The sequence below is a fragment of the Spirosoma jeollabukense genome, from assembly GCF_054777855.1.
On sequence record NZ_BAAHAD010000001.1, the window covers coordinates 1,124,421 to 1,239,763 of the forward strand.

General features: G+C 47.6%; 97 protein-coding genes and 1 tRNA gene (2 of these 98 cut by a window edge). 51 read left to right on the forward strand and 47 right to left on the reverse strand.

The features are described 5' to 3' along the window. The 4 genes from ACYVEA_RS04550 to ACYVEA_RS04565 all read left to right on the forward strand — a co-directional run. On the forward strand, positions 1-964 hold the 3' portion of the coding sequence (locus ACYVEA_RS04550; RefSeq protein WP_461112148.1) for a T9SS type B sorting domain-containing protein. It extends 893 nt beyond the left edge of the window; only the last 964 of its 1,857 coding nucleotides appear in the window; its start codon lies off the left edge, out of view; its stop codon occupies positions 962-964. 3 nt (positions 965-967) lie between these two features. Then, the gene (gene pth / locus ACYVEA_RS04555; RefSeq protein ID WP_461112150.1) at positions 968-1,528 is read left to right on the forward strand and encodes an aminoacyl-tRNA hydrolase; all 561 of its coding nucleotides are present in this window, start codon (positions 968-970) and stop codon (positions 1,526-1,528) included. Positions 1,529-1,768: 240 nt separating this feature from the next. After that, positions 1,769-2,227 carry a hypothetical protein gene (locus ACYVEA_RS04560; RefSeq protein ID WP_461112151.1) on the forward strand — a complete coding sequence of 153 codons (459 nt, stop codon included), beginning with the start codon at positions 1,769-1,771 and terminating at the stop codon, positions 2,225-2,227. A gap of 222 nt (positions 2,228-2,449) precedes the next feature. Further along, positions 2,450-3,520 carry a nucleotidyltransferase domain-containing protein gene (locus ACYVEA_RS04565; RefSeq protein ID WP_461112152.1) on the forward strand — a complete coding sequence of 357 codons (1,071 nt, stop codon included), beginning with the start codon at positions 2,450-2,452 and terminating at the stop codon, positions 3,518-3,520. 471 nt (positions 3,521-3,991) lie between these two features. Here the strand turns inward: ACYVEA_RS04565 and ACYVEA_RS04570 are convergent, their stop codons facing one another. The 6 genes from ACYVEA_RS04570 to ACYVEA_RS04595 form a co-directional block, all read right to left on the reverse strand. Then, positions 3,992-4,384, reverse strand: a complete 393-nt coding sequence (locus ACYVEA_RS04570) for a hypothetical protein (RefSeq protein WP_461112153.1) — start codon at positions 4,382-4,384, stop codon at positions 3,992-3,994. A gap of 444 nt (positions 4,385-4,828) precedes the next feature. After that, positions 4,829-7,336 (reverse strand): outer membrane beta-barrel protein, encoded by a 2,508-nt coding sequence (locus ACYVEA_RS04575; RefSeq protein WP_461112154.1) that lies wholly within the window; start codon positions 7,334-7,336, stop codon positions 4,829-4,831. A 310-nt stretch (positions 7,337-7,646) separates the two neighbouring features. Next, positions 7,647-8,381 carry an outer membrane beta-barrel protein gene (locus ACYVEA_RS04580; protein WP_461112156.1) on the reverse strand — a complete coding sequence of 245 codons (735 nt, stop codon included), beginning with the start codon at positions 8,379-8,381 and terminating at the stop codon, positions 7,647-7,649. A 213-nt stretch (positions 8,382-8,594) separates the two neighbouring features. Then, on the reverse strand, positions 8,595-12,461 hold the full coding sequence (locus ACYVEA_RS04585; RefSeq protein WP_461112157.1) for a PAS domain S-box protein: 3,867 nt from the start codon (positions 12,459-12,461) through the stop codon (positions 8,595-8,597). 152 nt (positions 12,462-12,613) lie between these two features. Then, entirely contained in the window at positions 12,614-12,970 is a 357-nt protein-coding gene (locus tag ACYVEA_RS04590; RefSeq protein WP_461112158.1) for a VOC family protein, read from the reverse strand. Between the two features lie 104 nt (positions 12,971-13,074). Then, complete coding sequence (locus ACYVEA_RS04595) at positions 13,075-14,112, reverse strand: aldo/keto reductase (RefSeq protein WP_461112159.1); 1,038 nt, start codon at positions 14,110-14,112, stop codon at positions 13,075-13,077. Between the two features lie 1,114 nt (positions 14,113-15,226). On the opposite strand from ACYVEA_RS04595, the gene ACYVEA_RS04600 reads away from it, so the two are divergent. Together ACYVEA_RS04600 and ACYVEA_RS04605 are read left to right on the forward strand one after the other, a co-directional pair. Beyond that, entirely contained in the window at positions 15,227-15,544 is a 318-nt protein-coding gene (locus ACYVEA_RS04600; RefSeq protein WP_461112160.1) for a hypothetical protein, read from the forward strand. 39 nt (positions 15,545-15,583) lie between these two features. Further along, entirely contained in the window at positions 15,584-16,234 is a 651-nt protein-coding gene (locus tag ACYVEA_RS04605) for a mannitol dehydrogenase family protein (RefSeq protein WP_461112161.1), read from the forward strand. A gap of 116 nt (positions 16,235-16,350) precedes the next feature. On the opposite strand, the gene ACYVEA_RS04610 is transcribed toward ACYVEA_RS04605, so the two are convergent. Beyond that, complete coding sequence (locus tag ACYVEA_RS04610; RefSeq protein WP_461112947.1) at positions 16,351-16,983, reverse strand: hypothetical protein; 633 nt, start codon at positions 16,981-16,983, stop codon at positions 16,351-16,353. 432 nt (positions 16,984-17,415) lie between these two features. On the opposite strand from ACYVEA_RS04610, the gene ACYVEA_RS04615 reads away from it, so the two are divergent. The 6 genes from ACYVEA_RS04615 to ACYVEA_RS04640 all read left to right on the forward strand — a co-directional run bounded on the left by ACYVEA_RS04615 (position 17,416) and on the right by ACYVEA_RS04640 (position 29,270). After that, positions 17,416-20,127, forward strand: coding sequence for a substrate-binding domain-containing protein (locus ACYVEA_RS04615; RefSeq protein ID WP_461112948.1), 2,712 nt, complete (start codon positions 17,416-17,418; stop codon positions 20,125-20,127). Between the two features lie 265 nt (positions 20,128-20,392). After that, positions 20,393-21,700 (forward strand): sugar porter family MFS transporter, encoded by a 1,308-nt coding sequence (locus ACYVEA_RS04620; protein ID WP_461112163.1) that lies wholly within the window; start codon positions 20,393-20,395, stop codon positions 21,698-21,700. A 13-nt stretch (positions 21,701-21,713) separates the two neighbouring features. Continuing rightward, positions 21,714-22,601: a carbohydrate kinase family protein gene (locus ACYVEA_RS04625; RefSeq protein WP_461112164.1), complete on the forward strand. Its 888-nt coding sequence runs from the start codon at positions 21,714-21,716 to the stop codon at positions 22,599-22,601. A gap of 62 nt (positions 22,602-22,663) precedes the next feature. Continuing rightward, positions 22,664-25,819: a SusC/RagA family TonB-linked outer membrane protein gene (locus tag ACYVEA_RS04630; protein WP_461112165.1), complete on the forward strand. Its 3,156-nt coding sequence runs from the start codon at positions 22,664-22,666 to the stop codon at positions 25,817-25,819. 97 nt (positions 25,820-25,916) lie between these two features. Then, positions 25,917-27,635 (forward strand): RagB/SusD family nutrient uptake outer membrane protein, encoded by a 1,719-nt coding sequence (locus ACYVEA_RS04635; protein WP_461112166.1) that lies wholly within the window; start codon positions 25,917-25,919, stop codon positions 27,633-27,635. Positions 27,636-27,755: 120 nt separating this feature from the next. Then, positions 27,756-29,270, forward strand: coding sequence for a glycoside hydrolase family 32 protein (locus ACYVEA_RS04640; protein WP_461112167.1), 1,515 nt, complete (start codon positions 27,756-27,758; stop codon positions 29,268-29,270). 277 nt (positions 29,271-29,547) lie between these two features. On the opposite strand, the gene ACYVEA_RS04645 is transcribed toward ACYVEA_RS04640, so the two are convergent. The 4 genes from ACYVEA_RS04645 to ACYVEA_RS04660 all read right to left on the reverse strand — a co-directional run bounded on the left by ACYVEA_RS04645 (position 29,548) and on the right by ACYVEA_RS04660 (position 33,360). Beyond that, positions 29,548-30,537, reverse strand: a complete 990-nt coding sequence (locus ACYVEA_RS04645; protein ID WP_461112168.1) for a c-type cytochrome — start codon at positions 30,535-30,537, stop codon at positions 29,548-29,550. A gap of 202 nt (positions 30,538-30,739) precedes the next feature. Further along, the gene (locus ACYVEA_RS04650) at positions 30,740-31,327 is read right to left on the reverse strand and encodes a carboxymuconolactone decarboxylase family protein (RefSeq protein ID WP_461112169.1); all 588 of its coding nucleotides are present in this window, start codon (positions 31,325-31,327) and stop codon (positions 30,740-30,742) included. Between the two features lie 94 nt (positions 31,328-31,421). Then, positions 31,422-31,976, reverse strand: a complete 555-nt coding sequence (locus ACYVEA_RS04655; RefSeq protein WP_461112170.1) for a peroxiredoxin — start codon at positions 31,974-31,976, stop codon at positions 31,422-31,424. A gap of 301 nt (positions 31,977-32,277) precedes the next feature. Continuing rightward, positions 32,278-33,360: a hypothetical protein gene (locus ACYVEA_RS04660; RefSeq protein ID WP_461112171.1), complete on the reverse strand. Its 1,083-nt coding sequence runs from the start codon at positions 33,358-33,360 to the stop codon at positions 32,278-32,280. A 204-nt stretch (positions 33,361-33,564) separates the two neighbouring features. Between ACYVEA_RS04660 and ACYVEA_RS04665 the strand changes: the two genes are divergently transcribed. Together ACYVEA_RS04665 and ACYVEA_RS04670 are read left to right on the forward strand one after the other, a co-directional pair. Further along, positions 33,565-34,479 (forward strand): OmpA family protein, encoded by a 915-nt coding sequence (locus ACYVEA_RS04665; RefSeq protein ID WP_461112173.1) that lies wholly within the window; start codon positions 33,565-33,567, stop codon positions 34,477-34,479. 97 nt (positions 34,480-34,576) lie between these two features. Then, complete coding sequence (locus ACYVEA_RS04670; RefSeq protein WP_461112174.1) at positions 34,577-35,107, forward strand: hypothetical protein; 531 nt, start codon at positions 34,577-34,579, stop codon at positions 35,105-35,107. A gap of 12 nt (positions 35,108-35,119) precedes the next feature. Here the strand turns inward: ACYVEA_RS04670 and ACYVEA_RS04675 are convergent, their stop codons facing one another. From ACYVEA_RS04675 to ACYVEA_RS04685, 3 genes are all read right to left on the reverse strand, one after another. Beyond that, positions 35,120-36,001, reverse strand: a complete 882-nt coding sequence (locus ACYVEA_RS04675) for a DMT family transporter (RefSeq protein WP_461112175.1) — start codon at positions 35,999-36,001, stop codon at positions 35,120-35,122. A gap of 120 nt (positions 36,002-36,121) precedes the next feature. Beyond that, positions 36,122-38,236, reverse strand: a complete 2,115-nt coding sequence (gene nadE / locus ACYVEA_RS04680) for an NAD(+) synthase (protein ID WP_461112176.1) — start codon at positions 38,234-38,236, stop codon at positions 36,122-36,124. A gap of 123 nt (positions 38,237-38,359) precedes the next feature. Then, positions 38,360-39,301 (reverse strand): phosphatase domain-containing protein, encoded by a 942-nt coding sequence (locus ACYVEA_RS04685; protein WP_461112177.1) that lies wholly within the window; start codon positions 39,299-39,301, stop codon positions 38,360-38,362. Positions 39,302-39,510: 209 nt separating this feature from the next. Here ACYVEA_RS04685 and ACYVEA_RS04690 point away from each other — a divergent pair, with 209 nt between their 5' ends. From ACYVEA_RS04690 to ACYVEA_RS04700, 3 genes are all read left to right on the forward strand, one after another. Continuing rightward, the gene (locus ACYVEA_RS04690; protein ID WP_461112178.1) at positions 39,511-40,377 is read left to right on the forward strand and encodes a YybH family protein; all 867 of its coding nucleotides are present in this window, start codon (positions 39,511-39,513) and stop codon (positions 40,375-40,377) included. Between the two features lie 187 nt (positions 40,378-40,564). Then, positions 40,565-41,332: a M15 family metallopeptidase gene (locus ACYVEA_RS04695; RefSeq protein ID WP_461112179.1), complete on the forward strand. Its 768-nt coding sequence runs from the start codon at positions 40,565-40,567 to the stop codon at positions 41,330-41,332. Between the two features lie 49 nt (positions 41,333-41,381). Next, on the forward strand, positions 41,382-42,530 hold the full coding sequence (locus tag ACYVEA_RS04700) for a glycoside hydrolase family 5 protein (protein WP_461112180.1): 1,149 nt from the start codon (positions 41,382-41,384) through the stop codon (positions 42,528-42,530). A gap of 55 nt (positions 42,531-42,585) precedes the next feature. Here ACYVEA_RS04700 and ACYVEA_RS04705 read toward each other — a convergent pair whose 3' ends face one another. Further along, the gene (locus ACYVEA_RS04705) at positions 42,586-42,915 is read right to left on the reverse strand and encodes a hypothetical protein (RefSeq protein ID WP_461112181.1); all 330 of its coding nucleotides are present in this window, start codon (positions 42,913-42,915) and stop codon (positions 42,586-42,588) included. Between the two features lie 313 nt (positions 42,916-43,228). On the opposite strand from ACYVEA_RS04705, the gene ACYVEA_RS04710 reads away from it, so the two are divergent. Further along, positions 43,229-43,867 carry a YciE/YciF ferroxidase family protein gene (locus ACYVEA_RS04710; protein ID WP_461112182.1) on the forward strand — a complete coding sequence of 213 codons (639 nt, stop codon included), beginning with the start codon at positions 43,229-43,231 and terminating at the stop codon, positions 43,865-43,867. A 77-nt stretch (positions 43,868-43,944) separates the two neighbouring features. On the opposite strand, the gene ACYVEA_RS04715 is transcribed toward ACYVEA_RS04710, so the two are convergent. Beyond that, on the reverse strand, positions 43,945-44,805 hold the full coding sequence (locus tag ACYVEA_RS04715) for a sugar phosphate isomerase/epimerase family protein (RefSeq protein ID WP_461112183.1): 861 nt from the start codon (positions 44,803-44,805) through the stop codon (positions 43,945-43,947). Positions 44,806-45,123: 318 nt separating this feature from the next. Continuing rightward, on the reverse strand, positions 45,124-48,234 hold the full coding sequence (locus ACYVEA_RS04720; RefSeq protein WP_461112184.1) for a sensor histidine kinase: 3,111 nt from the start codon (positions 48,232-48,234) through the stop codon (positions 45,124-45,126). A gap of 597 nt (positions 48,235-48,831) precedes the next feature. Between ACYVEA_RS04720 and ACYVEA_RS04725 the strand changes: the two genes are divergently transcribed. Further along, on the forward strand, positions 48,832-49,638 hold the full coding sequence (locus tag ACYVEA_RS04725) for a hypothetical protein (RefSeq protein ID WP_461112185.1): 807 nt from the start codon (positions 48,832-48,834) through the stop codon (positions 49,636-49,638). Here ACYVEA_RS04725 and ACYVEA_RS04730 read toward each other — a convergent pair whose 3' ends face one another. After that, positions 49,639-49,968: a tetratricopeptide repeat protein gene (locus tag ACYVEA_RS04730; protein WP_461112186.1), complete on the reverse strand. Its 330-nt coding sequence runs from the start codon at positions 49,966-49,968 to the stop codon at positions 49,639-49,641. It abuts the gene before it with no gap. Between the two features lie 167 nt (positions 49,969-50,135). Between ACYVEA_RS04730 and ACYVEA_RS04735 the strand changes: the two genes are divergently transcribed. The 3 genes from ACYVEA_RS04735 to ACYVEA_RS04745 all read left to right on the forward strand — a co-directional run bounded on the left by ACYVEA_RS04735 (position 50,136) and on the right by ACYVEA_RS04745 (position 52,625). Beyond that, positions 50,136-50,873 carry an electron transfer flavoprotein subunit beta/FixA family protein gene (locus ACYVEA_RS04735; RefSeq protein ID WP_093828746.1) on the forward strand — a complete coding sequence of 246 codons (738 nt, stop codon included), beginning with the start codon at positions 50,136-50,138 and terminating at the stop codon, positions 50,871-50,873. A gap of 86 nt (positions 50,874-50,959) precedes the next feature. Further along, positions 50,960-51,922: an electron transfer flavoprotein subunit alpha/FixB family protein gene (locus ACYVEA_RS04740; RefSeq protein WP_461112187.1), complete on the forward strand. Its 963-nt coding sequence runs from the start codon at positions 50,960-50,962 to the stop codon at positions 51,920-51,922. A gap of 106 nt (positions 51,923-52,028) precedes the next feature. Continuing rightward, positions 52,029-52,625 carry a bifunctional nuclease family protein gene (locus tag ACYVEA_RS04745; RefSeq protein ID WP_093828371.1) on the forward strand — a complete coding sequence of 199 codons (597 nt, stop codon included), beginning with the start codon at positions 52,029-52,031 and terminating at the stop codon, positions 52,623-52,625. A gap of 90 nt (positions 52,626-52,715) precedes the next feature. On the opposite strand, the gene ACYVEA_RS04750 is transcribed toward ACYVEA_RS04745, so the two are convergent. Both ACYVEA_RS04750 and ACYVEA_RS04755 read right to left on the reverse strand, forming a co-directional pair. After that, positions 52,716-53,180: a PPC domain-containing DNA-binding protein gene (locus tag ACYVEA_RS04750; protein ID WP_461112949.1), complete on the reverse strand. Its 465-nt coding sequence runs from the start codon at positions 53,178-53,180 to the stop codon at positions 52,716-52,718. A gap of 139 nt (positions 53,181-53,319) precedes the next feature. After that, entirely contained in the window at positions 53,320-55,341 is a 2,022-nt protein-coding gene (locus tag ACYVEA_RS04755; protein WP_461112950.1) for a hypothetical protein, read from the reverse strand. Between the two features lie 1,294 nt (positions 55,342-56,635). Here ACYVEA_RS04755 and ACYVEA_RS04760 point away from each other — a divergent pair. The 4 genes from ACYVEA_RS04760 (at position 56,636) to ACYVEA_RS04775 (ending at position 59,284) form a co-directional block, all read left to right on the forward strand. Beyond that, on the forward strand, positions 56,636-57,397 hold the full coding sequence (locus ACYVEA_RS04760; protein WP_461112188.1) for a phosphosulfolactate synthase: 762 nt from the start codon (positions 56,636-56,638) through the stop codon (positions 57,395-57,397). 87 nt (positions 57,398-57,484) lie between these two features. Next, a complete protein-coding gene (locus ACYVEA_RS04765; protein ID WP_461112189.1) occupies positions 57,485-58,129 on the forward strand; it encodes a DedA family protein in 645 nt (214 codons plus the stop codon). Between the two features lie 87 nt (positions 58,130-58,216). Further along, a complete protein-coding gene (locus tag ACYVEA_RS04770; RefSeq protein WP_461112190.1) occupies positions 58,217-58,960 on the forward strand; it encodes a shikimate dehydrogenase family protein in 744 nt (247 codons plus the stop codon). A gap of 39 nt (positions 58,961-58,999) precedes the next feature. Further along, positions 59,000-59,284 (forward strand): putative quinol monooxygenase, encoded by a 285-nt coding sequence (locus ACYVEA_RS04775; RefSeq protein ID WP_461112191.1) that lies wholly within the window; start codon positions 59,000-59,002, stop codon positions 59,282-59,284. Positions 59,285-59,328: 44 nt separating this feature from the next. On the opposite strand, the gene ACYVEA_RS04780 is transcribed toward ACYVEA_RS04775, so the two are convergent. The 5 genes from ACYVEA_RS04780 to ACYVEA_RS04800 all read right to left on the reverse strand — a co-directional run bounded on the left by ACYVEA_RS04780 (position 59,329) and on the right by ACYVEA_RS04800 (position 63,681). Next, on the reverse strand, positions 59,329-60,102 hold the full coding sequence (locus ACYVEA_RS04780) for a glycoside hydrolase family 25 protein (RefSeq protein ID WP_461112192.1): 774 nt from the start codon (positions 60,100-60,102) through the stop codon (positions 59,329-59,331). A gap of 111 nt (positions 60,103-60,213) precedes the next feature. Then, positions 60,214-60,459, reverse strand: coding sequence for a hypothetical protein (locus tag ACYVEA_RS04785; RefSeq protein WP_461112193.1), 246 nt, complete (start codon positions 60,457-60,459; stop codon positions 60,214-60,216). A 130-nt stretch (positions 60,460-60,589) separates the two neighbouring features. After that, on the reverse strand, positions 60,590-61,225 hold the full coding sequence (locus ACYVEA_RS04790; RefSeq protein ID WP_461112194.1) for a peroxiredoxin: 636 nt from the start codon (positions 61,223-61,225) through the stop codon (positions 60,590-60,592). A 217-nt stretch (positions 61,226-61,442) separates the two neighbouring features. Continuing rightward, complete coding sequence (locus ACYVEA_RS04795; RefSeq protein ID WP_461112951.1) at positions 61,443-62,099, reverse strand: response regulator transcription factor; 657 nt, start codon at positions 62,097-62,099, stop codon at positions 61,443-61,445. 4 nt (positions 62,100-62,103) lie between these two features. Further along, positions 62,104-63,681, reverse strand: a complete 1,578-nt coding sequence (locus ACYVEA_RS04800) for a sensor histidine kinase (protein ID WP_461112195.1) — start codon at positions 63,679-63,681, stop codon at positions 62,104-62,106. 89 nt (positions 63,682-63,770) lie between these two features. Between ACYVEA_RS04800 and ACYVEA_RS04805 the strand changes: the two genes are divergently transcribed. Beyond that, complete coding sequence (locus ACYVEA_RS04805; protein ID WP_461112196.1) at positions 63,771-64,268, forward strand: DUF3299 domain-containing protein; 498 nt, start codon at positions 63,771-63,773, stop codon at positions 64,266-64,268. 181 nt (positions 64,269-64,449) lie between these two features. On the opposite strand, the gene ACYVEA_RS04810 is transcribed toward ACYVEA_RS04805, so the two are convergent. Beyond that, positions 64,450-64,523, reverse strand: a tRNA-Ala gene (locus ACYVEA_RS04810). A gap of 168 nt (positions 64,524-64,691) precedes the next feature. On the opposite strand from ACYVEA_RS04810, the gene ACYVEA_RS04815 reads away from it, so the two are divergent. Beyond that, positions 64,692-64,946, forward strand: a complete 255-nt coding sequence (locus ACYVEA_RS04815; protein WP_461112197.1) for a GIY-YIG nuclease family protein — start codon at positions 64,692-64,694, stop codon at positions 64,944-64,946. Between the two features lie 183 nt (positions 64,947-65,129). Here ACYVEA_RS04815 and ACYVEA_RS04820 read toward each other — a convergent pair whose 3' ends face one another. The 3 genes from ACYVEA_RS04820 to ACYVEA_RS04830 all read right to left on the reverse strand — a co-directional run bounded on the left by ACYVEA_RS04820 (position 65,130) and on the right by ACYVEA_RS04830 (position 68,261). Then, entirely contained in the window at positions 65,130-65,747 is a 618-nt protein-coding gene (locus ACYVEA_RS04820) for a C40 family peptidase (protein WP_461112198.1), read from the reverse strand. A gap of 71 nt (positions 65,748-65,818) precedes the next feature. Continuing rightward, entirely contained in the window at positions 65,819-67,960 is a 2,142-nt protein-coding gene (locus ACYVEA_RS04825; protein WP_461112199.1) for a Tex family protein, read from the reverse strand. Positions 67,961-68,069: 109 nt separating this feature from the next. Then, the gene (locus ACYVEA_RS04830) at positions 68,070-68,261 is read right to left on the reverse strand and encodes a cold-shock protein (RefSeq protein ID WP_018620078.1); all 192 of its coding nucleotides are present in this window, start codon (positions 68,259-68,261) and stop codon (positions 68,070-68,072) included. A gap of 381 nt (positions 68,262-68,642) precedes the next feature. Here ACYVEA_RS04830 and ACYVEA_RS04835 point away from each other — a divergent pair, with 381 nt between their 5' ends. Then, on the forward strand, positions 68,643-69,434 hold the full coding sequence (locus ACYVEA_RS04835; RefSeq protein ID WP_461112952.1) for a M23 family metallopeptidase: 792 nt from the start codon (positions 68,643-68,645) through the stop codon (positions 69,432-69,434). An 84-nt stretch (positions 69,435-69,518) separates the two neighbouring features. On the opposite strand, the gene ACYVEA_RS04840 is transcribed toward ACYVEA_RS04835, so the two are convergent. The 3 genes from ACYVEA_RS04840 to ACYVEA_RS04850 all read right to left on the reverse strand — a co-directional run bounded on the left by ACYVEA_RS04840 (position 69,519) and on the right by ACYVEA_RS04850 (position 71,934). Next, positions 69,519-69,728, reverse strand: a complete 210-nt coding sequence (locus ACYVEA_RS04840; protein ID WP_093828453.1) for a hypothetical protein — start codon at positions 69,726-69,728, stop codon at positions 69,519-69,521. Positions 69,729-69,781: 53 nt separating this feature from the next. Next, complete coding sequence (locus tag ACYVEA_RS04845; protein WP_461112200.1) at positions 69,782-71,272, reverse strand: CCA tRNA nucleotidyltransferase; 1,491 nt, start codon at positions 71,270-71,272, stop codon at positions 69,782-69,784. Positions 71,273-71,346: 74 nt separating this feature from the next. Beyond that, positions 71,347-71,934 carry a hypothetical protein gene (locus ACYVEA_RS04850; RefSeq protein ID WP_461112201.1) on the reverse strand — a complete coding sequence of 196 codons (588 nt, stop codon included), beginning with the start codon at positions 71,932-71,934 and terminating at the stop codon, positions 71,347-71,349. Between the two features lie 147 nt (positions 71,935-72,081). Here ACYVEA_RS04850 and ACYVEA_RS04855 point away from each other — a divergent pair, with 147 nt between their 5' ends. Next, positions 72,082-73,203 (forward strand): AI-2E family transporter, encoded by a 1,122-nt coding sequence (locus tag ACYVEA_RS04855; protein ID WP_461112202.1) that lies wholly within the window; start codon positions 72,082-72,084, stop codon positions 73,201-73,203. A gap of 96 nt (positions 73,204-73,299) precedes the next feature. Then, positions 73,300-74,019 (forward strand): bacillithiol biosynthesis deacetylase BshB1, encoded by a 720-nt coding sequence (gene bshB1 / locus ACYVEA_RS04860; protein WP_461112203.1) that lies wholly within the window; start codon positions 73,300-73,302, stop codon positions 74,017-74,019. 29 nt (positions 74,020-74,048) lie between these two features. Here the strand turns inward: bshB1 and ACYVEA_RS04865 are convergent, their stop codons facing one another. Further along, a complete protein-coding gene (locus ACYVEA_RS04865) occupies positions 74,049-77,156 on the reverse strand; it encodes a ligand-binding sensor domain-containing protein (protein ID WP_461112204.1) in 3,108 nt (1,035 codons plus the stop codon). A 465-nt stretch (positions 77,157-77,621) separates the two neighbouring features. Between ACYVEA_RS04865 and ACYVEA_RS04870 the strand changes: the two genes are divergently transcribed. The 5 genes from ACYVEA_RS04870 to ACYVEA_RS04890 all read left to right on the forward strand — a co-directional run bounded on the left by ACYVEA_RS04870 (position 77,622) and on the right by ACYVEA_RS04890 (position 83,243). Then, positions 77,622-78,335: a sensor histidine kinase gene (locus tag ACYVEA_RS04870; RefSeq protein ID WP_461112206.1), complete on the forward strand. Its 714-nt coding sequence runs from the start codon at positions 77,622-77,624 to the stop codon at positions 78,333-78,335. Beyond that, on the forward strand, positions 78,335-79,075 hold the full coding sequence (locus ACYVEA_RS04875; RefSeq protein ID WP_461112207.1) for a LytR/AlgR family response regulator transcription factor: 741 nt from the start codon (positions 78,335-78,337) through the stop codon (positions 79,073-79,075). The genes ACYVEA_RS04870 and ACYVEA_RS04875 overlap by 1 nt, the downstream gene beginning before the upstream one ends. A 147-nt stretch (positions 79,076-79,222) precedes the next feature. Next, positions 79,223-79,642: a hypothetical protein gene (locus tag ACYVEA_RS04880; RefSeq protein WP_461112208.1), complete on the forward strand. Its 420-nt coding sequence runs from the start codon at positions 79,223-79,225 to the stop codon at positions 79,640-79,642. A 33-nt stretch (positions 79,643-79,675) separates the two neighbouring features. Further along, positions 79,676-80,428 (forward strand): hypothetical protein, encoded by a 753-nt coding sequence (locus ACYVEA_RS04885; RefSeq protein ID WP_461112209.1) that lies wholly within the window; start codon positions 79,676-79,678, stop codon positions 80,426-80,428. Positions 80,429-80,486: 58 nt separating this feature from the next. Then, a complete protein-coding gene (locus ACYVEA_RS04890; protein WP_461112210.1) occupies positions 80,487-83,243 on the forward strand; it encodes a VWA domain-containing protein in 2,757 nt (918 codons plus the stop codon). A gap of 107 nt (positions 83,244-83,350) precedes the next feature. On the opposite strand, the gene ACYVEA_RS04895 is transcribed toward ACYVEA_RS04890, so the two are convergent. After that, positions 83,351-84,193 carry a helix-turn-helix domain-containing protein gene (locus ACYVEA_RS04895; RefSeq protein ID WP_461112211.1) on the reverse strand — a complete coding sequence of 281 codons (843 nt, stop codon included), beginning with the start codon at positions 84,191-84,193 and terminating at the stop codon, positions 83,351-83,353. Between the two features lie 147 nt (positions 84,194-84,340). On the opposite strand from ACYVEA_RS04895, the gene ACYVEA_RS04900 reads away from it, so the two are divergent. Then, positions 84,341-85,240, forward strand: a complete 900-nt coding sequence (locus tag ACYVEA_RS04900) for an SDR family oxidoreductase (protein WP_461112212.1) — start codon at positions 84,341-84,343, stop codon at positions 85,238-85,240. A gap of 99 nt (positions 85,241-85,339) precedes the next feature. Here ACYVEA_RS04900 and porG read toward each other — a convergent pair whose 3' ends face one another. The 6 genes from porG to ACYVEA_RS04930 all read right to left on the reverse strand — a co-directional run bounded on the left by porG (position 85,340) and on the right by ACYVEA_RS04930 (position 90,355). Next, positions 85,340-86,011 carry a type IX secretion system protein PorG gene (gene porG / locus ACYVEA_RS04905; RefSeq protein ID WP_461112213.1) on the reverse strand — a complete coding sequence of 224 codons (672 nt, stop codon included), beginning with the start codon at positions 86,009-86,011 and terminating at the stop codon, positions 85,340-85,342. 78 nt (positions 86,012-86,089) lie between these two features. Then, complete coding sequence (locus tag ACYVEA_RS04910) at positions 86,090-87,088, reverse strand: DUF6089 family protein (protein WP_461112214.1); 999 nt, start codon at positions 87,086-87,088, stop codon at positions 86,090-86,092. A gap of 169 nt (positions 87,089-87,257) precedes the next feature. Continuing rightward, positions 87,258-88,133, reverse strand: coding sequence for an NAD kinase (locus ACYVEA_RS04915; RefSeq protein ID WP_461112215.1), 876 nt, complete (start codon positions 88,131-88,133; stop codon positions 87,258-87,260). 88 nt (positions 88,134-88,221) lie between these two features. Next, on the reverse strand, positions 88,222-88,890 hold the full coding sequence (locus ACYVEA_RS04920; RefSeq protein ID WP_461112216.1) for a CBS domain-containing protein: 669 nt from the start codon (positions 88,888-88,890) through the stop codon (positions 88,222-88,224). Positions 88,891-88,934: 44 nt separating this feature from the next. Further along, positions 88,935-89,738 carry an alpha/beta fold hydrolase gene (locus ACYVEA_RS04925; RefSeq protein ID WP_461112217.1) on the reverse strand — a complete coding sequence of 268 codons (804 nt, stop codon included), beginning with the start codon at positions 89,736-89,738 and terminating at the stop codon, positions 88,935-88,937. Further along, entirely contained in the window at positions 89,735-90,355 is a 621-nt protein-coding gene (locus ACYVEA_RS04930; RefSeq protein ID WP_461112219.1) for an anthranilate synthase component II, read from the reverse strand. Before ACYVEA_RS04930 ends, ACYVEA_RS04925 begins: the two co-directional genes overlap by 4 nt. A gap of 220 nt (positions 90,356-90,575) precedes the next feature. On the opposite strand from ACYVEA_RS04930, the gene ACYVEA_RS04935 reads away from it, so the two are divergent. After that, positions 90,576-91,856, forward strand: a complete 1,281-nt coding sequence (locus tag ACYVEA_RS04935) for an NAD(P)/FAD-dependent oxidoreductase (RefSeq protein WP_461112220.1) — start codon at positions 90,576-90,578, stop codon at positions 91,854-91,856. Positions 91,857-91,914: 58 nt separating this feature from the next. On the opposite strand, the gene ACYVEA_RS04940 is transcribed toward ACYVEA_RS04935, so the two are convergent. Continuing rightward, a complete protein-coding gene (locus ACYVEA_RS04940) occupies positions 91,915-93,537 on the reverse strand; it encodes a carboxylesterase/lipase family protein (RefSeq protein WP_461112221.1) in 1,623 nt (540 codons plus the stop codon). A gap of 164 nt (positions 93,538-93,701) precedes the next feature. Between ACYVEA_RS04940 and ACYVEA_RS04945 the strand changes: the two genes are divergently transcribed. From ACYVEA_RS04945 to ACYVEA_RS04980, 8 genes are all read left to right on the forward strand, one after another. Then, complete coding sequence (locus tag ACYVEA_RS04945; RefSeq protein ID WP_461112222.1) at positions 93,702-94,451, forward strand: NUDIX hydrolase; 750 nt, start codon at positions 93,702-93,704, stop codon at positions 94,449-94,451. 41 nt (positions 94,452-94,492) lie between these two features. After that, the gene (locus ACYVEA_RS04950; RefSeq protein ID WP_461112223.1) at positions 94,493-95,323 is read left to right on the forward strand and encodes a hypothetical protein; all 831 of its coding nucleotides are present in this window, start codon (positions 94,493-94,495) and stop codon (positions 95,321-95,323) included. Between the two features lie 132 nt (positions 95,324-95,455). After that, positions 95,456-96,241, forward strand: a complete 786-nt coding sequence (locus tag ACYVEA_RS04955; RefSeq protein ID WP_461112224.1) for a hypothetical protein — start codon at positions 95,456-95,458, stop codon at positions 96,239-96,241. A 109-nt stretch (positions 96,242-96,350) separates the two neighbouring features. Continuing rightward, positions 96,351-97,412 (forward strand): ferrochelatase, encoded by a 1,062-nt coding sequence (hemH, locus tag ACYVEA_RS04960; protein WP_461112225.1) that lies wholly within the window; start codon positions 96,351-96,353, stop codon positions 97,410-97,412. A 223-nt stretch (positions 97,413-97,635) separates the two neighbouring features. Beyond that, entirely contained in the window at positions 97,636-99,921 is a 2,286-nt protein-coding gene (locus ACYVEA_RS04965; RefSeq protein ID WP_461112226.1) for an NADP-dependent malic enzyme, read from the forward strand. A gap of 301 nt (positions 99,922-100,222) precedes the next feature. Continuing rightward, entirely contained in the window at positions 100,223-100,393 is a 171-nt protein-coding gene (locus ACYVEA_RS04970; protein ID WP_461112227.1) for a DUF1059 domain-containing protein, read from the forward strand. Positions 100,394-100,518: 125 nt separating this feature from the next. Continuing rightward, a complete protein-coding gene (locus ACYVEA_RS04975; protein WP_461112228.1) occupies positions 100,519-100,878 on the forward strand; it encodes a DsrE family protein in 360 nt (119 codons plus the stop codon). Between the two features lie 32 nt (positions 100,879-100,910). Beyond that, positions 100,911-101,357 (forward strand): hypothetical protein, encoded by a 447-nt coding sequence (locus ACYVEA_RS04980; RefSeq protein ID WP_461112229.1) that lies wholly within the window; start codon positions 100,911-100,913, stop codon positions 101,355-101,357. A gap of 146 nt (positions 101,358-101,503) precedes the next feature. Here the strand turns inward: ACYVEA_RS04980 and rodA are convergent, their stop codons facing one another. The 3 genes from rodA to ACYVEA_RS04995 form a co-directional block, all read right to left on the reverse strand. Then, a complete protein-coding gene (gene rodA / locus ACYVEA_RS04985) occupies positions 101,504-102,784 on the reverse strand; it encodes a rod shape-determining protein RodA (protein WP_461112230.1) in 1,281 nt (426 codons plus the stop codon). A 33-nt stretch (positions 102,785-102,817) separates the two neighbouring features. Further along, positions 102,818-104,797 carry a peptidoglycan D,D-transpeptidase FtsI family protein gene (locus ACYVEA_RS04990; RefSeq protein ID WP_461112231.1) on the reverse strand — a complete coding sequence of 660 codons (1,980 nt, stop codon included), beginning with the start codon at positions 104,795-104,797 and terminating at the stop codon, positions 102,818-102,820. Between the two features lie 167 nt (positions 104,798-104,964). Further along, positions 104,965-105,993, reverse strand: a complete 1,029-nt coding sequence (locus ACYVEA_RS04995) for an SMP-30/gluconolactonase/LRE family protein (RefSeq protein ID WP_461112232.1) — start codon at positions 105,991-105,993, stop codon at positions 104,965-104,967. Positions 105,994-106,189: 196 nt separating this feature from the next. Here ACYVEA_RS04995 and ACYVEA_RS05000 point away from each other — a divergent pair, with 196 nt between their 5' ends. The 3 genes from ACYVEA_RS05000 (at position 106,190) to ACYVEA_RS05010 (ending at position 110,112) form a co-directional block, all read left to right on the forward strand. Continuing rightward, on the forward strand, positions 106,190-106,702 hold the full coding sequence (locus tag ACYVEA_RS05000; RefSeq protein WP_461112233.1) for a GTP cyclohydrolase: 513 nt from the start codon (positions 106,190-106,192) through the stop codon (positions 106,700-106,702). A 149-nt stretch (positions 106,703-106,851) separates the two neighbouring features. Beyond that, positions 106,852-108,282 (forward strand): Gfo/Idh/MocA family protein, encoded by a 1,431-nt coding sequence (locus ACYVEA_RS05005; protein ID WP_093828509.1) that lies wholly within the window; start codon positions 106,852-106,854, stop codon positions 108,280-108,282. 147 nt (positions 108,283-108,429) lie between these two features. Further along, positions 108,430-110,112 carry an amidohydrolase gene (locus ACYVEA_RS05010; protein ID WP_461112234.1) on the forward strand — a complete coding sequence of 561 codons (1,683 nt, stop codon included), beginning with the start codon at positions 108,430-108,432 and terminating at the stop codon, positions 110,110-110,112. Between the two features lie 32 nt (positions 110,113-110,144). Here ACYVEA_RS05010 and ACYVEA_RS05015 read toward each other — a convergent pair whose 3' ends face one another. Beyond that, positions 110,145-112,634 (reverse strand): TonB-dependent receptor plug domain-containing protein, encoded by a 2,490-nt coding sequence (locus ACYVEA_RS05015; protein ID WP_461112236.1) that lies wholly within the window; start codon positions 112,632-112,634, stop codon positions 110,145-110,147. A 72-nt stretch (positions 112,635-112,706) separates the two neighbouring features. On the opposite strand from ACYVEA_RS05015, the gene ACYVEA_RS05020 reads away from it, so the two are divergent. Continuing rightward, complete coding sequence (locus ACYVEA_RS05020; RefSeq protein WP_461112238.1) at positions 112,707-113,357, forward strand: oxidoreductase; 651 nt, start codon at positions 112,707-112,709, stop codon at positions 113,355-113,357. 50 nt (positions 113,358-113,407) lie between these two features. Here ACYVEA_RS05020 and ACYVEA_RS05025 read toward each other — a convergent pair whose 3' ends face one another. After that, positions 113,408-114,514, reverse strand: coding sequence for a DUF6786 family protein (locus tag ACYVEA_RS05025; RefSeq protein ID WP_461112239.1), 1,107 nt, complete (start codon positions 114,512-114,514; stop codon positions 113,408-113,410). A gap of 196 nt (positions 114,515-114,710) precedes the next feature. Between ACYVEA_RS05025 and ACYVEA_RS05030 the strand changes: the two genes are divergently transcribed. Further along, on the forward strand, positions 114,711-115,169 hold the full coding sequence (locus tag ACYVEA_RS05030; protein ID WP_461112240.1) for a GNAT family N-acetyltransferase: 459 nt from the start codon (positions 114,711-114,713) through the stop codon (positions 115,167-115,169). A 145-nt stretch (positions 115,170-115,314) separates the two neighbouring features. On the opposite strand, the gene atpH is transcribed toward ACYVEA_RS05030, so the two are convergent. Continuing rightward, positions 115,315-115,343: the 3' end of an ATP synthase F1 subunit delta gene (gene atpH, locus ACYVEA_RS05035; protein WP_461112241.1), read on the reverse strand. 511 nt of this gene lie beyond the right edge of the window; 29 of the gene's 540 nt are visible here — the last part of the coding sequence; its start codon lies beyond the right edge, outside the window; the stop codon is at positions 115,315-115,317.

The window sequence follows — 115,343 nt, forward strand, 5'->3', positions numbered from 1 at the left end:
GCCCCACTGCGCTGTCGACAACGGCGAAGTAACCGTAGTGGCTACAGGCGGGAGGGCGCCCCTAACCTACTCCATCAATTATGGCGTTACGTTTCAGTCGATTCCGCTGTTTACCCGATTAGCTGGCGGTACGTATACGGTTCATGTACACGATGCGAATGGATGTGAGGTCAATGGAGCGATTGACATACCGTCCTTCACACCCATGGCGATTCTCAGCACAAATGCAGTGCCTACTTCCTGCGGGCAAGCCAATGGGCAGGTGGCCATGACCGTTGGAAGCGGAACTCCACCAATACAATACAGTATTGACAGTAAGACATTCCAGACAGCCACCATTTTCACTGCCTTAAAATCTGGTACGTATACGCTGGTGGCTAAGGACGGGAAAGGATGCACGATTAAGCAGGATATCAGCGTGGCTCCCAGCTCGGGCCCTCATTTAGACGATGTTATAACAACTCCTGAAGGATGCGGGGAGAAAAACGGGGCCATTTCGATGGCTGGCAGCCAGGTGACAGGCCCCGCAGATTACTCGCTCGATGGGCAAACGTATCAACGTAGCGCTAATTTTTCGGGACTGAAAGCCGGGAATTATGTCATTACGGTCCGAGACACAAACAACTGTGTGGTTACCCAGTCCGTATCGATCGCGCTCGATTGTCCTAAGATTATTCAGGTACCAACCGCTTTTTCGCCTAATGCTGACCATATTAACGATGTTCTTACAGCACACTTCGCCTTCCCTTCTGTTACAATTTCCCGTTTTACGGTTTACGACCGATGGGGTGTAGTCCTGTATAATCGTACTAATTTTGTGCTTTCAAACGGTGAATCCATTTGGGATGGACAAGTCGATGGCCGTTCGGCGCCAGCTGGTATGTATGTGTACCGGTTAGATTGTCAGTTTCCCGACGGCACTCAAACCAGCTATCATGAATCGGTAGCTTTATTGAATCAATAGCAAATGAAATTTCTACTTGTTGGCCTGGGCAACATAGGGCCTGAATATTTTCTCACCCGCCATAACGCGGGCTTCATGGTGCTCGATCGTATGGCTGCGCAACACGGCTTCACCTTCTCAATGACGCGTCTGGCGTATACCGCCAAATGGCAGCACAAAGGCAAGCAGTTGTTTTTTGTAAAGCCCACTACGTATATGAACCTTAGCGGCAAGGCTGTGCTGTATTATATGAAGCAGGAAAACATTCCCCTTGAAAACCTGCTGGTTATCACCGACGACAAAGATTTACCGTTTGATAAGCTACGCCTGAAACCCAAAGGTTCGGCGGGGGGGCATAACGGACTACGGAGTATTGATGAATCATTGGGCACGCAGGAATATGCTCGATTGCGGGTAGGTATTGGCAACAATTTCTCTAGAGGAAAGCAAGTTGACTTCGTACTGGGACAGTTTCCAGAGGACGAATTGATCCAATTACCCGCTTATCTGGACCGCGCGGGCGATGCTGCGCTCACTTTTTGTACTATGGGCATACAGGCAGCGATGAATAATTACAACCAATGATATAACATTTTAAAGAATATTTCAATTCTTTAAAAACGTAGAAAGAATAACTTCGCTTTCATTATTACGAAATTTTATATTGTTTCTACAGAACTAGTATCAGCCTTTACCATAAAATTCCTCCTAAACCGCATTATATTCGGAACAAAATTTCGATGCAGCGCTATACTGGGTTTGCACTTTCAAACTTTCTATAGACCTTTGTGCGTTATCTGATTGAAACAAAAATAGAACAAAACAATGAAAACGCGTGTTATCTTTGCATCACTGGTTCTTGGATTAGGATTAGTAAATACTTTGGCAACCGCGGCTACCACCACCAACACTGATGATAGCCCGGCAGCCAACAAGCCGGCAAGTACGATGCTTGTCAATGGTTCGCAGAAGCAATTTGCTTCGTATGCAGAACTTAACATTGCCAAGTTTGTAAATACTACCAACTGGCAGAACTTTATGAGTGTTGTCTCGTTGTACAACCAAAATCCGACCGCTGTGCTGAACATCAGCCCTGCCGATCGTATCAAGTTCAACGAAGCGGCTCTTCAACTAACTGATAAACTGGCCAAGCAGAAAGATGCAAACGCCAGTAACTGGACAAAACAGGTTGGCCACACAGCCCGGATGATCAACTTCCTCTGGAACGCGAACCAATCCATCAGCGAAACGCCTGACGTTCAGTATTTTGGAATAAATATCTAAAAATTAGGTATTTGGAACAGAAAAGAGTAAAAGTTAGTTTTTCATGTAGAAAAGGTTAAGGGTTTAGGAATAGTCAGTATAAGGTTCTCCGCTTCGATCGGGGAACCTTATCTTTTTTTAAGGATTTTTGGTTTTCTTACAGACTAATTTGGGCAAGTTACATACTATCGATATGTAGGTTTTTCCCCAATGACACCGGTAGGAATTCAAAAAACAAGCTCAATGACCATTCAAAACCTCCGGGATCGTAACCTGATTTTATTTGAGTGTATAAGCGGTAGCCGCGCTTACGGTACCGACTTACCAACGTCTGACACCGATATTCGGGGAGTATTTCTTCTGCCTCAGGCTAATCTTTATGGATTGAATTATGTCGAGCAGGTTAACGATGACAAGAACGATGTGATTTTTTATGAACTGCGCCGGTTTGTCGAATTGCTTTCCAAAAACAATCCCAATATTCTCGAACTTCTCTGCGCTCCGGCTGACTGTATCCTCCGGAAGCACCCATTATTCGACCTGTTAAAACCTACTGACTTTCTATCGAAACTCTGCAAAGACACCTTTGCTGGTTATGCCGTCAGCCAGATCAAAAAGGCGCGGGGCTTGAACAAGAAAATCGTGAATCCACTCCCGAAGGAGCGAAGGTCTTTACTCGACTTTTGCTACGTTTTGGAAGTCAATGCATCTACAGCCGGGTCAAAACCTGTTCTGGACTGGTTAATGGCTCATGGCTGGAAACAGGAAAATTGCGGGCTGGCAAGCGTTCCGCATGCCCGTGATGTGTATGCACTTTTCTACGACGAAACGGCTACGTTAGGTTTTCAGGGCATTATCTCGGACAAAGAGTCAACCGAAGTATCACTGAGCAGTATCCCCAAAGACGCTACGTTACTGGCCTATCTGTCCGTGAATCATGACGGATATTCCAGTTACTGCAAAGAGTATCGGGAGTATTGGGAATGGGTTGAGAAGCGTAACGACGCTCGGTATCAGAATACACTCGATCACGGTAAAAACTACGATGCCAAGAATATGATGCATACGTTCCGCTTGCTGGATATGGCGACGGAGATTCTGGAAACTGGCCAGGTTATTGTCCGTCGGCCAAACCGAGCGGAACTCTTAAACATTCGGTCGGGTACCTTCGAGTATGCCAAGTTGATTAAACAAGCGGAAGAGAAAGTGGCCCGAATCGAAGCAGCAGCCACTGTAAGTCCTCTCCCCGATCGGCCAGATTTAGGCCAAATTGAACGGATTCTGGTGGATTTGCGAACAGCGTTATATAATTAGCCGGACGGATTCAAAAGGCTTAACTTATTTTAAATCCGGATCAAATCTACAAAGTCAACGTTCAAGGTGGTCAACAAAACAAAAGCCCCGACCAATGGGTCAGGGCTTGTAGCGTCAACTTATATAAGGCTAGACTGGCAAAAAAGTAGAAAGTCACCCCGATAATAGGATTCTTCATAACGATGATAGAATCGTTCACAATGTCCGTTAGCCACTAGCTCAGCCAACCCACCGAATCGCTACGTTGTATAAAACATAGTATTATAGCCAAAGCCTACTAAATTCTCCAGCCTGAGTCGATAAAAAGACAGCCGCTACTCAATCGAGCAGCGGCTGTCCGTATTCCTTGTTAATACCCATAATACGGGGAGCTTAGCGATAGGGTTGCGTCAGGATGCAGAATTATCTACTTTCTTGCCGCATCTATCAACGGCTTACAACTCAGGATGCCGTGAACCCGTTTCCATTGAATTATTTGGGCGCTGTCATTTCGGGTTCAATGTATTCGTTGGCTAATTCTACCCAAAGGGTATTCCACTCAGTTTCCAGCGAATCCATCTGCTGATATAATGTCTCTTTCTTGTGTTCAATGGCAGCAATATGCTTTTTTCTGTCCGGCTCATTCGCTTTGGTCTGACGAGCAATATCTTCACTGTACTGGACATATACACGCGTTAATTCTTTATGCTTTTCCAGGGTAGTGCTACTTTTTATATAGCGCGGGTCATTCAGTAATGATCTATGAGCAGGTTTGTTCTTTGCCTCGTTAACGACCAGTCCCTGTCGCATTACCACGATTCCGCAGAGGATTAGAGCTGCGCCAAGCAGGACAACAAACGAGCCGATTATAATATGAGTGTTCATGGCCTTCAATATACGTCTTTTTCCTTTTCGCTCAACCGGGCTTCTATCTGCGCAGACACATAAAACTAAGCTGGCTGCTACTATTGGCCTTTTGAATCGTAATCTAACTGCCGGATGGCCTGTTCTGTTTGTCGTTAGACTGATTTAGTGACAATCCAGCAGCCTGCCTTTTGCGTATATCTTCAGTGGACTGTGTTGGTCCTACGATAAATACTGAAGCCGGACAACCGCTGCCTGATTGGGTGGCGGTTGTTTTTTTATTATTTCATCTAACCCCTGGTGGTCAGGGCACAAAAAAGCCATGCTTCAAGGTGAGCATGGCTTTCGCGTTTTCTTAACCTAAACTAAAAATTTTATCTAAAAAAATGTAACCTGTATGTTGTTTGTAAACCAGATTGAGACCCTACTCTCATTCTTATACAGGCTACATTGTTTGCTATTTTTTCAATTACCTGCTTTTACCCGATTCTGCTCCGCTGATGTGGCTGAATTCCGATCACGGGCACCTTTTACATTCTGATTACCAAAACGATACGTGAACGTCAGCATGATTTTGCGACTCTCCCAGCGTGATGCTACGTGAAAATTGATGTCCTGAACCATCGCCCGACCATTGAAATGGTTCAGCCAGAAGGGGTCGTTGATATTCAGTTTCACATTGCCTTTGCCTTCCATCACTTTCTTTTGTACACCTACGCTAAAGCCACCCATTGGCTGCGCCCGATAGAAACCATATTGCGAGGCCGAATTGTACCAGCCGGATAGTTCAGCCGACATCGTTTTGGTCAGCGTAAAATTCTGGGATGTGTACAGATTGTAAGCCACTAATTTCACATCGTAAGGCGTGCCCGAATAGAACGTCTGATAATTCTGATAATACGTATTAATGTTATTCTGCATCCGCCACCATTTAGCCACCACTATCGGAAAACTCACATTCAGGCTTACATTATCTAAATGACCCTGATTCTCCGGCGTCACGTAGGTTATGTTTTCGGAAGCAATCTGCCGGGGTGTTTCCTGGTTAATGAAATCCGTTGTGCGACTGTAGCCCAGGGTTGTTGACAGAGTTCCTTTGAAAACGTGCGTCAGCTCAACTGAGTTGGTGTATTGTGGCCGCAGAAACGGGTTTCCTTTTTGATAGGTGTATGGATCGAGATAGAACACAAACGGATTCAGGTTCTGATAGTCAGGCCGGTCAATCCGGCGACTGAACGACATATTCAATACGTTGTTCGTGTCCAGTTGCCGTGACAGAAATACCGTTGGAAACAGGTTCAGGTAATTACGATCAACGGTTTGATTCAGCGTAACCGACGTACCAATTGAGTGCGTGTGCTCGACCCGTAAGCCCGTCTGAACTTTCAATTTACCGAACTTACCAGCGTAATTAACGTAAGCGGCATTGATGTTCTCGGTGTATTTGAATTGGTTCGACCGGCTGGCATCGAATAACCACTGGCGGCTTTCCTGCTGCAGTGTATCGTAAAGCGTGTTGTTATCGGCATCGACAAAGCTGCTTTTCAGGCCGGTTTCAAATTTGCCGCCTTTTTTCAGAGGATGCACGTAGTCTGTTTTAAAAGCCAGAATATTGATGGTCGATGGCATGTTGTTGCGCACATCCTGATTTGGGCGAACCGGCAGATTTTCAGGCCCATAATAAACTGTACTCAAGTCATTGTTATTCTTACCGCCATAGTGAACAAAGTCGGCATCAATGGTCCATTCCCGGCCTTTTCCGTCGAAATCATATTTGTAGTTGAGGTTACCCGTAAGATTTGACAAATAATTACGAGCATCCGTTTTAGTAGCGGGTTTGCTGGTCAGTTTATGATTTTCGTCACTGATGAACGTATTGTTCACCCCCGATGAGCGCCAATCGTTTGAGAAACCATTGATCAGTACACCAATCGTGCTTTTCTGATTGATAAAATAATCCAGACCCGCTTTGTAGGAATGTCCCGTGAACTGATTTGGGCGGAACGAATACTGATCAAAATAAGTGGTAGTACCGTTGAAGGGAATCGCCCGATTGATCTCGTTGCTTTGCGAACTCTGCCGATTCACGTAGCTATAGTTACCGAAGAAGTTGATTTTCCCCTCCCGGTGGTTCAAGTTCAGTGACGTATTGAATTTTGGCAGGTCGTCGCGGGCACCTGCCAGGTTATTCACCCAGCCGTAGCCAGTACCGAGGATGAACGTACCATTGGTGCCAAAATTCTTATTTTTCTTCATCTTGATGTTAATAATCCCGGAGTTACCAGCCGCATCATATTTGGAGCCTGGGTTCGTGATTATCTCAATTGAAGCAATGTTATCGCTGGGCGTATTTTTGAGCAGATTCGATACTTCCTGCTGAGACAGGTATGTTTGTTTGCCGTCGATATAGACAATGACGCCCGCCTTGCCTTTCAACTGAATCTGGTCATTCTGGCGATCGATAGTTACACCCGGTGCTTTTTCCAGTACTTCCAGGGCGGTGTTGCCACTAGCTACAATGCTGTTCTCGACATTCATAACTGTACGATCAACCTGCTGCTCAATGAAGGGTTTCTGAGCAACAACCTTTACTTCGGTCAGGTTTTTCGTTTCGTCGGTCATGGCTAAAGCAGGCAATTCGAGCGCCGGACGTGCTTCATCAATCGTGAACGGAGCACTATACGTTTTATGATAACCAATCTGCTGGGCAGCTACTACATACTGACCTGCACCAACATTATCGAATGCGTATTTGCCATCGACGTCGCTGATTGCCCCTTTTACCAAAGTCGAGTCTTTCGCTTTCAGCAGCATTAACGTACTGAATTCCAACGGTTTTCCTGCTACTGTGGCTACTTTACCATTTACAGTGCCTCTCGTCAGAACCTGACCGAACGAGCTTGTCAGGCTTAGCAACAGCAGGCTATAGAAGGCTACTAACAGCAGTATGTGATGAGTCAAAGGCTTTTTCATTGTCTTATTCTTTCAGAAGGTTGCTTTGTGTCTTGCACTAAGTACATGGCAAAGGTAGGTAGTGGGTATCGCAAAGTACCTGTTCTTACACAAGCGGTCTGAACGCTGGGATGAGTGGATAATTACTTGGATTTACTGCGCCTTTGAAGCAATCGAGATAAAGAGGCAGGCGCGAAAAGAATGTTGCATCTTCGAACCAGGATTTTTGTATTTTTTTTGACTGACTATGATGTATCCATAGGCTTTCTGTGGAAGCGAAATCATAGTCGGTCAGAAAAATCATACAAATCCCGTAGGACCACCTGTGCGGTCAGAATTTGATCCCCACAGCCCACACGCTGGCGTCTGGGCCCTGTCCTGCTTTGAATGGGCTATTGGGTTCATAGCGTCCGAAAAGTTTCGGTTGTCCCCGGAAGCCCAGTTCGGTAGTCAGCCCCCAGCGAACCGGATTCAGGTTGTAGGAACCATGCGTCCGAACGGCTGATCCACCTTCGGGCTTTACTTTCGTGTAGCTGTCCAGGCGTATACCGGCATAAGCGCCCACGCCAAACGTAAAACCCGATCGGAACGTAACATTCAGGATCACCGGCAGATTAAGCTGCGTCGTAACGAGCTTTGACTTATGCAGGTCGGTGTCTGCCTGCTCAATAACAAGCTGATTATTGCGCTCAACCAACATGTTACGTCTCACCTCGGGCGACCGCTCGAACATGAAGTTGTTCCAGGCGATTTCTGGCCCCGTTACCAACCGAAGTTTTGTGGAGCCCATCACGGCGAGTGGAATGCGTTTCTGCCAGGACAGTGCTACGTAGCGCGAACCAATAGGACGAAAATCGTAACCGGCCGGTAGCGAACCACCAAAATTATTGACACCAAAATAGATATGCACATCCGATGTAATGTGCTCAATTCTTCTCGTTGATTTCGTCGTCGAATACGTGGTGTAAGAACTGGAATCGGTTGTGCTGGTAAGCGTCGATTGAGCGAAGGAAGCGGTTGAAGCAGCAACCAGAGCTGTTGCGAGGATACGGTTGAACGTTTTCATGGTTGTAAGCAAAATAAGGGTTTAGGAAAATTGACGTTTATTCAATTCAGGTTTGTGTTCCTTGTGTCATTTGTCAGGAAGATGTAAGAACAGCAGGATCAGGTTGCATGGCTTGCCTAAAAAAAATCCTTAAATCTCTCTGGGGCCAAAAAAAAGCATCAAAACCTGTTGATTATCAACAGGTTTTGATGCTAAAAAAGATTAAATATGAATTTAGATGACAGGCAGGTACACGATAAACGTAGCCCCCTGACCCAGTTGGCTGACGGCCGTAATAGCACCACCATGATTGGTCGCTACTTTTTCACAGATAGCCAGGCCAATTCCCGTGCCAGCATATTTAGTTCTGCTGTGTAGCCGTTGAAAAACCTGAAAAATTCGATCTATGTATTTTTCATCAAACCCTATCCCATTGTCGGACACGCTGATACTATAATAAGCCGGAACAGGCCGGATAGGTCTGACCGATTCAGGTATGTCATTGGGGCCAACTTGCTCAACCTGAATCTGAATTACCGGACGAACGTCTGCTTTCCGAAATTTCAGCGCATTGCTCAGCAAATTCTGAAACAACTGACGTAGCTGGGATTCGTCGCCCAATACGGTTGGCAGGTTGCCTATCCGAACACGGGCCTCCGCCTGCGTGATGGCTACTTCCAGATCAGCGAGCACACCAGTGATGACATGATTTAAATGAACTGGGGATGTCGTTTCCTGACGGGTTGAGATCCGCGAGAAGGTTAGTAGATCCTTAATGAGTTGTGACATTCGGCTGGCTGCCGACTGCATCCGCTCCAGGTTGTCGACGCCTTCGCCCAACTGGTCTGCGTATTGACTCTTCAAGATATCGCCAAACGCCTGTATCTTACGCAGCGGCTCCTGCAAATCGTGACTGGCGATGTACGCAAATTTTTCCAGATTGTCGTTCGAACGCCGGAGGTCATAGTTCGACGCTAGCAATTGCTCAGTACGAGCCTCCACCTGTTGTTCCAACTCGGCTTCCAGTTCCTTCTGCTCATGAATATCGGTAGCTGTACCTACCCAAAGTATAATGGCCCCCGTTTCATCCTGAATAGGCAACGCTCGGTTCAGGTGCCACCGATATGCACCATCAGAACCCCGACGATAGCGATTCTCCAACACGAAAATAGTGCCAGTTCTCAGGGCATTACCATACACTTCCAACGTATGGGCGAGTTCATCCGGATGAACCACCGCTTGCCAGCCCCACGCCTTGGTTTGCTCAAAATTAAGCCCCGTGTAATCGTACCACCGCTGGTTAAAGAAATCTATTTCACCCTCGGGTGTGTTGGTCCAGGTCATAGGCGACATGGCTTCCATCAACGTTCGGAAGCGCAGTTCGCTCTCTTCAATTGTCCGGCGGGCCAATACCTGTTCTGTAACATCGACTGCCATGTCGAGGATAGCGTACACCGTTCCGGCAGCGTTACGTAGCGGTTTGTAGGTGAAATTGAAATAATAGGTTTTCAACTTACCGTCGACCATTAAATCGGTCCGGGCTTCCTGAGCGCTGTATTCAATGCCCGTTGCATACACCTCCTGAAGAATATCAAGAAATGGCTGTCCTATCAATTCAGGTACGCCTTCATGCAGTGGCTTTCCGATTACCGTATTGCTTTTCCCCCAAAGCTTCAACATAGCTTCGTTAGGCAGTTCCACAATCATCTCCGGGCCCACGAATAAACTCACGGCTACCGGTGCCTCTTCAATTAAATTCCGGAAACGCTGCTCGCTTTCCTGAAGGGCTCTTGTGGCCTTTACCTGCGTGGTCACTTCAGTAGCGACAACCAGCACGCCATTCGTCTTCCCTAGTTCATCCCGCACGGGTGCGTAAACGAAGTTAAAGTAAGCATCTTCCAGCTTTCCTTTCCGGTGCAGCTGGGCATGCGTTTCATACCCATAGTGAGAACTCCCCGAATCATAGACATTTTCCAATAATTCAATAAAGCCCTGTCCATCAATTTCGGGCAAGACTTTAAGAAGGGGCAAGCCGATGATGGACGTATCCTTACCCCATATTTCCAGCATGGATGTGTTAGCGGTCTCGACAACCAGATTTCGGCCATTTAAAATACCAATGGCTACTGGAGCCTGCGTAATCATATTCCGAAACCGTTCATCGCTGGCCCGAAGCTTCGCGTTAGCCTCAATGCGCTCACTAATGTCCAGAATAGCGCCAATGTAACCCGCGAAGCGCCCGTCTGCTGCATACTGCGGAGTACCCGTGCAAACCACCCACCGTACTTTACCGTCTGTTACGTTAAAAACACGGAACTGACTCTCGTGGTACCGAAACGCCCTGAAGTCGGATAGAAAATGTTCGGCTGCCCGTTGACGATCTTCTATGACGACATAATTCAACCACCCATTCCCCAGGTGCTTTTCCAGTGGCACACCCGTCCAGTCAATCCATTTAGGACTTACGTAAGTAATAGCCAGGCTTTCGTTTGTAATCCACAAGGCGGCTGTCGAGGCCGTTGTAATGCTACGGAACAGGGCTTCACTATCCCGAAGGGCCTGTCGGGTAGCTACTTCGGCACTGATATCATTCGCAATGATAATCATGCTATGGGTTTCGTCCTGTGCATCGGCCACCCGCGTAACGTTCAGCTGCACCCACCGGATGGAACCATCTTTATGGATATACCGCTTGACCAGATTGAAGAAAGGCCGATCACCCCGCACAACTTCCTCGAACAGTTGCCGGTTGCCTTTTTGATCATCGGGATGCGTTACCTCAAAGCTGTTAAGCTGGCACATTTCCTCCGTCGAATAGCCCAGCAGCTTTGTATAAGCTTCGTTGACTAACGTGAAATTGGCCCGTTTGTCGGTAAAAGCCATACCCATCGACGTATTGTTGAAAGCAATGGTAAAGCGTTCTTCCGCTTCTTTCAACGCTTTTGCCTGCTCTTTCTGCTGAGTAATATCCAGTGCAATACCAGAAAACGTGACAGCCTTACCAGCCGAATTGGCTAAATACTGACCAAGTATTTTGACCCAATGTATTGAGCCGTCATTCCAGATAAAGCGAGCTTCGTAACTAACCGTCCCCGTATTGGCAGCCATTTCATAGGCCCGTTTCCGAATCAGCTGATCATCAGGATGGACATGCTCAATAAATACGTCCCGGCTAAGGCCCGTGGTTATTTCTCCCGTTACGATGCGGGCATACGAAGCCGAATAAATAATTTCATTCGTCTCCATGTTGATCGAGAATGAGCCCGACCCTGCTCCTTCTACGGCGATTCTGGCCTGCTGTTCAGAGAATTCAGCTTTCTCTTTAGCCAGCATTTCCTCCGTAATATCCTGAACAACCCCCGAAAAGCGGTAGGCCTGACCTGCTTCCGTAAAGTGAGTCTGACCGATGGACCGTACCCAGCGGAATGAACTACCAGCCTCTGCTTTGGTACGGTACTTCACATCATAATGCCCACCCGACGCTGGATTCAGCGCCCATTTCACGGCATCTTCTACCTTACGGCTGTCATCTGGATAAATATAGGCCAGGCTATTCTCATAAGCCATTACGTTGGCCCTGGGTATACCAAAAATTTCTTTGGCGCGGTCATCCCAGTTCACAGTACCCAACACAGGATCAAACTCCCACGTACCTAATTGCGCCGATTGCAGAGCAAAGCGTAGTCGTTCCTCACTTTCATCGCGCGCCCGTTGTAGGGCAACACGATCGGTGATGTCCTGCATAGCGCCTACCATCCGTACCGATTTTCCATCCCGATGAAGAATGTATCCCCGATCATAGACCGTAGCGTAGGTGCCGTCATTCCGGCAAAACTGATATTCTGCCGACCAGTTCGTAGCCCCCTGATCAATGGCAGAATAAATACTGTTTAAGACGCGTTCTTTATCATTGGGATGAACGTGATTATACCATGATTCTGGTCCGCTTTCGCTGACCTGTGTATCATAGCCAAATAACGTACTGAATCCTTCGTTCCACCAAACGGTGTCGGCTTCCAGATCCCAATGCCAGACCGCATCCCGGGTGGCCTTTGTCAGCAGCTCAAATAATTCGCTGGTCGTTACTAAATCTGTGTTCAATGATTTATTTGGCCAGATTGACTACTCATTCTCAGCCATAAAGTTAAGTAAAAGAACCCATAGCGGTAACTTACTTTCAGATTCTATAAACCAGCGAACTATTGCCTACAACAGACTCCGACTCTGGCTTATACCTAAAATTTACCATGATGTTACTCAACAAATTGCAATAATTCAAATCGATTGTCGAAGGGATCGCGGAAGAAAAAACGTTGCCGTCCGTCGATCTCGGAAGAATAGGAAATGGCGATTCCGCTACGTTCTAAATCCTGTTTAGCTTCGTCCAGATTAGCAACCTCAAACGCCGGATGCCGACTTGAATAGTTTCCGCCGTTTTCTTCGCGCACATGCAATTGAATGTCGGCAATCTGGAACCAGATAGCCCCTTTGGGATGATTTCCCGGAATTTCTACCAGGCCCAGTACATCCGTGTAAAACGCCCTAGCTTCGGCGGTTTTTCCTTCGGGAATAGAAATCAGAATGTGGTCTAAGCGGGTAAATTGTATCATAGTGTCGGACATTCTATTGCGCGGGTGGAAATCCGCCTAGCCGGAGGCTAAAATCTTTAGCTACCAATCAGCCTACGGCTGCGCAGACTCCCACCCACCTCACATTAATAAAACTTCGGTAATGGGTTCAATGTCAGGTTCTGGCGTTGGTGCCAATAGGGATAGATCGTCGGCACATCGCTGGCGGCATCTAGTTTTTTGATCTGATCGAGGGTTAAGTTCCAGCCGACAGCAGCCAGGTTCTGCTTGAGTTGCTCTTCGTTTCGGGCGCCAATAATGATGCTCGAAACTGTTGGCCGCTGTAATAACCAGTTGATGGATACCTGGGCCACAGACTTTCCGGTTTCGGCAGCGACCTCATCCAACGCGTCGGTGATGGTATAGAAAATCTCTTCGGGTATAACCGATTGCGGAACGGGGCTACCGCCCTCCACTACCCGACCGTCAGTTGGCGCGGGTTTGTTGCGTCCATATTTACCACCCAAACGGCCACCCGCCAGCGGACTCCAGATAAGACTTCCTACTTTTTGATCGATGCCAAGCGGCATCAGTTCCCATTCATATTCGCGATTCACCAGCGAGTAATACACCTGATGAGCCACGTAGCGATTCCAACCGTATTTCTCCGACACCGCCAGAGATTTCATCAAGTGCCAGCCCGAGAAATTAGAGCAGGCAATGTAGCGCACTTTGCCGCTCTGCACCAGATCGTCCAGCGCACGTAGCGTTTCTTCTACAGGTGTAACCCCATCGAAGCCATGCATGTGGTAAATATCGATGTAGTCCGTTTTCAGGCGTTTGAGGCTACTCTCGCACTGTTTTAACAAACGAAACCGGGATGATCCCTGATTGTTGGGACCTTCACCGAACGTAAACGTAGCCTTGGTTGAGATGAGCACTTTATCCCGCAAACCCGTAATGGCTTTGCCTAATATCTCCTCCGAAAGACCGTCGGAATAGACGTCGGCCGTATCGAACAAATTGACGCCAGCGTCCAGACAGAGATTAACCATTTGGGTGGCTTCATCGACTTGAGTGCTTCCCCAGGCTTTAAAAAATTGGTTACCGCCACCAAACGTAGCGGTACCTAAACTCAAAACGGGCACCTGTAGTCCCGATGCGCCTAATTGTCTGTATTCCATGGGTATTTTTTAATGATTCCAGCTTTTCAATTCAGATACAACCAGTAGATCCCGCGCTGCTTTTGGCAACAATCCCGACTGGTTATACCCCCAACTAACCGTATAGAAATCCATTCGGTTCTGACAAAAGCATACATACCTATCTCATTAAAATCTTCAGAAAGCTACTAAACAGGTACACGATTAATGATGTCCAGGAAAACGAGTTATCTGATAATGTGCGAGGAAAAAACACCGAAAAAACCCAGCTAGTACTCGAAATACGCAGGCCTTATGTAGCTCGAAGGACTTACGAAATTGGCACATAAAGCCATTTATCAGCCATCCCGACGTAGTAGAACATGGCTTTCAATACGTAGACAGTTTAAGGATAATGATATGATTTTCCTTTCGCGTACGGGCTAATTGATCGTTCCGTTCACGCTCGGCGTTGCCAACTGGACCAGTACCTCATTTTTTCTGCTTCAGTCATATTACTTCGCCAAGAATCGCTTGCACAATTTTCGTTTTTACTGAAAAATGACAGGCACTTATTGCACTATACTCATATTGCAAAACTATTTTAGTACGTCAGTTAGTTATTGCATTGAGAAGTGTGGGCACAAACCTTGCTTTTTTCAGATTGATTACAAATAACTTACGCTGATTATGAAACTAGTATACACTCTAAACTATTCAGATAGCGTTAAGGTAGCATGGGTGAGTATTTGTACTTTTTCCTCATTAGGTATAAGTAGCTTTTTAACCGAACCATAGTAGCAACGGAAGAGTCAGCTCGAGCCTTGACAGCTTTCGGGAATTGCTGAATTGGCCATTGAGTTGGATAGAGTTATCTGTATTTTTCTTATTATAAAAACAAATCTGTGAGCGGGCTAAACCGCTTCAACTAAGTAAACAGTAAGCGAAGTTGTTGCCCAGGTATTAAAATAGAGCGTTTTAAAAAATTACATGTAAATACACGTAGTTTTCAAAACCGCAACAACAACCCCTACGTATATTGTGGCAGTGTAAGCTGCCCCGGCTGAATTAGACCGACTCAATAACATACACAGCAGATGTTCACGGTGATAATCACCCAGAACAACTCGTTAGTGTTCATCTAATCTTCATCACTATGAACCGTTTTTCAGTCATATACCTGCTCAGGAAGCAGTATTACAATATTTACTGTACTACACATGCCGAAGCCGATGCCATCTTGCAGGAAATAGCTGCCACAAAAGGATGCATACCGATTGGTATCTACGATGATAAAACTGAGCTTTTTTATTGGGAGCCAACGCGTCAGACTACATACGATCACGCGAGCATCGAAGAGCAAGGTAAATGGGGCGCTAACATTATTGGCATTGCTCAGTCCCTGCGCCACCGCGACGACAAATGGCAATACCATGCCGATTCAATTTCGCAACTTCTCAGTACAGCCGAATAGAAAAGTAGTAGCGACATCCACTAAGACATAACATTCATCATGTTGACTAACAATTCAGCTATCCCGTCAAACGACTCTGTTGAGGTAGACGTACCAGCTTTAATTGCCTCCTATACAATGCTGGCTTATCCGGCATTTCTAGCCGGTTACCGCACGGTCTCCGAAGCGGTTAACGACGATTTATTCCATGCCTACGTACGTGCCTTTATGAACCAGGATATTACAACCCTGGCTCCGCTGGACGTCGATCTGGACGACTATAAATCGCAATTGATTGACCGCGTTTTGAACACCACGGTCAGCGATCAGTTAGCGCTGCTTTGCTGCGATGGTGCCTCGAAGCTCCCGACCTTTGTCTTACCCATTTTACTGGATCTGCTGGAAAAGAAAGGGGATATTCACCGGATTACGTTCCTGATTGCGGCCTATGGCCATTATTTATCAGCTGAAGTTGATGATAAACGGGTTCCTTATGCGGTAGAAGAGCCGCATCTGCATCAGGAAGATTGGGCAAAAGTTAATGATGGCGATGTCGTTTCACTCCTGGGAATTTCTCCCCTGGCTGAAGCCCGTCTGCGCACATATCCCCATTTTACGGCCATGTATAAGTCATACAGAGGGCAAATTGCCAAACATGGGGTTATGTTTTTGCTAAAGCAAATGGCGTATAAGCGACCAGTTATGGTGTAGTAAAAACAAGCGGTATCGGATTTGCCCGATACCGCTTATTGATATCACGCCGGGTTTTAATCCGGCGCAAGTGAATGCATGAATTGCATCGGGTTAAAACCCGATGTGTCATAAAATCAATTCATTTTCAATTTGACTTTACCATTCGACAAAACGATGTTGTCGGTCTGGCTCTGTTTTTTGTAGCCATTTCCTTCGGGGTCAATAGCCGAATCGTAGCCTGTCGATTTGGTAATGGCCTTGTCTTCCATTTTGTTGATCAGTCGGCCCATCCCACCAAACACGGTAGCCGTTGCTTTCTCTTTCCAGAAGGTTCCGGCTAACGTACTGTTGAACGTTGCTTCCAGAAACCCATCGGTTCCCATTTTAACCGTAATCGTTTCGTTGTTATTTTGCGACTTCCCAACATGATATTCCATGCGGGGTTCTTTGGTTTCTTCAACATACTTAACCACGGCCAGCCCTTTATACGTACCCAGTTCCTGAATTCGTTTCCAGTTATCTTTGGTATCAGGATTATCTGCATCCACGATCAGATACGTACCAGACTCAATATTATCTTTATTGTCATAGCTGCCCAGCCAGATACGTACTGATTTATCGGGTTTTATAGAATTGGCTGTAATCCACCAGAATTTACCCATTCTGATTCGACGTGGTTGCGTAGCGTAGTCCTTACCGTCAATTTGCACGTCGAATTTATTGTCGTTAGCGATTTGCCCAAAGGTCGTCGTGGCTGCGACAGCCATTAACAGAGAAAGAGAATAGAGGGTTTTCACGGTTATTTCTGGTTATTTATATCGGCAGCAAAAGTCACGTTAGCTGGTCACAGGTAAAATCACTACGTACATAAAGTGAAAAAATAGATGATTGAACCCGCAAATAAACTGGTTCAATTGACACCCGTTCTTAATTGGTTTTCTGTTATCATCTACGAAGTAGCGTATTTTTGTAGCTTCCACTACGTTCTCTTTAGCCAACGGCTTTTTGAAAAGCTACATTTAGATACTTAACATTCTCGACCTTGTACCCAATTTATTATAGATTATCTTTGGACAGTACCGAAAGTTTGCCTCTTTATTATGAATGCGCTACTTAACTGGTTAGCTAGACCGGTTCTTTTTTTGGTAAAAAAGCAATTTCCCAGCCATAAGGACACGCGTTACGTCCTTATGGCTGGCATGCTATCGTTGTTAGTTAGCTGTAATTCAACTTCTGAGAATAGGACATACCGAATTGGTTTTTCGCAATGCACCGGAGCCGACTCCTGGCGCAGAACCATGCAGGAGAACATGTATCGGGAGTTATCCTTTGACCCAAAAGTCGCTTTCATCATGAAAGACGCCAATGGAAATACGGCCCGTCAAATCGAACAGATACAGCAACTAATCGACCAGCATGTTGACGTACTGATTGTCACGCCCAATGAAGCGAAACCCATCACGCCCATCCTCGAAAAAGCATATCAGCAGGGAATTCCGGTGGTTATCCTGGATCGACGTACCAACTCCGAGCAGTACACGTCTTACGTTGGCGCCAGCAATTATGACGTGGGTTACACCGCCGGAACCTACGCCAACAACCTCCTGAATGGGCAAGGCAACGTAGTGGAAATTAGTGAACTGCCGGGTTCGTCGGCCGACATTGACCGGCATCGCGGTTTCATCAGCGCGCTCAACCATCACCCCGGAATTCATCTCGTCAGCAAGCTTACTGGCAATTGGGATAAACAATCATTTGAAAGTCAGCTCACTGGCTTGCTAAAAAATCGCCCAGGCATTCGGCTCATTTTTGCGCAAAACGACCGCACTGCCCTGAAAGCGTATACTATTTGCAAAAAAATCGGGCTTGAAAAAACGTTGAAAATCATTGGTGTCGATGGGCTATCGGGCACCAACGAAGGAATCGACCTGGTCGAACGGGGCATTCTGACGGCAACTGTTTTGTATCCAACTGGCGGAGAAGAGGCTATTCAAACGGCGATGGCCATTTTGCAAAAGCAACCATTTAAGCGGGAAAACCAGCTTCAGATTACGCTCATCGATTCATCGAATGTGCGGATTATGAAGCTACAAAACGAGAAAGTGATTGCTCAGCAAAAAGATATTGAGCGACGGCAAAAGAAGATTGTGGAGCAGCAGGCGATTTCCGAAAATCAGGCTACCATCATTTATGCCGTTTCGATTACGTTGGCCCTGGCGCTGATTTTTGGTTTGTTATCCTTCTATTCGCTACGTGAAAACCGAAAAATTAACCGTCGGCTGGAAGCACAGAATGAAGAAATATCCGATCAGAAAAACCAGATCGAGCAGTTGGCGGAACAGGCGGAGATCGAAAATGAGGCCAAGTTGAAGTTCTTTACCAACATTTCCCATGAGTTTCGCACGCCCCTTACGCTTATACTGGCCCCGGTCGAAGATATTTTAGAGAACGACAAAGTCCGGGATTCGCTGCTGAAACAGGAGATGATGCTGATTCGGAAGAACACGTTACGTCTGCTTCGGCTCGTGAATCAGTTGCTGGATTTCCGTAAAATCGACAGCCATAAAATGCCGGTTCTGGCCAGTGAACAGAACATGATTGAGTTTGTAAAAGACATCATGGCCGCGTTCGAGAAAACAGCCTCAAAGCATAGAATTGACTTCCGACTGATCGCTTCCGAGCCGCAGATCATGGTTTGGTTTGATCCTGCCATGCTCGATAAAGTGATTTTCAACCTGCTATCGAATGCTTTTAAGTTCACACCAGACAAAGGACGTATATATCTTTACGTTAGAACGTCTTCGCCTACTCATGTACAGATACGTGTCGAAGACAATGGCATCGGCATGACTCCCGCCGAAGTAGCCCATGTCTTCGAGGTCTTTTATCAGGGGAAGAGTACCTACAAAGCCTCTGGTACCGGCCTGGGTCTGGCGCTCTCCAAAGAATTGATCACGCTGCATCAGGGTACATTATCGGTACATAGTGAACAGGGAAAGGAAACCTGCTTCACGATTGAATTACCCTTAGGGAACGCGCATCTGGATACCAGCGAACGCCAAACTGAACCTGCTGAAGACCTGCCAGCCGTGCAGAACCGAATAGTATTGGACGATAACGAAATAAAAACATCGACCCCGGCGTCGGGTAAACAATACGATAAATCGGTGTTGGTTATTGAAGATAACGAAGATCTGAATAGTTTGCTGGAGCAAAAACTCCAGACTACGTATCAAGTATACAAGGCATTGGACGGCGAAGAAGGGTTACGAATAGCCTTTGATCAAATTCCTGATCTGATCGTTTGCGACATTATGTTGCCCCGGAAGGACGGCCTGAGCATAGCGTCAATTCTGAAATCCGACTTCAGGACGTCGCATATTCCCATCATTTTACTTACCGCCAGAAACACCAACGAACAGCAAATTGAAGGCATTCAAGCGGGTGTGGATGCTTACATCACAAAGCCCTTCAATCTGAAGTATGTTGAAGCGACCATAAAAACGTTGCTAAAAAACAGGGCATTGCTACGTGAACATTACACCAGCGAACTTCCTACGGAGCTATTGGCAGGCAACATGCCTAATAAGCTGGATAAGAAATTTATCGCCGAGTTTAAGGCCCATATCGAGGAAAAATACAATGATTCAGAGTTGAACGTAGAAGAAATTGGCCGGGATTTGGGTATGTCGAGGGTGCAGTTATATCGCAAAGTGAAAGCGCTGCTTGGTTACAGCGTAAACGAATACATTCAGGAAGTGCGCTTGAACAAAGCCCGCTTTCTACTGAAACAGGATGATCTGACGGTGGCTGACATTGCCTATAAAGTAGGCTTTTCGTCACCAACCTATTTTTCGACCTCGTTTAAAGGAAAATATAATCAAACCCCGCTGGAATATAAGAATTCCTAAAACAATGCCTGTTTAGTGATACACAGTCAATTGATTGTACCATTCTGATGTGATGCGCTAATCTTAATGTATCAATTTTGAAAATCCCTGTATCAAAAGTGAAAGAGCTGTTTGTCCAGGGGCTTATAATTTCCCAATAAAAGACTAATTATCAGCTAATTAACCCTTAAAAAAGCTCTGTATCAAAGTTTAACTTTTTTGAGATATTATTTAGTTATTCAGGGTAGACCCAAGTAGTAGTTTTGATCGAAAATTCAGAACTGCTATGAATAATAAAGTACTAATCTGGTCGATTGTCGTAGCCCTGGGCGGGTTCCTCTTCGGGTTCGACACGGCAGTCATCTCAGGTGCGGAGAAAGCCATTCAGACCTTGTGGGGACTCTCCTCCGTAGAGCATGGATTCACCGTTTCCATCGCGCTTATCGGTACGGTCATTGGTGCCATGCTCGGCGGCATACCTTCCGATAAGCTAGGACGCAAAACGACGCTGTTCTGGATTGCCGTTATCTATTTAGTATCGTCGCTGGGTTCGGCCTTAGCGACCGACTGGTACGTGTTTATTTTCTTCCGATTCCTGGGCGGCCTGGGTGTAGGTACATCATCCGTCGCGGCACCCATGTACATCTCCGAAATCTCACCGGCCAGGTCGCGGGGCCGCCTGGTTGGGTTGTTTCAGTTCAACGTTGTATTTGGGATTCTGATCGCTTATTTTTCCAATTACTTCATGCAGGACATGGGCCCCAACGCCTGGCGCTGGATGCTGGGTGTGCAGGCCATACCGTCCCTCATCTTCCTGGTAGCTATTCTGGCCGTTCCCGAAAGCCCGCGCTGGCTCATTCTGAATAAAGGTAAAGTCGATGAAGCCAAAGCCATTCTGGATTTGATCGACAAGGAAACCAGTCAGGAAACGCTTAACGCCATTCTGGCGACCAACGACCAGCCCAAAGGCCAGCTCTTTTCAGCGAAGTACAAAACACCGGTTAAACTGGCCGTCCTGTTCGCCATTTTCAATCAGGTTTCCGGCATCAACGCGATTATTTACTACAGCCCACGCATTTTTGAAATGACTGGTCTTGGCCCCAAATCGGCCTTTCTGTCGTCGGCGGGGATTGGTCTTGTCAATTTCATTTTCACGCTGCTGGCCATCAACATCATTGACCGTTTCGGCCGTCGCACGCTGATGTTCATTGGGTCTGTCGGCGTGATTGTGACCCTTGGCCTCGTGGCCCGTGCGTTTTTCATTCAGGATTTTACGGGCGTCCCTATCTTCCTGTTCGTCTACATTGCCTTCTTCGGCTTTTCGCAGGGCGCGGTTATCTGGGTATTCATCTCCGAGATTTTTCCGACCGAAGTGCGGGCCAGCGGGCAGGCGCTCGGCAGTTTCACACACTGGTTCATGGCCGCCATTATCGCCTTTTCCTTCCCCGTTATCGCCGACTATTTCGGAGGTGGTGCTACGTTCTCCTTCTTCGCGCTGATGATGGTGCTGCAACTTCTGTTTGTGTGGCGCATGATGCCCGAAACGAAGGGAACCAGTCTGGAGCAAGTCGAAAAAACACTCGTCATTCATTAATTCATTCCCGATCATGAATCAAACCATCACTTGTTTCGGCGAAATTCTCTGGGACGTATTACCAACCAGCAAACAGCCCGGTGGAGCCCCCATGAACGTAGCAGCCGACCTGCGTAATTTCGGCCTTAACTCCCAGCTTATCAGCCGGGTAGGTAGCGACGATCTGGGCCGCGAATTACTGGATTTCCTGGCACAAAAAGGTATTCCGCTAGACCTGATCCAGGTTGGTCAATCGCATCTGACGGGCGTTGCAAAAGCCAACATCTCGGACAGCAATGAGGTGACCTACAAGATTGTCCAGCCGGTTGCCTGGGATTATATTCAACTGGTGCCAGGCCTGCTCGACACCGTACGTCAAAGCGACTTATTTGTCTATGGAAGTCTGGTTGCCCGCAGTACCCAGTCCCACGAAACGCTGCTGTCGCTATTGGAGGTTGCTCCCCGCAAAGTATTTGATGTGAATCTTCGCGCCCCCCATTACGAACGGACGACCGTAGAGACCCTCCTGTACTACGCCGATATTGCGAAAATAAACGAACACGAACTGGTTGAATTATCCGCCTGGTATGGCGAAGAAACGGACCTGCACCAGGCCATGAATCAACTACGTAGACGCTATAAGCTGGAAACGCTTTGTGTGACGCTGGGCGAAAAAGGAGCTGTGCTACTGGATGAAACCGGCTTATACAGCCAGCTTGGTTTCCCTGTCGAGGTAGAAGACACTATCGGCAGTGGGGATGCGTTTCTGGCCGCTTTTCTCTACAAAACACTGCAAGGCGAATCACCCAAAAAGACGCTGGAGTTTGCCTGTGCCACCGGCGCCTACGTAGCAACGCAACGGGGTGCTACCCCCCTATTTTCAGAAGAAACAATTGTGAATAGTACTTTACTAACAACCTGATTATAAGGCCGCTGCCTTACTCTTTATCCAGTACAACGCTTTAAACCTTTACATCTATGATTATGAAAAATTACCTGTTCACGCTGGTAGTCCTGCTGCTGACGGCTACGTTGGCGCTGGCCCAGCAACGCACGATTACGGGGACCGTTTTCGATGCCAAAACAAAGGAGGCTCTGCCCGGAGCCAGCATTATCGTCCCCGGAACAACAACGGGTACCGTTGCGGATGTCAATGGAAAATTTTCGATCGGGGTGCCACAAAATGCCACGGCAGTTACCGTTTCATTTATTGGTTACGCTACGCAGGAAGTGTCCGTTACCAACGCAAACACGATCACGGTGCTACTGGCCGAAGGTGGTCAGCTCGCTGAAGTGGTGGTATTGGGGTATACCACGGCTCGCAAACAGGATCTGACCGGTGCGGTGGCCATTGTGGACGTAGCGACGACCAAGAATACCAGTTCAGGAAATCCCATGCAGGCCTTACAGGGCCGGGTACCGGGTCTGTACATCGAAAAGTCCGGGACACCCTCCGGGGAGGCCAGCCGCATCCTCATTCGAGGGGCCAATACGTTAGGAAACAACGATCCGCTGTATATCATCGACGGGATGCCCACCAAGCGGTCGCAGGTGTTTCAAAGCCTTAATCCAACGGCCATTCAGTCGATTCAGGTATTGAAAGATGCCTCGTCAGCCTCTATTTATGGGTCGCGGGCGTCGAACGGCGTCATCATTGTAACGACCAAAAATGGATTCAACACCGACGGCAAATTGCATGTACAGTTTAACACCAGCCTTTCGGCGCAGTCGGAAAAACCGGAACGGTTCAAGATGCTCAATTCGGTTGATCGGGGGCGGGCGCTCTGGCAGGCCTCGGTGAATGATGGCGCTGATCCGGCGTCGGCCTATGGTGAGATCTACGCATTCGACTGGAACAAGAATTTCAGTAATCCGGTGCTTAACAACGTAACAGTACAGCCTTTTGTTGGCGGCAATCAGAACGTACCGGCGGGCAACACGGATTGGCAAAAAGAGCTTTACCAGACAGGCTACGTAACGAACAATGATCTGACGATTTCGGGTGGTACTAAAACTTCGTCGTTGCTGGTCAATCTGAGCTACCTCAACAATTCGGGCATGGTGAAGTATACAGGTTATCAGCGGCTTACGGGTCGTGTTAACGGCGCAACCAGTATGTTCGACGGGCGGTTAAAATTCGGGGTTAACCTGCAGATGACGACCTCCAAAGAAACGCCGGTAACCAATGACCTTGGCGGTGCGCCAACACCCGGTCTGGCTATTACGCTGGCACCGACGATTCCGGTCTACACCAGCACAGGTGATTACGCCGGTCCCATAGGATCGGGTTATTCGGATCGTAACAACCCGGTGTTCATGCAGTATATTAACCGCTGGGATAAGATCAACCGAAACTTCGTATTCGGCAACGTCTTTACCGAAATCGAGCCGATTCGGGGGCTGATTTTCCGATCATCGCTGGGAATGGACAACGCAGGTTATGCCAACAAAAACATCGAACAGACGTTTCAGAACGGATTTATTGCCCGCTCATTGAACAGCCTGACGCTGAACACCAACAAGTTTCTGAGCCTGACCTGGACCAATACGTTACGTTACAATTTTGACCTGGGTGCACACCGATTCAACGTACTGGCCGGTGTCGAATCAATCAAAGACAATCTGGATAACGTAATATCGTATCGGGAAAACTTCGCGGTGCAGACCGAAGATTTCTTTGTGCTGAGTGCCGCTTCGGGCAATGCCAGCAGCAATGGCAGTTCAACCGGCAGCCGTCTCTTGTCGCAGTTTGCCCGGATTGACTACGGCTATGGTGACCGCTATCTGGCGGCTCTGACGCTACGTCGCGACGGTTCGTCGCGGTTTGGCCAGGATAACCGGTATGGCTTCTTCCCGGCAGCATCGGTTGGCTGGCGCATTGACAAAGAAGCGTTTATGAGCAACGTGAAGGTTATTTCTAACCTGAAATTGCGGGCAGGTGTTGGCCGGATTGGTAACCAGGACATCGGGGATCTGGCCCGCTTTGGTCTGTTCGAGCCTCGTTACGGCACGCTGGCGTCGCAGGTGCCCAATGGCCATGACGGCTTTTTCGATCAGTACTGGAACGTAGGCACAGCCTATGACTTAAACGGCACAAACAGCGGTACGTTGCCCTCCGGTTTCGTACAGACACAGGGCGAAAACGCAGCTCTCAAATGGGAAACGACCGACGAATTGAACGTGGGTGTCGATTTTGGATTCCTGAACGGCAGTCTGGTTGGTTCGTTCGACTATTTCACCCGCGAAACCAAAGATATTCTGATCAAACCACCGGTTGCCTCAGCCGTGGGCGAAGGGCAGTTGAAATTCGTGAATGGCGCGACCAAAACCAACAAAGGCTTTGAACTGCTCCTGACCTATTTCGGTAAACCCAAAGGGGCTTTCACCTGGAACGTATCGGCCAACTTCGCCCGCTTCCGGGATAAAATAACGGTACTTCCCGAAGAAGTTCGGTCGGCCTTTGCGGGCAATGCCGTAACGACGATCCTGGGCCATTCGCAGTTTGATTTGTTCGGCTACCGAACCGATGGTCTTTTCCAGAATCAGGAAGACGTAAAAAATCACGCCACGCAGGTGGGTGCGGCTCCGGGCCGTATTCGCTACCGGGATCTGAATAACGATGGCAAAATCGACGCCTTGGATCAGGAGTTTTTCGGAACGACGCTACCCGGTCTCGAATACGGTGCTCGCGTTGAACTGGGCTACAAAAATTTCGACTTCTCCCTCTTCGGTTCAGGTGTGGCCAGTCGGATCGGTTTTGATCCCTACACGTTCTACAACAATTTCATTCGTGGCCGCGACAACATTGGACCGGGCGTATTCAATGCCTGGACCCCTCAGAATACATCGTCGCGCATTCCGGCACTTACCCTGGCCGATGGCAACAACGAAACGCGTTCGTCGGATTATTTCAACGTCAATACGTCCTACTTCAAGATTCGGAATATCCAGTTGGGCTATACGTTCCAGCGGGACATGATTGGCAAACTGGGCTTGTCGAGTCTGCGTCTGTATGCGATGGCCGAAAATGTGGTCTGGTTTAAAAGCAAAACCTTCCTGGGACCAGATCCTGAGCGGACGGATGTCAACACGGTTCCGGTACCCCGCACCTTCACGTTCGGCTTAAATGTTTCCTTCTAAATAATACCCCCAACCCCCTAAAGGGGGCTTTACTTACTCGCAGAATAAGCCCCTTTAGGGGGTTGGGGGTAGCAAATCTTTTAAAGACCTTACGATCATGAAAAATAAAGTTCTGTTTTCATTGCTGGTCATTGCCGGTAGCAGTTTCTTCACCTCCTGCAAAGAGTTTCTGGACTATCAGCCCCAGGGAACGCTTTCTTCCGACAATATCAAGAGCGCCGATAATGCCGATGCGCTGGTAACGGCGGCCTATGCCGCGCTGGGCAACGGTGAAATGATTGGACCAATCGCCAGCATGTGGGTGTACGGCAGCGTGCGCTCGGATGATGCCTACAAAGGTGGGGGTGGCGTGGCTGATCTGGAGGACATCAACTTCTACGAGCAGCACAACCTGACACAGCCACAGCAGGGTGGCGGTTTTTACCATCCGTATACGTGGGAGAATTATTACAAGTCCATCTCGCGGGCTAACGTAGCGTTACGCTCCATCAACGCACTGACTGATGCGGCCTTCCCGTTGAAGAAAACGCGTCAGGCCGAACTGCGCTTTCTGCGGGGACATGCGCACTTCATGTTAAAAATGCTGTTCAAGTACATTCCCTATATCGACGAAACGCTAACGAACGAGCAGATTCTGACAGTGTCGAACCGGGCTCTGACGAACGATAAGCTATGGGACAAGATCGCAGAAGACTTTCAGTATGCGGTCGATAACCTGCCGGTTTCACAAACGCAGGTAGGACGGGCCAACAAACTGTCGGCATCGGCCTATCTGGCGAAACTGCGGCTGTATCAGGCCTATGAACAGGATGATAATAACAAAGTAACGGGCATTAATAAAGACAAGCTGCAACAGGTTGTTACGTTAACTCAGGCCGTTATCAGTTCAGGAAAATACAGCCTGCAACCCGATTTTGCGGAAAATTTTCTACCCGAATACGATAATGGCGTTGAATCGGTCTTTGCGGTGCAATACTCAATTAACGACGGTACAACCGTGGGTCGACTCAACTTCGAAGATGGACTAAATTACCCGCACGGGGCTCCCCAATATGGTTGCTGCGGCTTCCATCAGCCTAGCCAGAACTTAGCCAACGCCTTTGGAACGGATGCGAACGGACTACCCAAATTCGATACGTTCAACGACGGCGTTATCGACTTCAAAACCGCAACGGTCGATCCGCGTGTTGACCACACGATTGGCATTGACGGTCATCCGTATAAATATAATGCAGCCTCGCCCTTCAGCACCAGTTGGGTGCGTGATCCGGGTGTGTATGGAAACTTTCAGGCCATGAAATCACAGCAACTGGCCACCAGTTCATCTTACAAAAAGCAGGGGCCGTTCATGGGCGTTTCGAAAAACATCGACATTATCCGGTATGCCGACGTACTGCTGTTCCAGGCTGAAGCCTACATTGAGTTAGGGCAACAGGCGCTGGCATTGCCCCTTATCAACCAACTCCGGGCGCGGGCGGCCAAAAGCACCGGGCGGACGAAAAAAGCCGATGGAACCGATCCATCCAAGTACCTGATCAAGCCGTATGAAGCCACGAACTGGACACAGGCCTATGCCCGAAAAGCGTTGCAGTTTGAGCGACGTCTGGAATTCGCCACCGAAAGTCCGCGCTTTTTCGATCTTGTTCGCTGGGGTATTGCCGCCGAAACGCTGAACGCTTACATAACTAAAGAAAAAACCAGACGTTCCCATTTAAGTGGTGCTACGTTCACCGCTGGCCGCGACGAGTATTTGCCGATTCCGCAACGTGAAATCAATTTCACGAAAGGGCTTTATAAGCAGAATGTCGGTTTCTGATGTCAAACCAATAAAAAATACCTTTTAGGTTGGTAGTACAGTTTATGGTGGGGGGCGGTTCTTCTATAGCTGACTCCCCACTATACCTTCCTCATCCCTGAATTATTTACGCTACGCACTATGAAAAAGTTACTCTTACCGATTATCCTGCTGGTTGCCATGAGTCATATGTCGATGGGCCAGGCGGATACGAAGTCGGAACAATACCGGCCTCAGTTTCACTTTTCGCCCAAGGCCCACTGGATCAACGATCCGAACGGGATGGTCTATTATAAAGGGACGTACCATTTGTTCTGTCAGTATTATCCCGATGCCAGCGTGTGGGGGCCGATGCACTGGATGCACGCAACCAGCAAAGACATGGTGCATTGGCAGGAACAACCCGTTGCCTTGTATCCCGATAGTCTGGGCTATATTTTCTCGGGCAGCGCGGTTGTCGATGCAAACAATACGTCGGGGTTCGGCAAGAATGGACAAGTACCTTTGGTTGCCATTTTCACGCACCACAATCCCAACTTAGAAAAGACAAAACCAGAACAGGCCCAATCACAAAGTCTGGCTTATAGCCTCGACGAAGGAAAAACGTGGACTAAGTACGCGGGGAACCCAGTGCTACCAAATCCCGGCATCACCGATTTTCGTGATCCGAAAGTTCGTTGGTATGACGCTCAGAAAAAGTGGATCATGACACTGGCAGCCAAAGATCGAATTGCGTTTTATTCTTCACCAGATCTGAAATCCTGGTCGAAGGAGAGTGATTTCGGCAGCGACGCAGGTGCACACGGGGGCGTTTGGGAATGTCCGGATTTGTTTCCGCTGAAGCACAACGGTAAAGATGTTTGGGTACTGATCGTGAATATTAACCCCGGCGGACCAAACAAGGGATCGGCAGCGCAGTACTTCCTGGGCGATTTTGATGGAAAGAATTTCAACCCCTATTCGAAGGAAACCAAATGGATGGATTTCGGAACGGACAATTACGCGGGCGTTACGTTCTCGAACACCGGTAACCGGGTGGTTCTGATGGGTTGGATGAATAATTGGCAGTACGCGAATAAAGTACCTACCGAAACCTGGCGAGGTGCCACTACCGTACCGCGCGACCTCGGCCTGAAAGACGTAGGTAAAGAACTGTATCTGACATCGATGCCCGTGAAAGAACTTACTGCGCTGGACGGCAAGACAACCACATTGGCGAATGTCAATGTAAAAGGCAGCTACGACCTGACGGCTAAAACCGGGGGGAAATATGATACGTTTAAACTGACGCTTTCCGCACCGGCCACGAGTGATTTCTCTGTTGTGCTCGCTAATGAGCAGGGGAATGAGGTGATCGTCGGATACGACAAAGGGGCTAGTACGTACTACGTTGACCGGACGAAATCGGGGAAAACAGATTTTGAGAAGGATTTTGGCAAGCGAATGACAGCGCCCCGTCTATCGACCGACAAAACGATTTCGCTCACGCTGCTGGTCGACGTTGCCTCCGCCGAACTCTTTGCCGACAACGGACTTACCGTCATGACAGGCATTTTCTTTCCTGATAAAGAGCTGACTAAACTATCTATTAAATCTACGACTGGCATTACACTACCTACGTTGACCTACACCAAGTTGGCAGCTTCGGTGCAATAAGCACGCTACGTCGCTATTCATGAGAAAACCTCCTGTTTTGTGGGTATTAGTCCACAAAATTCAGGAGGTTTTCAATGTTCACGAGCTTCCAAAAGCTGGATAGCCCGTGTCACTTTACGGCAGATACAGTACTGAAGATGATAAGGGGCAATCTATTGCAATAATTCGTATACTCTATAGCAACATACTAAATTCCTTATGTCTGTAACCAGCCTGTACGTGCGTTACATATAGTTAACGGATGAAAAAAGATAATGTTTTTAGCAGACGTTATTTTTCAATTACTCGCCACTAGTTTAGCCTTCGGTGTAAACCGCTCAACTTTGTGTTGAACAGGTGTCAGGGTGTGCAGATAATCATAGATTGCGCCCAGATCCTGCTCGCTCATTTTAGCATACATCGTCCAGGGCATCAGCGAGTTAAATTCTCCTTCATGAACCGTTGGCTGATCGCTGGCCGCGTAGGCTTTAAAGCGACTTATAAACGCGGCTTTTGTCCAGTTCTCAATTCCCGATCGATCCGGCGTGATGTTCATGGAACGAACGGTTCCGGTTGGCACTGGAAATTCCCGACCACCGGCAAAGTCCATACCCGGCAGCGGTTGCGATTGCGCATCAACGGGTGTATGACACACCCCACAGGAGGCAAAGGTTGTTACGTATTTGCCATAGGCAATTCGGTCGGTTGTATCGGGTCGCACGCCGGGTTCGAGTTTAGCGGGAATCGTGTTTACGATGAAGTTCATCGGAAAATCAGGCTCATCAGCTGGAATCGCGTTGGGAATGGGGGCCAGACTGCGCAGGTAAGCAATGATGTCTTTGACATCGTTAGGGTCCATGTGCGCATAATTTTCGTAGGGCATAACCGGAAACAGGGCATGACCGTCGCGACTAACACCCGTTGTAATGGCCCGAAAAATTTCGCCATCGGTCCAGGCACCAAGACTTGCCGGGGTTAGATTTCGCGCGTAGAAATTACCCGGAAAACCGAGTTCACGGGTAAATGCCTCCCCGCCCTTACCTTCCGTACCAACGATCATTGGCCCCGTTAGTTTTGTAAAGTCCCGAGTAGAATGGCAATCAATACAGACGGCCACATGATTAGCCAGGTATTTGCCATGTTCGATCTGGGCAGCGGTCGCCTGAATTTTCATTTCGGGTGAAGGGCCCACATTGGGTAAGGCCAGTTTAACATAAGCCAGGCCAACCCCAACAAGCAATACAAGCGCAGCCAGTATGCCTAGTACAATTTTTACAGTTCGGTTCATGATTTTAGCTAGTAGAAAAGAGGAATTTCACAAGTTCACACCAATTCTAAACTGACCATAAAAAAATTGTGTAAGCGGTCGCTCTTTAATTAAATAGCAAAAAAAAGTCCGTCATTTCCCCACCGATTGGTGAAGAAATGACGGACCTGACTCCACATAAAAACCGGCAATCAGCCGTTACGGTGTTGCTGGAAAAAGAAGATTATAATAAGGTTATCAGCCCTTTGATGACCGATGCTAAACGGATCGCATCGAAAACGCGCGCTTCAGTAGCACCATGTTTCAGTACGCTCTCTTCGTGCGACCGAACGCAGAGTTCACAGCCATTAACGGCTGATACAGCCAGACTCATCAACTCAAAAAACTCTTTGCCCAGCACCGGGTTCATCATGATGCTCATGCGAATTCCTGGCTGCGTTTGCTGATAATATTCCTTGCTCACGAAGTGCCGAAAGCGGTAGAATACGTTGTTCGTACTTAGCAGCGATGTGCAGGCAATGGTTTCAGCAATTTCGGCATCGGATGCGCCCTCCTGCCTGGCAGCCGCCGTCAGCGAATTGACCAGTGGCTGGTATTTTTCGTTCACCGCTACCGACAGCGCCAACAGCAACGTTTCCTTCTTTTTAAGCGTCTGGCTGTTATTCAGTACGTTACCAACGTTAATTTTCAGATCGCGGAGGTACCGATGATCGGCTACAGCCAGCGCATCAAGTACCGGATGCTCGCCCGTCGTATCCAGACTTACCAGATTGAGCAGCGATGCAACCGTTTCGTTTTGTGTAGTTGTCATGATTAATGAGTGAAAGAATGAATGAGCGAAAGAGTGACTAAGCAACGCAATAACCAACTGGTTTGCGTGCTTAGTCACTCTTTCGCTCATTAGATTAAGCCGCTATCGTTTCTTCGCCTTTAACCCAGTTGCAGGGGCAAAGCTCATCGGTTTGCAGCGCGTCGAGTACGCGGATCACTTCGTTAACATTCCGGCCAACCGACAGATCGTTGACATTCACCCAGCGAACAATCCCTTGTGGATCAACGATGTACGTCACACGGTAGGCAATTTTTTCGTTTGCTTCCAGAATACCCAACTCTTCAGCCAGCGACTTCGACGTATCGGCCAGCATTGGGAACTTCAGACCACGCAGATCATCGTGGTTCTTGCGCCACGCCAGGTGAACGAACTCGCTATCGGTCGAAGCACCGATTACCATCGTGTCACGATCCTGGAAGTCTTCAAACTTGTTGTTGAACTCCGCAATCTCAGTTGGACATACGAACGTAAAATCCTTAGGCCACCAGAACATCACCAGCCACTGTCCAGCATTTTTATGATCAGCCGATGAAACTTCGTAGAATTCATTGCCCTTATCAAGCGAAACAACAGCTAATTTCTTAAAATCCGGGAACGTCGACCCAACGGACACAATATGATTTTTCATGGAATTTATTGAGATTGTATTCGAATTAATTCTTTTACAAGTGCAATTTACAAAAGCGCTACGTAGTGAATCTATGATTTTTATCAATAATTCTATAGACAAAAACTATTGCTTTTAGAGCTGAGTACTGATATTCAATGAAATATAGCGACATATTGTACTTATTCATTTATAGTCACCTTAAAAGAATAATGCTATTCATTTAAATGATACTAATTAAACTTTAATTATATCTGCAAAAAAAATCCCGGCTAGTCATATGACTAGCCGGGATAACATATATTGACTCAACTAAAAACTATTAGGCTGCCATCGGCAGGTAGGAATCCTGTTCTGAAGCCGGTGGAGTTAGCATAGGGGCGATGATTGTGTTCATACGCTCCCGCACAAAACTCTCCTGTAAATACGACGGCAATTTAGCTACCAACTGGCGGTATGCCTGGATGCCGAGTGCCTTGGCAATATAGGCTTCATGTACGGTATTCACATGCGATACAATGTTAACCAGACTCTGGTGAAACAATTTAACGTCGATCTCAGAGTCAACAAACCGCTCGATTTCGCGATTGGTCGACGAAATCCGCAACCGGCTCAACATATCAAAGTACGTCGTGTAGCCGATTTGTTTCGCCAGTTGTTTGTACTGCTCAATACTAAATTTCTGTAAAATCTCACCCGTTTTCGGGCTACGTAGCGCCGTTTGGGGGTTATTCTGAATCGCATTACGTAGTGCTTTCACTCGCTGATCACGCGTCGTCTTCAGGAATTGCGCCAGCTCAGCCTGAGCCGAAGCCGACCGGGATGGCAACAACAAATCGGTTTTAGTAGCTGCACTGAACCGTTTGGCCATCGGCAACCGCTGAATCCGATAATTATTAATAGGGCCGAGTGCGTAATAGCCAACTGAAGCCGGATAATAGCCGCGTACGACCATGTTGCCAACCCGTTTCCGGATCAACTCTTCATTGCTAACATTAATGCCCTGCACGGCCAGAAATGCCCGTGCGCTGAACAGTACGCTGTAGTAAGCCTGCGGAAACGTCCAGTGCAACGAACTTTGCAGATACTGCTCGTCATTGACAACGGGCGTAATGCGCAATGCATATTCAGCACTCCAGCTATTCAACAATAATTTCTCCAGCGCTTTCCGGTTTTCATCCGTTGTGCGTCCGTAGAACTGTTTGAAAATAGGAAATTTGATAATGTCAAAAAGGTCGTTCTGATGATGAATGTGATAATCCATCGCAAAAAAATGGTTCAGAAATACCTGCGCCGGAATCGATTTCCGCCAGTTGTCATCGAGCGGCAAATTGCCCGCTGAAGTCGGTGCAAGAGGTGCCTGAGCGTTCGGGGAATGCATCGTCACGTTGGTTATCTGTGTCATAATTTATTAACGAAAAATCATCTTTCAGGGTTCATTTCCCGGTAATATTTTTAGCTATACAAGATACTGAATATCAGTAATTTATAATCATTTTTTCAAGCATAAAAAGTAACCTAAAGGCATCTTATTTACACCATGATATTGCCTTTACTTTTGGCTTTTTCAGCGTACTTTTGGGCTCTCTTTTTTCGTTGCCTATATAGCATGAAGTGGATAAATTTTGTAGTAGTTGCCGGCGGAATATGCCTGATTAACCTAGTGCCCTCAATCGGCTGGAGCCAGCCTCAGCAATCGGCCAAACCAGCCCAGGGAATGGCCTCTGTAGAAGGAAGTGTGCAGGATGCCGCTACGAAAAGGCCAATTGTTAGCGCTACGGTAGTGGCTAAAAATCAGGCGGGTGTACTTAAAGCGCAGCAACTCACCAACGCTGATGGAAGTTTTTCATTTAGACTCGACCCCAAACAGACGTACCTTCTTAGTTTCCAGGCACCTGGCTACGATACGTATGATGAGCCACTCGTATTTACATCGTCCAGAGTTGAGTCTCTTAAGAAGCGCCCAACGCTTTTGTACCTGCCTGGCACAAGACCCGTTAGTACACCTCCGACATCCGCACCAACGGCTGCTACGTCGGCAGTTGCCATATCGAATACACTAGCTACTGCCCAATCAACGTCTGGCAATACGGCATCGTCTGCCAACGCCCGCGTAGCGCCCCCTAAAACGCTTGACGCTAAAGTGGTGTATACACCCCCACTCGTTGTGGCCGCCGTTGGCAAAACGACGCAGCTTCGTGCCATTCAGTTTGTGCAGAGTAAACCCGAACTTCTGCCTGACGCCATGCCGGCGCTGGAACAACTCCTGCAGTTTCTGCAAGGCAAACCCACTGCCGAAATCGAGTTGTCGGGGCACACGGATAATCAGGGTGATTTCGACGAGAATCTGCGGCTATCGAAGCAGCGCGTGGAGGTGGTGAAAGAGTACCTGGTGAAGAACGGGATTGCAGCCAGCCGAATCACCACGCGCGGCTACGGGCCTACAAGACCCATTGCCAGTAATAACACGGAAGCCACCCGACAACTCAATCGACGCGTAGAAATGATCGTGGTGAAGGAATAATCCAGCTGATAATCGGCTCAACAATATGCAATAGCTTGAGTTAACTAACATGGCGACTGATTCAGCCATGACAAAATCTGCTAGTTAACTCAACGCTATGACAACGAAAGGACAAACTACTGGCGACGTATCTGATCATCTGCGTCATAACCAGGCAGCAACTCATAAACCAGAAGCCGACCCTATAGGTGATGTGCTCGATGAAAACACGACCCTCGACCTCATCATCAGTCCTACTGGTTATGTTGTGGAATTGTCGGATACCGTCGACTCAATGGATGGGGTAAAAACCGAAGTTATAGATATTATCAGTGAAGCGGATGGTACAGATATTGAACTGACCATTATTGAAGAGCCGACAGATAAGCCAGGCGTCGACAGTGTCGATCGGTTCGTAGAAATTAAAGGCATTGGGCCAAAAGTGGCCGATTTGCTGGTACAGGCGGGTATCCGGCAATTTTCTAAATTGGCTGAAACGCCTGTTGAGCGTATTCGGGAAATACTCTCGTCGGCGGGTTCGCATTACCGCATTTATGATCCTTCCAGCTGGCCGCAACAGGCAAAACAATTAGCCGACAGTAAACTAACGCCCCTCCTACCCAACCAGCCCACCAAGTCTAATTCGTAAAGGGACAATTTCTTATGTAGACTCCACTCTTCGGCCCAGCCACAAACCGCCAATTACCAGCGCGGTACCAACGATGGTATACGTAGTGATGGGTTCGTCCATGAGGAAATACGAGTACACAAAGCCGAAAAGTGGGCAAAGAAACAGCCATAACGACGCTCGAATGGGATCTTGTCGAACAAGGTAGAACCAAAGTTGTAAAGCGCCGACAGAAACCGGCAGGATAAGCCAGAATACCGACGTCCAGAACCTCATATCATAATGAGACGTATTGAGCACAATCGGGTCCAGCGCAGCACTGATGAAGGTAAAAGGAAGTAGCAGCAAGCCGCCCAGCAATACCTGCCAACCGTTAATAACAAGATCAGGTAACCGCCACGTAATACGGGCGTAATACACTGTAGCAGCCGACACGGAGACCATACCAGCGAGCAATATGAGCAGTCCTTCGACGGTGGCATAACTATTCTGAAGCAGCGGATACGTAGCGATACCTACGCCCGTCAGGCCCAGCACTAACCCGCCCGTCTCATTCCAGCGTGGCATCCGACGCAACCAAATTGCCGATAGCAGGGCGATGAAAAGCGGATTGGTAGCCGTCGACAAACTGCCAATGCCTGCTGATACCTGCTTAAGCGCCAGCACAAAGGCACCCAGGTAGATGGTTGTGTTGAGCAGCGCGAAAATGGCCAGTTGCCGCCATTCTACGCCCGTCGGCCAGGCATCTTTGGTACGTTGAATGCCATACGCAAACAGCAGCATACCGCCCCCTGCGATAAAGAATCGAACATTAGCCAGAATGAGCGGATGAACCGACTGAACACCAAACTTAGTAGCGACGGATGCCGACGCCCAAAGGGCCGAAAAAAGAAGACCGGGAATGAGGTTGCGCACAGTTACAAATTTCGAATGCGTACTTTACCGTTACTATTCAGGAGCGGAATAAGTAGCTAGACATTGCAGAGCCAGTTGTGATCTGGCTCTGCAATAATTTCATTTTCACCAAATATAGGACTAAAACCCAATCTTGCTTCGGCCGGGCGTAGTCTTGCGGCTGCTCTGTGTTTGCCCAGCCGCCCACTCGCGCATTTCGGCCAGTTCCTTCTCAAAACCTCCCGACAGAATCGGAAAGCGACACCACGAACGCGGATCGAGGTTGTGATCATCGAGGTGGAAGGAAGGTGCGTAGCGCTCGCGCTTCCACTGGTTACGGCTCCAGAGTTTGAAAAACCGCTCCACCCAAACCAGGAGTTTCTCGCGGTCATATTGCGGCCTGCCGTCATGTCCATCGTACCGAACTTCAACCAATTTCAATACGTCAATCGGCGGCTGTTTATCGCGGATGGCGGCTTCTTCAATCGAGTTTAGTACGTCATATGGCATCAGGTCGTCTTCGTCGGTTTGCTTCTTGTCCAGCGGCCGGAGTTCGGCAGTAGGTTGCAGGTTATTAACCGCGTGTAACCCCTTGACCTTAATAAGTTGATCAGACGCTGTAGAATCGATGGTTGCTCCGGTGCGATCCGCTGGTGTGGATTCGTTTTTAACGTTCAGCCCAACGGTTTCTAACCACCGTAGCCAGCCACGCAGGAAATGCTTGTCGATGCCCGTAATCGGCGAAATGCTGCCCGCCGTATCACCGTCCATGGTCGCGTAACCAACGGCGGCTTCGGAGCGGTTGGAGGTTGTTAGCAGCAATGCATTGTTCAGGTTGGCCAGCATCCAGATACTCGGAGCCCGCACCCGCGCCTGTATATTCTGCAATGCCAGATCGTCCGTCTCCCACGACAGGTTACGACCTAACTGCTCTTGAATCAATCCACGATACGTATCGACAAGCCCGTTGATATTGATATTCATGAACGTAGCCCCGATGTCGTCGGCCAGTTCTTTTGCCGAATTGAACGTATCGTCCGACGAATTCTCGGTGCCCTGATACATCACGGTCAGCAGTTTACCAAGTATCTCCTCCGACGTTTTACAGTCCTGAATAGCCTTGATGTAGCTAAGCTTTTTCTTGACGCCGTCGATACCAAGATTTTCAACCGCCATCCGAATCATCAGAAACACCAGTGCGGCAATGGCCGATGAATCGGCTCCACCGCTCAGCGACAAAACGTATCCCTGCGAACGGCTTTTTCGCAGGTAATCGAACAGGCCAAGCGCAACGGCCCGCGCAAATTCTTCTTCTTTGAGGTATCCGCCCCGCTCCCAGGCTTCGAGTTCGGCCCGCTGAACAACCGGCGCAATGTCGGGCCATTCGAAGCGCTCCGAAACCCGAAGATTTGGATACGCCAACGCAATGTTACCCCGATTCTGCGTCTGATTAAGCCGGGTAGCATCCACATCGACAACCGCCGGAACGATCAGAAAATCTTCGTAACTCAGGCGATTTCCAGATACCAGCAGTTCGCCGTTTGACGCCACCATCGCGTCGCCATCAAAAATGATACGTCCCGATTCGTTACCTAACATGTTGGCATACACGTAGCTGACACCAAAAGCCCGCGACGCATCGACCACGAAGCGCTCGCGTACCTGCGATTTCAGAAAGGCAAAATGGCTGGCCGTCGGGTTCAGAATAACATCAACACCCCGTTCATACAGAATACGACCCGGCCGGTTAGCTACCCAGGCATCTTCGCAAATCTCGAAGCCGATACGAATGCCCGACAGATCAAACACTACGTCGCCAAACGGGTAGGAAAAGTCACCGATTTTGATTTCGTCGCGAACGTAGGGATTCCAGGGCTGGAACCAGCGCGATTCGTAATGGACACCATTGTTCGCCACGTATTGCTTCACAGCAAAACCCAGAATCCGTTTATTGGCAATCAGGCAGGCCGTATCATACGTCCGGTTGTTGTGCCGGAGCGGCAAACCGACCGCCACGGCAATATCGCTGGTATGGTCAACGATCTCCAATAGGGACGCAATGGACTGATCGATCGTATTCTGAGCGAAAAATGCATCCTCGCAACCGTATCCCGAAATGCAGAGCTCGGTCAAACATAGCAGACTAACGTTCTGTCGTTGAGCCTCTTCGATGGCGTCGATGATATTTTGTTTGTTGTGATCCCACGCCAGTGGTATCTGATTAAGCACTCCGGCGGCTACTTTAAGAAGTTTCATTTTTTAATGGTGAAAGGGCGAATGAGGAACGAGCGGTCATTCGCTCAGTACTCAATCCGGCATTGGTTGCGTTTCTGCAAGGATAACACAGATCAGGCAAAAATAGATTTGCTGATTGTCAAACTAAAAATCTCCATAGTCCACTTGTACACAAGTCAGGCCGAGCGTTCGTCGCCACATGTCCACGACTTGCTGGCGGTCGTCTACCACCAATTCGACGTAATACCACCCGGCAATGTGTTGTGCGAACAATTCCTGCTTTACGATGGCGTCTTTTCGATTGTCTTTTTCGGCCCGCATAAACAGCTCGTAGTCATCCGATTGCCAGCCGAAATACCGATTAAGCCAGGATATTGTTTCTTCGCGGCAAACCGAATCCCGCCCCGAAAAAAACACGATGCTGTAGCCCGACGCCTTCATGGCCTGCACCAGTCGAATGATAGGCCACTTCGGCATATCGATGCCCACCCGATGCCAGTCGAAAGGTGACCGATTACCCATTATGGCTACGGTTCCGTCAATATCGACCAGTATACAACGCGGCAGCGATTCATCCTGCTCTCGCCGAAATACGGCGCTACGTGTCAGCGTTTCCGTTTGAAAGTTGAAATTTTTCTTCAGCACGGCGAGTTGTTCGGCTTGCTTCCGAATCACGGTTTCCCCCACTGAATCCGGACGATTCTGGTCCCGTCGAATGCACTCCTCAATCGGCGCTTCAATCAACGTATACCGTAGCTCGACTTCGTCGAAATGCTCAATCAGCAGCTTCCGAAACTCATTGATATAGCTCAGTTTCAGACTCGTATTATCGATCAGGACATGCCAGCCTTTCGCCAGACTTACCAGAATAGCCGTCTTCTGTAACTCATTGACAAGCTGTTCAATGCGGTTTTTATCTTTATCCGACCAGGTTGCCCAATAGTCAGGAAGTGATACAGGCAGCAGACTTCGCCGGAAATCATCGCGATTGACCCGTAGCCAATTCGGGTTTTCGGCGCAGAACCGGCGGGCGAAGGTTGACTTGCCACTGCCACTCAGACCCGTTAAAATTAGTACGTGTTTCATTATTTGTCCAGGACAAGTCAAAGCCTCGATTCGTTCCAGCCTGTCCAGTTAGTCAAGATTCATCGTATGCAATCAAAAGCGCTGAAACTACGATTTATTTGAAAGCCTATTTCCCTCAATTCAGCCTGTAAATTAACGTGTTGGATTTGTATTACCTGGCCGTTCAAAAGGCGGAAACGTACCTTTCGACTCACTCAGTCAATAAACTCATGTTTCCAACCTTTTATCTCACCCTGGCTCTATTCTGGCTCGCGCCATTTGTTAACCAACCGGCCACCGTTCAGGCTGATTATGAAGATTTAGTCGCTGCCGAACGTCGCTTTGCGAAGGCGGGTATTGACAATGGAATCCGTGATGCATTCCTTGCCAATCTGGACGAAAAATCAGTCGTTTTCGTCCAGAATCAGTTCAGACCTGGTAAGGCTACGTATGAAAAATCGCCCGCAGGACCAGCAAAACTAAGCTGGCGACCGAATTACGCCGAGATTGCTAAATCGGGGACGCTGGGTTTTACTACTGGCCCGTTTGAGCTACGGCCGCGCTCGCTGGAAGAAGTACCCGTCGCTTACGGGCAGTTTACGAGCGTTTGGCAAAAAACCACAACAGGCAACTGGAAAGTACTGATTGATTTCGGTTGCACACATGAAAAGCCCAACCAACCAGCTCCAGAATTAAATCCACCCATTCAATTTGCCACTAAGGTAATGGCTAGTCTGGATACGTCGGTGATTAGTCGGGAATTGAGACAAGTGGAGTCGCTCTTTGCGGAAACGGCCCGCCAGAAAAGCCTGCGCGATGCGTATCAACCCGTATTGCCAACCAGCGACTCGATCCGGTTGTTGCGGGAAAACCACGTACCGTATGAGGGCGCAGCTGCTAAACGTTTGGCCGAATCATCGGACCAGCAAATTGATTATCAACCAGTTCAAACCATAACAGCTCCGTCGGGCGATCTTGGATTTAGTTACGGGTATGCTACGTTCAGCCAGATCAAACAGGCTTATCTGCGTATCTGGCGAAAACGGAACGGGCACTGGCAGTTGGCGCAGGAAGTTTTGTCGCTCAAGTTTACGTAATTCTGGTCCCGCTCGCCTTTAGCTGTCAACAATGGAACGCGGCTTTAAATCGTAGCATCCGTGTTCCATTTTTTTATGTCAGCCTACAGGAGCGCTGGCAAAGTGACAGCATAAATGACTATTTTCAGCCGCTGTACGTTATGCTACGTTCCAACGGTATCTGGCGCTAGCATGTACCACCTCCTCTATGAAAAACCTTGCCTACTTTCAATCTTTCCGAAACGGCCTGTTTGCTACGTTCCTCTTGTTCAGTGTACCAGCCGTATCCATAGCCCAGCAACTGACCTTTGAGTTGCCCAAAAGCAAGTATGGTCTACCTGTTGTCAATGACGTAGCGATCTATAAAAAGATCGTAGCCGCCGACCCCAATAATGAGCTTGTGGATATGCGTGCCATTCTTCCCGATGCTCAATTCGATGTTACGTATGCGCATACGAATAACTTCCTGAAACGAAAGCTTTACCCCACGGCTGATGTGTTCATGCGGAAACCGGCCGCGCTCGCCATTCGACAGGCACACGAAAATCTAAAAAAGCAAGGGCTTGGCTTACTGCTTTTCGATGGTTATCGTCCCTACGCCATAACCGTATTGTTTTATGAAGAAAACGGTGATACTACGTTTGTAGCTGATCCACGGAAAGGCTCGCGCCATAATCGGGGCATGGCTATTGATTTGACACTTTTCGACCGAAAAAGCGGTAAACGGCTGTCGATGCCATCTGATTACGATGAATCGACGCCCCGCGCTTATCACAACTACACACAGTCGGATAGTGCGTCGCTGGCTCATCGTGCCATTTTAAAAGCGGCCATGGAACAGGTCGGATTTGCAATGTTTCCCTGGGAGTGGTGGCACTACGATTTCCAGGGCTGGGAAAGCTGTTTTACCTACGATTTATTGCACCACGCGATTCGCGAGGCTAACAAAACGGTGCATAAAGCGAAGGCGAAATGATTGGTATACGTATTGAGTAGATTACCGTCTTTCCATCCTCTATTTCGTCATGCAACGAAGGACGTTTATCCAACATACCGGCCTGCTCACTGCCGCTATGAGTACAGCCGGGCCAGCGGTTTTTGCTACGTCGCCACCGGAGAACGTAGCAAAAAATAAGCTGCCGAAATGGAAAGGGTTTAATCTGCTGGATTTTTTCTCGCCCGACCCATCTCAAAGTCGTAAGGCAACTCAGGAAGATCAGCTTAAATGGATGCAGGATTGGGGATTCGATTTTGTCCGACTTCCAATGGCGTACCCGGCTTATCTAAAATTTGACAGAAGTCGAAACATCACACCCGATGAAGTCTATCAGATTGATCAGCAAGCCGTTGAACGAATCGACGCGCTGGTAGCTATGGCGCATAAGCACAAGCTGCATGTTAGTCTGAATCTGCACCGCGCACCGGGTTATTGCATCAACGCTGGCTTCAACGAACCCTATAATCTCTGGACCGACCAGGCAGCACTCGATGCGTTCTGTTTTCACTGGAACATGTGGGCGAAACGGTACAAGAACGTATCGTCTACAAAAATCAGTTTCGACCTGCTGAATGAGCCGAGTATGCGGGCCGACATGAACGATCAGCATTCCAAACGTAGCACAGTGCCCGGCGACGTTTATCGCAAGGTCGCAAAAGCCGCATCAGAAGCCATCAGGAAGGAGAACCCTGCCCATCTGGTCATTGCTGACGGGAACGATACGGGCACCTCGGTTATCCCTGAACTCATCGACCTTAACATCGGCCAGAGTTGTCGGGGGTATAATCCGGGCATTATTTCGCATTACAAAGCACCGTGGGCCAATAAGGACCCTGATCATCTGCCGGCACCCAAATGGCCGGGGCAAGTGGGCGACAAATACCTGAGTCGTGCTATGCTCGAAACCTTCTACCAGCCCTGGATTGAGTTAGTAAACAAAGGTGTTGGCGTCCACTGCGGGGAATGTGGGTGTTGGAACAAAACGCCACACGACGTCTTTCTGGCCTGGTTTACTGATGTACTCGATATCCTGTCAAGCCATGGCATTGGCTTTGCCCTCTGGGAATTCATCGGCGATTTTGGCATTCTGGATTCTAGACGTACCGACGTCGCTTACGAAGACTGGTACGGGCATAAGCTGGATCGAAAACTGTTGAATCTGCTTTTGAAGGCATAACAAAAGATCCGGCAAAAACGCCGGATCTTTTGTTAAACAACTGGTAAATAGATACTTATTTAACCGTACGTTTCATACGTTGGTCATACAAATCGGGCTGATTTTCATCGAGTGCAGCCTGCGTTCGATCACCCAGCCCGGCCGCCCGAATCTCGAATTCCATTTCCTGGCGTACATAATCAACCGTTAAATTACGTTGACTTGCTTCTTCGGTTAGTAGCATCGAAAGCTGCTTGGCGTGCTCTTCGTCTGATGCTTCCAGCAATCGATTAAACTGCCGGTTAAAATCGCCATATGTATACGGCTCGACACCCTTTGCTACCGAGATTTGAATCTGCCGGTAGGTTTGTGCGACGAAATAAAGAATTTTATTGACGTTACTCATACTACTTACTGATAATGTAGTTGCTGTAACTACATCATCGGTAAGTAAGTTGCGGACTGTAGTAAAAAACAGATTTGTCTTAGCTAACAAACATGATGACGTAGTACCGCTGTTCTCAAATCAGAAAACGCTGCGTCAAAATTTTTACAGCCGATCCCCGAACACCTTCGAAGCCGTTTTGTTGATATATGAGGCTTTCGTCTTAACATAACTTAACGCGAACGTCATGCCACAAATCAGGCAGATAAGTTGTATTCAATAGAAACGTTGATCCATCTGGACTTGACTCACTAACCTAAATCACCCATACACCATGGCATCTCTGACAGACCGCATAGCAAGTTTTTTCAGTGGCGAGGACTCTACAACCGACGAAGGATTGAGAGATCTTTTTATCAGTGAATTAAAAGAAATTTATTACGCCGAAAAGCACTCAATTAATGCCCTAAATAACCAGGCAGACGCAGGTACGACCAACGAAGTGCGTACGGCTTTCCTGCAACACCGGGACGAAAGTCAGGTTCAGATGGAGCGTTTGGAAGAGATTTTCAGAATTATCGGGGTCAAAACCGAGGAAATAAAATCAGATGCGATTGACGGCTTGATTAATGATGCCAAACGGGTTATTGCCAATACGGAATCCGGTTCGCTGACGCGTGATGCCGGGCTCATTATTGCCGTGCAAAAAATTGAGCACTTCGAAATCGCCAGTTATGGTTCCCTCTTAACGCTGGCCAACGTCCTGGATTTCGGCCAGTCGGCTGAGTTGCTGGCGCTAACATTAGCCGAAGAGAAAGAAGCTGACCGCAAACTGACGATCCTGGCCGAGTCGTTTGTAAACAAGCGATCTAAAGTTGAAGAAGACGAACATCCTGGCAGCCACCACGCCAGCCGTCATCCGGCTCACAGCCCAGATGCCGATGTTACGTTGGGCGGCACCTTAGGAATTTAAGCCAACTAAAAACGTCCCGAAAAAATAAACTTTTCGGGACGTTTTTACCAGATGCTTACCCTGAACGAAATCGTACCTTATTCTTTCAAGCTTTTCAGATACGCGATGCTTTTAGGCATTTGTTCGTATTCATGATTGCTTTCATCTTCGATGTAATAATGTTTGATACCGGCCTTTTTCGCCAGCCGTAAAATTTCAGGAATGTTAACCTGTCCCTCACCCAGCGTTACGTCGTTTTCGGGTGGCGTGCCTCCGCTCAAATCGCCTTTAATGCCTTTTTTGAGGTCTTTCAGGTGCATCAGTTTAAAGCGGCTGCCGTAGTTCTTCAGCAATTGTACAGGATCAGCTCCACCGTGTTGCGCCCACAGAATGTCCATTTCAAAAGACACATATTCGGGATTGGTATTTTTAACGATGTAGTCGAATAAGGTCCCATTTTCGTAAGGCTGGAATTCATAGCCGTGGTTGTGGTAGCAAAATGTGATGCCGTTTTCTTTTAGCACTTTGCCAGCTTGATTAAAATCGGCAACGGCCTTTTTGGCATTGTCGAGGTTGAAACTGGCTTTTTGATGCGGAATCCAGGCAACCATAATAAACGAAGCACCCAGGTCTTTTGCTTTTTTAACCGCATCCATAGGGTCTTTCACAAGTTGATCGTATCCTGCGCCAGTAGCCGAAATTTTAATACCCCGCTCGTCACACATCTTTTTAAATTCGGCTTCGGTCATTCCTTTTGGTGCACCGCCTTCCATGTCCGTGATGCCGAGCGCTTTGATCGTATCCAACGTAGCGACAACGCTTTTGGGAAAGCTATTCCGATACGTATACGATTCAACGCCAATGGGGAATGTATAAAGTTTGCCTTTCTGGGCAAAGCTATTCGTCAGGTTGAGTAGAGAAGTCGTTGCCAGGCACAACGCGAAAAGGATTTTTTTCATGGTTATGGGTTTTTCACCCATAAGGCTGAATCTCCCTTGATTTTACTCAGAGCTATCCCATGAACCATCTCACGGAAGCCTTATAATTGCGAGTGCTTATTTCAAATTAACAGGAGACCCGCCACAGCAGCAACGATGGCTAGCAGCGAGATAACCAGCCAGATACGAGCTGCGTACACTTTTTTAGAGTCCATAAATTGGCCACATTTTGATGAACCAAAGATCCGGGGAAAGACAGAGCGAAGCTATACGAAGATCTTGGTATATTGATACGTAGTTCTACGCAAAATACAGTTCTTAACGTAAACCAGCCACGAATTAGCTTACTGCGGTGGGCACCCGTATCTGGATAGACGTCCCCTGTTTTTCGGCGGATGTCAGTTGGTAGGTTCCTTTCAGAAGGGTGATTCGCTGCCGAATGTTCACCAGGCCATTACCCGACGCTCGTTCTATCAGCGTGGTATCCAACCCTCGTCCATTATCGCGGTAAGTAAGCGACAGCGCTCCCGATTCGTGGTCAAGATTTAGCCAGATGTTGCTGGCTTCCGCGTGTTTTATAGCATTTTGCAGCAACTCCTGTACCACGCGAAACACGTTTATTTCAATCGTTGCGGGCAACTTTGGGGGGACATTGTTCGTAACAAACGCTACGTTCAGCCGCTTGCTCTGGTTGATCAGCATCGCCATTTCGGCGATTGTCTGGGCCAGCCCCAACTCGGCCAAACTGCGGGGATGCATGTCATGAATAATGCTGCGGATGTCGTCGAGCGAAGCTTTCAGAAGCGCCATCGAGCGCTTTTTCAACTCCTCTGTCGGGATAGCTGGATTGCCTAATGAAGCCAGATACATTTTCAAAACAGCCAGATTAGCGCCTACACCGTCGTGGAGTTCTTTAGCAAGACGCTGGCGTTCGAGTTCCTGCGTCCTGATCACTACGTTCAATTCTTGTGCCTGACGACTTTTCAGTTGAAAAATACGGTATTGATAAACGCCGTACATGCCACCAGCCAGCAAGACGAGCAAAGCTATTCTAAACCACAAGGTTTCCCAGAATGGTGGCTTAATGACGATGCTGATAGAAGCACCCTGCTCATTCCAGACACCATCATCGTTACTGCCTCTCACCCGAAAGACGTAGTCACCAGCGGGCAACTTTGTGTAGTTGGCATAGCGCCGGTGCTGCGCGTTCACCCAGTCACGATCAATGCCTTTTAACTTATATTGGTATTTATTTTTTTCAGTATTGGAGAAGTTCAACGTCGCGAATTCGAACCCAATAAAGTTTTGGTCATGCGTAAGAATCAGTTTTTTTTGATTGGGTGGCCTTGCGCTATCCAGCACCGTTACGGCTGTGATCTTAACGGGCGGCACCAACAGATTTCGCTTTAATTCATTGGCATTGAAATAGTTGATACCATGTACTCCGCCAAAAAACAACGTACCATCAGTATGACGATAGCATACGTTCGTGTTGAATTCATCGCTCTGCAGGCCATCACTAAGGTCATAAGTTTTAATACGTCCCCGCGTTGGCGAGAACTGCGCCAGTCCTTTGTTGCTGCTTAGCCATAAATAGCCCGCGTTGTCCTTCAGAATGCCGTACGTGACTTCATTCGGTAAGCCGTCGGCTTTGGTATAGTGTTTTACTATGCGTAATTGCTGTAAATCCAGTTGAAAAAGGCCGCAATCAGTCCCGATCCACAGCCATTTACCGTCTTCCAAGAGACTTCGGATATTGTTGCAGGACAAGCCATTTTTCTTGTTAAAAACCGTGATTTTTTTCGTTTTTGGATCATAGCGCAACAGGCCATGGCCTAACGTACCCAGCCAGATATTTTGTTGAAAATCTTCCTTAATTAACCGAACTGTGTAGCCTGAGATGGCTGCTACAGCCGGATTATCTCTCCAGTCTTTCCAACGTTTGGTTATTAAATCGAACCGCCAAAGGCCACCTTGTTCACCAATCCAGATATCCTGCCCGCCTGTTTGGTTATTGATTGCCTGAGCCGAAAACAGATAAAGTGGTTTTCGATGCGCTAATGGATACGTAATCAGCGTTCGCCGGAGGGGATCATACTTACCCAGGCCCTGCGTATTGGCAAACCAGATGTTTTTATGCGCATCAGCTGTAATAGCGCGTACTTCATGCGTGAGGAAATGAGCCGACGATTGCGTGTTGGTTAAAAAAGGAACGAATTGTTTCGTCGCCAGCGAATAACGGGCTATTCCTCCCGTTTCCGTACCGATGTATAAATCGTTTTGATGCGCGTAGATAGCAAAAATCATGTCATCGGGCAAGGTATTACGTATCGCATGCTCATCCTGCTGAATCCGATGAAACTGAAATTTCAATGGGTCATATTTATCAATACCATGGCTACTCAGCCCAATCCAGACAATCTGCTGACGATCTTCAAACAACGACCACACGAAGTTTTCAGCCAGACTTTGGGGATTATTGCCGGAGTGCTGAATAGATGTAAATGATTGGCTGTCGGGGTTATAAATTGAAATCCCACCTGTTCTGGTGCCAATCCAGATACGTCCCGACTTATCGCTCATCAGGCAGGTGATTTGGTTACTAACGAGATGCTTAGCTGAATTTCCCTGCTGGAAATGGGTGATCGCTCCTACTGGTAACTTCCTTCTATCGGATAGCAGCCCGTTCGCTGGTGAGGCAACAACATACACGCCATCTTCATACGTCCCGACCCACAGGTCATTACGGGCGTCAATGAGGATTGAGAGCAGGGTTGTCTGAGGCTTTAAATGAAGGGTCCTATGAATGAACGTTGGCTGAAAAGAATCGGAGTTGGATTGAAACACGTAAAGTTCATTGGTCGTAGCGACCCAGAGCTGCCCCGATAGGTCGAGTGAAAAACTGACAAGATTACTCGACGATGGCAAAAAAGCCTTGATCTGTTTTGTGATAGGATTGAAGCGATAAAGTCCCTGCTCTTCAGTCATTATCCAGATATTACCTTTTCTGTCTTCGAGCAGTTTTTTGATAGATAGTTCATTAACAGGATGCTGAATACCAAACACACTGCTGAACGTAGTGAAGTTTTCATTTTCCCGATCATATAAATTAATCCCTCCACCCGTACCTATCCAGAAACGCCCCTGATGATCGGCCAGCAAAGCCTGAACAAAGCTGTTGCTAAGCCCTTCTTTGCCTCCTTCCCGAAACATCTTGTATTCATACCCATCAAAGCGGTTCAACCCATCCTGCGTAGCAAACCAGATGTAATCATCGAACTGAGCAATCGCATAGCCTGTCCCCTGCGAGAGCCCCTTTTCCTGCGAATAATGTTCCAGGGAAAGGGGCTCCGCCAGATCTCTTTTGACCGTAGCCTTACGTTGCGCTGGCGTTTGCGCTAACCCAAACGCCGAATGCAGAATAAGAATGATGAGAACAAAGCGAGTCATTAGGCTTAAGTCAGATGATTGCTTCCTACATAGAGCGTTAATTCTGAGTGCTTATGAGGGGTGGTTGACGCAGCAATAGCATTGAATTGGAAAAGTTACGTTCCTCTTCTAAAGCAGAAGATACAATCAGAATTACACCATTTATCCGCACAAGATCATTCCATGAATACCTGTCCATCATCAGGTTGACAACCTGGATCATTAGTGAAGAGGTATGGCGGGTAGAATTATATAAAGATATGCATATCAGTTGGCTACGCAATTATGGATAAGCGACATTCCATCAGGATAGATAATTCATCAATTCGAGATTGTCTGTCATAGAGAGCGATGGTCGCTTACCTGTAAACTGCGTAAAATTCCGGGTAAAGTGCGATTAGTCGTAATACCCGCACTGGTAGATCAGCTCATGCCAGGTGGCCAGGTTTCCTATCTAATTTGTCGATTTTTCCCACAGAAACGGAAACATCCCCCCGCGTTTTATTCAACGGTAGCTTTTCATGACAAAAACTAGCTCGTTCTTAACACTACTAAATCAGCTTCTTAGTTAACTTTACAGTGTTTACGTCCAATTCCTCGCTTCAACTCAAAAAGACTATGAAGCCTTTTTACAGACTAAAAGATTTATTTTTTGTTGGCCTCATAGTCAATACGTTAAGTAGCTGTTCGCCGACTATTACAACCTATCAGCTCGAACCTATTTCGGGCGATGTAGCTACTATTGATGGTCGTTCGGTTACGAAAGCCGAGCAGAATGGAGTAGGTGTAGTCGCTTCCTTTGAGCGGGAAGATCTGGAATTTGTAACGCTCGATATTGAGGTAAAGAACCATACCGATCATCCCATCGACGTAAATCCGGCAGATTTTCATTTCTCGGCTCTCGGTGCTACTCAGGATACGCTTTCAGAGCCAGAAAACCCAGGTTTAGCGCTTGTTCGCTCGGCGGCCGACCCAACCTACGAGGCTGGGCGCATAAAACTGAAACGGAAACAGGAAGAGAAGCGGCTGAAACGGGCTAAGGTGTTCAATACAATTTTGATGGTGGCGGCTGTTGCTTCCGACATATCATCGTCGGGCAAGAGCCGATCATATAACGAATACGTTACCAATCGGGTTAGTCATGGGCTTGCTTATCAAGGCATTGCTGTTAAGCGGGCTATAGACTACAGCACCTTTGCCGACCGGATGCAACGCTTCGATTATGAAGAATATCGCTGGCGCGAGCTGGCGCTGAAAGCCAATACGCTGGCTCCCGGCGAATCAGTACGTGGGTTTGTTTATTTACCGAAAGTACCGGGCGCTCATATTCTGGCTATCAATTATACGATTCCAGAACAGGCTACCGTGCCTTTATTGTTCAAGCAGGAGTTAGTGCAGCAAAAGAAAAACCGTCAGCGTCACTAATTACCATTCGTCTTCATCATCTTCAAAAGCCTGCTGAGCCCGCTGTAGCTCCAGCAGTGTTTTCTGGTTGTTCTGGGCCAGTGCCAGTTTAATGCCTTTCTCATATAAATCGGCCGCCCGGTCACGCTGGTCCAGTTCCGCGTAAAGAGCGGCTGCGTGATAGTACGTAGGTAAATAATCAGGATATTCGGTTAGTAACTGATCGAAATAAATCCTGGCCTGCTCAGGCTGACTGTTTAGGTACTCCATAGCCAGCGCATAAACATTAAATGGCTCGCCGGGTTCCTCCTGGACAAATTGGATTAATTGCTGGATGCGTTCCGTATTCATTCACGTAAGAAAAAATAGTATGCATGCATACTTTTATGTGATACAGTTTGTACTTTTGGGGTATAAAAGTAGTAATAAGTACCAACTTGTAAGGGATCAATACGTTGCTTACCAACAGCTCTATATCCCCTGCTGACTACTTAAACACCCACAAAACCACAATGCGTATGAAAATTTTAGTGTGTGTGACCAGTGTGCCCGACACCACCACCAAAATTACCTTTACGGACAACAATACCAAGTTAAACAAAGCTGGCGTAACGTTCATTACCGGCCCCTATGACGACTATGCCCTGGCGCGGGCGGTTGAACTTAAAGAAAAAACGGGTGCTACAATAACGGTACTCAATGTTGGCGAAAGTGATACGGAACCCGTTATTCGCAAATGTCTGGCCATCGGTGCCGACGATGCGATCCGTGTAAATGCCGAGCCTACCGATGCCTATTTTGTGGCCGAACAAATTGCAGCCATCGCCAAAGAAAATAACTACGACCTGATCCTGATGGGTCGTGAGTCTATTGACTACAATGGTGGCCAGGTTCACGGTATTGTCGGTGAAATGCTTGGTATGCCCTCCATTTCACCGGTTATGCTACTCGACATAGACGGCGATACGGCTAAAATTACCCGTGAAATTGAGGGTGGTAAAGAAAGCCTGGAAGCTAAACTACCGCTCGTATTGGGTTGCCAAGAGCCAATTGCCGAATGGAAAATACCCAACATGCGGGGCATCATGACCGCCCGTACCAAGCCACTTAAAGTTGTTGAGCCAACCGGCACTGACAAACTTACGACGGTTGGCAGCTATGAGCTACCAGCTCCACGTGGCGCGGTTAAAATGATTAAAGCCGACGAAGCAGAAATGCTCATTCAGCTTCTCCACACCGAAGCAAAAGTAATTTAATCATTAGTCGAATCTCTGGTCGATAGCATTTAGCTGTTGACTGATGACTCTCGACCAACGACTGTAAACCATTAACGACTAAACACATGTCAGTCCTTATATTCGCCGAATTAGACGAAGGTAAAATTAAGAAGTCCTCTCAGGAGGCCATTTCCTACGGCGCAAAAGTCGCCCAAATGACTGGTACGTCGGCTACAGCCATCATCATTGGTCAGGCTGATGATACAGAACTGGCTTCGGCTGGTCGCTTTGGTGCAACCAAAGTGCTGCATTCATGCGACCCGAAACTGAATGAGGCCAATGGCATGGCTTATGCTACCGTGGTAGCAGCAGCCGCTCAGCAGGAAAGCAGTAAGGTGGTTGTTCTGGCTAAATCATCATTGGCCGATGCCATGACCGCCCGGCTGGCCGGTAAATTGAAAGCAGGTTTAGCTGCCAACGTGATCGAGTTGCCTGATCTGTCGAATGGTTTCCGTGTCAAAAGTAGCATTTACACAGGTAAAGCGTTTGCGTACAACGACCTGAAAGCCGATATCAAAATTCTGGCCATTAAGAAGAATACGATTACACCTGAAGAAACCGACGCGACTGCGCCAGTCGAAGCCTTCACTCCTGCTCTGAATGACTCTGATTTTGTCATTTCGGTTAAAAACACCGAAAAATCTTCTGGCGATATCCTGCTGCCCGAAGCTGATCTGGTTGTATCTGCTGGCCGTGGCTTAAAAGGGCCCGAAAACTGGGGTATTGTCGAAGATCTTGCCCAAGCGCTTCACGCAGCTACAGCTTGTTCAAAACCAGTCTCTGACCTTGACTGGCGTCCTCACTCCGAGCACGTGGGGCAAACAGGGCTAAAGATAAGCCCGAATCTATATATTGCCTGTGGTATATCAGGAGCGATACAACACCTGGCCGGTGTAAACTCCTCGAAGGTAATTGTTGTTATTAACAAAGATGCAGAAGCCCCGTTCTTTAAATCGGCTGATTACGGCATCGTTGGCGATGTATTCGACATACTGCCCCGATTGACAAAAGCGGTAAAAGCTCTGTGAAAAAGTCGTGAAATATCGTTCTGTAAGTCGTGAGTGATAAAGACTTGCTAACATTTACTTACCACTTACAAGGCCATGCCTTACGACTTTTTGCTATTTTTACACCGTGGATAAGATTAAGCTGGAAATATTAGGACTTTCACCCAGTCAGTCGCAGTCAGGATCGTTTGCGCTGGTACTGGGAGAAGAATATGGCAACCGGCGGTTGCCTATTATCATTGGCATGTTTGAAGCACAAGCTATTGCCATTGAAATCGAAAAGATTGTGCCGAACAGGCCAATGACGCACGACTTGTTCAAGCAGTTTGCCGAACAGTTCAAATTCACAGTTCGTGAAATTATGATTTCCGATCTGCGAGAAGGCATTTTCTTTGCCAAGATCGTGTGCTTTGATGGCGTTCGAGAATCAGTTATTGATGCCCGGCCATCCGATGCCATTGCTATTGGTATCCGGTTCGACGTACCGATTTATACGAATGAGTCCATCTTATCAGAAGCGGGTATAACAGCTAGCGGCAATGACGAAGAGGAAGAACAGGAAGAGTTAGTACGTTCCTCAAACCGGCCTTCAACACGCTCATTTGGCGATCAGTTAAAAAACGCATCTTCTGAAGAACTACAAAAAATGCTTGAGGAAGCGCTCGGTAATGAAGAATACGAACGAGCAGCCAAAATTCGCGATGAAATGAGCAAACGGAACTAGTTTTTTTGAAGAGTGAAGACGATTGCAGTTTCTATCTTCATAAACCCTCTGTAAGTAAGAAAGCCAGTTCGCTCGAACTGGCTTTCTTACTTATTTTCTTTTTCGCTTTCGGATTGCTAATTCCCGATAACCAAATGTAGGATCAACTTCACGGACGTATTCGATGTCGGGCATTATACCGATAAGTAGTTCGGCTGTTGTATAAATAGTACAACCTTCCAGTAAATGCCCGCCAATGGTGCGACCAGTCGAATCGGAAACGGATAAATGGATGTGGCTGCCATTTACTGAAAGTGTGCCAACGAGTGACACGATCTCGAAATGTCCTTTCCACACACTTCCTTTCTCTTGATTAGCCAACCGTAGTGTTACGTCTGTTAGGCTTCCTACACAAGTTAGAATAGCCCCTGCACCAATACGTTGTTGCCTGACCAATGATTCTAATTCTGTTTTCAAATCCTGCCCAGGTCGAAGCCTTAGAGAGTATGTATGCATTGGGGCCTCCACAGCGTTAGGCGCTGAACTGCCAGGTTGTGATTGAGCGTTCATGATCATAAAGCATTGAAATACAATTACTAATAGAAAACGTCCCATCTATGTTGTTCGATTATTAAGGGGAATATCGTGATAGAAACGAGACAACAAAAAAACCGGGAGCGTTGGCCCCCGGTTTTTTTACCTTGTTATTACTTTGTTATTCTACACCGAACATTACATCTGCACGACGACCACTGTTGCCAGCACGGCGACGAGTCGCTTTCTTCTTAACGGGGGCAGGCGGAGCCAGTAATTTAGCTTTCTGAGCGTCAGTCAATGGCTTCAAGTCGGTAATTGTGTAGCTGTTATCGCTAATCGTCGTGTTGAAGCTACCCACAACTTGCTCTGGCTGACCATTACATGGGAGTTTGGTAACGGAGAACACAGCGCGGAAGTACTGAACCTGCGGACGTACCCGACGATTCTTGAAGCGGATAGCGTTTCCACTCTCAATTTTTGTCTTCTCAGCCTGCAATTGTTGTGCAAGACCTCCTGGCAGCTCATTGAGGTTTAAGATAACCGTATTGGTATCAAACTCAATAGCGCTGGTTGCCAGCAGACGATTCAGACCACGGTAGCGAAGGCGAGTAACGGTATCTCCAACCGATGTGATCGTGCCATTACAGTAGCAGACGTTAGCCACTTCACGCGTGTAAGGTGTGCGGTAATATACTTCCAGGCGCTCTAGGCGGTGACGGTATTTGCAGTCAACAAACTCTGGCTTATCCCGGATGCTGGCAAAGCTGCTTGTTGCTACTTCACTCATACATGTACCACATTTGGCAACCTGCTTGTTGTGAACTGTCACGTAATAGAACCCAGGATTTAATTGACCATTAGAGAAATATGCCGGTGGGAAAGCTAACGTTGTATCCGTCGTATTTTCTAATTGAGCGATTACTTGATCTGTGTTACCAGCAACTACTGAATCTGGACGGTAGTATAAACGAGCCGTAAAGGTTTCGTTTCTCGGATTCGGCGTTGTACTGCGCCAGCTAATAACGGGTGCTGCTGCTGACTTATTAACGGCAGCAAACTTTTGTTCGTTTGTGCTATCGGCATACGATAACGACGCACCTTTGAGTGAAGCACCATTAAAATTGACATTCAACTCAGGAACCTGTTCGCAGGTTGGGCAGGAAACAGGTGCTTTGGGGATAAGTTTTTTCTGAACGAATCCTTTACGAACAGCCAAACCAACCGTAAAACCACCGTGTTTACGTTTGAACTCATATAGTTGGTTATCAACGCCATTGACGATAAGGTAATTAAGGCGAGTGATGAACCCTTGTCCCTGTACGCCTATGTTCCAGTTGTTACGTAATGGGAAGAACACGGCCAGCGATCCTAATGCACCTAAGTGGTAAAGGTTTGAGCTGGGGTTAACTGATCGGAGCAATGCCCCTCCGTTAACAAGAGAAGGAACAGCTCCTGGTGGCAGTGTACCCTGTGATGGAATGTAGGCAGCAATTGTTGCGGCTTCTGTGCGGAATAATCCACCACGAGCAGCGGCTTCAATAAACGTTGTAGCCTCAGGATTACGACGACTACGAGCTAGTGTAAACGTCAGTATCGGACCTACTGTCAGGAACATATCTTCCGAAGCTCGTTGATCAATCTGAACCTGGCTAGCAGGTACACTTGGTGTACGTGCGGCAGCCAAACCATACAAGTAATCTTTATAGATGCTACGTGTAATATAGTTCTGGTAGCCAAAGGCTGTTCCTAAACCAAAACGAAGGCGACGGATTGCCGGCGTGAAAAAGTAATCAACGGTGGCAGTTACATTAATACCGGCACCGTTGTACAACGTTTTATCACGCTTATTGGGACCAAACGTATTTTCCCATGTACCGCAATAAGCAAAGTTAGGCCCGGCATACAAACCAACTCGCCAGGGAGACAGGCGACGGACCAGAATAAATGTTTGGAAAGTCGTATCACAATCGTCCAGTTCCGCAACATCACTAGCCTGAGCTTTAAAATCGTTTCTACGTAAGGTATCGGTGTAAATCCCTTTACCCAGACGGTAGATGTTTTCGCGCTCGTAGTACCCGCTGGGGGCAGTTGTTGACGTACTTTGTTGAACTGTGGCGGGTTGAACCCGGACTGTATCAGCCTGTTGAGCAAGGCCAAGAGTAGGTATTGCAAAACTTAGCAACACGAGTCCAGCCAGCATCCTCATGGGGTGTTGTTGGATAAATGTTCGCATATTTATTGAGTTAATTTGACGCAATGTTTTAAAAAATTTCCTTTTCAGGTACGGCTGTGGAATTTAGAGAACGACCAGACCACTAAATCAATGGTCTTCACTACAACTAGCCAGTCTATGAGCCACCTTACAATACGCAGGCAGCCCTTAGATGTACTTATGACTAATTTTTTAAACAAATGTTTCTTCTGGCCTCGTTTTAATTTTTCAAGACATCAGCCAGAGAATGACCTTTCTCATAAAAATACAGTCACCAAATGTGACCGGCCGCACAGATCACCTTATACATGATCCATTAATCCACGATTTTTCTGCAATGTTAAGACTGAATTGCAAAAGTCAACCTATTCTTCCAATATTTTTTCAACGCCTTATACTAAATAAACTAAGCGAGCTTAGGTCGTACTTGTCTTTTAGTAACCGAGATAATCAAAAGGCCATTGGACTTTTCCATAGTGGGGTAAAGTTTCGTTCAAACCTATCAGAAGTAGTATCTTTGGTCAATAATAGCAATAATAAGGTGATAAAAAAACAATTCTGGTTTTCATACTCAAACAAAGGGTATTTTTCTGTTTTTTCTTATTAAGCAGACCCATTAGACACTTAAAAGTTGGATTCCATAAAAAATAAACCCATTTATTTAGGTTCTGGCTTAATTGTAGAGTATGACTTGAGCCATTCGTAACGGGAGTCTCCTGATAGCTTAAGCCGCTATAAAATTAAAAGGGTAGTTTTACCGACGTCTGAATTAGGTTTATTGTACACTTATCAACCATTTTATCAGCGACAGTACGTCACTCGCAGCAAGTGATTTTTTCTTTATAGCCTCACCCAATTGAGCCATATACAGAAAGTTGATAGCAAGGCTACTATGTGCATAGGCAAATTCGCGATCCAGCCTAAATACCAGAGCCTTTATTAACGTCCAGAATTGCAGTTGCGCGTCCTGTGGAGTATGCCCGCCGGATTTGTCATATCTTCACGAATGGTAAGATCAGCCTCCAGCCGACCACAATTCACAGCTCGAATAGTCCCATTAAGCCAGCGGTCCATATTAAGATACATTGCTACTCATAAATTGACCAATCTGAGACTGAAAGAAATCAAGGCGTCAATTTGCATCGTTATTCATAGTCAACAAAAATAGTATTAAACTAAGTTATAAGCCCAAAGGACGCTATTATTTGTGGACTTTCTTGCGAGTTTTTCAAGACTTATACTACTTTTGAGCGATTTTTACGCGCCTATTTGATTACCTCGAATGAATTATACACTTACACAGTTACCCGAACGTACCGAAAAGCCTCGTCAGAGTGGATTGACAATGGTAATGGACAAAGGGTTAAGTCTGCGGGAGGTGGAAGACTTTTTGTCTACTTCTGCTGGCTATTCAGACATAGTTAAATTGGGTTGGGCAACATCATTTGTCACCCCAAATTTGAAAGATAAAATAGCCATTTATCAGTCAGCGGGTATTCCTGTTTACTTTGGCGGAACACTATTCGAAGCGTTCGTAGTACGTAATCAGTTCGACGAATACCGAAAACTGTTAGATAAGTACGGTCTGGAGCATGCTGAAGTGTCGGACGGTTCAATCGACATGAACCAGGACGACAAATGTAATTACATACGTACGCTGGCAACTCAGGTAACCGTGTTGTCGGAAGTAGGCTCGAAGGACGAAGCAAAAATTATTCCGCCCTACAAGTGGATTCAATTGATGAAGTCCGAGTTACAGGCGGGTGCCTGGAAAGTGATTGGTGAAGCCCGCGAAGGGGGCACAGTCGGCTTATTTAGGGCGAGTGGCGAAGTCCGGCAGGGGCTGGTTGAAGAAATTCTTACCCAGGTTCCATTCGAGAGCATTTTATGGGAAGCCCCCCAAAAAGAACAGCAGGTGTGGTTTGTAAAGCTCCTTGGTGCCAATGTCAACCTCGGCAATATTGCCCCTCATGAGGTTATACCTCTGGAAACCATCCGGTTAGGCTTACGCGGAGATACATTTTCTCACTTTTTAGATAAATAGACACTAGCTAACAGTGGTCAGTCATCAGTCGGTAGCTATGGAAGGCTATCTCTTATGACCCATGACTGTTGACTGGCAACTTATTTTATGGAAATTCTCAAATCGCTACTTGATTTTTTGCTACATCTGGATCGTTATCTCGATTTATGGGCTAATGAATACGGTGTACTCCTATACGCTATCTTATTTCTGATTGTTTTCACCGAAACAGGGCTGATTGTTATGCCATTGCTACCCGGCGATTCGTTGCTGTTTGCGGCTGGTGCCCTGGCCGCCCGACCAACGAATGAGTTAAGTGTCTGGGCTATTATACCACTGCTCATTGGCGCAGCATTACTGGGGGATAACGTCAACTATTTCGTCGGTAAATTTTTGGGAAGCCAGATTAAATCGCGGGAACGTATCTTGTTCTTCAAGCGAGAATACATTGCCGAGACGGAAAAATTCTATGCTAAGTACGGTGGCCGGACTGTAATTATTGCCCGATTTATTCCTATCGTACGGACAATTGCTCCTTTCGTGGCTGGGGCTGGTAGCATGACCTACGGTACCTACATTAAATTCTGTATTATGGGAGCGGTGTTGTGGGTAACGAGCATTTCGCTATTGGGCTATTTCTTTGGCAATATTTCCTTTGTCCAAAAGAATTTTGAACTGGTTGTTTTCGGTATTGTTGGCCTTTCAGTGTTACCAATCGTGTTTGAGTTTATAAAGAAACGATCCTCTAACTAGAGAATTCAGGTAAACCCTAAAGTATAATAAAATACCTATGCCATGGCTAGAAAGCTGTGGCATAGGTATTTTATCCCTTTCCTTCTTATGAAACGTTACGGTCTTATCGGTTTTCCACTTACTCATTCCTTTTCGCAACGGTACTTTACCGAAAAATTTGTTCGCGAAGGCATTAGCGATAGTCGCTACGATCTGTTTGAGTTACCCAGTATTACAGCTTTGTCAGAATTATTGAAATTGCCTGACCTGCGTGGCTTGAACGTCACAATTCCCCACAAGCAAGCCGTTTTACGTTATTTAGATCGACTGGATGCATCGGCCGAAAAAATTGGCGCCGTGAACGTAATCAAATTCGAATCGGATGGTTCGCTAACGGGATATAACTCAGATTACTACGGGTTCCGGCAATCCTTAACTAATTGGTTGAATTTACGTCAACGCGTACCCAACGATATACAGGCATTAGTACTCGGTACTGGCGGTGCGTCAAAGGCCGTTACGGTGGCACTGGCCGATTTAGGCATCACGTATAAACTCGTATCACGAACCAAGACCGACAATACATTAACCTACGATGATCTACCCGCTGTCCTGGGAGATTATCATTTAATTATTAACGGTTCGCCGGTTGGCACATACCCTCGCATCGACGAAGCGCCTGCCCTGCCCTATCACCTGCTTACCAAGCATCATTTGCTCTACGATCTGGTGTACAATCCCACAGAGACAAAGTTTATACAACTCGGCCTCGAACGTGGAGCGTCTACACACAATGGTCTGCGCATGCTGGAACTACAGGCAGAAAAAGCCTGGGAAATATGGCAAGGGTAGACTTTGACCAGCAGCATCTTTTGCCCTAAAAATATATGTATGCCCTTATTAGTTTTTGCTACCATCACGGCCCGTCCCGGTGCCGAAGCTAACCTTAAAACCAGCTTACTTGAACTGGTCGAACAGGTACGCACGGAAGAGGCCTGCCAGCTTTATGAATTGTATCAAAGTGCAGAACATCCTGAGCGTTTTATTATGCACGAACGCTGGGACAACGAAGCTGGGTTGCTGGCACACAGCCAGATGCCTCACATGAAAGCATTTGGTGAACGGGCAATAGATTGGTTAGCGGGGCCAGCTGAATTAACGAAAATAAATCTATAAACAGAACGTAGCATTATCATAAGAACAGGGCTTATCCTCTGGAGTTATAGGCAAATATCGTTCAATCGATTTTCGTCCATCACAAATACGTTGAAATCGACTTGCCCCCGAATTCCCTTTACCCAACCACTTGGGTTATGTTGCCAGAGGTAAAGTTTGTCGGCATTATAGCTGCGAAGATGCTTGGTTGAATAGTCGGCAATCCAGAGTGGGTAGTCGTCCAGATTCCGCTTGATATATCGCTTGTAGAGGTTACCGTTTGTATAAATGATCGGCCGAACCTGGTAGTGTTCCTCAATGGTTTCGAGCCATAAACGGAGTCCGTTAACAATCGTTTCATCAGACTGTCCGTTTGTTACTTCAAAGTCAACTACCGGCGCAAAATCACCCGCGTGGAGATCCACATGCTTAATGAAATTATCAGCTTGCTTAGCAGGGTCTCGGGTAGGGTGATAAAAATGATAGGCTCCCCGTCGCAGGTTAGATTTTTTGGCTTCGCTCCAATTTTTATCAAAATGCTTATCAGCCAACGTAGCGCCCTCAGTAGCTTTGATGAATACAAACTGTAGTCGAACACCATCAGCTTCCATTTGACGGACGCGTGCCCAGTTAATGCGGTCGTTATGGCGCGATACGTCGATTCCATGAATGGTGTAGTGCATAGGCAACTTGATGCCAAACGCCTGCACAAACTGCCAGTTCATGTCGGCTGGACGACGGGAGAGAACGGCCCAAATGCCTGCTAACAAGATCAATAATGCCGCAATCCATAGACCATATCGCCGAAAAATGAGATTGACCAGAACGCGTGTTTTCATGCAGGTGCCTAAATGCCAGCCCGAAATTAAAGGTTTACCTTCGAAAACAACGAACAAAAAAGCCCTTTGCGTTTGCAAGGGGCTTCCAGTAGTTAATTTACTGCATTATACCTAATCGTGACCTTCTAGTTTAACCAGTTTGTTATAAAGGCCGAGTAACAGAAAGGGAGCTGCCCATTGGCCAACAAATAAGCTCCGATCGCGATCACCCTGTGACTGTAGGTATAGTGAAACGGCCATAGAGCCTAATGAAGCCCATAGAAAAATGTCAGAAGGCAGTTTAGCGGTTTGTTCTTCAATAGCCGTAGCGACCGGCCCTTCTTTGTGCTCTGGATTGTCGTTTGTTTGCTTTGCCATAACGCGTCGTTCGTTTATATGATAACGCAACGTTAACGGAGTGATGAATTGTAAAGTTTTAAAATTGTAGGATTACAAAGTAATCGGGTCGCCCTAAAGCAAATTCATAATCCTACAATTTTAAAAAATATTACTTGTTGGGCTGGGGCGTTGTGCGTAGGTAAGGCTTCACAAATGTTACTCCTTTTGGAAATTTAGCTTCCAGTTGATCATTCGATACGGCGGGCGTTACAATAACATCATCGCCCTGTTGCCAATCGGCAGGCGTGGCAACCTGATACTCAGCCGTCAGTTGAAGCGAATCAATGACACGTAGTAACTCGTTGAAATTACGTCCCGTTGAGGCTGGGTACGTCAACGTCAGTTTAATTTTTTTGTCGGGTCCAATCACAAACACCGACCGTACGGTTGCTTTTTCGCTGGCGTTAGGGTGAATCATATCGTAGAGCGTAGCTACTGTCCGGTCAGCATCGGCGATAATTGGGAAGTTAACTTCGCTGCCTGTTACATCCTTGATGTCGGGAGTCCATCGATTGTGCGAGTCCAGATCATCTACTGATACGGCAATGACCTTTACGTTACGTTTGCCAAACTCATCTTTGAGCAAGGCCGTTCTACCTAATTCGGTTGTACAAACGGGTGTAAAGTCGGCAGGATGTGAGAATAGCATTCCCCATGAATTACCTAACCATTCGTGAAAGTGAATGTGGCCCTGGGTGGTGTCGGCCTCAAAATCGGGGGCAATATCTCCTAAGCGAAGTGACATGATTGAAATTGGTTTTATAGTTCATAAAATCTACCTACTAAATATAGTAAGCAAAGAATGGAAAACCGGCAATTAGCCGGTTTATGGAGCAAACCTAAAAAAAAGTTACTGAGTTCGCAATCGTAGCCAGACTTAGCTACCGGCGTTTCTCCTGCTACGTTTATCTGAACCTTCCAGAAATACGTAGCAGGGCTTATGATCAAAAATGCTTTCGTTTTTAAATCAATTTATCCTCAACCGCCATTCTGACCAGCTCAGCAGCATTACGTACCTGTAGTCGGCGCATCATGTTAGCCCGGTGGTTATCAACCGTCCGGACACTAAGCTGTAGCTTTTCGGCGATCTCCCGGCTGCTCATCCCATCGACCAGGAATTGTAGTATTTCCTTCTCCTTATTTGATAATTTGGATTGACGTTCGGTACGACCATGACGGCTGCCTTTTTTTAATTGCTGCATGTAGCCACTCAAAATGATCGAAGCCACTGGCGAACTGTAATACTTCTCCCCTGAAGCAATCGTGCGAATCGCTTTAATCATTTCATCTGACGACGAATCCTTAAGAATATAGCCATAAGCACCAGCCTCAACCGACTTCAGGATATAATCTTCATTATTATGCATCGATAGCATGAGTACGCGCACATTTTTATACAGGCGGGTTACAATCTGCGTCGTCTGGATGCCCGACATACCGGGCAGCGAAATATCCATCAGGATAAGATCGGGCAACGTACTTACATCGGACTGATGTGCTTTTAGTTTATCGAGAGCCTCTTCGCCATCATTGGCTTCGTCAATAATTTCTAAGCCATCAGCCTGTTCCAGCAAGAGTCGAATACCGTCACGAACGATCGAGTGATCATCCACCAGCATTAATTTAGTAGGAGTCATGGTAAGCAAAATGCGTTTGATAGGGTATACTGACGTGTAATTTCGTTCCTTTCCCCAGTGTAGAATAAATTTTAAATTTCCCGTTGAGCAGCTTAGTACGTTCCTGAATATTATGTAACCCCTGCGAAGGTGGACGTAGTTTCAAGGGTTCGGTGATATCGCTGTTGCTCTCCAGCTTTGATTTCATTAAAGCGTTAGCCTGTTTTTTTCGTGGCACTTCAAATCCCTGGCCGTCATCACTTACGACAAGTTGTAATGTATTTGCACGTCCTTTCAACTCTATATGAATATGCGATGGGTTGGCGTGCCTGACGGCATTACTGACAGCTTCCTGAGTGACCCGGTATAACATAATTTCGACATCTTTGTCTAAGCGGGGCATGTCGGCTGTAAGGTTTGTTTTAAATGTAACATCCACCGTTTCACTTCGGTCATTTTCGGCTAGCATTTTAATGGCAGGGATTACACCAAAATCACTCAAAACACTGGGCATCAAATCGTTAGAAATTGACCGAGTTTCCTGAATTGTTTGGGTTACTAAACTTTTTAATGTCTTCAGGTTTTTGGAATAGGCCGGAGTACCATTCTGTTCGGGTATGGCTGCTCGAGCTAACCCCGCTTCAAGGCCCTCTATCTGCAATTTAATGGCCGTAAGCATTTGACCCAGCCCATCGTGTAACTCGCGGGATAACCGTTTACGTTCTTCTTCCTGCCCGGCAATCAGATAGGACGTTCGCAGTTTCTGGTCGTCGAGTTTTTGTTCGTACTGAAGTTTGGTTGCTTCAAACAGTTTCTGACGGGTTTCCTTAAGAGACCGGTTGACGCTCAGGAGTTTCTTATTCACGGCTGCCGTCTGGCTCTCAGCCTCAACCAGTTGTGCAAACGTTTGCTTAAGTCTTCGGGCCGCCGGGCGAAAAATCAGCAACCCAAAACTCGCCAGTACCACGACAATGAATATGTATAAATAAAGTTCTATTGATTGTAGGATAATGAGCTTAGCTCTTAACTCGCTGTTATATTGCCGAACGATTCCATCCATTTTTTCTAAAAATGGTTTTTCGTTAGCCAGAATGAGTTTGAAGGCAAACTGAACGTCAGGTTGTCGAACCTCTTCAAAACGTTGCAGTTGCATAAGCCGATGAGCTCCTTTTTGAAAGGCTTCAAACTCAGGACGAATGCCTTCGTATAATCGCTGAATCGTATCGGAGTTTGTAATAACGACTCTAACATCATCGGCACGTCCTTTGCGAACCTGCATATGGTAACTCTCGAAAACAGGAAACACCTGCCGCAAAGCGTCTACATTCTCCTTAAAATGATCCTGTTCGTCGATATCGACTACCTGTAGCGCCTGCTTCACAATTTGCTGACTTTGGTGGCGCTGCAAAGCCGAATACCGGATTACCCAGAACTCATCCTGAACAGTTCGAAGCCACCACTGCGTCAAAATCTGCCCCACCGTAAGCAAAATAGCCAGGATAATGAGCAAAGTCATGTACAATCGGGTGAACCGAACGGGAATTACCGAGCCGTCTTTTGCGTTATCGTTTAGTGAGTCGGGCACAAGTAGCGTGGTCGAAACAAAATGAGTTAGTAAAAGTAATCTTTTTTGTAATTTTACCTTCATTTTCTATCGTATAAGTCGCCAACGCCATGATTCGATTATTGATTGCCTTGTTACTCGTAGCGTCCATAACTACTGCTTTTCGCCCAGCGCTACCACCTGCAAATCGGGTTAATTCAACCACATCGACTTCGGTAGCCGCCGAACCGGTAAAACTGTCGTGGGAAGTTCTGCGCGACGTTACATTCAAGAAAAAATGGTATGCCGAAGAATCGGTCTATATGCTTTATCCAACCTTCGGGCAGGGCATCCAGAAATTGAACGGTAAAACAGTTGAACTGACAGGCTACGTACTGCCGGTTGACCTTGAATCAAATATTTACGTACTGTCGGCTTTCCCATATAGTGCCTGTTTCTTTTGCGGAGGTGCTGGACCGGAATCCGTAGTATCGCTGAAATTCAAGAAAACTGATAAGAAATTCAAAACCGATGAACGCCGGACGTTTCATGGCACATTGAAATTGAATGCCGATAATATTTACGAACTTAATTACATTTTGGCCGATGCTGAAATGATCGATAAATAAAGAGGTTTCCTCACGGAGGAAATCTAAATTTTCAAAAAGCCGTACTCCATATTGGAGACGGCTTTTTGAAAATTTAGACAAAATAGTTTGTCAGCGTACGATTATAGTTGCTGGTAAAACTCTGGTACATAGTTACAAAACAAAAAAACCACTCGGAATGAGTGGTTTTTTTGTTAGTCAGTGGAGAATATCGGAGTCGAACCGATGACCTCTTCCATGCCATGGAAGCGCTCTAGCCAGCTGAGCTAATCCCCCATCAAATCGCTGCTATGCGTTTTGTGGGTGCAAAGATGAGCAAAAAATCAAATTGACCCAAATCAGAACCCGTTTTTTTTAACTGCCCATATGAACTTACTCACTTACTCATCCAAAGTTTGTTTTGTGTAATCAAATGCGTAGTTTTGGTAATAGTCCCGACACCTTATGCATACCGTTTATATTATCTACAGCCCATCGACCGATAAGTACTTTATCGGTCAGAGCAAAGATCTGAAAATCACGCTGTGGCAGCATAACGCGAAAACGAATCCAGCTACGGCTGATGGTAAACCTTGGGAAGTAAAATTCACCCAGCCGTTTGCAACCCGCAACGAAGCGCTAAGCCTGGAAATGAAATTGAAGAAAAAAGACCGTGCTTACTGGGAAGAACTCATCAGCAGCGCCCAGCCCGTCGTTTAATAGATAGTTAAACAGATGCTCTTTCTGAAGCCGTGTTAAGACTTCAGTAAACTGACTAGCGCTACTGTTTTACAACGAAAAACCGCTTTCAAAGCGGTTTTTCGTTTATCACCCCAACTTAGAAAAGATTTTAAAGCATCCTAGTAAAGAAGACTCCTCCTACGTTGGGATGACAAACAAAAACTAAAAGGGACGTAGTGCTTTCACAAACCGACCTTTAAAATAGTCGGCATAGAGGTTATCTTCCCGCACCCCCCGTGAGGACGACGCATGAATGAAACGGATATTTTGCACTCCATTCACTTCCGTCACAATGCCGGTATGCGATACATAACCCGCCTGGCCCTTGTCGGGAACGAAGAAAATTAAATCGCCGGGCAGAATTTCTGCCACTTCTACTTCACGGCCTACTTCTGATTGCTGCCACGAAATCCGGGGCATTTTTAGCCCTACAGTATTAAAAACGGCGTATACCAAACCTGAGCAATCAATTCCGTCCGATGTATTACCTCCCGAACGATAAGGCGTACCGGTATACGTGCGGGCGATTTTTACAACTTCGGGAACGTAGCGATTTTCGTAGGTTCGGGTATCGACGACTTTTCCTGTTGGTTTGGCCGGAACTGCCGGGGCTCTGCCATTGGGTGTTCGGCGGGCAACGGGTCGGGCGGGGGCTGCCGAAGGACGGCGACTGACGGATGGGCCAGAAGAACGTAGTACGTTACAAGCCGTTACTAATGAAAGCAGAAGGGTGCTTAGCAGAACGGGGCGAGTAATTGCCCAGAGCCAGCGATGTTGCATAGAAATTGAATTAGCGTACTACGTATAGATAGGACTCTAGAAATATCAGGATCGCATGTACATGCAACCTATCAAATTTTCATTGATAACGCAATTCGTTTCCGAACCTTGTCCACTTCCATCACCTTAACTTTTATTTTCTGGTACACTTTCACCACCGTTTTGGGATCAGAAACGTAGTGATTGGCCATCTGCGACACATGAACCAGCCCGTCCTGCTTTACACCAATGTCCACAAACGCCCCAAAAGCCGTGATGTTGGTCACGACTCCCGGCAGTATCATACCTTCGTGCAAGTCGTCTACCGAGCGCACACGGGCGTCGTATTCGAACACCGAAAGTTGTTCACGGGGATCGCGGCCAGGCTTGGCAAGTTCGGCCAGTATATCGCGCAGTGTTGGTAACCCAACTGCATTCGTTACATAACGCTCGGGCTGGATTTGCTGACGTAACTCAGGATGACGGACAAGATCCGTGACGGTACTCTTTACGTCAGTCGCCATCCGTTCGACAAGGGCGTAGCGTTCGGGGTGAACTGCGCTGTTATCCAACGGATTTTTAGCCCCTTCGATACGTAAGAAGCCAGCACATTGTTCAAACGCTTTTGGGCCGAGCCGAGGTACTTTTTTCAGTTGTTCGCGCGAGGTAAAAGCGCCGTTCTCTGCCCGATAGGCGACAATATTTCCCGCCAGTTGCGGCCCTAGCCCCGATACGTAGCGCAGCAAATAGGCACTGGCCGTATTGAGCGATACACCCACTTGGTTAACACAGCTTTCGACAACGGTATCCAGGCTGGTCTTCAAATCAGTCTGGTCAACATCGTGCTGATACTGGCCCACACCAATTGACTTCGGATCAATCTTTACTAATTCGGCAAGCGGGTCCATCAGTCGGCGGCCAATGCTCACAGCGCCCCGTACCGTCACATCGTGATCAGGAAATTCGTCACGCGCTACTTCGGAGGCCGAATAGATCGAAGCGCCCTGCTCACTGACCATAAAAATGGGTTTGTTTAATTGCAGACTTTGTACAAACTCCTCGGTTTCACGCCCGGCCGTACCGTTGCCAATAGCAATGGCGTCAATTTTATACTGACTAACCAGTTTCTCAACCGTCTGTACGGCCTGTTGTCGCTGCGCTTCAGATTGAGCCAGATAGAGAACCGTGTCGGTAAGCAGATTCCCCTGTGCATCCAGGCAAACTGTTTTGCAACCCGTTCGGTAACCGGGGTCAATGGCCAGCACGCGTTGCTGGCCAAGTGGTGGACTTAACAAAAGCTGACGTAAGTTGTCGGCAAATATTTGAATAGCGTCAAGATCAGCTTTCGCCTTCGAACTGTTGGCAAATTCTGTTTCCAGCGAAGGCTTCAGTAAGCGTTTATAACCATCACGAATCGCCAGCACAAGTTGTTCTTTGCAAGCTGGCGTACCAGATCGTTCAGCGACAAACTGCCGTTCCAGTCGCTCGAGCGCGGCCTCTTCATCGGGGCCAATATTTACGGTCAGAAAGCCTTCGGTTTCGCCCCGACGTAGTGCCAGCAACCGATGAGAGGGTACGCGCCGGAGAGGTTCGGCGAAATCGAAGTAATCTTTAAATTTTACGCCTTCTACTTCTTTCCCTTTTTTGACGACAGAACGTATAATAGCCTCACGTTCGAACAAATTACGAATACGCTGACGGGCATCGGCATCTTCAGTTATACGCTCGGCCAGAATATCACGAGCGCCCTGTAATGCATCCAATACGGTCGGGACGGCATCGGATAGATACCGCTGCGCTATTTGCTCTACATGGACTTCACGCTGGGCAAAAATAATATTGGCAAGCGGTTCCAGCCCACGCTCGATGGCAAGAATAGCGCGGGTTTTTCGTTTTTGTCTGTACGGCAGATACAGGTCTTCCAGGTCGGTAAGCGAATCAGTAGCTTCGAGTTTCCGACGCAGTTCGGGCGTGAGTTTTCCCTGTTCATCAATGGTCTTGATAATAGCCTCCCGACGTTTATCAAGCTCCTGTAGTTTCAGATACGTGTCTTTGATCTGCCCGATCTGTACTTCGTCGAGCGGCCCACGATCAGCCGATGCGGTGGCTTCTTTACGGTAGCGGGCAATGAACGGAACAGTGGCTCCGCCATTAAGTAATTCGATGGTTGCCGCAACCGATTTAGCTGATAAGCCAAGCCGGGCAGCAACGCGTTGTTCAAATGATTGGGTCATGCAACTGAATGGACAATTGGACCGCAAAAATGGCCCTATGAACCGACAGAGCAAAAAAAAACATGCCATCTGGCATGTTTTTTACAACGGATGTCTTTATATCTTACAATTAAGCTATTTCGACGTTCACGGCATTTAAGCCTTTCTTACCGCGTTCGACATTGAACTTCACTTTGTCGTTTTCACGGATTTGGTCGATGAGACCTGAAGCGTGTACAAAAATGTCTTCACCACCTTCATCGGGTTTAATAAAACCAAACCCTTTGGTTTCATTAAAAAATTTTACAGTTCCTGTTTGCATTGCTTGTTTTAAATTTAAGCGAAGGACGGCACAATAATTTTTATTTCCAAATGTATTTCTAAAATTTTCGTTAGAAACTATATTTTTCTTTGCAGCGGGTCAAAAGTTAACAAAAAAGTGCTTCTGGGCACTGTAATTCAGCATACTAGCCTATCGAATTGGGTTCTTTTTAGCCTTATTTATCGACCAGGCACGCATTCAATTAACGATTTATCATACGAAAACCCAGCTACTGACCATCTATTCAACGTACTGACGAGTCGATAAACGCTGTCGAACTAACCTGTCCGTTCGTCAATTCATGCATCCATCCCGCTACTTTGCGTATTTTTGGCCACTTAACTGAAGAGACTACTAGTGAAGATTGATGTAACTTCGTTCATGCGTATAGCCGGTGTTTGGGGGGCTTTGTTGGTGGGTGGACTAAATGTGGCATCGTCGCAGGTGCTTATCAACAATACCGACGAGCCGACTTTATATACCTATTGCCAGCAATTTCAAACCCTGTATACGCAGATTCGGGTGGAGAGCGTAACCCCCGATTCGGCCCGAATGCAGTTCAGCCGAATCATGCTTAGTTTGAAGGAACGGTTTCGAAGCGAAGAGAATTACCAGCAGGATTCACTCAAACGGGATAGTTTAATTCAAACGGGTTCGTATTTCTGTTTTCCACTACGTGGCTATCCGACCAGCGCCATCGGTGGCACCCACGGTGAAGGTTATCGGGGCAATGGTTTCGATCTTTTTGATTATAATGTGCGGGGCAGCCACCCAGCTCAGGATATTTTTATCACCGACCGTAATCAGGATAATCTGGACGATCGAACAGGCCAACCCGCCGACGTACTCGCTATGAGCAGCGGCCTGGTACTAGCTATCGAAACCGCCTGGAAACCAGGCTCTGAATATCGGGGAGGTAATTGGATCTGGGTATACGACCCTGTACTCAATGGCCTATTCTACTATGCGCACAATAGCCAGGTCGAGGTGTCGCCGGGCCAGTGGGTCCAGGCCGGACAAAAAATTTCCGAAATGGGGCGAACCGGCTTCAATGCCTATAAGGCCCGTTCGCCCACACACTTGCACTTGATGTATCTGCAAATCCAACCGAACGGCTTACCCCTGCCTGTCAATACTTACGCCTGGTTACTAAAAGCCAAGCCGGTGAATTGATGTATGATGTATAATGTATGATATAGGACGTATTTGTTTCTTAATTGACATCATACATCCCATATAATATACCATCTATCTTTCCTACGATTCGCGCACGAGATTAACGCCTGTGATGAGAAAAATCATGCCTACTATGAACGGTGCGGCTGATTCGCCTTTTGATACGTGAAGGCCTAACACGGGCTTCCCTTCTGATAGAAACGCCACGAGCGCAAACAGAACGACGACCACACCCAGAATGGTGAGTGATGCGCCAAAAAAGCGCCGAAAATTGGTATTGTTATTTTCCATAAGATACTTGGTGAAGAGTGATGAGTGATGCCAGCTAACTTATTCTTCATTCATCACTCTACATTCTTCACTATTTTAGGTGTTAATCCGCGTTTGCGGCCTTCCTCTATTAAAAATGGATAAGCGTCATCAAGTGAGTTAGGAACCAGCCCATCCAGAATAGCTTCGCGCATGACCGTTTTTAACTCACCCACTTCCCTCGAAGGCGGCAAGCCAAAGGTTTCCATAATTAACTCACCCGTGATAACTGGCTGGAAACTACGTAGTTTATCACGCTCTTCCAGGTCGTGCAATTTACGTTCTACTTTATCGAAGTTACGCAGGTGTTTTTGTACTTTCTCGTAATTTTTGGAGGTAATATCGGCTCGGCAAAGTGCCATAAGTCCCTCTAAATCATCGCCCGCATCAAACAGCAGTCGGCGTAGCGCCGAGTCGGTGATTTGTTCTTTGGTGAGCGCAATCGGTCGCAGATGGAGACGCACGAGCTTTTGCACGAAGCGCATATGCTCATTAAGCGGCAATTTCATGGTTCTAAAAATTCCCGGCACCCAGCGTGCGCCTAAGTCTTCGTGACCATGAAAACTCCACCCAACTTTCTGATCGAACCGTTTGGTAGCCGGTTTCGCAATATCGTGTAGTAGTGCTGACCAACGCAGCCAGAGTTCATTTTCTGCATCGGTACCATCTTTCCGGACCCGGTTAGCAATATTGTCAAGGACTTGCAGCGTATGGTAAAAATTGTCCTTATGCCCTTTACCCTCAATCGTTTCAACGCCCTTCAGCGCAATCAGTTCCGGGAAAATACGCTCCAGTAAACCAGCATGATAAAGCAATTTGAAGCCATAGGAGGGCGTGGGCGACAGGATAATTTTGTTCAACTCATCGGTCACGCGCTCCCGAGAGACAATAGTGATACGTTCGTTCATGCGAACGATAGCGTCGAACGTATCGGGCTCGATGTCGAAACCAAGTTGCGACGCAAACCGAATGGCCCGCATCATACGTAGCGGATCATCGGAGAACGTAATATCGGGATCGAGCGGTGTACGGATAAGCTTGCGCTTGATGTCTTTCAGTCCGTCAAATGGGTCAATTAGCTCACCATAAGGCGCATCACCACCTTTTCGGTTCAGGCTGATGCCCATCGCATTGATCGTAAAGTCCCGCCGATTCTGATCGTCTTCAAGCGTACCATTTTCAACGATTGGCTTGCGGGACTCAGCCCGGTACGACTCCTTCCGGGCACCCACAAATTCAACTTCCCACGCCTGCTCATTTTGATTCTCAGTCAGTTGGTTAGCCCGCAACATGGCCGTGCCGAAATTCGGAAATACTGATACGTTTGTCTTCAGGACTTTTCCAACGGCTTCGGCCAGGGCAATACCACTGCCAATACACACCACGTCAATATCTTTCGACGGGCGACCCAACACCAAATCACGCACGAATCCACCGATCACATAGGCCCGCAAACCAAGTGCATCAGCCTGGCGGGCAACGGTCTCAAAAATTGGATTCTTATCTAACGTATCGCTGAAATTCATTTCTGCTGGTAGATAATTTCTGGTTTACGGTATTCGGCCGACTGACGCATATACCGTAAACCAGAAACCATCTACTATTTTCTTATAAAACTAACCTCTCCATTGACGCCCAGCCGCATAATGCGTGGTCGCTTAGGCATACCCGGAAGCGTGCCATATTGTAGCGAAACAAGTGCCTCGGCCGGTGGTGGTACTAGTAAGGATTCAAAGGGGATCGTCAATAACCCACGGCCAAAACTACCAATTAGCCGCTGAATCTCAGCGTTCAATGACCGCCGAACAGCTAGTGGCCCAATAGATTGTACGCCATCAGCCGACAGACCTTTCGTATCAGCAGTCGACTGTACCTCTACAACACGCCCGACAAGTGGCGATATATTTTTACCCTGATCATATACGACGATGAGCGGATTTTCGGCAAACTCGACCAGATCATAGGCAACATCAGGCACCTTTGCTACGTACATGCCCAACTGGTCAGTGTTTTGAATAAGCACCGTCGGCTGTAATCCAGCGGGCATAATGGGCAACAACGTCAGCAATTGCCCGACAGCCGTATCATTAACAGGGTCAGCGGCAATAGACCAGCCGATTTCGTCGGCGATGGCGACAAGTTGTCCCTGCCGGAGTTGAAAAGCGATATCGCGAATGCTTGGTGTCATAACGAATGAATCTGCAAAAATACGCCAAGTTTAGCGAAAGACGGTAAAACAGCTTGAAGTTGCGCTGCAGTTAACAAGCTGACGAACAAAATGGAAGGTGGAATGTTGATTATCCGATTGATTCAATTCGGTAACAAACTCAATTCTATGACCACTGAACCTTTACGGCCTCACTACCACCAGTTTTCGCATTCTTTGCTTGCCTTAGCGATCCTGACAGCCGCTATTTACTTGGGGCAGGATATTCTGGTGCCGCTGGCCATGTCGGGGTTGGTTGCCGTTTTATTACGTCCCGTTGAGCAGCGGTTCATTCGGTGGGGCATGCACAAGGTTATTGCCATTAGCCTGGCCCTGTTTCTGGCCATCATTATCGTAGCGGGTTTAGCGGTGCTGCTGTCCATGCAGCTATCTGACTTTGCAGACGATATGCCTAAAATCCGGCAGAACCTGACTGATTTTTTCAGCGACGCCAAACGCTGGGTTCGGCGGGAATATAATGTTAGCTACCGACAGCAGGAAAAATACCTTCAAAAAGCGCAGGCGTCAACGCTCGATAGCTTGCAAAGCCCCGATACGTTAGGCTTCATTACAGGGCCACTCGGCACGTTGACGCTTGTGCCTATCTACGTATTTCTGTTGCTCTACTACCGCACGATGCTACTGCATTTTGTTATTGTACTTTTCTCGGAGAAACATACAGACCGCGTACGCGAAGTGCTGGGTGAAGTTAAGGCGGTTGTCCAGAGTTATATGGTTGGATTGTTAATCGAAACGGCCTGCGTAGCCGCCCTGAATTCGGTTGGCCTGTTAATTTTGAACGTTCAGTATGCCATACTACTGGGCGTAATGGCGGCTATCCTGAACCTGATTCCCTATATCGGAGGTCTGGTTGCTACGTTATTAACGGTGATCATTACGTTCAGCAATCAGCCCGAACCCTCTGTCATTCTGGGCGTTGTTGGTATTTTCTTGCTGGTTCAATTTATCGACAATAATATACTGGTACCTCTTATCGTGGCTTCTAAGGTTCGGGTAAATGCGCTTATATCTATTGTTGGCGTCCTGATCGGCGGGGCATTGGCGGGCGTATCGGGTATGTTCCTATCCATACCGGCGATTGCCATTATGAAAGTAATTTTCGACCGTGTAGACAGTCTTCGACCCTGGGGTGTGTTGCTGGGCGATCAAACACCCGAAGAAGCGGGCAGCAATTTATTCCGGCTTCCCAAACGCCGACGCAAGCCCAAAGAGGAACTGGCAAAAAGTTGACAACACGGAACAAAATGGCGGATTGGTTGATTAATTGGTTGTCTAGTTACAGCAGCTGCTTCGAGCCGACAACCACCAACTTGACAACTACACTACATGACCGTTGATGTACTGGCTATTGCCGCCCATCCCGACGATATTGAAATGACCTGCGCGGGCACGATTCTATCTCTTGTTGCACAAGGAAAAACAGTAGCCGGAGTCGACCTTACCCGTGGCGAACTGGGTACCCGCGGAACGCCTGAAATACGTTTACAGGAATCAATAGAAGGGTCTAAGGCGATGAACCTGGCGGCCCGCGAGAATATGGGTTTCCGCGATGCGTTTTTCAAAAACGACGAAGAACATCAAATGGCACTGATCGCAGTGATACGTCAGTTCCGGCCCGAAATCGTCCTCACAAATGCCGTCGACGATCGTCACCCCGACCACGGCCGCGCGGCCGAACTGGTCACACAAGCCTGCTTTTACGCGGGTCTGCGCCAAATCAAAACGGTTGGTAAAGACGGCCTGCCGCAAGAAGCCCACCGCCCGAAATTTGTGTACTACTTCATTCAGGATCGGTCACTGAAACCCGATTTTGTCGTGGACGTAACACCCTACTGGAATCAGAAACTGGCCGCCATTAAAGCGTATAAAAGTCAGTTTTTCAACCCTGAAAGCGATGAACCCCAAAGCTACATTTCGGGGGAGCCGTTCATGAAGTTTCTGGAATCCCGTACCCGTGAACATGGCCACATGATTGGCGTGGAATTTGGGGAAGGCTTCATCAGCAAACGAATGCTGGGCGTTCAGGATTTATTTGCCTTGGTGTAATGTAGAGTGGACTTTCAGTCCGTACTACATCACTCATCCAGAAAGGGAAGTTCAATAACCACTCGTGTACCGATGGCCTGCTGATTGTTGTCATATTTATCCAGAATTTCTACGCCCGATGACTGGCCGCTCCGTTGCCCGATAAGTTGAAGCCGATCTTCGGTTACGCGCAGACCAACACTTTGGTGCGTCGATGGCTGTTGTTTGAGCGACGCGGCCCGTTGTCGTCCAACGCCATCGTCGTCTATCGTGCATTCCAAATGAGTTGACTTGCGTTCAATACGTATCTGAATGGAGCCCTGACTTTTTTTGTGCGCTATTCCATGAAGAATGGCATTTTCAATATAGGGCTGGATAATCATAGGCGGAATCGACGTTTTTTCCAGCCGCAGTGTTGGGTCGGTCGCTACTGAAAATACAAATTTATTATCAAACCGGAGTTGCTCAAGTTCCAGATAGAGCGTTAGTTGTTCCAGTTCACTGGCTAACGTTACCCACTCCTGCCGCGAATTATCCAGAATCAGCCGCATCAGCCGGGCAAATTTAACGAGGTATTTATCCGCATTATCGCTATCATTCTGAAGGATAAACAAGCGAATGGCGTTCAGCGAGTTATATAAAAAGTGAGGATTCATTTGGGAACGTAACGCTTTCATCTCCGACATCGCAATCCGCTCCCGTAACTCACTTTTTTCGCGTTGTTCATTGGCTAACCGCTTCTCACGCCAGCGCGCAATAACGACCGTTATCGCCATTAAGGCTGACAACGAAAGGAGCCTGAACCACCAGGTTTGCCAGAACGGAGCCAGAATCGTTATTGGTAATCGATAGCCAACCTGATTCCAGACCCCATCGTTGTTCGACGCAATAATCCGTAGTACGTAGTCGCCTGGGGGTACGTTGGTATAGCTGGCAAATGCCCGGTTGCCGTTCTGCGTCCAGCCATCATCGAATCGTTCTAACTGATAAGCATACTGGTTATCTTCGGGATTGTCATAACTCAGCGCGGCCATCTCAAACGTAAACTGGTTCTGCGTGTGCCGGAGTGCCAATTTCGGGAGGGTAGCCGCTGGATTTCGGACTAGCTCCTGCCCATTCACCTTAAACGATGTCATGTAGACAGGAGACACGTAGCGATTCTGCCGAATGTGGTTCGGATGGGTATAAACTAACCCGCGCAGCGCCCCAAAATAGATCCGTCCGGTTGAATCGCGCGCTACCGAAGCCGACTCGAATTCCGATGGCGAGGTACCATCTGTTTCGTCGAAGACCGTAACCTTAAACCGATGCACATCCATACTGGCCAACCCCTGGCTGGTACTTATCCAGAGCGTATCACCCACCGTCGTTATTGCGGCAATATCGTTATGTGGCAAGCCTTGTTGCGTAGTGAAAACACGGAACTTTCCAGTTTTTTGGTCAAGGAGGGCTAGGCCATTGTCGGTACCTACCCACATTCGTCCAAATCGATCTTCCGCAAAGCCGGTAACACCTTCGTCAGGCAGGCTCTTGGGATCATCGGTATGGGTATATTGGGCGAGCAGTTGTAAATCGGGGCTAAATTTGTAGATCGGCCCTAGCCCGCCCACCCACAGGTTCTGGTGACGGTCGAGATACAGCATGTTATAATTTTTACCGGGTAATTTCCGAATACGTTCATCATTAAACTGGTGGGAAAACCGACCCGTTTGAGGATCATAAATCGTCAGTTTTTCGTCGGTACCTATTAATATTTTCCCATCAGGTGATTCAAGAAATTTAAACACCTGCTTGCCAACGATAGCCTTGTCCCAGTTGACGTTACTGGCTGGCTTCGTCGCAGGATTATCCGGCACCAATAAAACCGGCACATGCTCCATTCGGCCCGTTTTCTGATCCATCCAGTTTAATCCGGTTATCGTTCCGACCCAGACCTGATTGCGCTGATCAACCAGCACGGAATACGTATGGTTGTTATCTAAACTATACGGATTTTTCGCATCATGACGGTATTGTTGATACGACTTGGTTTTGGGATTCAGGTGAACCAGACCATCGCGGGTAGCCAGCCACAGGGTATTTATTCTGTCAATCCAAATCGTTCCTACATCGAAGCCCAGAGACGTGACTGGTTTGTAATTTACTTCGTCAAAAATTGAGTGAAATTTGTTCACCATTGGATTAAACCGGCAAACGCCTGCATCGTCCGTTACAACCCAAACGACGCCTGCCCGATCTTCCATCAACGCACTAATCGAGTTGGACACTAGGCTCCGCGGGTTATTTTCGTTGTTTGAGTAGTTTAAATACTGCTGCGAACCGGCGTCGTACCGATAGATACCCCCCCCGTTGACACCCACCCACATGTCGCCCGTACTCGTAAACAAAAAAGACGTAATAGCCTGGTCGAAGCCCAGTTGTACCATGGCCTTAAAGCGGTTTGTTTGTGGATTCAGGCTAACCGATTTTCCGGAATTAGTACCTACCAGAATCTCGCCGGTTTTCGGGTTTCGGGCCAGAGTCGTTACGTAATTATCGGGTAAAGACGTAGCGTCCGACGTAGCATGCTGAAACGAACGGATCTTCTTTGTGGGTATGTCGTAGGCGAATAGGCCACCCTGCGTACCGATCCAAAGCGTTCGACCATCAATTAGTATGTGGCGAATGGAGTTAACCGCCGACATGGAAGCCGTCCCGATCGGCAACAGGAGCCGTGCTGCCTTACCCGTTTTTGGCTCGAAGATGACCACGCCCCCTTTCGTACTGAGCCATAATCGACCGTCAGCACTTTCGATTATCCGGCGGATAAAATTACAGCCCGGCCCTACGCTGGCCAATGAATAGCGCTGAAACGATTGCGTAGCGGGATCAAAGCAATTCAAGCCTTCCTGTGCGCCAACCCAAAGCGTACCGTTGCGGCTGGTGAACACACTACGTATCACTCGATGCGATAACGACCGGGGATTTCCTGACTGTCGGGTAAAATTCAGGCAACGAACGCCGTCGAACCGGGTCAGACCGCTAACGGTAGCAATCCAGATAAATCCGGCGGTGTCCTGCGTAATACCTACGCCAAAGTTGGCAGCCAGCCCCTGCTGTAAGGTCAGGGGCTGAAACGAGAGCGTTGGTGCCTGAGCTCGCCCTTGTGCCCAGGCCAAACTTAATATAAGGACTATTACCTTTTTTTGATACAGCCACCTCGCTATCTCAGACGGAACGTTTACAATACCATCGTTACCCTGACTACATTTCATACTATGTAAACATATCTACCCCTTATCGATTTCAATAGTCGGCGAAGCGAATATAAACGATAGTTAAGCGGAAACGGTAGCATCCGTTTCGATACCCGGTTGTTTATCATCTTTTTCAGGTAATGATAGTGGGGGGTTGGGATTAGCCCTTACAAGGCTAGAAGGTAATCCCGACTTCAAATTAACCTGGTAAACCAGTCAATTCTCAGTGCGTCAACTCGCTACGCCGATATCTCCGGTAGTTATTTACGCAGGCAACCAGTTATAGACTCAAATCCACCCGTTATCCATTCAGGCTATTTTGTCTCGCCGATCATTCGTTCTTTTGCTTATTGATCATCTTAGAAACAGCCAGACCTGTGGCATTGGATGCGACCTGTGAAAATAAAACCGGACTACCAGCAAGCTAAACAGCAGTTGTCGGACAACAACCGACGCGTTGCTGAAGCGAAACTGTTGTCCTTGCGCATGCAGATGAACCCGCATTTTGTGTTCAACAGCCTAAACGCCATTAATAATTTTGTCTTACAGAACGATAGCGAACAGGCTTCCCGATACTTAACCGTATTTGCTACGTTAATGCGGCAAATATTAGCAAATACGCAAACCGATTGGGTTTCCCTGCACGATGAACTAATAGCCTTGCGGAGTTATATTGAACTGGAGCAATTGCGATGCGATGGACATTTTGATGTAGATGTTCAGATAGACGCAGCACTCAATGCCTACACAGTACAAGTGCCACCGTTACTGATTCAGCCCTACGTGGAAAATGCCATTCGGCGGGGTCTGCTACCGCAATTGAACGGGCAGCCGCAGCTGAAAATCAATTGCAAACGTACTGGAGATCAGTTATGTATATCCATTTCCGATAATGGTATCGGACGGGCAGCCGCAGCCAGTATGCATGCCAGAAGCATGACTGAAAACCAGCTCCAGGGCAGTCGGGTAGCCGAAGAACGAATAGCCTTAGTGAACGATATTTATGGCGTTGATGCGCACATTGAAAGCCTCGATTTAGTTACGACTGACGGCCAGCCAGTTGGTACCTGCATCACCTTCACTCAGAACCTAAAACTATAATGACTGCTCTATTTGTTGACGACGAAAAACATTGCCGCGACGTATTAAGCCTGCTACTAAAACGGTATTGTCCCAACGTAACCATAGTAGCGCAATGTGCCAGTGGGCAGGAAGGGCACACCGCCATTGACAGCCTGCGGCCAGATCTGGTTTTTCTGGACATTGAAATGCCTGGAATGAGCGGTTTCGAAATGCTTGAAGCCTGTCGGTACAATGGTTTCCGTGTGGTTTTCACAACGGCCTTTAACGAGTATGCTATTAAAGCCATTCGGCATAATGCACTGGATTACATCCTGAAACCTATTGATAAAGATGAACTGATACGTGCCGTTACCAAAGCTGAACAGGCACTGGCCAGTCATGCCCCTTCTCAAATCGACCAGTTTTTAGGGTATCTGCAAAGCCAGCGGGCTGGCGACCGTATCGCGTTGCCAACGATGGAAGGGCTGCAAATCATTCATAGTGCGGAGATCTATTACTGCGAGTCGGATGGCGGCTACACTCGATTTGCACTACGTAACGGTCAGATCATTCTGATCTCCAAGACCTTGAAAGAAGTAGAAGAAGTGCTGGAAAGCAAGGGGTTTTGCCGGGTGCATCACAGCTACCTGATTAACCTGCGCTACGTGCAGCGCTACATTCGGGGCGATGGTGGCGAAGTCGTTATGGAAAACAACAAGGCGCTGCCCGTGTCGCGCAACAAAAAGCAGGAGTTTCTGAGCCTACTAGAAAAAATATGATAACTCGTTTACATGTAGCTCCTTATGCTGCCGTCCGGCCCTGTGCTTACTCGCCATTGTTTATTCCTGTTGGCACTAACTCTACTAACGCGCTGCGGAACCTCTGACGTGTCGATCGGACATTGACTGACCCCGGCGCAGCTTCAGGTGCACGTAGTTGTTCATCAGCGCGTGTTCGAGGCTTTTACGAATCTTAAACTCATTGTCCATACCCTCCTCTGGTGTTCGCCCATGAAAATTATCACAACCTTAAACTGGATTATCATTAGCCTATACGGACTTTCGCTCCTATACCTCTTAGCTACTACCAACAACCCGAATAACGATGCGGCAGGACGCGGCATGATCAGTGGCTTTATTATACTCCTGTTGATTTTCGGCGCTATTCTCATTGGCCTAAACCTCTACAATTCGCAGACTACCAGAATCATAGCCCTGGTTATTGGCGGATCGCCCGTTGTGTTCATGGCCATCTTTCTTATCAGCGAATACAGAGGATCATTTCAAGCCGATAAAGGGGCTATTGTCGATACAGAGCAATCAGCTATACAAAAGCCAAATCCATAACAAGTTGTATCAACGTAGTAACCTTCCTCGTCAATGACAAAAGCCCAATTAATCACCGAAGACAATAGCATGGAACGCTTCTTGACCGTACTCGTGGCTAGTCTGTGCATGTCACCACTAGGCTTCATGTTGGGAGCCTACGTCGTCGACTGGATGACAAAAGACGCTGGTGGCGGCTCTGATGATCAGATGGCTTATGGATATTTTATGATTCTGGCGGGACTGGCCCTGGGAGCCATTAGTTTCTTCATCGTCTGGTATCTTGCTCAGCGTTTTCTGGTACCGGCCTATCTGAACTATCTCCAGATTGCCGACGGAATTGCCCTGGCGGGCTGGCTAACGATTTGGCTTATAACTTCCGAGCAGCAACCCCAACGATTACTGTTTGATGGCCGTTGGGCAGCACTGGAAGTCGAAGTACGGACAGAGAAGTCATTGTTGGCTAACGATTTGATCAGTTCAGCCATTTCCATGGATTACATCGGCGGTGCAAACAGCGGTAACTTCCCTAAACCGGAGGCTATTCGGGAAGAAGGCAAGTTCATAATTCTGCCCTGGGCAACGGCTCCCATGTACGTTGACAAATGGCAGGTACGGGTGTTTTTATATAATAAGCCGATGTTGTTTACGCTGAATTTACCCCGGAATCCAACTCAATCCAGTGGTTGGTCGGGTTGGGTGGCTCCCACTCAATATCAAGAGAACGTCATCCCTTCCGATGTTCAGCAGAAGCTCTCGCTACGTTACCGGCTTCGGCTTGTTCCCAACAACGAGGATTACCATTAAGTGAATCCACACAATCAAAAGTTACCGGACTACGTATCTTATTTTGATTATTTCGGTCATGCAGACCTCCATATGGCTATTTCTGGCGCTATCCTCCATATTTGTGGCGGGGCGCCAATTCCGGGAAACACCTCAACAATCCCTTAATCGCTACGTCGACTTTCTGAATCAATCGGTCACTGAGGTTACCAGTCGATTTCAACAGATACGGGCTTATCAGGCTAACATCGGTTCCTATATACCGAATACGAATTTCCCCATAGCGCTTTCTCCATCGGGGCTGCTGGAGGAATATTATTACAAAAAAGCCCTCTCCAATGACGGATTGACCGAAGCCGAAACAACACGATTAAATACCAGCGCAGAAGCAATATGGAAGCTGACTTCTAGAATTGACAGTACAACCAAAGCACTGGAAACCTACAATCGGTTGAAAGATTATGAGCGGGACAATTTCAAAAAGGCAAACGAGCTAATCGCCAAGCTTCAGGTACTTCTGACTCAGTTTAGTCAGGATAAGGCTAAATTCTATCAACAGGTTCAGCGAGTCTATCGCCGGTATCAGCCTTATTTACCCACAAACCCGTATCTGTATACGGAAAAAGAAATGGGACAGGTGCTGGAGAACCAGCAACAATTGCTCGATACGGTACGCTATTACCTCAACAAAGGCAACCATTCCGATTGGCCCGTTGACTTCGTTCAGAAAAGCATACTGGCTGATGAAAAATTGCTTATTGAGTTTGGCAAAGGCAAGTTGGCCATTGACTATCCGGCCAGCGATATGATCTCGGCGTTTAGAACAGGCTTACAGGGCTTACAGGCCCTGAAACGTCGGGCTGTTGATGACTATAATTTTGCCGCCCGCCAATCGACTCAACACGGAAACGAATTCTACCTTTCGTTCCTTAATCACTATAACAATGATTTGTTGAGCTGGCAGCAGCAATTTGTTAAATACAGCACGTCAACCCGACAATTACTGAATTACCCTGCCTATTCGCCGGTTTTTGCCGTTGATGTCCCCGAAGCCGCCATACCACCAGCAAAGGGAGCCAAACCTTTTCGGGACGCACCGCCAATTGTTTTTGCGACGACGCCGGCCGCTGCTCCGGAAAGCGTTGCTACGTTCCAGGCGCTGACCAGCTATCTGGACTTCATTAACGAGTCGTTACGTCAGATGAATCAGATGCAGCTACTGATGCGTAACTACCAATATTCGGCCGACAGTTATCGGGCATCAGTGGCGCGGGGCGGGAAACGTAATGGCCTGACATATTCGCACGAGAATTATAAAGTTCCGGTGTCTGAATACCAGCTTTTGCGTATTAACAGCGTCCAGATTCCGCAGGCTTATCGCACATCAATCAACAGTCAGGCCGAGGTGTTACTGGGAATACTCACAGAAATGGATGAGTTGAGCATTGAGTTGATTGGCTACACAAGTGGAAATCAGTATATACAGGATAACTTTCAACGGTCCGACGCTATTCTGGACCGATACGGGTATCTGTTCGATACGTTCGATAAGAAAAAAGAGCAACTCTATCGGGATGTACGACGCATTCACGAAAGTTTTCCGATGAAAAAACCAGCTGACTCGTGGAATGTAGCGGGGAAAGCCATGCTTCAGTTGTTGGATCTGGATAAAGATGTGCTATTCGGTGTGAGAGCGTTTTTACGCGGTGAAACCACTCAACTGCCCGCTATTGATTCGGTGCAGGTAAAAGCCAGAGAGTTGATTACCAACGAATTCCAGAACCTGAAGGGCTTACAACGCTATGGACGCAGCAACGGCCTCTGTCCTTACACACCTTACGAAGACCTTGCCGATCATTCGATCAAACTAGCCGAAATGGTTCAGAAAGTCAAATTGCCCACGTTTGCCTACGCAACAAACCCCTACGAATCGTTTTATTACTTTTTTAACGAATTAGTCCACACTTACAATAAATTCAGTGAACTGGCCAAGACTAACGTACTGAAATCCATCAGCGAACCGAATATAACGGCTTTCCAACGGTCGAAAGTTCAGTTCTCATCAGCTTCTGTTACCCCTATCACACCAGAGCAGCCCGCCAGTCGATTAACAGACAGTTCTACTCCATCGAAACAGCAACCGATTGCTAACCGTCTACCTGCAACGAACGAACTGACAACAAACGGTAAAACAATACTAAAGCATGACACCGTTTTTATCGATCGTCCGACGGTTGATACAGTCTACATAGATCGCAGTAATCAGCCGGGTGCTGCCGCTTCTCTGGCAGGATTTGCACCGAACAATATGGTGTTATTGCTGGACGTATCATCGTCGATGGATTCGCCCTATAAATTGCCTCTACTCAAAAAATCCATTAAATCGCTAGTGAATTTGCTTCGGCCTAAAGATCAAATTTCGGTTATTGTATATTCCGGAAAAGCGCGTGTGGCGTTGAAACCCACATCGGGTGCGAAAGCGGATGAAATTGTCCGCGTGATCGATCAACTTCAATCAGACGGTGACACTGATGGCAACGGCGGCATTCAATTGGCCTACAAGGTAGCCAACAAGCAGTACATCCGGGCGGGTAACAATCGGATCGTGTTAGCTACCGACGGCGAATTTCCAGTGAGCGATGAAGTTTTTCAGTTGGTGAGCGCGTCTAGTCGTCAGGACGTTTACCTGACGATTTTCACGTTCAGCCGAAAAGAAATCAATAGCCAAACTCTCAAAAAACTGGCTCAATTAGGCAAAGGAACGTATGCCCACATTACCCCCGAAAACGCAAACCTGCAATTGATCCTGGAAGCACAAGCAAAGAAAGTACCCTAGCAGTAAACACTGTTTTTGTCCACAGAGACACGGAGAGCACAGAACTGCAGATTGCTGGTTTCTAAATATTTACAACTTTGTACTCTCCGTGTCTCTGTGGATAAATTTCAATAAAACTTGCCCGGTTTACTGATACACACGGCACCCCGAGCGAGTTGCGCGAGAAACTGACGGGGCGTCATATCCAGAAAATAGTGAAAGTCCTTAATCAGGTGGCTGTGATCGTGATAACCGAACTTAAGTACAAGATCCAGCCAGTCAATCGAGGCAGGATACGCCTGAAATAGAAAAATAAGTACTTTTTTGAAGCGTAGAAAACGTATCAACTCTTTAGCTGAATAGCCAAGTTGTGCCTGAAATCGCAACTGAATACTTCGGGGAGACAGCTGATATGTATCGGCAAGGGCTTTAATTGGGTCGGTAGCCGATTCTTTGAAATAGGGAATGCTATCCATCAGAGGGTGCGCCGACGATGCAACGGGAGCAACAAATAGTAGGACATACTCACTTAATAGCTGCAACCGATCGCTCAATTCGGGCATACCGGCCAACTGCTGCCATAAATCATCAAAGCAGTTTTTATTGAGCAATACGTCAGGATTATATAGATCACCTACCCTGAGCTGCTGCATGGGAACTTTCAACAGTCGATGGAACCCATTGAGGGTAAAATTCACAACAATCAGATCGGCACCGGCAGGCAGTTCATACGTTAGCACTTTTTGCAAGGGACCCAATACGGCCATTTTCCGAATCATATAAACGCTATCACCTATAGAGACAGGAATTTCCGGACCGAAATTGAACACCAGAATCATCTCATAACTAGGCAATAACTGTTGCCGGAGCGGTGAAGCATCCAAGGCCTGCTGGACACAATAAAAATGACTGAATACGGTCGCCAACCGGGCGTCGGCGTCAACTACCTGGCTATTCGTTAGTGTTGTCATTTTCGTTTTCTTACAATTTTGCCTGGTCGTTCGAGCCGACCTTTGTCTTGTCAAAACACAAATAATACCAGTTAGGCTCACTACAATCAACCCAATTTTACTCATTCGATTGAGCAAGCCGGTAGCGAACCATCAAACGACAAGCCTATGAATACGACCACAAACTCACCGTCAACAGGTAAAATGCCTACTCTGCTCATTACGGGCGCAACGGGTAGCATTGGTTCAGCACTCACCCGACTTTTATCCCAGCGCGGCATCCCGTTTCGTGCCCTGGTCCGCTCGCCTAAAGATGCAGAGAAATTCACCACATTAGCTGGGGCCGATGTGGTGATAGGCGACTTCAACGATGCTACGTCCCTGGCTCAGGCTTTAATGGGCATAGAGCAGGCTTTTCTGTTAACGAGCTCCTCAGAACAAGCCGAAGATCAACAACTTAGCTTTGTAAAACAAGCGCAAAAGGCAGGGGTGCGGCACCTTGTAAAATTATCCCAGCTAGCCGCTGACCAGGCATCTCCTGTACGGTTTCTCCGCTACCACGCCGTTGTTGAACAGGCTATTCAGGGATCGGGAATGGACTTCACGTTCCTGCGCCCTAACTTGTTTATGCAGGGTCTACTGGGTTTCAAAGACTCAATCAGGGAACAGGGAAAGTTCTTCGCGGCCATTGGCGATGCCCGGATCAGTGCCATCGACATTCATGATACTGCGGAGGTAGCTGCTACAACCCTTACTAAATCGGGACATGAGGGCAAAACATACACGCTCACGGGGCCGCAGGCACTAACCCACAAAGAGATGGCCGACGCGTTATCTGTAGCCTTAAATCGACAGGTTACCTTTATAGATGTTCCATCGGAAGCCATGCGGAGCGCCTTACTTGGAGCAGGTTTTCCAACTTGGCAAGCCGACGGCCTACTGGAAGATTATGCGCATTATAGTCGAAATGAGGCTTCGTTCGTTACATCAGATGTTCAGGCTATTACGGGTAATTCACCACGCACTTTTGCTACGTTCGCTCAAGACTATGCCCCGGCTTTTTCCTAAAAGTAATACGTTGCCGAATCTATAATAAAGCCCAAAAAGCAAAGGGATTACAGAGAACAATCTGTAATCCCTTTGCTTTTTGGGCAGCTATACGCTCCATTATGGGCAGAAAATCTTATAAAATGTATAACTCACCGTTAGGGCTGTATAAGTGTAACTGTCATTCAGACCTGGGTTACCTTGCCCTAACTTACTGTTGGTTACGCCAAATGTTCTATCGCCCAATCCATCTAAATAGTCGTTGTTTGTGAAGCGGGTACCAAACTCAACGCCAACGCTCCACGGCCGTTTTATTTCATACTTTATGCCTATGCCCAAGGGGAACGCAAGCATACCACGCGCCTTAATAACGGCATTATTGAAGTTGACGATTCCTATTCCGCCAAATATGTAGGGTGACCAGTTTTTTACTTTTGGCTGTGGTTTATAATTGAAAAAATTATATTCAAAATCTACTGTTACTTCACTAAGACTCGTACGATATGAGTAGTCCCGTGCCTGCTGAAAAGGATCGCCACTAACCCGGTCTTCACCACGCAGACCACCAATTGCAACTCCCGCCCGCATTGAAAATGAACGGGTGGCATTATAACGGAAAAATAGGTTCCCCGCCGGTCGATAAAATCGGGGATTGAGCGTCGGCGAAACGTCGCCTTTACAGAGCATACCGCCCAGTCCTCCCCCTACTTCCATTTTCTGAGCCTGCGTACTAAAACTGATAAAAAGCCCGGCTATCACCAGCCGGGCCACGTTGATTCTATAGTGAGGCATAAATCAGGTAATAGTATGCAGTCGGCAGAAAGTGTCTGATTCTCTAGTAGACCAACCACTTCTTTGCTTACCATGCGTTTATTTAATGGGTGGGCACTTGATTTTATATGGGATAATGTACTGAATCGTAAACTGGGTCAACACATAACCATCTGGCAGAAGCCCCTTTGTACTACGTACTGGAGAATTCAGTGCATCTGCAATGAGTCCCTTTTGCTCGGCTGTTCCATTATCATACATGGTTCTCAGCACTTGGTAACGCTCAGGTGCATTCTTAGTACGAGCGGCAAACTCCTCCAGCCGCCGATCGGTCATTACTGTTGCTACGCCCTGTTGAGTCGCTTTATCAGCATAATTACCGTTGCCTACGTCGTCGAGATAATCCGTAAACGTCACTCGTAAACCAAGTTCCGCTCCAATAGTGAAGCTATCGTTCAACCTGTACCGAACACCAACACCAGCCGGAATGGACACGGTTACCAATGAATAGGGCTTGTCGAAACCAGGTTGCCCCTGCCCTTCTGTATGCAGCGGTTGAAGTTTGACCCATTCCTGACTACCAGGTTCAGTAGTAACTGGTGTGCGAGCTTCGGGACTATGCGCTAATAGGGCTATTCCCCCAAATATATACGGCGTAAATTGCGCCCGGTTATCGGAATTGCGTCCGTCTGCCTTGAAATTATAGATACCCGTGACAGCAAACTCTTTCAAATCATTACGGAAGTGCAGATTCCGGGCATATTGCACCAGATTATCCTCAATGTCATTTTTATTATACTTATAATCATCACCCGTAATGCGCGCCCAGGTAAACATAGCGCGGGCCGCAAAATGGGGCGTGAACTGGCGGGTATAGCCCAGTCCAACATTCCATCTAGGCAGCATAAATAGTGTCTTAAGGGGTTTGCGATAGCCTGCCAGATCGCCAAAATAAGTAGACGTACCACCTCCAAACGACACCGATGAATACGGAATAAAATTCGTATTCGGTCGCCGTTGCCCCGAGCTTTCCGTAACCTGGCCCATCAGCAGACAAACTGCCGCAGCACTCATCACTAACTGCTTATGTTTATTCATATTCGTGAAGTACGTGAATCAACCATGGCTAGCTCGTAAACCAGCCAATTCCGAAACGGTAGGGCCGTAGCTTTTATTGGCCTTAGACCGTAAAATTTATCTTCTATAGGGACATATGAGCCTCAAAACAAGCCATGCCTAGCGGTGAATTTTGAGCTTTGTACGCTTCTTAATTGCGTATATCCCAACCCCAGTTGAGTTTACTACGTAACGTATTGAGGAAATTATCATCGCTGAGTTTCACCAGCCTGGCCTTGAACGCTTCTTTCTGAACGCTGATCCTAACGGCCGTTTCAACCGTAAATGATCGAGAATCCAGGGCGGCCAAAAAATTACCGCTACGGCTCTCAACTTCAAAGGCTAATTGACAGCTATCCATTACGATCATGGGGCGTACGTTAAGGTTGTGCGGACTAATGGGCGTAATAATAAAGTTATTCGTCTGAGGCAGCAGCACGGGACCTCCACAGCTGAGCGAATAACCTGTAGAGCCGGAGGGCGTTGAAATAATTATACCATCGGCCCAATAAGAGTTCAGAAATTCGCCATCGAGATACGTATGCACGGTGATCATCGACGATGTCTGCGTACGTGTTATCGTAAAATCATTGAGACCGAAAGGCAGGTTCCCAAAAATGTCCTGGCTCGACCGAACACTTACCAATACACGTTCATCAATGCTATATTGATCATTGAAAAGGGCATCAATCATTAGGCGAACCGACGCCGGAGCCACCGTAGCCAGAAACCCCAGTCTCCCGATATTAATGCCGATGATGGGAATTTGGCGGGCACCTACATGTGTAACAGCATCCAGCAACGTACCATCGCCCCCCAGACTAAAAATGAAGTCGGCATCTGTAACACCTTCTTCAATAGTATAGGTATCCTGGCTATAATGCGCTACGCCTGCATTATCCAGATACTCGCGATAACCTTTGGAGATGATTAACTCAGCTTGTCGTCGGGCCAGTTCCTCAAACATGGATTGGATGTAAGGACGAGCTGATTCGGGAAAGTTGCGCCCGTGAATGGCGATTTTCATAAAAAGAAGTCGTTAGCCGATAGTCATTAGTCGATAGCCCCGGCATCAATATGTACTGATGAGTATCGACTGTCAACTGTCGACTATCCTAGGTATTTAAATAACGAAGCAACGAGTCGAGTCGATCCTGGTCGATATTTTCAACAGGAGCATTGGCAAAAGCTGCTTCAATGTGATAGCCGAAACGTTCGAGCGTTGAGATGACCCGCGTAATATCGCGTCGATTCAGCTTGAGCGTCAGGCGGGAGCGGTCGGGCTGGCCGTAGGCCGCGCTGGAAAAAAAACTGCTTACAATCTTGACGTTATTCGATTCGACCAGACGGCTGATTTCAGATAGCGAGTAATCGCGCTCGTTCATGTTCAGAATCAGAATAGCACCCACTTCCTGTACGCCCAGCTCCTGACCAAACTGTTTGAGCAATTCATTGACGGAAATGGTCCCGCTAAATACCCGCTCTTCACTTATTACGGCTACTACCTCCATATGATGCTGGATAACGAGTCCCAACACCTCGAACAGATGCTGATCTTCCTGCACATACGTCTTTTCAAACAGGCGCATTACGTCACTTAAGGGGCGTTCATCATCGGCAACGTCCAGTAGTAATTCTTCGCTAACAATGCCCCGGTAATCGCCCTGATCGGTCAGCACGAGTTGCCCGACACGGTGTTCCTCCATCCACTCCAGGGCCTGCCCGACCAGGTCGGTTGGCTTTAGGGACGGCAGCATAGGATCTATTAGTTCGGCGGCCAGCATACTTAGTAATGTTAAAAAACCTGTTTGGCAGAAAACTACACAAATTAAGTCATAGTTTCAAAACTGTTCTCGGATAACTCTTCACTGAAAACAGGATGCCTGACAAGCCAGCTATCAAGCAACGCATTGAATTGATCGGGACGTTCCATCATCGGTGCATGGCAGCACTTATCAATAAAGTGCAGTTCCGAATTGGCAATCAGCCGATTAAACTCATGACCTACCTCAGCCGGCGTAATGGTATCATTCAATCCCCACACCAGCAACGTCGGCACCTGTATTTTGTACAGATCTTTTGCTACGTTATTTCGCTGGGCCGATTTCGCAATAGCCACGATGCTCATGCATTTGGGAATGCTGCTGGTAATCTCAAACACTTCGTCAATCAGGTCTTTGGACGCAACTTTCGGATCATAAAATGTATAGGCCACACGCTCGGCGATGTAATCATAACTGCCCCGCTTCGGAAACGATCCTCCCATACCATTCTCGAATAGCCCGGAGCTTCCGGTCAACACCAATCGGCGGGCCTGTTCGGGATTTTTAAACGCGTAAAGAATAGCTAAATGACCACCCAGCGAGTTGCCAAGCAGCGTCATATCATGAAGGGATTTTTGCGCAACGAATTTTTCAATGTAGGTCACCAACCCCTCCAGACTTGCCTGACGAATAGGCATTTCATAAATAGGCAGCAACGGAATCACCACCCGGTAGCGGTCTGAAAAGGTATTGATAACGCTGTCCCAGTTACTAAGGGCACCAAACAGGCCATGCAGTAACAGCAGCACTTCGCCCTGACCTTCATCTACGTAGCGGAAACCCGCTTCCTCCCGAATGTGATAGCTCATACGTATTGCGCGGTTAAGGTTGTGGTTAGGTCGTTTTTTTTATAAGTAAACAATACAAAATCAATCCAGTTCTCGACAAGCTGCAATCCATGCTGGGTAAGGGCCGCTTCGGGATGAAACTGCACGCCCCATATGGGCAATGTCTGGTGGCGGATGGCCATCACCTCATCCTGTTCCGCTGCAGCTAACTTCACTAATTTATCAGGCGGCAGGTCCGTTAGTACCAATGAATGATAGCGCGTTACGTCAAATTGTGTCGGCAAGCCCTGCCATAATATATCATCGGTTTTGATACGAATTGTCGATACTTTCCCATGCATGGGCCGTTTGGCCCGGGTTAATGTTGCCCCAAAAAATTCGCCCAGCGCCTGATGTCCCAAACAAATACCCAGCATAGGCACGCGCTGATGGTAATAGTGGATAACATCCATAAGGCGGCCAGCCTGTTTGGGTACGCCCGGACCTGGCGACAGCAAAACCGCATCGACAGGTTCGTTGATCAGATCAGCTAACGGTTCATTGTTTCGCACAACGCGACACGTAGCACCTGCCTGCTGTAAATAATCAACCAGCATGTAGGTGAATGAATCGAAATTATCAACAACCAACAGGTTCATACAGCCATAACGCAAATTAGACTGGCAAAATTAATACTTTCTAAAAAAAAGCAAGAACACATAATTAATAGCGCCTGATTATCAGAAGATTAATTTTTTACAAACTTAGAAATAGTCAAAATTTATAAAAAAAGTGCTACGTAATGAATAATGAACTTATTAATAGGTCGGCGTAGCGGTTAAATTTGACGTTTATTTATAAACACAACTCATCGCTGACATGGCTACAGATTCGCCCAATCTGGATTCACCCGTTGTTATTATTGGTGCCGGTATGGCTGGTCTAACCTGCGCCGTTCATCTCAAACAAGCTGGGGTTCGTGCTCTTGTGCTCGAAGCAGCCGATGGTGTGGGCGGGCGTGTCAGAACCGATACCGTCGATGGTTTTCAACTCGATCGGGGCTTTCAGATTCTGTTGACGGCCTATCCCGAAGCGCAACGGTTGCTCAATTACGCAGCACTTGACTTACGAACTTTTCGTTCTGGCGCACTCATTCGGGATCGGGATGAATGGATAACGGTACTAAATCCACTACAGGAGCCACTTTCTGTGTTCCGGATGATTGGGTCTTCCGTTGGAACCTTGGGCGATAAACTGCGGATTGCCGAATTGATGCGCCGAACTCAGGGCTTGCCAATTGGTGAACTGTTTCACCAAACACCCACCACTACCCTAGCGTTTCTGCAGGAATATGGCTTCTCAGATCAGATTATCGAGCGATTTTTCCGGCCGTTTTTTGGGGGTGTATTTCTGGAAGATGCGCTTATAACCTCAAGTAATTTCTTCGAGTTTTGCTTTCGCATGTTCTTCTCGGGCGATGCCGCCGTACCCGCGCGGGGCATCGGGGCCATTGCGATTCAACTAGCAAGTCGATTATCGCCTGAACAGATTCGACTCAATAGTCCGGTTGGTCAAATTTCCGGTAACACGATTCACTTAGTCAATGGCGAGGTAATTCGAGCGAAAACCATTGTCCTGGCCGTCGATGCAGCCCAGGCTGCTACGTTGCTGGGCAAGCCTGTTCCTGCTGAACAATCATTCAACCATACCACCTGTACATATTTTGCCGCGACAGAATCTCCTAAATCAACCCCGGCTCAGAAATTATTATTACTCAATACGCACCGCAGTTCGGCAGTACATAACGTAGCCATTATCAGCGACGTAGCTCCCGACTATGCACCGGCCGGGCAGACGCTCATTTCCGTTAGCACACAAAGTCTGGAACTAGTGAATGAACCCATTTTAACTCAACAGATCCGACAGGAATTAACGGGCTGGTTTGGTAGTGAGGTGCAACAATGGCGGCATTTGCGGACGTACCACATTCCTCATGCCCTGCCTGCTTATGCGCCCATGCAAGCGGGTTCCAGTGCGCTCCGTCACCCCCTAAAACTGAGCGATTCACTCTACCAATGTGGTGACCAGACGACTTACCCCTCGCTTAATGCTGCCATGCAAACGGGCCGGGAAGTCGCGGAGATGATTAGTAGCCTATAAAAAAGAACTACCCGAAAACTTACAGCTTTCGGGTAGTTGGTAAACGAATAAACTTAAATCACTGCTTCGTATTGTACGCATCCAGGAACAGGTAACGTGCCCGATTTTTTTCCGTTTCAAGGTGGGTATTTACGTCGATCTGCATATACTGAACGCTATTCCCGCTGTTAGCCGCTGGCCACTTTGGCAAACCCGCTCCATTTGGGTCGTGGTTTTTAATGAAGTTGGCAAAGTATTCCTGCATGACCTTCGAGATCTTATAATCGTCGGGTGTCCAGGCATAGACTTTATTACTGGCCAGATTTCCCATAGCATACTCAATTTCAGCCGAGTGAACCGCACCGCGAGCTGGTGGTATTTTGCTGGCGGGTGTATCGCCCCCTTTCACAACGCCACCGGCTAATCCGGCGGTTGCATTTCCCATCTCAGCGGTCATGGATGGACGCGGACGAGAATAATAATAGCGATAGACCGGTTTACCACCCGTTTTAATCTGCATATCAGCCCATTTCCAGGTACTGAACGCCAGGAACCGATCGCTGGCCAGATCCATCGCTGAATTCAACACTTCCTCTTCGTTTGTAGCCGGATAGAGCTTTAACACTTCATCGGCACGGTCGCCGTATAGTTTTTTGACGGCATTGGCATAATTTTCTGGTGTTGGCTGTTCTTTGCCTAGTATAGCATTAGGCCCCATTTCCTGCGAATTCCAACCCACCAGTAACGGTACGTGTGCCTGCTCGCCAGCCGCAAAAATTGCCGTCGGCGCTTTAGGCAGGAAATACCCATCAATGGTAGAGGTGAACCAGGGGACACCCGGCTTCGCAGTGGCCTCAAGCACTTTTTCGGCTGGCATCGCCCGCAAATCCGCCAACGATTTTGCATCCAGACCCGTTGCAAACGTAACACCGCTCTGTTCTGCGGTAGCAAGTGAATTAGGTGGCATGCCACCTAGCAGGGAACCACTTTCACCAATGGCAGCGGCAAAAAGATCTTTCGCCAGCGGAGATACCATTTGAGCACTTACGGCCACCGATCCAGCCGATTCACCCGCGATAGTTACTTTGTTCGGGTCGCCACCAAAGGCCGCAATATTCTGCTTCACCCAACGTAGCGCGGCTGTCTGGTCCATCAGGCCGTAGTTACCCGACGCATGATGCGGAGACTCCTTTGTTAGTTCAGGGTGGGCCATAAATCCAAATACGCCGAGCCGATAATTTACCGTAAGGGCTACAATGCCTTTCTGAGCCATGCTTTCGCCATCGTAGCGCGCTTCAGAACCATCTCCCGCAATGAATCCGCCACCGTAGAAATAGACCAGCACCGGCAGTTTTTCATTGGCCGATTTCGCAGGCGTCCATACGTTCAGGTACAGACAGTCCTCACTCATGCCGTTTGATCGGAAGCCCATGTCGCCAAAAACAGCCCGTTGCATGGCGCGTGGCCCAAACTTGTCTGCTTTGCGAACACCCTGCCAGTTTTTAACAGGCTGAGGTTCTTTCCACCGTAAATCACCGACGGGCGGTTGACCAAAGGGGATGCCTTTAAACGCGCGAATTCCGCTCGATTCTGTAACACCTTCAACAACACCGTTGACTGTTTTGGCCTGGGGAGCGGTTTGGGCAACGGCTACATGCGCTAATTGAACAGTCAGTACCGAAAGCATAAAAAGAGTTTTCATTGCCATTTTTTTTAGGGGAAAGGAAATGTATTGACAACCACCGAACGCTGCGTTTGCTGGGTAAATACGGAATTAGTTTGATTATTGTCACAAATTGATACAATAATCAAAACTTAAATTGAGACCACCAAAATTTTTGTTACTTGCGCCTAAATTTTAATAGAATGAGCGATCAGCCAATCCCCGAAGAAATCAGTCCAGATGGTGCAGGCTTTCTGCCAGGTCTGGCTATTGACTTCGTGATATTCGGGTTTCATCAGAACCAGTTAAAGATTCTGTTGCTAGCGTACCGCAATACAGACTTACTGGCGCTACCCGCCGGGTTCATACAGGAGACTGAAAATTTGAACGATGCAGCCCGCCGGGCGCTAGCTGAACGAACGGGATTGCATGATATTTTTCTGGAACAATTTTACGTTTTTGGCGATCGAAACCGCCACGATCCGGCCCCTATGCGAGCCATTATGGAAGCTAAAGGTATCACTCCGAGTGAGAACCACTGGTTACTACGTCGGTTTGTTTCGGTTGGCTATTACGCCCTGATTGATTTTACGAAAGCAGTACCCATTCCCGATCCGTTATCGGACAGTTGCGAGTGGTATGATTTAGCGAGTCTGCCCTCCTTGATGCTGGATCATCAGGCCATTGTTCAGAAAGCCCTGGAAACGCTTCGAACCGATCTTGACCGGAAACTGATTGGTTTTAATCTCTTATCTGATACATTTACCATGGCCGATCTGCAATGTCTTTACGAAACGATTTTAGACCAGCCATTGCATCGGTCAGGCTTTCAACGCAAGATGCTCAGCCTGGGGATTTTAGAACGTCTTGACAAGAAATTCAGCGGAGGAGCTCATAAGGCCCCGTATCTATACCGGTTCGTTGCCGAAAAGCAACCGCACTACGTTCTATGACAGCAAACCAATAAACCGCTTACCCGATCCGTTGATTTTTCATGCGTGTAAACGTGTTGCGCCGTTACGTACTTCCCCTGCTGATTGCCTTACCAATTGGGGCACTGCTACTTTATCCACAAGTACTCCGGTGTATGTACGTCAGTCAATCAGCCGATTTCCATCGCCTTGCGCCTGATAGCGAAACATACGTCAGCCGCACAGCTACAGCGTCTCAACAGGCAAAACTCCAGCAACACGTCCGTATCGCTCATGACCGCATCCACCGTTTTTGGGGCGACCGACGCGGTCGTGCTACGTTGATTTACTGCCCAATTCAAGCTGATTACGAACACTATTGCGCAGGGGGCGAAGGAGCCGGGTGTAGCTTGGGAACGCCCTGGGGCACGTCTTATCTGGTGCTGGGCCCGGATGGCAATAACCCCGACGTGATTGCGCACGAACTCTGCCACGACGAATTATTTGCTCGACTGGGCTGGTGGCGCGTGAAACGCCAGATTCCGCAATGGTTCAACGAAGGGTTGGCGCTAATGGTCGATTACAGGTTCACGAATCCTTCGGTATGGGATAAGCCAGACAGTTTGCAGCAAGCCCTTTCAACCGCTGGTGATGATGACCTGATGGTATTTCTGCAACACCCAATGCTTAAACTCGCTGACCTGGAAACTACCCGCGACTTTTTCGGTGGCGATTCCTTCCATACGATGCTGGCCTACCAGACAGCAGCCGAAGAAGTCGCCCGCTGGCTAGCCGTGGTCGGTCGATCGGGCGTTCCGGCCTTATCCAATGCGCTGGCAACGGGTCATGAATTTAGTGATACGTATCGACAATTAGAGCGCACAAAACGAGCCGCACAGAAACGTAGTAAATAAGTTAAATTAGCTGCGCTTTAGTCGATTGACATGACACTACCCTAGCAAAATCAAGATAATTTTTGCCACTGCCAAACCAAACAAAATCAGGCCTTGTTCTATCCTAACCTACAGAACCACTGGCCTTACCCTATGAAAATACCTAAACTTTTTTTGTTTTTACTGCTAACCGGATTAACTGGGTTTGCTCAGTCTACCAAACTAACGAATTCGCCTACGCCGGGCTTCGATATAGCGGGGTCAGATACGCGTGCCATACAGATCGCCGATGCTGTGATGAATGCGATGGGCGGGCGGGAATCGTGGAATGAAACCCAGCTGATTACCTGGACGTTTGCCGGCGTACGGAAGTTTGTCTGGGACAAATGGTCGGGAGATGTTCGAATCGACAATCTTCACGATGACCAGACAATCCTGCTGAATATCAACAATGATAAAGGGCGTGTTTTCCGTAACGGTGATGAACTGACCGATCCGGATTCAGTAGCTAAATACGTTAAACAAGGTAAGCAAAACTGGATTAATGACTCATACTGGCTTCTGATGCCCTTCAGACTTAAAGAACCGGGCGTGACACTTAAATACCTGGGTGATGAAGTTACGCAAGTAGGCAAACCCGCCGATGTGCTCCAGATGACATTCAAAAGCGGCAGCAGCATGCCCGGTAATAAATATAAAATATGGGTAGACAAGAAGTCACGACTGGTAACGCAGTGGGCTCGTTATCCCAAAGTCACCGACCAGTCTCCTCTTTTCACGTTGCCCTGGGACGATTATCAGCAACATGGCGGTATTCTGCTCTCCAGTGGCCGGGGTGGACGTGACTTAACCGATATTATGGTCTTTACAGGTTTACCAGGTGAAGTTTTCAGCGATTTCACCCGAACAGACTTGAGCCGATATCCGCAGGCAAAGTGAGGGTATGGTTTTCTGCCTACGAAAGCAGTGGACTTAAAACCGGGCGCTCAACATTGCAAACACTAAAACCGTAACAAACTAACTCGTTAACATCACTGTTTTCTCCTTCATGGAAGTAGCTGTTTTACAATCCCCCGTTGTCCAAAAGAAAGTAGTTGGTAAAACGGGCGTTTTAATTGTCAACCTTGGCACCCCCGATAGCCCATCGGTACCCGACGTACGCAAATACCTGCGTGAGTTTTTGATGGATGAGCGGGTTATCGATATTCCGCTCGTTCAGCGTTCACTACTCGTCAATGGCATTATCGCCCCGTTTCGCGCCCCCAAATCAGCAAAGATTTATAAGCAACTCTGGACCGAAACAGGTTCGCCCTTAAAGTACTATGGACAAGTCGTTGAGAAAGAATTGCAAAAAGAGCTGGGCGATGACTACGTAGTGAAATTAGCGATGCGCTACCAAAGTCCGAGCATTGATGCGGGTTTGAACGAATTTCAGCAACTGGGACTGACTACCATTGTTGTCGTGCCGTTTTTTCCGCAATATGCATCAGCGTCTACCGGGTCGGTGTATGCGAAAGTGATGGATATCGTTAAAGATTGGAACGTAATTCCGGCCATTCGGTTTGTCAATCGTTTTCTGGAGCACCCGAAATTCATCGAAGGATTTGCACAGATTGCCCGCAAATACATGGCGGCTTATGATTACGACCACTTTCTGTTCAGCTACCACGGATTGCCCGAAAGACAGATTCGTAAAGGTGACGTAACGAAAACAGTCTGCCAGTTTGGGGAGTGTTGCAATACGTTCAATGCGCTGAATCAACATTGCTATCGGGCACAATGCTTTGAAACGACACGCCTGCTGGTCGAAGCCTTAGGCATTCCGGAAGGAAAATACACAACCTCGTTTCAATCGCGGCTTGGCAGCGACCCATGGATTAAACCCTACACCGACGAGGTCATCAAGGGATTCCCGGCTAAAGGCATCATGAGCGTGTTGGCATTTTCGCCCGCATTCGTCGCTGATTGTCTGGAAACGACGATTGAAGTGGGCGTAGAATATAAGGAACTCTTTGAGCAGGCTGGTGGAAAACATTGGCAATTGGTCGAAAGTCTAAACGACAGCCCGGTCTGGATCGAAACACTAGTTGATCTGGTCAAAACAGCTTAGTATGATTCACTTTCTTATTAGATAAATAACTGAGAGGTAACTGATTACTATTACGTAGTGATCAATCAGAATTATTCATTGAATCATAAACTATTGGCTGGCGCGCATTTTGAATCGCGTCAGCCATTATTTTTTACTATAAATTGAGCGGGTAATTATCTTACGGTTATTAAGGAACTCTACCTAAATTGCCAGCGGAAAAATGTAATTACAACATCAATTTATGCAACAAAAGATACGACGCGAAGACGCCCTTGAGTATCATGCCAAAGGGCGTCCGGGCAAACTCGAAGTTATTCCCACCAAAGATTATAGTACGCAGGCCGATTTATCACTGGCGTATTCGCCGGGCGTAGCCGAGCCCTGTTTAGCCATTGCCGAAAATCGAGAAGACGTTTATAAATATACGGCCAAAGGTAATTTAGTCGCCGTGATTAGTAACGGGACGGCCGTGCTGGGGCTAGGTGACATTGGCCCCGAAGCCAGCAAGCCTGTTATGGAAGGCAAAGGCTTGCTATTTAAGATTTACGCCGATATTGATGTGTTTGATATTGAGCTAGATACCAAAAACGTCGATGAGTTTGTCAGAATGGTAAAAATTCTACAGCCGACATTTGGGGGCGTAAATCTGGAAGACATCAAAGCGCCGGAATGCTTCGAGATTGAGGAGCGGCTAAAAGCCGAACTGAATATTCCAATCATGCATGATGACCAGCATGGTACGGCCATTATATCAGCCGCTGCCCTGCTGAACGCACTCGAAATCGTTGGCAAGACCATTCAGCAAGCAAAAATTTTAATAAATGGTGCAGGGGCATCAGCCATTTCGTGTACGAAATTGTATGTGTCTCTGGGAGCCAACGTCGACAACGTAGTGATGTGTGACAGCAAAGGCGTTATTCGCGCTGACCGCACCGATCTTGATGAGCGTAAACGTCTGTTCGCTACGTCCCGCGACCTGCATACGCTCGAAGAAGCATTCGTTGGTGCCGATGTATTCGTCGGTTTGTCGAAAGGCAATACGGTGAGTCAGGATATGGTACGGTCGATGGCTGAAAATCCGATTGTGTTTGCGATGGCCAACCCCACGCCCGAAATCAGCTACGAAGACGCCATTGCAGCCCGCCCTGACATCATCATGGCAACGGGTCGCTCTGATTACCCGAATCAGGTCAACAACGTGCTGGGTTTCCCATATATTTTTCGGGGAGCGCTCGACGTACGCGCTACCGAAATTAATGAAGCGATGAAGCTGGCAGCCGTAAAAGCCCTGGCCGACATGGCGAAGAAACCCGTTCCTGATCTGGTCAATATGGCTTACGGAACAGACAATCTGATGTTTGGTCGTGGCTACATCATTCCTAAACCCGTTGATCCCCGTTTATTGGTAACCGTAGCCCCAGCCGTGGCAAAAGCCGCGATGGAATCGGGGGTAGCGAAGCAGCCAATCACCGATTGGGATGCCTACGAAAGTCAACTGGCCCGGCGGCTAGGGCAGGATACCCGTATTTCGAGAGTGATCAACAACAAGGCCAGAACGAATCCGAAACGAGTCGTGTTTGCCGATGCCGAAAATCTGAAAGTTCTTAAGGTAGCTCAACAGGTTAAAGATGAGGGGATTGCACAACCCATTTTGCTGGGTGAAACAGCCATGATTCAGGACATGATTACTCAGAACAACCTGGATCTGGCCGATATTGCTATCATTGATCCGCGTTCGCCGGAGCAGCATACGCTGGTCGATCAGTTTGGCGATTTATTTTATAAAAACCGGCATCGTAAAGGCGTGAGCGCTATTGAAGCCCGAAAACGAATGCTCCAGCGCAATTACTTTGGCGCTATGATGGTCGAAACCGGTCAGGCCGACGCGCTAATTTCGGGGTTAACCCAAAACTATCCGGATACCATCCGACCGGCCTTGCAGGTTATTGGCAAAGAGCCGGGCGTCCAGAAAGTGGCTGGAATGTACATTTTGCTGACCAACCGGGGCCCCTTATTCTTCTCCGACACAACAGTCAACATGAACCCCACCGCTGAAGAGATTGTCGAGATTACCGAACTGACGGCACGAACGGTTGAGCGATTTAATATTAAGCCACGTATCGCCTTGGTAACCTATTCCAATTTTGGCAGCGCCAAAGGTGACGACGCCGACAAAATGCAGCAGGCCACTGAAATCCTTCAAAAAAAACACCCCGAGATGGTCGTAGATGGCTCGATGCAGGCACATTTAGCCTTCAATGTAGACTTATTACGTCAGAATTATCCCCTTAGCAAGTTGGTAGACGAAGGCGCTAACACGCTCATTTTTCCAAACCTATCGGCCGCTAATATTGCCTATAACCTGATGCGGGAAGCCGCCGGACCACGCTCGGTTGGTTTCGACGCGATTGGCCCAATTTTGTTGGGTATGCGGAAGCCCGTTTACGTACTGCAACTCGGCTCTTCCGAGCGGGAAATTGTCAATATGGTAGCCATCGCCGTAGTTGAAGCGCAGGGGGTAAGTTAGGCGAGATTTACAACGCAGAAGGACTAATTACTGATTAAGAAAGCACGAATTTCAAGGGCGTCCAGATGGAGAACCGTTGCTCCGTCTGAACGCCCTTTTTACTAAAAAAATCTACAGCATAATTACGGATCATACGATCTGAAGTAGTATTCATTTATTCATCTGATCAGGCCTAATTATTAACTAGTTATCCAAAAAAGTTACCATTAAATAAATCGGTAAAAATACCCATTCATCACCAGTGAATAATTTCTCACATTTACGAGCAATTCAAAAATCATTCACTAAAAACTTTATTGCCATGAAAGAACTACACTGCAAAGACCTAGGCTTCGACTGCCCTGCTGTTGTTAAGGCTGAAAGTGAATCTGACGTGTTACAAATAGCCGCCCAACATGCCCGGGAGGTTCATCAGGTAACAGTCACACCTGAGATGGCTGAACAGATAAAGCCCCTGATTCACGACGTATAACAGCCTGGCAACATAGTATGATAGGCAAAAGACATTTACTGATCGTTCTTGGGTACTTTTTCATGTTTGTTACAACGTATGCACAGACATCCAAAACCAATGTTTCTACTGCGAACACGAAAAAGATGAAGTTCCTTATTCACATTACGTGTGGTCCGGAAAACGCTACAAAAGCGGCTTTGGGCTTCCTGGTAGCAAAAACGGCTCTCGATGAAGGACATACTGTCTCGCTCTTTCTGGCGGGCGATGCTGTTACCTTGCTCAAAGACACCGAAATGGATAAGGTAGTCGGGTTGGGGACGGGCAAACTGAGGGAGCATTATGAGGCTATTGCGAAGGCAGGCGGTACGTTCTATCTGTCCGGCATGTCTTCGAAAGCGCGTAACGTAACAGATGCTGACATTACGGGAAAGCCCGCCGAATTCGCCATGCCTACCGTTTTAGTCAGGCTCGCTGCTGATAGCGACCGGATGTTTACGTACTGATTTTAACAGGCTTAATTTACAACGCTCATCCTATGGTATCTGATTATTTACGCACAGTGTATACTTGTTTCTTACTTGCCTTAATAGGCACATCAGGTCTAAGTCAAACCGTCCACACTGCTGCCAAGCAGAATGAGAGCGTTTGGGTGATTTCGTATCCGGTTAAGGCTAGCAAGCGCGCTCAGTACGAGCGATTTATCCATGAAATTTTCTGGCCTGGTGCAAAGAATTTATCGGCGGCTGATCAGAAGATATTTAAACAGACACGGGTCATGCATCCCACGAAGCCAGAAGCCGATGGCTCATACGCCTATCTGTTTATTATGGACCCGGTCGTCAAAGGCGCTGATTACGGCATTGAATCACTTCTGACGAAAGAGTATGGCGCCCAGAAAGGCAAGGAATATTTTAAGCTCTTCAAGGACGCGATCATAGAAAAGAATTACAAAGACTATCGGGTTATTCAGTCGAAAGACTAACGTAAGAGATAGCTATTACTTAACTTATCGCTCATTATTACCAAGTACTACCTGAGCAACTACTTTCAACGATAAAGGCATGCCACGGTTTGGAGCCGTGGCATGCCTTTATCGTTGAAAGTAGTTGCTCAAACTTGAATACAAATCTACCTGCGCATCAGGGATGATCGGCGGGAGTCGAGTTTGAGGAAGATGAACAGGAGAATCGAAAATGACCAAAGCGATGAGCCACCGTAGCTAAAGAACGGCAACGGAATACCAATAACAGGCATTAAGCCGATGGTCATACCGATGTTGATCATGAGGTGGAAAAATATAATTCCCGCCACGCAATAGCCATACACCCGCGCAAATTTGGTACGTTGCTTCTCGGCCAGAATGACAATACGGGTAAGCAGTCCGATAAAGAGGGCAATGATCACGAAACTGCCCAGAAAGCCATGCTCTTCTCCGATGGTGCAAAAGATAAAGTCGGTACTTTGCTCGGGCACGAAGTCGAGTTTGGTTTGTGTTCCTTCCAGAAACCCTTTTCCATATAACCGTCCTGAACCGATCGCGATTTTAGCCTGCGTTACGTTCCAGCCAACACCCAGCGGATCAATAGTTGGGTCAACGAGTACTTTGATACGATTGCGCTGGTGTTTTTGCAGGACATCGTTCACAAAAAAATCGACTCCTGCCACATACACCATCATCACAATAGCAACGATCCCCATCGACAGCAAGTTGTTTATCGTACGATTATACCGGGGCATAAGCAGGATAACGACACCGATAAGAACCACAATACCAATAAAGATATACAGCTTGGAAAATACCAACGCCAGAATCAATAAAGCGACGGCTGCAATGCCAACGGCCGGAATCCAGCCGGGTAGCCCCTCGCGATAAAGCATGATCACAAACGAGGCAAACACCAGTGTAGAGCCCGTTTCGTTGGAGGCCAGAATCAGAATACAGGGCAGCACAATGATAGCTCCAATGTAGAGCAGGTCCTTTTGCTTATTCAGGCTAACGCCAGGTATGTCCAGATACTTGGCTAAGGCCAGGGCCGTCGCCATTTTCGCAAACTCTGCGGGCTGAAGCTGAAACCCGCCAAATTTAATCCACGACCGCGATCCATTGATGTTTGCACCAGCTACCAGCACGAGTAGCAGCATGGCAATCATGACACCGTAGAAGACAAAAGCAAACGTATCGAAAAACGTATGGTTGACGACAAGAATACAGATAATCAGAATGGCTGTCGTGCCAATCCACATCAACTGCTTCCCGGCATTGGTCGACATGTCGAAGAGGCTGGTTTGGTCCTCAGGACTATATACAGCCGCGTAGACATTCAACCAGCCTATGGTTACACAGCCGAGGTATAATAAAAGCGTGAGCCAGTCGATTGGTTGCGCAAAAGGGTCGTTACGGCGCGCCATTGTTACTAGATGTCAAAATCGGATAAACGAAGATTAAATACCGCCTGCACCCGCCACTGGAGTGCTCTGGCGTTGGTTAGCGGTCATAAGTGGTTTAGGCGCGATTGCCTTAGGCGTTGGTATTCTTGTGGTATCCAGGTAGCGAGTTGTATCTTTTTTCATCGGCACGGCCTTTCGAGGGGCTGGTACGCCAGCAATTGGCGGCAGATAGCTGGCCGCCATAAGCCGGGCGGCTAAATGTTTGGACTCCGTTTTTCCTTTGATAAAACGCTCGGCAACTAAAGCGGCAATTGGTGCGGCCACATCGCCACCCCACCCGGCATTTTCAACGAACGCGACGACGGCAATTTTGGGGTCGTTCATGGGCGCGAAGCCAACAAAAATAGAGTGATCAAATTTATGCCCGTACTTAGCGTTCTGCGACGTACCGGTTTTGCCGCACATGTCAATGCCATAAATATTAGCCGACTTTGCACTACCGCTTATTACGGCCCGACGCATTCCGTCGATAACCGGCAGGAAATATTGACGCTCAACACCAGTGTCGTGCCGTTCCAGGTATTCTGCCGGGACGTTCTCCCCTGCCTTACCGAAACCTTTTATGTAGTGAGGTGTAATGAACCACCCACGATTGGCGATAGAAGCTGCCAGATTGACCAGTTTTAAGGGACTGATCAGCAGCTCACCCTCGCCGATACTGAGCGAAGAGACATAGGAAAATTTCCAGCGATTTGCGCCGTGATACATCTTGTCGTAATACGGTACGTCGGGCAAATTACCGCGTAATTCACTCGGCAGATCGACGCCAAGCCGCTGTCCGATGCCAAATTTTTCAACCCGCTCGTGCCACTTTGCTAATCCCACCGCCGATGCCTTGAAAGTATTTTTTTCGGCGTTGTTGTACAGCATTTTTCGAAATACCTGGTAGAAATACGGGTTGCAGGAATTACCAATTGCCCCGCGCAGATCATTCCCCCCCCGGCAGTGACACCGCATGGGCGAACCTGTGTGGCCGTATACTGTTTGCGGCAGTAACGTACCATCCTGTTGCGCGACCAGGGCCTGAATCAGTTTAAAGGTCGAGCCGGGCCGATAGCTCGCCATGATGGGCCGGTTAATGAGCGGCTTGTAAGGATTTTTTATTAACTCCCGATAATTTTTAGAGAAGACGCGGGTCGATAGCAGACTCGGATCGTACGTTGGCGCTGACACGGATGCCAGGATTTCGCCCGTAGCAGGATCAACGGCGACAATGGCGCCTACTTTGTGTTGCATCAGGCTATCCGCAAACCGCTGTAAATCAGAGTCGATACCTGTTATGAGATTTTTACCGGCAACGGCCAACGTATCGAAAGCACCATCCTTCCACGACCCCTTATTGACACCGTGTACGTTCTGCATGATAAATTTGACGCCCCGCCGACCCCGCAATTGTTCTTCGTATTGCTCTTCCAGTCCGTTCTGTCCTATATAATCGCCCTGTCGGTAGTAAGGGTATTCCTGATCATCGAGTTTTTTACGGCTGATTTCACTAATATAACCTAACGCATTGGCCAGCGTATGACCGGGATATGAACGTACCGAACTGATCATCGGCTTGAAACCCCGGAAGTCGACCAGCGCATCCTGAATCCGGGCAAAATCCTCTTTCGATAGTCGGCGCATGAACAGCGATGGCTTCACTAACGAATAGTTTTTAGCCAGACCCATGATGCTATCAAAGTCGGATTTAGTCAGGTTCATCAACCGGCAGAACGCCAGCGTATCCGAAATTCGGGCCTGTTTGGGTGTTACGTATAGGTCGTAAACAGGCGTGTTGTCAACGAGAAGTTTGTTGTTCCGATCGTATATCTGACCGCGATACGGAATTTCAATTACCCGCTTAATCGAGTTCTTCGATGCTCCTAATGAATAGGTATCATCCAGTACCTGTAAATAGAACAACCGGGCCAGATACAAAAGGCCAACTATGCAGAAAACTCCGATAATGACCCACTTACGATTCTCCAACATGAGAATAAATTCCTTAAATTCAAGCGATGCACTCTCTACAAAGTTAGTCTAATAACGACGAACTAACGTAGTAGTGATGAATTATGAATGATAAATTATGGATGATAGTTCGTATCTGTTTTATCCTATTCGCATATCATTTATCATTCATAATTCATCCTTAAATATCACCATCCTTTAGCCGTTGTCCTGATTCGGCAGAGATACATGTCGGCGGTGATGTAAAGTGTAGAGCCATCGTCGCCCCAGGCACAGTTGGCCGTCGAATTACCAACTTTGATATGGCCAAGAAACTCCCCGGCGGCCGTTAAGACCAGTACACCATTGGCACCGGTTACCCATAAATTACCGTCACGGTCAGTCTTCATGCCGTCAAAACCTCCCTCAAATCCCTGCTTCTTCATGGCATCGGGTCCAAATACGATACGTCCCTTTCCTACTGATCCGTCGGCCTGCAGGGGATAGGCCATTATGACCGGATTCTTCGGGTCCGATTGGGCGACATAAAGTATTTTCTCATCGGGCGAGAGGGCTACGCCATTGGGTCGGGTCAGGTCACTCACAACGATCGATACTTGTCCAGGGATTCCGTTACGTTCGGGGGCAATGCGATATACTCCATAGCCGTCTGTTTCGCGATCTGGGTCATTTTCACCCTTCCGCATCCCATACGGCGGATCGGTGAAGTAATAGCTGCCATTCGAATGGGCCACTACGTCGTTTGGGCTACAAAAACGCTTGCCATTGTAGTTATCGGCCAGGGTGCGCTTACCACCACTGCCGTCCAGAGGCATGGCGGTTACGCGCTTGTCGCCATGCTCGCAGGAAATAAGCCGCCCCTTCGTGTCGATCGTCAGGCCATTGGAGCCGCGTTCACCCCCATATTCACCCAGGCCGGTATAGCCTGATGGTGTCAAAAACGGCTTGGCGCCTTCTTTTTCCGTCCACTTGAAAATTGTGTTTTCCGGTACGTCGGAGAAAAGTAAATAGTTACCCGACTTAATCCAGATTGGTCCTTCGGACCAGGTAAATCCGCTGGCCAGAACTTCGATTTTGGCATCCCTGGGAATAAGTTTATCCAGTCGCGGGTCGGCCCGAACCACCTGCCCAATGGTCGGATAATTCGTCGTTTGAGCTACGGCTGACGCAAGTATTATAACTAGCCAACCAGCCAGCAAAATAGATTTCGTTTTCATAGGTTTGGGTTTACGGGTTCAACCAACTTTCAGGAACAAAAAGTAAGATCGTCAGGAATTTACCTTAGCCATTTCGCGAAACCTGACCTACCGCTCGAAAAGTGGACATGGGAATCACGTTCAGGGTAAATTATATTCGTGTTGGTTTGTGCGCTACGTCCAACAATCAGCCTTCACTACTAAAAAATAACGTACTATGATCGTTAAAATGGCTGAGGGAAACCTCAAAACTAAATTTGGAGAGTACCATGAAATTCTCTTTTACAATGGGCAAAAAGAATCGTTTGCCTTAATTATGGGCGATGTGGCCGGAGAAGAAGATGTACTATGCCGCGTGCATTCTTCCTGCATTTTTGGCCATCACTTCAACAGCATCGAGTGCGATTGCCGGGAACAAATGGAAATTTCTCAACAGCTCATTCAGGAGGCAGGCAAAGGAATTATTATCTGGTTAGAGCAGGAGGGCAAAGGCAATGGTCATTTCGCTCTCTTAAAAAGCGTTGAATATAAACGGAAGGGTGTAGCACAAGCCGAAGCTTACGAAGCCGTGGGCTTTAAGCGGGATGCGAGAGATTACACACAAGCCGCTGACATCCTGCACGAAATTGGCGTTAAATCAGTACGTATGCTGACCAATAATATTAACAAAATTGAAACGCTTACTCAACATGGAATTAATGTCGTTGGTATTAAACCCACAAAACTATAAAGCTCCTTACCCTTTGACAAAGTTTGGAACTTTGTCAAAAGTTTGATTACCAGATAACCCAAGTATTTCTAGGGTATATAGCACCTCATTTCTCTGAATTTTAGCTTATTTTTAGCTGGATTTTCCCAATTCCCAATTAAACTCTTTCCATGAACGACAACAAACAGGCGGGTTCGTCGGAGAACAACGCCACAAATTCCCGGCGGACGTTTCTGAAGACGCTTGGCATTGCCGGTACAGCCGCTGCCGCAGCGCCAGCGGCACTTGCCGAAACCAGTTCTCCTCTGCCCCAATACCTGAATCTGGTTAAAAGCCACAGCAGCACGGCCGCCAACGATAAGGTACGTATCGCCCTGATTGGTACGGGCGGCATGGGTATCGGTGATACACAAACGGCACTGATGGTCAATGGTGTTGAAATGGTAGCTGCCTGCGATTTGTATGACGGACGGCTACGTCGGGCTAAAGAGCTTTGGGGCGATCAGCTTCCGGTTACGAAAGATTATCGGGAGATTCTGGAGCGCTCCGATGTCGACGCGATTATCAACGGCACGACCGACCACTGGCACGAAAAAATTTCGTCGGATGCGATGCACAAAGGCAAGCACGTATACTGCGAAAAGCCTATGGTTCAGAAAGTTGAAGATGGTCATACGCTTATTAAAGTAGCCAAAGAAACCGGCAAAGTTTTTCAGGTAGGTAGCCAGTTTGCCAGCTCGCTTCTGATTGCCAAAGCGCGTGAACTGCTGAAAGCAGGCGACATTGGCGAGCTTGTCTTTGCCGAAGCCATCTACGACCGCCATAGTGCGATGGGCGCCTGGCAATATTCGATTCCACCCGATGCTTCTCCGCAAACGGTCGACTGGGATACGTATCTGGGCAGTGCACCCAAACGCCCCTGGGACCCACTCCGCTTTTTCCGGTGGCGGAATTACCGGGATTATGGAACCGGCATCGCCGGTGATCTATATGTTCACCTGCTTACATCGCTTCACTGCATTACCGGCTCAAAAGGACCGACGCGTGTGTATTCAACCGGCGGTACCCGCTATTGGAAAGATGGCCGTGATGTTCCTGATATTCAACTCAGTATCTACGATTATCCGAAAACAGCCGAGCACCCGGAGTTTAACCTGACAACCCGGTCTAACTTTGTTGATGGTGGCGGTGGCAATTATCTGGTGCGGATTGTAGGTACAGAAGGCGACCTGTCGCTCGGCTTTGATAGCCTGACCGTACATCGGAATAAATTTCCGAAAGCACCGGGCATGTCGATTGACAATTTCCCAAAAGACCAGAAGGAATTATTCATTGCAGAATACAACAAACTGTATCCACCACATCCTGAACTCGATGGTCCAAAGGAGTTTAAATATTCGTTTCCAAAAGAGTACAAAGGCGACCGGTATGAGCACTTTGTCAATTTCTTCAGTTCGATCCGTCAGAACACGCCAAACGTAGAAGATGCTACGTTCGGTCTGCGTGCCTGCGGGCCGACGCAGTGTGGGAACCTGAGCTATTTCCAGAAAAAACCATATAGCTGGGATCCAATCAACATGAAAATCATGACGACAACGTAGCAACAACCCTGGTAGGTATTATCAAAAAAGAGAGTCAGACCATAAATTGGTTCTGGCTCTCTTTTTATTTATTATAAGTTATTCAGATTATACGATATATTTATACCGGTTAAAACCAGTATATCAGAATTAAATTTCATATTTTCCATGAAATACTACACATATCTTCTCCTTATATTATTTCTTATGCCTGCTTTATTATTAGCGCAGGGCAAAGAGGCAAAGTCTGCAAAAAAACAGTCAGGTAAGCTTGATCAGTTGAAGCAGGAAGCCATCAAGGCCGTGGAGCAACGGAAAGATCAGGCGCAACAGATCAATGATATGCTGTTTAGTTTTGCTGAACTTGGTTTCCAGGAGGAAGAGTCGTTTAAATACTTGACTACGTTACTGGAGAAAGAAGGCTTTACTATCCAGAAAGGCATTGCCGGAGTGCCTACCGCCTGGATTGCTACGTGGGGATCAGGGAAGCCTGTCATTGCCATTGGCTCCGATATAGACTGCATTCCTAAAGCCAGTCAGAAACCCGGTGTGGCCTATAAAGACCCGATCGTAGAAGGCGCTCCGGGCCACGGTGAAGGCCACAATTCAGGGCAGGCACTTAACATTGTGGCGGCTCTATCCGTAAAACAGCTTATGGAGAAAAATAAGTTATCCGGTACGTTGATGCTCTGGCCGGGCGTAGCTGAAGAGCTGCTTGGCACTAAGGCGTTTTACGTTCGGGATGGCTATTTCAAAGATGTGGACGCCTGTATTTTCACTCACGTAGCCGATAATCTCAGTGTCTCCTATGGCGATGCGGGTTACAATGGTATGATCTCGGCCAAGTTCTCGTTTGAAGGCCAGGCCGCTCACGCAGCAGCCGCCCCCTGGCGCGGACGTAGTGCGCTCGATGCCGTTGAGTTAATGAATGTCGGCTGGAATTACCGGCGCGAACATCTCGAATTAACCCAACGCTCGCACTATGTGGTTTCGGACGGGGGCGACCAACCGAACGTAGTCCCCTCGAAAGCGTCGGTTTGGTATTACTTCCGGGAACGGTCGTATCCCAAAATCGTAAAACTCTTTGAAACCGGCATTAAGGTAGCCGAAGGAGCAGCTTTAATGACCGACACAAAATTCACGTACGAAATTCTGGGATCGGCCTGGCCGGGCCATTTTAACAAACCGATAGCTTCGGTGATGTACGACAACATCAAGCAAATTGGCTTGCCCACCTGGTCTACTGAAGATCAGATGCTGGCGAAGGCTACCCAGAAAGAACTACAATCGCCTAAACGAGAAGGGCTAGCCATAAAATTAGATACCATTGGCACCCCTGTTCCGACGGCTCCCACGGTTATGATGGGTGGGCAATCCATGGTGCCGCTGACCGGCGGTTCCGACGATATATCCGACATATCGTGGGTCGTGCCAACGGTTGTGCTGCTCTATCCCTCAAACATTCCGGGCTTGCCGGGTCACCACTGGTCGGATGCGATTTCGATGGCCACGCCCATCGCTCACAAAGGTGTTGTGGCGGGTGCAAAAGTCGAAGCCATGACGTTGCTGGACATGCTGTTAAAACCCGAAATAATTCATGAAGCAAAGGCGTATTTTAACGACGAGCAAACGAAAGACACAAAATACACCCCCTTGATTTCGAAGAAAGAACTTCCGGCGGTTTACCTGAACAAGAAGATAATGGCCGAATTCAAGCCCAAGCTGGAGAAGTTTTATTACGATCCAACGAAGTACAAGACGTACCTGGAACAACTTGGCATTAAATACCCAACGCTACGTGACGACCAACGGGCTGAATTGACAAAACAGGCCGAGATGAAAGGGAAATAATCTCATCACCGGGTTTTAACCCGGTGATGAGATTATTCTACCCGCACTATTCCCCGTCCTACGCCGGGCATGCCGCCCGTGGTTGTGCCCTCGGCCCGTAGTCGAAGAGTAGTGTTAGCATCGGACGTAAAAAAGGATACCGTTGCCTGGCCGTCGGCACTGGTTTGAATCATAGGCGCCCAAAATAACGTAGTGCGGAAGTCGGGGCGACGGTCCGGCGTTCCGGTATGCTCTGGCTTTTTGACATCATAGCGTGGTGCGTAAAACTCACGTACTGGAGCATAGCCCGGTAGTTTAGCCACCAACATACCAGGCGCAACTTCTTTTGTGAAATCATAATTAGCCCCTCCCCGTTTGGTCAGAATTGAAATAACCCCGCCACTCCCTCGTGAGCCATAAATAGCAGCAGATGCGCCTTTTAGTACATCGACCCGATCAACGTCCTGTACTGAAATTCCCAGGATCGCCTGCAAGTCCATAGGCATGCCATCCAATAGAAACAGGGGTGCGATGGGCCCACTGAAATTAGCGGCACCACGTATCTGCACCTGTGCATTAAAGCCTGAACCGGTCACCTGAACACCCGCAATACGGCCCTGAATCACGTCCAGAATCGTTTGCCGCCCGGATGTATTCAGTTGGTCAAACTTAACCGATGCATCGGGAGTACCATAAATAGTTCGCGAGTCAGGCTCCTTATATTTTTTAGCCTTCACCGTTACTGATTGCAGTAATACCTCACCGTTGCATCGAATCTGTCGCTCGATTTCCTGGTATTCTTTGGCTCGTTTCATGAACTCGGCCAGTTCATCGCGTCGAAATTCGAGTGGATTATAAGGTACGCGAGTAATTGTCACCGTTGGCATAAGCAACTGATCGAGGGTTATGACCAGGTTACGATTGGCACTACCCTTTATGCCATTGATCAGTAAAGACGTGGTATCGGTAAAATCAAGGTCGTAGGCGCCATAATAACCCGCTTCATCCGTTTGGCCCGATAGAAAACTTCTTGTACTGTCACGGTTGAGCATCATGAATGTTAAGTTCACTTTGCCACCAATATCTTTCTGATTCGGTCGAACAACCCGTCCTGTCAGCGACAGTCCCCGTTCAATTGGGTATTTGATGGGTGGAATCGTTCCGGACAGTACGTCGGTCCAGGCAAATCGTCGCCATCCCTGCGTCATCAGCAACAGGTCAAGTTGCATCCAGCGATCTTTATAAACTGGATTAAAGTAATAATCTGGCTGCTCAATCGCACCCGTTAAATCGGAAGCCAGTAACAGGTGCGATACTATGGTTGCTCCGTTGGAATCAGCTTCGGGAGCAAGCCGATCGTCTACAATTGCCACCGAAAGATTAGCCGCAACGGGTTTACCACTGGCATCGGTTGTCTTAATTGTCAGATCAACCTGTTCCCGATTTTTGTAACTCGTTTTGCTGGTCACTAAGCCAATGTTGATCTGCTCACTTTTATCAACAAAGACAAGTCGTTCGCCAACAGGAATATGCGTTTCATCAAATAAAGTAAGTTGCGCGATACCTTCAGGAAATTGCGCCCTGGGTAATTGGATTAAGGACGCCTTTTTAGACAAGGGAATAATAGCTACCTGCACAATCTGGCCGCGTGTTTGGGCTACCAGCGTCATTTTAGCAGTTGTATCAGCCGTGTTTTTATTATGGCGCAGATACACCTTGATGTTGTCTTTATGGCTCAAGTTATCAACCTGCATCACTACGCCCTGCGCCTTCGTGGGTGGTAGTGGATAGGCGCTTCGGGTACCATCATTAAACTGAACAAACGCTGTATAGAATTGTCCCGCTTCGGGCTTGAATGTAAGATAACCCATTCCCAGGAACGTACTGGAAAACCCAATAACCGTATCTTTTTTTGCATCCAGGATAAACCCTTCTACAGCTACGCTCCGCCCCGACGCATTAACGGCCTTAAAGGCAACGCGATTCTCAATTCCGGCGATCAATTGTCCCCCTTCCGGCAAAAACTGCACATCAGGTTGACCATTCTGCCGGAGTGTAGTGCTACCGGCAGCACTTTTCTCATCCGAAGGTAAAATAGTTAGCGTTTTAGAGAAGAAATAAGCATCAGGATAGTTGCGCATGAAGTTCGTATAAGCTCGAAGCTGATACGTTCCGGCGGGTAATGAATCGGGCAAAAGGAGCTGGCCGGGCGCATAACTCAATGTCGCCCGGAGTTGCTCCCGTAATCGCACTCTTTTGGCAACGGGATCTACTAAATCTATGTACAACACTCGGCTTACCGTATCGGCTTCATGCGTAAGCCCATTAAAAACATAGCCTTTTAACCAGACCGTTTCACCAATCAGATACGCATCACGGTCCGTATGTACGTACACTTTTTCGGTAGGTCGTTCTCGATTATAAGCCCTAAACTGATCGACCAACCGTTTAATAAAATCGTCTTCATGGCCACGAAATGCAATCAATAACGCAGCCATAAGAACGATAAACGTCCCTGCGTAATGAGAAAAAGTAGCCCGCATAGAATAGAATTCAAGGTTTAGTGTCTTCCTATGGTAACGAAGTGACTAATTTAGCAGAAATCCTTCTTTACCATGATTACTCCCGCTCATAAGACTGCGTTAGTACTCGGTGCCTCTGGTCTCATTGGCAACTTGCTTACCCATCGTCTTGTCGACTCTCCGATCTACTCCAACGTAAAAGTATTAGTTCGCAAGTCACTGAGCTGGCAGCATCCTCGTTTACAAGAAGTTCAGTTCGATTTTGATCATCCAAATGGCTTGCTCACTCAGGCCGATGACGTATTCTGTTGCCTTGGCACAACGATAAAAAAAGCGGGTTCAAAAGAGAATTTTCGTAAGGTTGATTACCAATATCCGATGGAGATTGGGCAGCTTGGGTTGACTAACGGTGCCCAGCAATTTGCCATCGTTACGGCAATGGGTGCCAATCCAGCATCCTCTATTTTCTATAATCGAGTTAAAGGCGACGTTGAGCGTGACTTAGCTGCATTGAATTACCCTACACTACTCATTTTTCGACCTTCACTCCTCTTCGGCGACCGGTCCGAAAATCGGTTCACTGAACGTATTGCGTCGGGCGCCATGCGGCTTTTCAGCCCGTTAATCCCGGCTAAATATAAAGGTATTGATGCCGATAAAGTCGCCAATGCGATGCTATTAACCATGCAACAGGAGCTAACCGGCAAACACATATTTGAGTCCGATGTGTTACAGGAATTCTAGGACTTGACTCGTAGCCAACAGGAAGCCGGGGTACGCAATCAAGCCGTTTATTATAACTGTGAAAGATCAGTAAGTAATAACTTTTTCGCTATTTTATTTAAGCTTTGTTCCGATCCCTGGACATGAAAGGTCGTATGTCGATGCTGGCGTTTGGCACCGGGAGCCAGGTTAGCCGCTGGCGACGACGATTCCAACTCATAAAATTGACCCATCTGCGGCTGGCCGGGCTTCATAGGGCCGTCGTTGTACGCATTTATCACATCACCTGCATAGGGTTCTTTTTGGTGTTCCCAGGCCGAATTAACGTATACCCGGTCGTTCGGATTAAAGTCATAGGTCACCAACGTTAACGTTTGGATCATGGGGTCATAGCTACCAATCCAGTTTGTGACACGTGCAGGCGACACACCTATTTTACTACGGTACTTTGCATCGGCCTTAAAAAAGGCAGCGGTTTTGCCAACACGAAGTCGCTCAGCCGGGACTTTGCCAAAATACGTATCATTAATAGGTTTCCCTTCCCCTGACCGAAAAGGGATAATAATAGTCGCTTCGGGCGACGCGTTCATCATTCCCAGAATCCACACACATGGCATTCCGGTTTGTGCCGTCCAAGGTAGTTTCCCGAGGTTTGTAATCGTATTGTCCGACTGAATACCAACTACGTTGAGGGAATCGACAGGCATGTTTAGCTGATGACTTATTTCGGAACTGGATAAAAGTTTAATTGTCCGCTCAATACCAATATCAAACTGAGTACCCGCGTAATTTGTCAACGATACCCTACGGGCAAACGTAGCAGTTGTATTGGTAGTATCGGTAATTGTGAACGGTTCCGAATCGATGGCGGCAGGTGTTTGCCAATGCTCTGCATCAAAAGGATCTCCTTTTTTAAAAAATAACGCATATTGGCCACCTTCTGGTCCCAGCCAGAAGCGATCTTCTCCCCCAAAGGCATTCATGTGCGGGAGCGTTTTACGGGAACGTATCAAGTCATAATTGATCCAACCATAGCTAGACTGCCCGTCGGCACTGCTTGTCATTACCCGCCCCTGATAAGCTGGACAAATCAGCGCTCGGGTATTGCTACTTTTTAATTCAACTAAATCGGGATGGTGCTGCCGTAAAAACTGCCGATCCTGATCATACGTATTCATAGTGGTAGATTGAGATACAGAATCTCTATTATCAGTTTTTTCGCCATCCGTTGCAGATTTTCGGCTCGAACAGGAAAAGCCTAAACCAAGCATAGCAAACACAATGATTTTATGCATACAAATTTAAGTGAACCCGGAAAATGACGAACTTGAACGCTCCATCTTAGTTAATAGAACCTACGTCCTCTAAATCACTGTGGCCTCTCAATCTACTTTTTCAGATACCCTCCAGATACGAGCCGCTACTACAGGCGATCTACCGACCATCTATGATTTTTTGTGTATACTGGAAGACGAAACACTAGATTTGATTGCTTTTAGAAGCGTTTTCCTCCTTAATCTAGCCAATCCATTGATCCATTATTTAGTGGCTGAACAAGAGGGTGAGCTTGTTGGATTTGTGAGTTGTCATGTTCAATACTTATTGCATCACGGTGGTAAAGTCGGCGAAATTCAGGAATTGTTTGTCCGCTCTGACGTTCGTAATCAGCAAATTGGCCATAAATTAGTAGCAGCCCTCGAAGCATTGGCTCATCAGGAAGGCTTCGTGAACATTGAAGTAACGACCAATCAGAAACGTATTGACACGATCCGGTTTTATGAGCGGGAAAACTTTAAAAGCACTCACCTTAAATTAGTTAAAACGCTTCTTTAGTACGTTGCCAGCAGTTGATAAATCAGCCCCATCGGAATGATACGTATCAAGGAATAGCTTGGCTTATCGGTAAAATATGGCCTAAAAAAAATAGGCCGCTCTAAAAAAAGCGGCCCATTCGGTCGAATAGTATCTATCCAACGTGCTAGTTCAAAAATTTCAAGCGTAGCTCGT

Coding starts and splice junctions, on each gene's coding strand:
- ACYVEA_RS04665 (WP_461112173.1), top strand. CDS start 33,565: ATGAAGTGGATAAATTTTGTAGTAGTTGCCGGCGGAATATGCCTGATT.
- ACYVEA_RS04955 (WP_461112224.1), top strand. CDS start 95,456: ATGAAAATACCTAAACTTTTTTTGTTTTTACTGCTAACCGGATTAACT.
- ACYVEA_RS04765 (WP_461112189.1), top strand. CDS start 57,485: ATGGAAATTCTCAAATCGCTACTTGATTTTTTGCTACATCTGGATCGT.
- ACYVEA_RS04805 (WP_461112196.1), top strand. CDS start 63,771: ATGATTCGATTATTGATTGCCTTGTTACTCGTAGCGTCCATAACTACT.
- ACYVEA_RS04775 (WP_461112191.1), top strand. CDS start 59,000: ATGCCCTTATTAGTTTTTGCTACCATCACGGCCCGTCCCGGTGCCGAA.
- ACYVEA_RS04595 (WP_461112159.1), bottom strand. CDS start 14,112: ATGGAATACAGACAATTAGGCGCATCGGGACTACAGGTGCCCGTTTTG.
- ACYVEA_RS04970 (WP_461112227.1), top strand. CDS start 100,223: ATGAAAGAACTACACTGCAAAGACCTAGGCTTCGACTGCCCTGCTGTT.
- ACYVEA_RS04975 (WP_461112228.1), top strand. CDS start 100,519: ATGAAGTTCCTTATTCACATTACGTGTGGTCCGGAAAACGCTACAAAA.
- ACYVEA_RS05025 (WP_461112239.1), bottom strand. CDS start 114,514: ATGAATACGTATGATCAGGATCGGCAGTTTTTACGGCAGCACCATCCC.
- ACYVEA_RS04825 (WP_461112199.1), bottom strand. CDS start 67,960: ATGACCCAATCATTTGAACAACGCGTTGCTGCCCGGCTTGGCTTATCA.
- ACYVEA_RS04770 (WP_461112190.1), top strand. CDS start 58,217: ATGAAACGTTACGGTCTTATCGGTTTTCCACTTACTCATTCCTTTTCG.
- ACYVEA_RS04735 (WP_093828746.1), top strand. CDS start 50,136: ATGAAAATTTTAGTGTGTGTGACCAGTGTGCCCGACACCACCACCAAA.
- ACYVEA_RS04750 (WP_461112949.1), bottom strand. CDS start 53,180: ATGATCATGAACGCTCAATCACAACCTGGCAGTTCAGCGCCTAACGCT.
- ACYVEA_RS04795 (WP_461112951.1), bottom strand. CDS start 62,099: ATGCTGGTGGATGATCACTCGATCGTTCGTGACGGTATTCGACTCTTG.
- ACYVEA_RS04980 (WP_461112229.1), top strand. CDS start 100,911: ATGGTATCTGATTATTTACGCACAGTGTATACTTGTTTCTTACTTGCC.
- pth (WP_461112150.1), top strand. CDS start 968: ATGAAATTTCTACTTGTTGGCCTGGGCAACATAGGGCCTGAATATTTT.
- ACYVEA_RS04600 (WP_461112160.1), top strand. CDS start 15,227: ATGAACCGTTTTTCAGTCATATACCTGCTCAGGAAGCAGTATTACAAT.
- ACYVEA_RS04995 (WP_461112232.1), bottom strand. CDS start 105,993: ATGAAAACGAAATCTATTTTGCTGGCTGGTTGGCTAGTTATAATACTT.
- ACYVEA_RS04690 (WP_461112178.1), top strand. CDS start 39,511: ATGTTTCCAACCTTTTATCTCACCCTGGCTCTATTCTGGCTCGCGCCA.
- ACYVEA_RS04910 (WP_461112214.1), bottom strand. CDS start 87,088: ATGAATAAACATAAGCAGTTAGTGATGAGTGCTGCGGCAGTTTGTCTG.
- porG (WP_461112213.1), bottom strand. CDS start 86,011: ATGCCTCACTATAGAATCAACGTGGCCCGGCTGGTGATAGCCGGGCTT.
- ACYVEA_RS04850 (WP_461112201.1), bottom strand. CDS start 71,934: ATGACACCAAGCATTCGCGATATCGCTTTTCAACTCCGGCAGGGACAA.
- ACYVEA_RS04845 (WP_461112200.1), bottom strand. CDS start 71,272: ATGAATTTCAGCGATACGTTAGATAAGAATCCAATTTTTGAGACCGTT.
- ACYVEA_RS04780 (WP_461112192.1), bottom strand. CDS start 60,102: ATGAAAACACGCGTTCTGGTCAATCTCATTTTTCGGCGATATGGTCTA.
- ACYVEA_RS04590 (WP_461112158.1), bottom strand. CDS start 12,970: ATGATACAATTTACCCGCTTAGACCACATTCTGATTTCTATTCCCGAA.
- ACYVEA_RS04715 (WP_461112183.1), bottom strand. CDS start 44,805: ATGAAAAAAATCCTTTTCGCGTTGTGCCTGGCAACGACTTCTCTACTC.
- ACYVEA_RS04820 (WP_461112198.1), bottom strand. CDS start 65,747: ATGCAACATCGCTGGCTCTGGGCAATTACTCGCCCCGTTCTGCTAAGC.
- ACYVEA_RS04950 (WP_461112223.1), top strand. CDS start 94,493: ATGCGTGTAAACGTGTTGCGCCGTTACGTACTTCCCCTGCTGATTGCC.
- ACYVEA_RS04705 (WP_461112181.1), bottom strand. CDS start 42,915: ATGAGTAACGTCAATAAAATTCTTTATTTCGTCGCACAAACCTACCGG.
- ACYVEA_RS04605 (WP_461112161.1), top strand. CDS start 15,584: ATGTTGACTAACAATTCAGCTATCCCGTCAAACGACTCTGTTGAGGTA.
- ACYVEA_RS04695 (WP_461112179.1), top strand. CDS start 40,565: ATGAAAAACCTTGCCTACTTTCAATCTTTCCGAAACGGCCTGTTTGCT.
- ACYVEA_RS04685 (WP_461112177.1), bottom strand. CDS start 39,301: ATGAAACACGTACTAATTTTAACGGGTCTGAGTGGCAGTGGCAAGTCA.
- ACYVEA_RS04885 (WP_461112209.1), top strand. CDS start 79,676: ATGACAAAAGCCCAATTAATCACCGAAGACAATAGCATGGAACGCTTC.
- ACYVEA_RS04870 (WP_461112206.1), top strand. CDS start 77,622: ATGCGACCTGTGAAAATAAAACCGGACTACCAGCAAGCTAAACAGCAG.
- ACYVEA_RS04560 (WP_461112151.1), top strand. CDS start 1,769: ATGAAAACGCGTGTTATCTTTGCATCACTGGTTCTTGGATTAGGATTA.
- ACYVEA_RS05015 (WP_461112236.1), bottom strand. CDS start 112,634: ATGCGGGCTACTTTTTCTCATTACGCAGGGACGTTTATCGTTCTTATG.
- bshB1 (WP_461112203.1), top strand. CDS start 73,300: ATGACCGTTGATGTACTGGCTATTGCCGCCCATCCCGACGATATTGAA.
- ACYVEA_RS04940 (WP_461112221.1), bottom strand. CDS start 93,537: ATGAAAACTCTTTTTATGCTTTCGGTACTGACTGTTCAATTAGCGCAT.
- ACYVEA_RS04615 (WP_461112948.1), top strand. CDS start 17,416: ATGCTATCGTTGTTAGTTAGCTGTAATTCAACTTCTGAGAATAGGACA.
- ACYVEA_RS04610 (WP_461112947.1), bottom strand. CDS start 16,983: ATGGCTGTCGCAGCCACGACGACCTTTGGGCAAATCGCTAACGACAAT.
- ACYVEA_RS04855 (WP_461112202.1), top strand. CDS start 72,082: ATGACCACTGAACCTTTACGGCCTCACTACCACCAGTTTTCGCATTCT.
- ACYVEA_RS04890 (WP_461112210.1), top strand. CDS start 80,487: ATGCAGACCTCCATATGGCTATTTCTGGCGCTATCCTCCATATTTGTG.
- ACYVEA_RS04700 (WP_461112180.1), top strand. CDS start 41,382: ATGCAACGAAGGACGTTTATCCAACATACCGGCCTGCTCACTGCCGCT.
- ACYVEA_RS04740 (WP_461112187.1), top strand. CDS start 50,960: ATGTCAGTCCTTATATTCGCCGAATTAGACGAAGGTAAAATTAAGAAG.
- ACYVEA_RS04760 (WP_461112188.1), top strand. CDS start 56,636: ATGAATTATACACTTACACAGTTACCCGAACGTACCGAAAAGCCTCGT.
- ACYVEA_RS05010 (WP_461112234.1), top strand. CDS start 108,430: ATGAAATACTACACATATCTTCTCCTTATATTATTTCTTATGCCTGCT.
- ACYVEA_RS04635 (WP_461112166.1), top strand. CDS start 25,917: ATGAAAAATAAAGTTCTGTTTTCATTGCTGGTCATTGCCGGTAGCAGT.
- ACYVEA_RS04670 (WP_461112174.1), top strand. CDS start 34,577: ATGACAACGAAAGGACAAACTACTGGCGACGTATCTGATCATCTGCGT.
- ACYVEA_RS05020 (WP_461112238.1), top strand. CDS start 112,707: ATGATTACTCCCGCTCATAAGACTGCGTTAGTACTCGGTGCCTCTGGT.
- ACYVEA_RS04655 (WP_461112170.1), bottom strand. CDS start 31,976: ATGAAAAATCATATTGTGTCCGTTGGGTCGACGTTCCCGGATTTTAAG.
- ACYVEA_RS04790 (WP_461112194.1), bottom strand. CDS start 61,225: ATGTCACTTCGCTTAGGAGATATTGCCCCCGATTTTGAGGCCGACACC.
- ACYVEA_RS04930 (WP_461112219.1), bottom strand. CDS start 90,355: ATGAACCTGTTGGTTGTTGATAATTTCGATTCATTCACCTACATGCTG.
- ACYVEA_RS05005 (WP_093828509.1), top strand. CDS start 106,852: ATGAACGACAACAAACAGGCGGGTTCGTCGGAGAACAACGCCACAAAT.
- ACYVEA_RS04915 (WP_461112215.1), bottom strand. CDS start 88,133: ATGAAAATCGCCATTCACGGGCGCAACTTTCCCGAATCAGCTCGTCCT.
- ACYVEA_RS04640 (WP_461112167.1), top strand. CDS start 27,756: ATGAAAAAGTTACTCTTACCGATTATCCTGCTGGTTGCCATGAGTCAT.
- ACYVEA_RS04630 (WP_461112165.1), top strand. CDS start 22,664: ATGAAAAATTACCTGTTCACGCTGGTAGTCCTGCTGCTGACGGCTACG.
- ACYVEA_RS04565 (WP_461112152.1), top strand. CDS start 2,450: ATGACCATTCAAAACCTCCGGGATCGTAACCTGATTTTATTTGAGTGT.
- ACYVEA_RS04965 (WP_461112226.1), top strand. CDS start 97,636: ATGCAACAAAAGATACGACGCGAAGACGCCCTTGAGTATCATGCCAAA.
- ACYVEA_RS04625 (WP_461112164.1), top strand. CDS start 21,714: ATGAATCAAACCATCACTTGTTTCGGCGAAATTCTCTGGGACGTATTA.
- ACYVEA_RS04710 (WP_461112182.1), top strand. CDS start 43,229: ATGGCATCTCTGACAGACCGCATAGCAAGTTTTTTCAGTGGCGAGGAC.
- ACYVEA_RS04830 (WP_018620078.1), bottom strand. CDS start 68,261: ATGCAAACAGGAACTGTAAAATTTTTTAATGAAACCAAAGGGTTTGGT.
- ACYVEA_RS04895 (WP_461112211.1), bottom strand. CDS start 84,193: ATGACAACACTAACGAATAGCCAGGTAGTTGACGCCGACGCCCGGTTG.
- ACYVEA_RS04650 (WP_461112169.1), bottom strand. CDS start 31,327: ATGACAACTACACAAAACGAAACGGTTGCATCGCTGCTCAATCTGGTA.
- ACYVEA_RS04620 (WP_461112163.1), top strand. CDS start 20,393: ATGAATAATAAAGTACTAATCTGGTCGATTGTCGTAGCCCTGGGCGGG.
- ACYVEA_RS04835 (WP_461112952.1), top strand. CDS start 68,643: ATGCGTATAGCCGGTGTTTGGGGGGCTTTGTTGGTGGGTGGACTAAAT.
- ACYVEA_RS04840 (WP_093828453.1), bottom strand. CDS start 69,728: ATGGAAAATAACAATACCAATTTTCGGCGCTTTTTTGGCGCATCACTC.
- ACYVEA_RS04920 (WP_461112216.1), bottom strand. CDS start 88,890: ATGCTGGCCGCCGAACTAATAGATCCTATGCTGCCGTCCCTAAAGCCA.
- nadE (WP_461112176.1), bottom strand. CDS start 38,236: ATGAAACTTCTTAAAGTAGCCGCCGGAGTGCTTAATCAGATACCACTG.
- ACYVEA_RS05000 (WP_461112233.1), top strand. CDS start 106,190: ATGATCGTTAAAATGGCTGAGGGAAACCTCAAAACTAAATTTGGAGAG.
- ACYVEA_RS04935 (WP_461112220.1), top strand. CDS start 90,576: ATGGCTACAGATTCGCCCAATCTGGATTCACCCGTTGTTATTATTGGT.
- ACYVEA_RS04945 (WP_461112222.1), top strand. CDS start 93,702: ATGAGCGATCAGCCAATCCCCGAAGAAATCAGTCCAGATGGTGCAGGC.
- ACYVEA_RS04580 (WP_461112156.1), bottom strand. CDS start 8,381: ATGAAAACGTTCAACCGTATCCTCGCAACAGCTCTGGTTGCTGCTTCA.
- ACYVEA_RS04815 (WP_461112197.1), top strand. CDS start 64,692: ATGCATACCGTTTATATTATCTACAGCCCATCGACCGATAAGTACTTT.
- ACYVEA_RS04570 (WP_461112153.1), bottom strand. CDS start 4,384: ATGAACACTCATATTATAATCGGCTCGTTTGTTGTCCTGCTTGGCGCA.
- rodA (WP_461112230.1), bottom strand. CDS start 102,784: ATGGCGCGCCGTAACGACCCTTTTGCGCAACCAATCGACTGGCTCACG.
- ACYVEA_RS04660 (WP_461112171.1), bottom strand. CDS start 33,360: ATGACACAGATAACCAACGTGACGATGCATTCCCCGAACGCTCAGGCA.
- ACYVEA_RS04725 (WP_461112185.1), top strand. CDS start 48,832: ATGAAGCCTTTTTACAGACTAAAAGATTTATTTTTTGTTGGCCTCATA.
- ACYVEA_RS04720 (WP_461112184.1), bottom strand. CDS start 48,234: ATGACTCGCTTTGTTCTCATCATTCTTATTCTGCATTCGGCGTTTGGG.
- ACYVEA_RS04990 (WP_461112231.1), bottom strand. CDS start 104,797: ATGTTGGAGAATCGTAAGTGGGTCATTATCGGAGTTTTCTGCATAGTT.
- ACYVEA_RS04875 (WP_461112207.1), top strand. CDS start 78,335: ATGACTGCTCTATTTGTTGACGACGAAAAACATTGCCGCGACGTATTA.
- ACYVEA_RS04645 (WP_461112168.1), bottom strand. CDS start 30,537: ATGAACCGAACTGTAAAAATTGTACTAGGCATACTGGCTGCGCTTGTA.
- ACYVEA_RS04730 (WP_461112186.1), bottom strand. CDS start 49,968: ATGAATACGGAACGCATCCAGCAATTAATCCAATTTGTCCAGGAGGAA.
- ACYVEA_RS04575 (WP_461112154.1), bottom strand. CDS start 7,336: ATGAAAAAGCCTTTGACTCATCACATACTGCTGTTAGTAGCCTTCTAT.
- hemH (WP_461112225.1), top strand. CDS start 96,351: ATGGAAGTAGCTGTTTTACAATCCCCCGTTGTCCAAAAGAAAGTAGTT.
- ACYVEA_RS04755 (WP_461112950.1), bottom strand. CDS start 55,341: ATGCTGGCTGGACTCGTGTTGCTAAGTTTTGCAATACCTACTCTTGGC.
- ACYVEA_RS04900 (WP_461112212.1), top strand. CDS start 84,341: ATGAATACGACCACAAACTCACCGTCAACAGGTAAAATGCCTACTCTG.
- ACYVEA_RS04785 (WP_461112193.1), bottom strand. CDS start 60,459: ATGGCAAAGCAAACAAACGACAATCCAGAGCACAAAGAAGGGCCGGTC.
- ACYVEA_RS04925 (WP_461112217.1), bottom strand. CDS start 89,738: ATGAGCTATCACATTCGGGAGGAAGCGGGTTTCCGCTACGTAGATGAA.